The 115343-nt window shown below is 63.2% G+C and carries 110 protein-coding genes, 4 tRNA genes and 2 pseudogenes (1 of these 116 cut by a window edge); 88 read left to right on the top strand and 28 right to left on the bottom strand.

Going from position 1 to position 115343, the window contains the following annotated elements:
- Positions 1-47 precede the first annotated feature (47 nt).
- The 6 genes and pseudogenes from AOP77_RS04090 to AOP77_RS12080 all read left to right on the top strand — a co-directional run bounded on the left by AOP77_RS04090 (position 48) and on the right by AOP77_RS12080 (position 10585).
- On the top strand, positions 48-6473 hold the full coding sequence (locus AOP77_RS04090) for a DUF6531 domain-containing protein (RefSeq protein ID WP_152649762.1): 6426 nt from the start codon (positions 48-50) through the stop codon (positions 6471-6473).
- Positions 6470-7075, top strand: a complete 606-nt coding sequence (locus AOP77_RS04085; RefSeq protein ID WP_152649761.1) for a hypothetical protein — start codon at positions 6470-6472, stop codon at positions 7073-7075. The genes AOP77_RS04090 and AOP77_RS04085 overlap by 4 nt, the downstream gene beginning before the upstream one ends.
- A 448-nt stretch (positions 7076-7523) precedes the next feature.
- A complete protein-coding gene (locus AOP77_RS12325; protein WP_160300042.1) occupies positions 7524-7661 on the top strand; it encodes a hypothetical protein in 138 nt (45 codons plus the stop codon).
- Between the two features lie 101 nt (positions 7662-7762).
- A complete protein-coding gene (locus AOP77_RS04080; protein ID WP_160300041.1) occupies positions 7763-8818 on the top strand; it encodes an RHS repeat-associated core domain-containing protein in 1056 nt (351 codons plus the stop codon).
- A 67-nt stretch (positions 8819-8885) separates the two neighbouring features.
- Positions 8886-9119 carry a hypothetical protein gene (locus tag AOP77_RS04075; protein ID WP_152649760.1) on the top strand — a complete coding sequence of 78 codons (234 nt, stop codon included), beginning with the start codon at positions 8886-8888 and terminating at the stop codon, positions 9117-9119.
- A gap of 288 nt (positions 9120-9407) precedes the next feature.
- Positions 9408-10585, top strand: a pseudogene (locus tag AOP77_RS12080) (IS3 family transposase).
- Between the two features lie 34 nt (positions 10586-10619).
- Here AOP77_RS12080 and AOP77_RS04055 read toward each other — a convergent pair.
- Positions 10620-11207 carry an SMI1/KNR4 family protein gene (locus AOP77_RS04055; RefSeq protein WP_152649759.1) on the bottom strand — a complete coding sequence of 196 codons (588 nt, stop codon included), beginning with the start codon at positions 11205-11207 and terminating at the stop codon, positions 10620-10622.
- Positions 11204-11476 (bottom strand): NucA/NucB deoxyribonuclease domain-containing protein, encoded by a 273-nt coding sequence (locus AOP77_RS12615; protein WP_439644699.1) that lies wholly within the window; start codon positions 11474-11476, stop codon positions 11204-11206. Before AOP77_RS12615 ends, AOP77_RS04055 begins: the two co-directional genes overlap by 4 nt.
- Positions 11477-12060: 584 nt before the next feature.
- On the opposite strand from AOP77_RS12615, the pseudogene AOP77_RS12490 reads away from it, so the two are divergent.
- A pseudogene (locus AOP77_RS12490) lies at positions 12061-12195 on the top strand (IS3 family transposase); the annotation flags it as partial.
- A gap of 134 nt (positions 12196-12329) precedes the next feature.
- On the opposite strand, the gene AOP77_RS04045 reads toward AOP77_RS12490, so the two are convergent.
- Complete coding sequence (locus tag AOP77_RS04045; protein ID WP_062209631.1) at positions 12330-13592, bottom strand: isochorismate synthase; 1263 nt, start codon at positions 13590-13592, stop codon at positions 12330-12332.
- A gap of 22 nt (positions 13593-13614) precedes the next feature.
- Positions 13615-14919 (bottom strand): FAD-binding protein, encoded by a 1305-nt coding sequence (locus AOP77_RS04040; RefSeq protein WP_062209628.1) that lies wholly within the window; start codon positions 14917-14919, stop codon positions 13615-13617.
- A 223-nt stretch (positions 14920-15142) separates the two neighbouring features.
- On the opposite strand from AOP77_RS04040, the gene AOP77_RS04035 reads away from it, so the two are divergent.
- From AOP77_RS04035 to AOP77_RS03945, 19 genes are all read left to right on the top strand, one after another.
- Positions 15143-16420, top strand: coding sequence for a geranylgeranyl reductase family protein (locus AOP77_RS04035; protein ID WP_152649757.1), 1278 nt, complete (start codon positions 15143-15145; stop codon positions 16418-16420).
- A 54-nt stretch (positions 16421-16474) separates the two neighbouring features.
- Positions 16475-16834 carry an NADH-quinone oxidoreductase subunit A gene (locus tag AOP77_RS04030; RefSeq protein ID WP_084622268.1) on the top strand — a complete coding sequence of 120 codons (360 nt, stop codon included), beginning with the start codon at positions 16475-16477 and terminating at the stop codon, positions 16832-16834.
- Between the two features lie 3 nt (positions 16835-16837).
- Positions 16838-17389 carry an NADH-quinone oxidoreductase subunit B gene (locus AOP77_RS04025; RefSeq protein ID WP_061963432.1) on the top strand — a complete coding sequence of 184 codons (552 nt, stop codon included), beginning with the start codon at positions 16838-16840 and terminating at the stop codon, positions 17387-17389.
- Positions 17386-18162 carry an NADH-quinone oxidoreductase subunit C gene (locus AOP77_RS04020; protein WP_169746468.1) on the top strand — a complete coding sequence of 259 codons (777 nt, stop codon included), beginning with the start codon at positions 17386-17388 and terminating at the stop codon, positions 18160-18162. The genes AOP77_RS04025 and AOP77_RS04020 overlap by 4 nt, the downstream gene beginning before the upstream one ends.
- Entirely contained in the window at positions 18159-19508 is a 1350-nt protein-coding gene (locus tag AOP77_RS04015) for an NADH-quinone oxidoreductase subunit D (protein ID WP_062209623.1), read from the top strand. Before AOP77_RS04020 ends, AOP77_RS04015 begins: the two co-directional genes overlap by 4 nt.
- Positions 19505-20161 (top strand): NADH-quinone oxidoreductase subunit NuoE, encoded by a 657-nt coding sequence (gene nuoE / locus AOP77_RS04010; RefSeq protein ID WP_062209619.1) that lies wholly within the window; start codon positions 19505-19507, stop codon positions 20159-20161. Before AOP77_RS04015 ends, nuoE begins: the two co-directional genes overlap by 4 nt.
- The gene (nuoF, locus tag AOP77_RS04005; protein ID WP_062209616.1) at positions 20158-21492 is read left to right on the top strand and encodes an NADH-quinone oxidoreductase subunit NuoF; all 1335 of its coding nucleotides are present in this window, start codon (positions 20158-20160) and stop codon (positions 21490-21492) included. Before nuoE ends, nuoF begins: the two co-directional genes overlap by 4 nt.
- Positions 21489-23975 carry an NADH-quinone oxidoreductase subunit G gene (locus AOP77_RS04000; RefSeq protein WP_062209613.1) on the top strand — a complete coding sequence of 829 codons (2487 nt, stop codon included), beginning with the start codon at positions 21489-21491 and terminating at the stop codon, positions 23973-23975. Before nuoF ends, AOP77_RS04000 begins: the two co-directional genes overlap by 4 nt.
- 8 nt (positions 23976-23983) lie before the next feature.
- Complete coding sequence (gene nuoH, locus AOP77_RS03995; RefSeq protein WP_062211431.1) at positions 23984-25333, top strand: NADH-quinone oxidoreductase subunit NuoH; 1350 nt, start codon at positions 23984-23986, stop codon at positions 25331-25333.
- Entirely contained in the window at positions 25326-26027 is a 702-nt protein-coding gene (gene nuoI / locus AOP77_RS03990; protein ID WP_062209610.1) for an NADH-quinone oxidoreductase subunit NuoI, read from the top strand. Before nuoH ends, nuoI begins: the two co-directional genes overlap by 8 nt.
- Positions 26020-26826 carry an NADH-quinone oxidoreductase subunit J gene (locus AOP77_RS03985; RefSeq protein WP_062209607.1) on the top strand — a complete coding sequence of 269 codons (807 nt, stop codon included), beginning with the start codon at positions 26020-26022 and terminating at the stop codon, positions 26824-26826. The genes nuoI and AOP77_RS03985 overlap by 8 nt, the downstream gene beginning before the upstream one ends.
- Positions 26826-27125: an NADH-quinone oxidoreductase subunit NuoK gene (nuoK, locus tag AOP77_RS03980; RefSeq protein ID WP_062209604.1), complete on the top strand. Its 300-nt coding sequence runs from the start codon at positions 26826-26828 to the stop codon at positions 27123-27125. Before AOP77_RS03985 ends, nuoK begins: the two co-directional genes overlap by 1 nt.
- Positions 27126-27127: 2 nt before the next feature.
- Positions 27128-29008 carry an NADH-quinone oxidoreductase subunit L gene (gene nuoL, locus AOP77_RS03975; protein WP_062209601.1) on the top strand — a complete coding sequence of 627 codons (1881 nt, stop codon included), beginning with the start codon at positions 27128-27130 and terminating at the stop codon, positions 29006-29008.
- Between the two features lie 3 nt (positions 29009-29011).
- Positions 29012-30505 carry an NADH-quinone oxidoreductase subunit M gene (locus AOP77_RS03970; protein WP_062209598.1) on the top strand — a complete coding sequence of 498 codons (1494 nt, stop codon included), beginning with the start codon at positions 29012-29014 and terminating at the stop codon, positions 30503-30505.
- Positions 30502-32082, top strand: coding sequence for an NADH-quinone oxidoreductase subunit NuoN (gene nuoN, locus AOP77_RS03965; RefSeq protein WP_062209595.1), 1581 nt, complete (start codon positions 30502-30504; stop codon positions 32080-32082). The genes AOP77_RS03970 and nuoN overlap by 4 nt, the downstream gene beginning before the upstream one ends.
- Before the next feature lie 2 nt (positions 32083-32084).
- Positions 32085-33128, top strand: coding sequence for a polyprenyl synthetase family protein (locus AOP77_RS03960; RefSeq protein WP_061963449.1), 1044 nt, complete (start codon positions 32085-32087; stop codon positions 33126-33128).
- Between the two features lie 54 nt (positions 33129-33182).
- Complete coding sequence (locus AOP77_RS03955) at positions 33183-34202, top strand: NAD-dependent epimerase/dehydratase family protein (protein ID WP_061963452.1); 1020 nt, start codon at positions 33183-33185, stop codon at positions 34200-34202.
- Between the two features lie 111 nt (positions 34203-34313).
- Positions 34314-34856: a sigma-70 family RNA polymerase sigma factor gene (locus AOP77_RS03950; protein ID WP_061963454.1), complete on the top strand. Its 543-nt coding sequence runs from the start codon at positions 34314-34316 to the stop codon at positions 34854-34856.
- Entirely contained in the window at positions 34853-35920 is a 1068-nt protein-coding gene (locus AOP77_RS03945; RefSeq protein ID WP_061963456.1) for a hypothetical protein, read from the top strand. The genes AOP77_RS03950 and AOP77_RS03945 overlap by 4 nt, the downstream gene beginning before the upstream one ends.
- Before the next feature lie 13 nt (positions 35921-35933).
- On the opposite strand, the gene rarD is transcribed toward AOP77_RS03945, so the two are convergent.
- From rarD to AOP77_RS03895, 10 genes are all read right to left on the bottom strand, one after another.
- Positions 35934-36884 carry an EamA family transporter RarD gene (rarD, locus tag AOP77_RS03940; RefSeq protein WP_062209592.1) on the bottom strand — a complete coding sequence of 317 codons (951 nt, stop codon included), beginning with the start codon at positions 36882-36884 and terminating at the stop codon, positions 35934-35936.
- A gap of 190 nt (positions 36885-37074) precedes the next feature.
- A complete protein-coding gene (locus AOP77_RS03935) occupies positions 37075-39009 on the bottom strand; it encodes a glycosyl hydrolase (protein ID WP_160300040.1) in 1935 nt (644 codons plus the stop codon).
- A 124-nt stretch (positions 39010-39133) separates the two neighbouring features.
- Positions 39134-39877 carry an efflux RND transporter periplasmic adaptor subunit gene (locus tag AOP77_RS03930; protein WP_062209587.1) on the bottom strand — a complete coding sequence of 248 codons (744 nt, stop codon included), beginning with the start codon at positions 39875-39877 and terminating at the stop codon, positions 39134-39136.
- Complete coding sequence (locus tag AOP77_RS03925; protein ID WP_236685745.1) at positions 39874-41643, bottom strand: glycosyltransferase family 2 protein; 1770 nt, start codon at positions 41641-41643, stop codon at positions 39874-39876. The genes AOP77_RS03930 and AOP77_RS03925 overlap by 4 nt, the downstream gene beginning before the upstream one ends.
- 259 nt (positions 41644-41902) lie before the next feature.
- Entirely contained in the window at positions 41903-42766 is an 864-nt protein-coding gene (locus AOP77_RS03920; protein WP_160300039.1) for an ABC transporter permease, read from the bottom strand.
- Positions 42753-43559: an ABC transporter ATP-binding protein gene (locus tag AOP77_RS03915; RefSeq protein ID WP_062209575.1), complete on the bottom strand. Its 807-nt coding sequence runs from the start codon at positions 43557-43559 to the stop codon at positions 42753-42755. The genes AOP77_RS03920 and AOP77_RS03915 overlap by 14 nt, the downstream gene beginning before the upstream one ends.
- Entirely contained in the window at positions 43559-44977 is a 1419-nt protein-coding gene (locus AOP77_RS03910; protein ID WP_062209572.1) for a sulfate adenylyltransferase subunit 1, read from the bottom strand. Before AOP77_RS03910 ends, AOP77_RS03915 begins: the two co-directional genes overlap by 1 nt.
- Positions 44977-45918, bottom strand: coding sequence for a sulfate adenylyltransferase subunit CysD (gene cysD, locus AOP77_RS03905; protein WP_062209569.1), 942 nt, complete (start codon positions 45916-45918; stop codon positions 44977-44979). Before cysD ends, AOP77_RS03910 begins: the two co-directional genes overlap by 1 nt.
- On the bottom strand, positions 45915-46613 hold the full coding sequence (locus tag AOP77_RS03900) for a phosphoadenylyl-sulfate reductase (protein WP_062209567.1): 699 nt from the start codon (positions 46611-46613) through the stop codon (positions 45915-45917). The genes cysD and AOP77_RS03900 overlap by 4 nt, the downstream gene beginning before the upstream one ends.
- The gene (locus AOP77_RS03895) at positions 46610-48301 is read right to left on the bottom strand and encodes a nitrite/sulfite reductase (RefSeq protein WP_236685769.1); all 1692 of its coding nucleotides are present in this window, start codon (positions 48299-48301) and stop codon (positions 46610-46612) included. The genes AOP77_RS03900 and AOP77_RS03895 overlap by 4 nt, the downstream gene beginning before the upstream one ends.
- Positions 48302-48727: 426 nt before the next feature.
- Between AOP77_RS03895 and AOP77_RS03890 the strand changes: the two genes are divergently transcribed.
- A complete protein-coding gene (locus AOP77_RS03890) occupies positions 48728-50098 on the top strand; it encodes an FAD-dependent oxidoreductase (RefSeq protein ID WP_062209561.1) in 1371 nt (456 codons plus the stop codon).
- A gap of 70 nt (positions 50099-50168) precedes the next feature.
- Here AOP77_RS03890 and AOP77_RS03885 read toward each other — a convergent pair whose 3' ends face one another.
- Positions 50169-50888 carry a hypothetical protein gene (locus AOP77_RS03885; protein ID WP_062209557.1) on the bottom strand — a complete coding sequence of 240 codons (720 nt, stop codon included), beginning with the start codon at positions 50886-50888 and terminating at the stop codon, positions 50169-50171.
- 321 nt (positions 50889-51209) lie between these two features.
- Between AOP77_RS03885 and htpX the strand changes: the two genes are divergently transcribed.
- From htpX to AOP77_RS03860, 5 genes are all read left to right on the top strand, one after another.
- Positions 51210-52079 (top strand): zinc metalloprotease HtpX, encoded by an 870-nt coding sequence (gene htpX, locus AOP77_RS03880; RefSeq protein ID WP_084622414.1) that lies wholly within the window; start codon positions 51210-51212, stop codon positions 52077-52079.
- A gap of 56 nt (positions 52080-52135) precedes the next feature.
- Positions 52136-53674: a succinic semialdehyde dehydrogenase gene (locus AOP77_RS03875; RefSeq protein ID WP_084622260.1), complete on the top strand. Its 1539-nt coding sequence runs from the start codon at positions 52136-52138 to the stop codon at positions 53672-53674.
- 10 nt (positions 53675-53684) lie between these two features.
- Positions 53685-54503 (top strand): SDR family oxidoreductase, encoded by an 819-nt coding sequence (locus AOP77_RS03870; protein WP_062209554.1) that lies wholly within the window; start codon positions 53685-53687, stop codon positions 54501-54503.
- Positions 54504-54564: 61 nt separating this feature from the next.
- The gene (locus tag AOP77_RS03865; RefSeq protein ID WP_062209551.1) at positions 54565-56118 is read left to right on the top strand and encodes an FMN-binding glutamate synthase family protein; all 1554 of its coding nucleotides are present in this window, start codon (positions 54565-54567) and stop codon (positions 56116-56118) included.
- Positions 56115-57845 (top strand): thiamine pyrophosphate-dependent enzyme, encoded by a 1731-nt coding sequence (locus AOP77_RS03860; RefSeq protein WP_062209548.1) that lies wholly within the window; start codon positions 56115-56117, stop codon positions 57843-57845. Before AOP77_RS03865 ends, AOP77_RS03860 begins: the two co-directional genes overlap by 4 nt.
- Before the next feature lie 2 nt (positions 57846-57847).
- Here AOP77_RS03860 and AOP77_RS03855 read toward each other — a convergent pair whose 3' ends face one another.
- Both AOP77_RS03855 and AOP77_RS03850 read right to left on the bottom strand, forming a co-directional pair.
- Positions 57848-58117, bottom strand: a complete 270-nt coding sequence (locus AOP77_RS03855) for a hypothetical protein (RefSeq protein ID WP_152649756.1) — start codon at positions 58115-58117, stop codon at positions 57848-57850.
- A gap of 103 nt (positions 58118-58220) precedes the next feature.
- The gene (locus tag AOP77_RS03850) at positions 58221-58712 is read right to left on the bottom strand and encodes a YajQ family cyclic di-GMP-binding protein (protein WP_062209542.1); all 492 of its coding nucleotides are present in this window, start codon (positions 58710-58712) and stop codon (positions 58221-58223) included.
- Positions 58713-58846: 134 nt separating this feature from the next.
- Here AOP77_RS03850 and AOP77_RS03845 point away from each other — a divergent pair.
- Positions 58847-58928: transfer RNA gene (locus tag AOP77_RS03845), tRNA-Tyr, on the top strand.
- A gap of 220 nt (positions 58929-59148) precedes the next feature.
- Positions 59149-60264 carry a GmrSD restriction endonuclease domain-containing protein gene (locus tag AOP77_RS03840; protein WP_084622413.1) on the top strand — a complete coding sequence of 372 codons (1116 nt, stop codon included), beginning with the start codon at positions 59149-59151 and terminating at the stop codon, positions 60262-60264.
- Positions 60265-60384: 120 nt separating this feature from the next.
- Here the strand turns inward: AOP77_RS03840 and AOP77_RS03835 are convergent, their stop codons facing one another.
- Together AOP77_RS03835 and AOP77_RS03830 are read right to left on the bottom strand one after the other, a co-directional pair.
- Positions 60385-61860 carry a sugar porter family MFS transporter gene (locus tag AOP77_RS03835; protein WP_084622258.1) on the bottom strand — a complete coding sequence of 492 codons (1476 nt, stop codon included), beginning with the start codon at positions 61858-61860 and terminating at the stop codon, positions 60385-60387.
- 114 nt (positions 61861-61974) lie between these two features.
- Positions 61975-63231 carry a winged helix-turn-helix domain-containing protein gene (locus AOP77_RS03830; protein WP_062209539.1) on the bottom strand — a complete coding sequence of 419 codons (1257 nt, stop codon included), beginning with the start codon at positions 63229-63231 and terminating at the stop codon, positions 61975-61977.
- Positions 63232-63327: 96 nt separating this feature from the next.
- Here AOP77_RS03830 and AOP77_RS03825 point away from each other — a divergent pair.
- The 7 genes from AOP77_RS03825 to AOP77_RS03795 all read left to right on the top strand — a co-directional run bounded on the left by AOP77_RS03825 (position 63328) and on the right by AOP77_RS03795 (position 67516).
- Positions 63328-63400 (top strand) — tRNA-Thr (locus AOP77_RS03825).
- Between the two features lie 54 nt (positions 63401-63454).
- Positions 63455-63528 (top strand) — tRNA-Met (locus AOP77_RS03820).
- A gap of 61 nt (positions 63529-63589) precedes the next feature.
- Positions 63590-63754 (top strand): 50S ribosomal protein L33, encoded by a 165-nt coding sequence (gene rpmG / locus AOP77_RS03815; RefSeq protein WP_061963497.1) that lies wholly within the window; start codon positions 63590-63592, stop codon positions 63752-63754.
- Between the two features lie 164 nt (positions 63755-63918).
- Positions 63919-64968 carry an endonuclease/exonuclease/phosphatase family protein gene (locus AOP77_RS03810; protein WP_084622256.1) on the top strand — a complete coding sequence of 350 codons (1050 nt, stop codon included), beginning with the start codon at positions 63919-63921 and terminating at the stop codon, positions 64966-64968.
- Between the two features lie 64 nt (positions 64969-65032).
- The gene (locus AOP77_RS03805; RefSeq protein WP_062209536.1) at positions 65033-65479 is read left to right on the top strand and encodes an FAS1-like dehydratase domain-containing protein; all 447 of its coding nucleotides are present in this window, start codon (positions 65033-65035) and stop codon (positions 65477-65479) included.
- A complete protein-coding gene (locus tag AOP77_RS03800) occupies positions 65479-65910 on the top strand; it encodes a MaoC/PaaZ C-terminal domain-containing protein (RefSeq protein WP_062209533.1) in 432 nt (143 codons plus the stop codon). The genes AOP77_RS03805 and AOP77_RS03800 overlap by 1 nt, the downstream gene beginning before the upstream one ends.
- A 130-nt stretch (positions 65911-66040) precedes the next feature.
- Positions 66041-67516 (top strand): NCS2 family permease, encoded by a 1476-nt coding sequence (locus AOP77_RS03795; RefSeq protein ID WP_062209530.1) that lies wholly within the window; start codon positions 66041-66043, stop codon positions 67514-67516.
- A 96-nt stretch (positions 67517-67612) separates the two neighbouring features.
- Here the strand turns inward: AOP77_RS03795 and AOP77_RS03790 are convergent, their stop codons facing one another.
- Positions 67613-68677, bottom strand: a complete 1065-nt coding sequence (locus AOP77_RS03790; RefSeq protein WP_062209527.1) for a LacI family DNA-binding transcriptional regulator — start codon at positions 68675-68677, stop codon at positions 67613-67615.
- 147 nt (positions 68678-68824) lie between these two features.
- Here AOP77_RS03790 and AOP77_RS03785 point away from each other — a divergent pair, with 147 nt between their 5' ends.
- Positions 68825-70201: an MFS transporter gene (locus AOP77_RS03785; RefSeq protein WP_062209524.1), complete on the top strand. Its 1377-nt coding sequence runs from the start codon at positions 68825-68827 to the stop codon at positions 70199-70201.
- Between the two features lie 28 nt (positions 70202-70229).
- Positions 70230-71330: a UDP-N-acetylmuramate dehydrogenase gene (locus AOP77_RS03780; protein WP_062211413.1), complete on the top strand. Its 1101-nt coding sequence runs from the start codon at positions 70230-70232 to the stop codon at positions 71328-71330.
- Positions 71331-71516: 186 nt separating this feature from the next.
- On the opposite strand, the gene AOP77_RS03775 is transcribed toward AOP77_RS03780, so the two are convergent.
- The 8 genes from AOP77_RS03775 to AOP77_RS03740 form a co-directional block, all read right to left on the bottom strand.
- Complete coding sequence (locus AOP77_RS03775) at positions 71517-74018, bottom strand: ABC transporter permease (protein WP_062209521.1); 2502 nt, start codon at positions 74016-74018, stop codon at positions 71517-71519.
- 3 nt (positions 74019-74021) lie between these two features.
- Entirely contained in the window at positions 74022-74765 is a 744-nt protein-coding gene (locus AOP77_RS03770; RefSeq protein WP_062209518.1) for an ABC transporter ATP-binding protein, read from the bottom strand.
- Between the two features lie 123 nt (positions 74766-74888).
- Positions 74889-75575 carry a response regulator transcription factor gene (locus AOP77_RS03765; protein ID WP_062209515.1) on the bottom strand — a complete coding sequence of 229 codons (687 nt, stop codon included), beginning with the start codon at positions 75573-75575 and terminating at the stop codon, positions 74889-74891.
- The gene (locus AOP77_RS03760) at positions 75572-76843 is read right to left on the bottom strand and encodes a sensor histidine kinase (RefSeq protein WP_152649755.1); all 1272 of its coding nucleotides are present in this window, start codon (positions 76841-76843) and stop codon (positions 75572-75574) included. The genes AOP77_RS03765 and AOP77_RS03760 overlap by 4 nt, the downstream gene beginning before the upstream one ends.
- 85 nt (positions 76844-76928) lie before the next feature.
- Positions 76929-77777: an ABC transporter permease gene (locus AOP77_RS03755; protein ID WP_084622254.1), complete on the bottom strand. Its 849-nt coding sequence runs from the start codon at positions 77775-77777 to the stop codon at positions 76929-76931.
- A complete protein-coding gene (locus AOP77_RS03750; protein WP_062209506.1) occupies positions 77774-78700 on the bottom strand; it encodes an ABC transporter ATP-binding protein in 927 nt (308 codons plus the stop codon). The genes AOP77_RS03755 and AOP77_RS03750 overlap by 4 nt, the downstream gene beginning before the upstream one ends.
- Before the next feature lie 10 nt (positions 78701-78710).
- Positions 78711-79121 carry a hypothetical protein gene (locus AOP77_RS03745; RefSeq protein ID WP_062209502.1) on the bottom strand — a complete coding sequence of 137 codons (411 nt, stop codon included), beginning with the start codon at positions 79119-79121 and terminating at the stop codon, positions 78711-78713.
- Between the two features lie 108 nt (positions 79122-79229).
- The gene (locus AOP77_RS03740) at positions 79230-80441 is read right to left on the bottom strand and encodes a pyridoxal phosphate-dependent aminotransferase (protein ID WP_174435917.1); all 1212 of its coding nucleotides are present in this window, start codon (positions 80439-80441) and stop codon (positions 79230-79232) included.
- A 566-nt stretch (positions 80442-81007) separates the two neighbouring features.
- On the opposite strand from AOP77_RS03740, the gene AOP77_RS03735 reads away from it, so the two are divergent.
- The 45 genes from AOP77_RS03735 to AOP77_RS03510 all read left to right on the top strand — a co-directional run.
- Entirely contained in the window at positions 81008-81721 is a 714-nt protein-coding gene (locus AOP77_RS03735) for an endonuclease domain-containing protein (protein ID WP_160300038.1), read from the top strand.
- A gap of 292 nt (positions 81722-82013) precedes the next feature.
- Positions 82014-82086: transfer RNA gene (locus AOP77_RS03730), tRNA-Trp, on the top strand.
- A 66-nt stretch (positions 82087-82152) separates the two neighbouring features.
- Positions 82153-82410, top strand: a complete 258-nt coding sequence (gene secE, locus AOP77_RS03725; protein WP_062209492.1) for a preprotein translocase subunit SecE — start codon at positions 82153-82155, stop codon at positions 82408-82410.
- 30 nt (positions 82411-82440) lie between these two features.
- Positions 82441-83301, top strand: a complete 861-nt coding sequence (gene nusG / locus AOP77_RS03720) for a transcription termination/antitermination protein NusG (protein ID WP_062209490.1) — start codon at positions 82441-82443, stop codon at positions 83299-83301.
- A gap of 62 nt (positions 83302-83363) precedes the next feature.
- Positions 83364-83795, top strand: a complete 432-nt coding sequence (gene rplK, locus AOP77_RS03715; protein WP_062209487.1) for a 50S ribosomal protein L11 — start codon at positions 83364-83366, stop codon at positions 83793-83795.
- A 63-nt stretch (positions 83796-83858) separates the two neighbouring features.
- Positions 83859-84557 carry a 50S ribosomal protein L1 gene (gene rplA / locus AOP77_RS03710; protein WP_062209483.1) on the top strand — a complete coding sequence of 233 codons (699 nt, stop codon included), beginning with the start codon at positions 83859-83861 and terminating at the stop codon, positions 84555-84557.
- Between the two features lie 446 nt (positions 84558-85003).
- Positions 85004-85525 carry a 50S ribosomal protein L10 gene (rplJ, locus tag AOP77_RS03705; protein ID WP_061963534.1) on the top strand — a complete coding sequence of 174 codons (522 nt, stop codon included), beginning with the start codon at positions 85004-85006 and terminating at the stop codon, positions 85523-85525.
- A gap of 54 nt (positions 85526-85579) precedes the next feature.
- Positions 85580-85960 carry a 50S ribosomal protein L7/L12 gene (gene rplL / locus AOP77_RS03700; protein ID WP_062209480.1) on the top strand — a complete coding sequence of 127 codons (381 nt, stop codon included), beginning with the start codon at positions 85580-85582 and terminating at the stop codon, positions 85958-85960.
- A gap of 423 nt (positions 85961-86383) precedes the next feature.
- The gene (gene rpoB, locus AOP77_RS03695; RefSeq protein ID WP_062209477.1) at positions 86384-89863 is read left to right on the top strand and encodes a DNA-directed RNA polymerase subunit beta; all 3480 of its coding nucleotides are present in this window, start codon (positions 86384-86386) and stop codon (positions 89861-89863) included.
- Positions 89864-89878: 15 nt separating this feature from the next.
- Positions 89879-93754, top strand: coding sequence for a DNA-directed RNA polymerase subunit beta' (locus AOP77_RS03690; RefSeq protein WP_062209474.1), 3876 nt, complete (start codon positions 89879-89881; stop codon positions 93752-93754).
- Positions 93755-93961: 207 nt separating this feature from the next.
- Positions 93962-94336 carry a 30S ribosomal protein S12 gene (gene rpsL / locus AOP77_RS03685; RefSeq protein WP_061963541.1) on the top strand — a complete coding sequence of 125 codons (375 nt, stop codon included), beginning with the start codon at positions 93962-93964 and terminating at the stop codon, positions 94334-94336.
- Positions 94336-94806, top strand: a complete 471-nt coding sequence (gene rpsG / locus AOP77_RS03680; RefSeq protein WP_061963543.1) for a 30S ribosomal protein S7 — start codon at positions 94336-94338, stop codon at positions 94804-94806. The genes rpsL and rpsG overlap by 1 nt, the downstream gene beginning before the upstream one ends.
- 26 nt (positions 94807-94832) lie before the next feature.
- Positions 94833-96935, top strand: a complete 2103-nt coding sequence (gene fusA, locus AOP77_RS03675; RefSeq protein WP_062209468.1) for an elongation factor G — start codon at positions 94833-94835, stop codon at positions 96933-96935.
- A 130-nt stretch (positions 96936-97065) separates the two neighbouring features.
- Positions 97066-98256: an elongation factor Tu gene (gene tuf, locus AOP77_RS03670; RefSeq protein ID WP_061963547.1), complete on the top strand. Its 1191-nt coding sequence runs from the start codon at positions 97066-97068 to the stop codon at positions 98254-98256.
- 297 nt (positions 98257-98553) lie between these two features.
- Positions 98554-98862 (top strand): 30S ribosomal protein S10, encoded by a 309-nt coding sequence (gene rpsJ / locus AOP77_RS03665; protein WP_042213186.1) that lies wholly within the window; start codon positions 98554-98556, stop codon positions 98860-98862.
- Positions 98863-98887: 25 nt separating this feature from the next.
- Complete coding sequence (gene rplC / locus AOP77_RS03660) at positions 98888-99547, top strand: 50S ribosomal protein L3 (protein ID WP_062209465.1); 660 nt, start codon at positions 98888-98890, stop codon at positions 99545-99547.
- A 5-nt stretch (positions 99548-99552) separates the two neighbouring features.
- Complete coding sequence (gene rplD / locus AOP77_RS03655) at positions 99553-100257, top strand: 50S ribosomal protein L4 (protein ID WP_062209462.1); 705 nt, start codon at positions 99553-99555, stop codon at positions 100255-100257.
- Positions 100254-100559: a 50S ribosomal protein L23 gene (gene rplW / locus AOP77_RS03650; RefSeq protein ID WP_061963554.1), complete on the top strand. Its 306-nt coding sequence runs from the start codon at positions 100254-100256 to the stop codon at positions 100557-100559. The genes rplD and rplW overlap by 4 nt, the downstream gene beginning before the upstream one ends.
- 19 nt (positions 100560-100578) lie before the next feature.
- The gene (rplB, locus tag AOP77_RS03645; RefSeq protein ID WP_062209459.1) at positions 100579-101418 is read left to right on the top strand and encodes a 50S ribosomal protein L2; all 840 of its coding nucleotides are present in this window, start codon (positions 100579-100581) and stop codon (positions 101416-101418) included.
- Between the two features lie 12 nt (positions 101419-101430).
- Positions 101431-101709, top strand: a complete 279-nt coding sequence (rpsS, locus tag AOP77_RS03640) for a 30S ribosomal protein S19 (protein ID WP_061963558.1) — start codon at positions 101431-101433, stop codon at positions 101707-101709.
- A 32-nt stretch (positions 101710-101741) separates the two neighbouring features.
- On the top strand, positions 101742-102116 hold the full coding sequence (gene rplV, locus AOP77_RS03635) for a 50S ribosomal protein L22 (protein ID WP_061963560.1): 375 nt from the start codon (positions 101742-101744) through the stop codon (positions 102114-102116).
- Positions 102116-102940, top strand: coding sequence for a 30S ribosomal protein S3 (gene rpsC / locus AOP77_RS03630; RefSeq protein ID WP_062209456.1), 825 nt, complete (start codon positions 102116-102118; stop codon positions 102938-102940). The genes rplV and rpsC overlap by 1 nt, the downstream gene beginning before the upstream one ends.
- Positions 102940-103359: a 50S ribosomal protein L16 gene (rplP, locus tag AOP77_RS03625; protein ID WP_061963564.1), complete on the top strand. Its 420-nt coding sequence runs from the start codon at positions 102940-102942 to the stop codon at positions 103357-103359. The genes rpsC and rplP overlap by 1 nt, the downstream gene beginning before the upstream one ends.
- Positions 103359-103610, top strand: a complete 252-nt coding sequence (gene rpmC, locus AOP77_RS03620) for a 50S ribosomal protein L29 (RefSeq protein ID WP_061963566.1) — start codon at positions 103359-103361, stop codon at positions 103608-103610. The genes rplP and rpmC overlap by 1 nt, the downstream gene beginning before the upstream one ends.
- A 2-nt stretch (positions 103611-103612) precedes the next feature.
- Complete coding sequence (gene rpsQ / locus AOP77_RS03615; protein WP_061963568.1) at positions 103613-103900, top strand: 30S ribosomal protein S17; 288 nt, start codon at positions 103613-103615, stop codon at positions 103898-103900.
- Positions 103901-103955: 55 nt separating this feature from the next.
- Positions 103956-104330: a 50S ribosomal protein L14 gene (rplN, locus tag AOP77_RS03610; RefSeq protein ID WP_061963570.1), complete on the top strand. Its 375-nt coding sequence runs from the start codon at positions 103956-103958 to the stop codon at positions 104328-104330.
- Entirely contained in the window at positions 104330-104668 is a 339-nt protein-coding gene (rplX, locus tag AOP77_RS03605; protein WP_061963571.1) for a 50S ribosomal protein L24, read from the top strand. Before rplN ends, rplX begins: the two co-directional genes overlap by 1 nt.
- Positions 104668-105228, top strand: coding sequence for a 50S ribosomal protein L5 (gene rplE, locus AOP77_RS03600; protein ID WP_062209453.1), 561 nt, complete (start codon positions 104668-104670; stop codon positions 105226-105228). Before rplX ends, rplE begins: the two co-directional genes overlap by 1 nt.
- A gap of 2 nt (positions 105229-105230) precedes the next feature.
- Positions 105231-105416 (top strand): type Z 30S ribosomal protein S14, encoded by a 186-nt coding sequence (locus tag AOP77_RS03595; RefSeq protein ID WP_061963574.1) that lies wholly within the window; start codon positions 105231-105233, stop codon positions 105414-105416.
- Between the two features lie 57 nt (positions 105417-105473).
- Positions 105474-105872, top strand: coding sequence for a 30S ribosomal protein S8 (gene rpsH / locus AOP77_RS03590; RefSeq protein ID WP_062209450.1), 399 nt, complete (start codon positions 105474-105476; stop codon positions 105870-105872).
- A 19-nt stretch (positions 105873-105891) separates the two neighbouring features.
- Positions 105892-106428, top strand: a complete 537-nt coding sequence (gene rplF / locus AOP77_RS03585) for a 50S ribosomal protein L6 (protein WP_062209447.1) — start codon at positions 105892-105894, stop codon at positions 106426-106428.
- A gap of 3 nt (positions 106429-106431) precedes the next feature.
- Complete coding sequence (gene rplR, locus AOP77_RS03580) at positions 106432-106803, top strand: 50S ribosomal protein L18 (RefSeq protein ID WP_061963581.1); 372 nt, start codon at positions 106432-106434, stop codon at positions 106801-106803.
- 28 nt (positions 106804-106831) lie between these two features.
- Positions 106832-107404, top strand: a complete 573-nt coding sequence (gene rpsE / locus AOP77_RS03575; protein ID WP_061963583.1) for a 30S ribosomal protein S5 — start codon at positions 106832-106834, stop codon at positions 107402-107404.
- The gene (gene rpmD, locus AOP77_RS03570) at positions 107401-107583 is read left to right on the top strand and encodes a 50S ribosomal protein L30 (protein ID WP_061963585.1); all 183 of its coding nucleotides are present in this window, start codon (positions 107401-107403) and stop codon (positions 107581-107583) included. Before rpsE ends, rpmD begins: the two co-directional genes overlap by 4 nt.
- The gene (gene rplO, locus AOP77_RS12070) at positions 107583-108389 is read left to right on the top strand and encodes a 50S ribosomal protein L15 (protein ID WP_084622250.1); all 807 of its coding nucleotides are present in this window, start codon (positions 107583-107585) and stop codon (positions 108387-108389) included. Before rpmD ends, rplO begins: the two co-directional genes overlap by 1 nt.
- Positions 108390-108471: 82 nt before the next feature.
- Complete coding sequence (gene secY / locus AOP77_RS03560) at positions 108472-109770, top strand: preprotein translocase subunit SecY (protein ID WP_062209434.1); 1299 nt, start codon at positions 108472-108474, stop codon at positions 109768-109770.
- Complete coding sequence (locus tag AOP77_RS03555; protein ID WP_062209431.1) at positions 109770-110336, top strand: adenylate kinase; 567 nt, start codon at positions 109770-109772, stop codon at positions 110334-110336. The genes secY and AOP77_RS03555 overlap by 1 nt, the downstream gene beginning before the upstream one ends.
- A gap of 9 nt (positions 110337-110345) precedes the next feature.
- Complete coding sequence (map, locus tag AOP77_RS03550; protein WP_269078415.1) at positions 110346-111158, top strand: type I methionyl aminopeptidase; 813 nt, start codon at positions 110346-110348, stop codon at positions 111156-111158.
- Between the two features lie 114 nt (positions 111159-111272).
- Positions 111273-111803 carry a hypothetical protein gene (locus tag AOP77_RS12610; protein WP_152649753.1) on the top strand — a complete coding sequence of 177 codons (531 nt, stop codon included), beginning with the start codon at positions 111273-111275 and terminating at the stop codon, positions 111801-111803.
- A 997-nt stretch (positions 111804-112800) separates the two neighbouring features.
- On the top strand, positions 112801-113118 hold the full coding sequence (locus AOP77_RS03535) for a hypothetical protein (RefSeq protein ID WP_062209422.1): 318 nt from the start codon (positions 112801-112803) through the stop codon (positions 113116-113118).
- A 125-nt stretch (positions 113119-113243) separates the two neighbouring features.
- A complete protein-coding gene (gene infA, locus AOP77_RS03530) occupies positions 113244-113465 on the top strand; it encodes a translation initiation factor IF-1 (RefSeq protein ID WP_061963594.1) in 222 nt (73 codons plus the stop codon).
- Between the two features lie 54 nt (positions 113466-113519).
- The gene (gene rpmJ, locus AOP77_RS03525) at positions 113520-113633 is read left to right on the top strand and encodes a 50S ribosomal protein L36 (protein ID WP_062069916.1); all 114 of its coding nucleotides are present in this window, start codon (positions 113520-113522) and stop codon (positions 113631-113633) included.
- 124 nt (positions 113634-113757) lie between these two features.
- The gene (gene rpsM / locus AOP77_RS03520; RefSeq protein ID WP_061963596.1) at positions 113758-114126 is read left to right on the top strand and encodes a 30S ribosomal protein S13; all 369 of its coding nucleotides are present in this window, start codon (positions 113758-113760) and stop codon (positions 114124-114126) included.
- Between the two features lie 3 nt (positions 114127-114129).
- Entirely contained in the window at positions 114130-114519 is a 390-nt protein-coding gene (rpsK, locus tag AOP77_RS03515) for a 30S ribosomal protein S11 (protein WP_061963598.1), read from the top strand.
- A gap of 171 nt (positions 114520-114690) precedes the next feature.
- A protein-coding gene (locus AOP77_RS03510; protein WP_061963600.1) for a DNA-directed RNA polymerase subunit alpha crosses the window boundary here: on the top strand, positions 114691-115343 show its 5' portion. It continues 340 nt past the right edge of the window; 653 of the gene's 993 nt are visible here — the first part of the coding sequence; it begins with the start codon at positions 114691-114693; its stop codon lies beyond the right edge, outside the window.

Genomic DNA, 115343 nt, shown 5'->3' with positions numbered 1-115343 from the left:
CGAAGCGCCTTGTCAAGCCCCCAGTTTGGGGGGCTAGCAGGAATGACATGAGCCTGCTACGGTCTGACTTGCTACGGGGGTTGCGCCACGAAAGGCGCGATGCTCACAAAGCTGACAACGAGGTTATTTTGGTGCGAGTAGGTACGTTCACGCACTTCTTAGGCGTAATCGCCGCGGTCATTGTGCTGGCGCTTGCAGCGGAGCCCTTGGTGGCAATTCCAGTGGCCGCAGCACCGCAAGCCTTGACGTCACCAGGTGCGCCTTCTGCCGCGGCACTCGCGACTGCGGGTGGGGTCACTCTCGCGGACCTCGCACCTACGTTGACGGTTTCTACGTCTATTTCTTCGGCCAGTTCCGCGCAGACTTTCACTGTCAATGCGACGTCGTCTGTAGCGGCGACAGCGTCTACTCCCATTACTGTCATTGATTTCACGTTGGGAACGGTGCTGAAGACGTGTACTTCGGGGACGGTATGCAGCGTGTCTACAAGTTTCATCTCGACCGAACCCAGGCAATACATTGGCCGTCACGGTCAGACCGAGACTGAGCCGGCCACGGTCTTCGCTACGCCGTGGCAATTGACGCTGTCGACATCTCGCGAAATCGTGGCAGCTGGCGAGACCTTTGCTTTGGACCTGTTCATGGATCGCAAACCTTTCGACGTGCGATCCGTTTGGGGGGTACGTATCGTCGATTCGGTGACCGGAGAGGTCTTTAGCGAGTGCCCAGGCGTCACCACAGTGACGGGTGGTTACAATTGTCGTGCTTCAATGCAGTGGTTCTCCGACGACTCGCGGGAATTTCGTGGTGAGTTGTATGACAAATCTTCTGGTGATGTGATTACTGAATCCAATGTCGTCATTGTCACATCGAAGCCCTGGGTTGTTTCGGTTTCGACCGACACGCAGGTGCTTGGTCCAGATCAGAAGGCGACTCTGACGGTACATGCGAACCAACAGATTTATTCTGTGCGCAGTAAGTACGTGATTCACATTATTGATGAGTCCACTGGCGCGCTGGTGCACAGTTGCATCAAATTGACTTTAGCTGCGGGGGACTACACCTGTGCTACTAAAGTTTCCGCCGCGCCGGGGTCTGAGGGACGGTTCCGTGCGGTCGTGGCACCGCCATCGACTCCGAACGAGGGCTCCTTGGCGAGCTCAAATGTGGCTTCAATCTTCGCGGGTGACTGGACGCTGAGGCTTGAAGTGGACAGGCCGGTAGTCAATGTCAACGAGTCGTTTCATTTGACAGCCAAACTCAACGGGATACCCGCCAATGCCTCCCCAGCAAAGCGTCTGTATATCCTCGACGAGACCACCGGGACCGTGGTGAAATGGTGTGACACGGGCAATCTCGATTCGGCCGGTGAGATTTCTTGCGTCTATTGGCGCTACGCAGATCCTGCGGTGAGGGCTCACACATACAAGGCCGTAGTCGCCTCTCCTGTTTCACAGGATGCTGACGTGACGGCGACGTCAAACGCTGTGCCGGTCACCCCGCTTCCTTGGAGCATTGACTGGAATGGCATGTCAATGGAGGTTGATCCCGGCTCGATTGCCCCTAGCGGCCCGTCGTCCAACTGGCCAGCTACCGGTGAAGGTCTTGGTGCCTATGGTCCTGGTGGATGGCCGAGTGTCGTGGTGGCACCACCGTATGGACAGGCGAGTGTTTCGGCTCGAAGTAGCCAGAGCACACGCAAGACAGTGGGCTACTACCAGGTCTATGTCGAGAATGTCACGACCGGTGAGATCCTGTCCACTTGCTCAGGAGATTCCTACGGAGCGTCCATGGATTGGACGGCCTGCTCCGCCTCGTTGGATTTTGATCAACTCTTGAATCGTCAGAATGTACGAGCGTTTGTGGCTCCCACCCATAACCCTGGCGGTCCGCGGTTGGCGCAAACCGCATTGCAAACCTTGGGAAGAGTAAAAATAGAAGCCACGCTTGACATCGCCGCGCCCGGAGACAGTTGCCGCAACAATACAGATCTCTATTTGAGGCTGCTTGGTGACACCGACTGGTCGGTACGCAACTCGAGTTACTTCCCCACACTCCACGGACCTCGAGGTGACGGGACAACATCTTGGTACTACTACTACTGGAGTTTTTACGATCAGATCGGTCATTGCGATGATCGTGACTCGTACCGCGGCGCTTACTACTTCACGGTTGACGGAAATGCGAACGGTATGAGCGACCGCATCGCCACCAGCAATGTTGTGTTCTATCCACGCACTCATGCAAGGGCGGAACTGGCCGCTGGGGGTAATGCCGCAGAGAACTGTGTGCAGACCTGTTCGGGTGACCCCGTCAACACTTCTAGTGGCGAGTTCTTTGAAACAACGGTGGATCTGAGTTTGCCTGGTATTGGTCCGCAGGTGGCGTGGGCGCGAACGTATTCGTCGACACTCAGGACGCAAGACCAGGGTTTGGGAAATGGTTGGATCGCAAACGACCAGATGCGCTTGGCGACGCTCGACGGTACTTCTCTGGCGGACGCGACTTACGTGTCCGTGGCTCAAGAAAACGGCGCCTATGTTGACTTTGCTCGTAGCCCCAATGGCACGTGGATTGCACCACCGCGAGTCTTCGCGACGTTGACGGAAAACTCTGATCACACCTTCACCTTCGTGCGCAAAAGCGAGGAGTTTTTCACCTTCTCCGCGAACGGACAACTTCAGTCCGCCGCCGACCGCAATGGCAATACCGTGGATTTCACTTATGACTCGGCGGGTGATCTGACTCGGATGCTTGCGGATGATGGGCGGTGGATCGATGTCGCGCGGACACCTTCGGGTCGGGTCACGGAGGTATCTGATAGTTCTGGTCGCTCAGTAGCATACGAGTTTAGTCCGGCTAACGATCTCGTGGAGGTGTCGACCCCCGCTGGCAACTCCGCGACTTACGATTACGACAACTCGCATCGGATGGTGGCGTTGACGCCGCCGGCTTCGGGTACCACCACTAACCAGTACGACTCCAGCAGCCGTGTCATCAAGCAGGTGGCGCCCGACGGCGGGGTGACCCACTTTTCCTATTCTGGTGCTACCACGACGGTGACTCAGCCAGATGGAACGGTGGTGCGTGAGGTGTACACCGGTCAACAGTTAACGTCGCGCACTGTTGCCTATGGAACGCCGCTTGCGGCGACCACCCAATTCACTTACACCGCCAGATCTCAGGTTGCCTCGACTATGGACCCAGCTGGCAAGATCAGCACATTCGTCTACGACCAGGTCGGAAATCTGCGGCAGGTGGTAGATGGCAGTGGTGCTATCTCGAGTTATACCTTCGATGATCAGAACAACCTCATCAAGGTGAGTAAAGCGCTTGGCGCGGATGCGTCCTTCACTTACGACGACCGCGGAAATGTGACCTCAGCCACTGATTCCATGGGCAGTACGTTCACGTATCAGATTGATGCGAAGGGTCGCCGCGTGTCCACCATGGACCCTTACGGAAATGTTTCACACGTCACATACGATGAGTTTGCCAACCCTGAGGTTTCGGTCTCTCCTTCGGGGGTGAAGACTGTGACCGAGGCCGACTCACTGGGACGTATCACCCGTAGTTGGGATCCAAGAGCCTGGGAACCAGGGGCGTCAGCGGACGATTTTGCCACCAACTACACCTACAACGACTTAGGACTATTTGAGAGTGTCGTTGACCCTAGCGGCGCATCCGTATCTACCACGTACGATGCGGCGGGCAGGGTGACAAGTACGATCGACGCGCTTGGGCGCGCTGCTACGGTTGAGTATGACAGTTCGGGTCAACCGGTGATGGTGACCGATGCCGCAGGGCGGTCTACCACTTACGGTTACGACAAAATGGGTCGCACTACTGATGTCACCACGCATGATGGTCGGCAGTCCTTGATGACGTATGACGCTCTCGGAAGGCTCACGTCGCTCACAGATGCAGCGCAGGGCGTCACGACCTACACGTACAACAGTGCGGACCAGCCGGTGACTGTGACCGACCCGGACAGACGGACTTTTACGAGTAGCTACGACCAGTACGGCAGGCTTGAAGCAACCATTGACCCCCTCGGAGCGCAGACCACTTACGTGCACGATGCACTGGGACGTGTGACACAGTCCACTGACCCTGGTGGTTTTACGCGCACCTACACGTACGACCATGCGGGCAGGGTCACTAAAGTGCAGTTCCCTGACAACAGCTTTGAAACCACGAGCTACGACAAACTCGGGCGTACGGCCTCCACCACGGACAGTGCCGGAAGAACTGCGACGTATGAATACGATGCCGAGGGCCGGTTAACGGGCTCTGTTGACATCCTTGGACGCGAAACTACGTCTACCTATATCGCCGGCTACCTGGACACCTCCGTGGGAGCTGATGGCGTCGTCACGAACTACGCGTATGACTCACGCGGGTACACCGTAGGCACGAGCGTGGGGAACTCGAACGATGTGTCGTTTGATATTGACGCTGCGGGCCGAATGGTGAGCCGCACAGAACCTGCCGGCACTTCCACATTTGGGTACGACGATCTGGATCGCCTCACGAGTGTGTCTGGCCCCACGGGTAACGTTGCCTACGGGTTTGATGCTGCGGACAACCTGACAACCATGACCTACCCGTCTGGGCGGGTGGTGACCTACGACCATGACGTCCTGGGACGCCGCGTTGAAGTTTCGACGGACGGGGTCGGTGGAATCGACTTTGATTGGTCCGCGGGTGGATTGCTCGAACAGGTGGATTTCCCTAACAGCGTCAGCACACAGATGGGTTTCGATGATGCTGGCAGGCTCGCCTCAGTCGATGTGAATGCGGGTTCGACATCACTGTTGGCTATCGACTATGGGTTGTCTGGCGATGGCCGTCTGGTGAGCCGTTCAACGCAGCGCGCTGATGGTGCGCCCGTGGCGGAATCATTCTCGAGCGATTCACTGGGTAGGGTCTCGCCCACGGTCAATGGTGCTCCCTCAGCGGTCTTCACTGCCTCGCATGAGGTTCAGGGTCTGCCTGATGGCTCGACGATGACGTACTCACCGTCTGGTGTCCCGGAGCTTAGAGACGTCGGGGGTGTGGTCACTGTTCTTGAGCATGATGTCGTGGGACAGCGGCTGTCCGAGTCGGTCCAGGGGATGCAGGTCGCTGGGTATGGGTGGAATGATCTGGGCCAGTTGACGAGTGTGAGTGACACGTCGACGGGGGTGGATGTTGCCTACCAGTACGCAGGTGGACTGCGAACCAGTGCGACGGGTGTTAATGCGGGTGGTGTTGTTGATGACACGTATGTGTGGGACACCACGACCAGTGTGCCCTTACTCCTCAGTGACGGCGAGTTTGAGTACGTCTACGGGACAGGCACTACCCCGGTAGCGCAGGTCAACGTGTCCAGTGGTGCGGTGTTGTTTTTGCATGGTGACCTGATTGGTTCCACACGGTCCGTGACTGATGCTTCTGGGGCGGTGGTGGCTGAGTTCGACTACGAACTCTATGGCGAACAGGTGGTGGTCTCAGGGGACGCGGATGCGACACGGTTCTTGTTCGCGGGGGAGTACCTTGACCCTGCGGGTGACTATTACCTGAGGAACCGGGTCTTTGATCCAAGGACTGCGGTGTTCTTAAGTGTGGACCCGGTGCTCACTGTTACGGGAATGCCCTTTGCTTACACAGCGGGCAACCCACTTCAGGGCACAGACCCATTGGGGTTGTATGGCTGGGGTGACTTTGGTGGCGATCTTGCCAGTGTGGGCAGCGTTGTGTGGGATGAGGTGTCGTCGCCGGAGTTCATTGCCTCCACGGTGGTGTTTGTGGGGTGCACCACTCTCACCGCAGGGGCGGGCACTCTTGCCTGCGCCACCGCAGCAGGTGCTGTGTATGGTGCTGTGGCTTATGGTGCGAACACCCCGCCGGAGTGCATGTCGTGGGGCGGGTTCTTTACCCAAACGATGACGGGTGCTGCGACAGGCTTCATTGGTGGTGCGATCTTTGGCCCCGTCGCGACAAGAGTTGTTATGGCTGCGCGTACCGTATTGAACAACGCTGCACCCGTCGTTCTCAGACAGTCCGTATCAAGCGTTACCGGTTCGGGTGCACAAGCGATCCGCACCTTCACCAACAACCTCACACAACGAACCAGCACAACAGCCAATAGCATGGGCACTCGGCTTGCGCAGGACATCGCCGTAAGCCCTGTCGCGCCGCGGGCATTGGGTCTCGGAAGATCGGTTGGGCGTGCATCTCACAACCAGGCTCTCCAAGCCGAAATCGCCGCACTCCCGCGTGGTGCGACGGGCATCCGGGTCAACCAGCAGCAGGTCAGCGTGTTCGGGCAACGCCTTGGGGTCAACCGGCCCGACCTGCAGTACACACTCAACGGCCGGCGCTATTACGTCGAGTACGAAGGCATCGCAAATCCCCGAGGGGCCCTTCACGAAGCACGTATTTTGGCCAACGATCCAGAGGCCAATTTCATTTTGAGGATAGTGCCGTGATGCTTCCATCAGCAGCAGGGGGCGCGACCACAGAACAGGTCGGCTACTTTGAGGTCGGGCCTGCAGTTTTGGCCGACTGGATTGTCCGCGGCTTCGATTCTGCATGGGATACTCGCCCTGCCGGCATAGTTACGATGGAGGAGGCTGTGGCCGACCTCCTCCCGTCAGGAACCGAGGTCACTCGATACTTGTGCGTGCCAGTCGGCGAGTGGACGGCACTGCTTAGCAACGGGCACCTTGGCACTGACGTAGGCGTGCTGCCGAGTTACGCAGCGCGAGAGCTTGGTTGCCGCGCGATGCGTGTGTTGAGTGTCGACGACACTGCCACGTACCCGGCCCGCGTGCTGGAGGTCTTCGGTTCCGAGGGAGAGCAGCCGCTGGCCCTGGAGCGCTCAATCGTGGCCGCGAACGACGGCGGTCGTTGGGTATTCGAGACTTCTGGAACGGCCTACCCGTTCGAGGATCAATCCGCTTACCAACGACGTTCAAAGGCCCGCCGTTTCACCACGGAGATGGTCTACGACTACCTGCGTGCGCTCGGCGTCCCGACAGATGTGACTATTGATTGGAGTGGCGCGATCGTGGTGGAGCGACGACGGTGATTCGCAGCGCCGAATTGGCCCGGGGCTGAACCCCCGTGATTTGGCTCCAGTCGCTCAGCGAGTTGTCTTGATGCCTGCTCCCTGGTCCCGGTTTGCTCCGTGTTGATCGTTGACGTTCTCGTGTTGGAGGTCGGTGAAGGTGCAGTTGAGAACGGGTCTATCTTGGTGGCGATGAGCGTAGATATGGACGGAGTTCGTGTCGTGTGGGGCTTGTAGGTCGCCCCTTGTGGGGTGTGAAGGTGCGAGACAGCGGATCGCTGTGGCGACGCATCTGAAGATTCGTGGCATTGTCGATGCATGCATCGTTTGTTGCGGCGGACTCAAGGGGTCACTCGACGGGTTCAGGGCAGTCTGGCCTCAAGTGGTCGTGCACACCGGCGTTGTGCCTCTAGTGCGCCACAGCCTGCTGTGATCCCCACGTCAACTTTGGTTGAGGTCCACGCCCTAGTTGCGCGAGAACGACGCTGCGTCGATTCCCGCCGCGGTGCAAGCCGAGTTTGCGCTGTTTCTGGGCTTCCTCGTCGACGTGTGCAAAATCATTTACCCCACCAACGCCTTCGAGCTGTCCGATGCCCTCCCACGCTAAAACCGCGATGTTCCGTAGGCATGAGTGTGGGCGACTCGCACGAGGTGTCCAGTGGTGCGGTGTTGTTTTTGCATGGTGACCTGATTGATTTCACACGGTCCGTGACTGATGCTTCTGGGGCGGTGGTCGCTGAGTTCGACTACGAACTCTATGGCGAACAGGTGGTGGTCTCAGGGGACGCAGATGCGACACGGTTCTTGTTCGCGGGGGAGTACCTAGACCCTGCGGGGGACTATTACCTGAGGAACCGGGTCTTTGATCCAAGGACTGCGGTGTTCTTGAGTGTGGACCCGGTGCTCACTGTTACGGGTATGCCTTTTGCTTACACAGCAGGTAACCCGCTTCAGGGCACGGACCCGTTGGGGCTGTATGGCTGGGGTGACTTTGGTGGCGATCTTGCCAGTGTGGGCAGCGTTGTGTGGGATGAGGTGTCGTCGCCGGAGTTCATTGCCTCCACGGTGGTGTTCGTGGGTTGCACCACTCTCACGGCAGGGGCAGGCACTCTGGCCTGCGCCACCGCAGCAGGTGCTGTGTATGGTGCTGTGGCTTATGGTGCGAATACACCACCGGAGTGTATGTCGTGGGGCGGGTTCTTTACCCAAACGATGACGGGTGCTGCGACAGGGTTCATTGGTGGTGCGGTCTTTGGCCCCGTTGGTGCACGAGTTGTCACCGCAGCACGCACAGCACTGAACAACGCTGCACCCGTGTTCCTCAGACAATCCGTATCAAGCGTTACCGGTTCAGGCGCGCAAGCGATCCGCACCTTCACCAACAACCTCACACAACGCACCAGCACAACAGCCACAAACTCTGTGGGCCGCGCGGCGGACGAAACGATCGATCTTTACAGTGCCGTCGGCATCCGCGAGTACGAGAGCGTGATGTCATCCGGGCGGTTCGCGCCGGCCGCCAACAGCCTCGAAGGACGCCAGTTCGCGCTATCGCTGGATGAGGCGCTGGTGTACGCATACACCGACCTATCGAAGGTCGCGGTCCTTCGGGCGACTGTGACCAGGTCGGCCGTCGAGGGAGCCGCGGACTTCTCGACGCGGATTGATCCGTTCATTTTCAGGAGCGGTGTCTTCACGGTCCAGCCGGGGAGGCAGAGCGACTTGTTTCACGCCGGACTTTGGGGAGTCAGCCATGCGTTCTAGTGATCTGCGAGCGAGCGAGCGGACAGCCCGGCTCCGGTTCCTCACCTCTGAGGAGGGTGGTCGAACCATGCCTCCAGATTCCGGGGTGCGGTCGCAGCTCGAGCTTGGGGAGTTTCAGACATCGTGCATCGTGGAGAGCGATACGGGTTTGGACGTGCTCCCGCTGGGCGAAGAGATAACCGTGCGAATCCGCCCACTTTTCGTCAACCAGGCAGCAGACGCGTTTGCGGAACTTGTGTCGGTCGAACTCTTTGAGGGGAACAAGCGGGTCGCGACGGGGGTGTTCCTCGATGTGGGCTGACCCCGTGAGTTTGGTCCAGTTTTTCAGCGTGTTATCTTGATGCTCACTTCCTCGTCCCGGTAAATCGCACTGGGTTTAGTTCCTAGTGTTTTTCGAGGACGGCGGTTGCCGTCTCGAGTGATTCAAGTCCAGCGTGGTGGCTGGCCTCGACTTCTACTGGGGTGAGGCTACACCGACTAGGAAATGGCCCAGCTCTACCAGGGGGGACGACTACCCGAAAGGGACTGCTGAACGGTTAGGTGACAACTGACTTGCAATGACGAGGGTCGTTGCTGGGAGGATGTTGCTATGCCGAAAGCATTTCCGAAAGAGTTCAAAGCTGATGTTCTGGGGGTCGCGAACAACCGTGGTCCTGGGACTTCGATTGAGCAGATCGAGAAGGACTTTGGGGTTTCGACCTCGTGTCTGCAGCGCTGGCTCAAACAAGAAGCCGTCGATGACGGCATTCAACCGGGCGTGAGCACTGCGGAGGCGGCCGAGAATCGTGAGTTGCGTCGCCGCAACCGGCTTCTCGAGCAAGAGAACGACGTGCTCAGACGGGCGGCAGCGTATTTGTCGCAGGCCAACCTCAAACTGGGTGGCTCGCCAGAATGATTTACCCGCTCGTGAGCGAGCTGGCCGCAGACGGTGTTCCCGTCAAGGCGCACGTGTCGTGTGCTTGAAATTTCTCGCCAATCGTATTACCGGTGGCTGACCCACCCCGTCCCGGACGCTGACCTGGACGAGGCGTATTTGGTCAACGCGATCCGTGACGCCCACCGTGAGACCTAAGAGTTCGGTTACCGGTTCCTGGCCGACGAGGTCCGTGACGCGGGCTTTAACGTGTCAGACCGCACCGTCTGGAAGCACGCTTCACGCAACCAGGTGTGGTCAGCGTTCGGCAAGAAGCGGGGAAAGAACGGCAAGGTCGGCCCACCAGTGTTCGACGACCGTCTCCAACGCCGGTTCATCGCGTCCGGGCTGAACGAGTTGTGGTTGACCGATATCACGGAACATTGAACGCGTGAAGGAAAGCTTTGCATGTGTGCTGTCAAGGACGTGTTTTCGAACCGGATCATCGGCTACTCGATCAGCGACCGCATGTGCTCCTCGCTCGCCGTCGCGGCCATCGACAACGCTGTCGCACGTCGAGATGACGTGTCTGGATGCGTGGTTCATTCTGACCGTGGAAGCCAGTTTCGTTCCCGCAAATTCGGCCACGCCTTGAGCCGCCACGGCATGGTCGGATCGATGGGCAGGGTCGGTGCGGCAGGCGACAATACGGCCATGGAATCTTATCTATCGCACTCGTGCAAAAGAACGTTCTGAACCGGCAGACCTAGGACACCCGCGAGGACCTTCGCATCGCAATTGTCAACTGGATCGAGAGGACCTACCACCGTCGCCGACGACAAGAACGGCTCGGCAGATTGACGCCCATCGACTTCGAGATCATCATGACAACGCAGGTCGCCCTCGCGGCCTAAACCAAACTGTCACCAAATCGTTCAGCAGTCCCATTCAGTTCAGTTCGCGCCAAAAGTTGACGTCGGGATTCAACTCGCTCGCCAATCTGTCGAATACGAGGTCGTCCATCTCCAGGTAGCCGCGGCGGTCTACATAGAAGACCCCGCGATCAAAGCCTTCTGCCAAGGTTGCCAACATCGCGCTTAACGAAGAAAACTCAATAGGATGCTCGGCTTCCTCAATTCGGAAGTGACGTACCGCGCCTGCTCCCGCCAGGCTGCCGTTCACCACATAGAAGTCGCCTCCGCCGTTAGCAAATACGGGAAGCCAACCGTATTCCCAACGGTCATCGGTGACGAATGACTGGTAGTTCACTATGGCGTCTTCCAGCGATAGCAAATGAAAGCCAGGAAAGAGGTGGATGTCATCGAGGCTCGCCGAGCCCCCAGATTCAGTCCCGTTACGCCAGCCATATAGCGATTCCAGTTCAAGCGTCGATGCCAGGCCGATTGACTTGAGCTTCGTTTGCACCGCTCCGGGCGCGAGTCCCTGCTGAAGCGACCGCACCAACACTCCTCGGTTGAGAAGGTGCAATGCAGATTCAATCTTGGCCAGCGACTTGAAAAGATCGTTAGTCATCACGGTCCAAACATAACGTTAAAGGGATCGCCGGATCGTACACCCGATCGCTGGAAGAATTGACTCAGTACCGCTCCCCGGTAGTTCTGCACTCCAACGGGGACTGACCGGACAAATGATCCGCCGCCACCCTGAGCAGAGCATGCAAAAGGATACTCGTCCAACGACTGCCCGGCTGCCGCTCGAGGCTGACCACGTAGTGCGTCACGGCGATTGCAGTTCCTCGTCGCATTTTCGACACGCGTCAGATTGGTTGGAGCTCCGTTCGCCATCGAATTGTCGAAGTTTCCCGCAATCCCCGGCGCGCGACTCCGGCTAAACGTGACTGTTGATCCAGTATTTGCGGCAGCCACTGCGTGACCGCTTCTACCGTTAATGATCCCACGCATCTGCGGAGGAATCCTAGAGGCTGCCGCTGTCGTCGCTACTGCATTTGGCTTGTTTAATGCTTTGACCATTGAAGTTCTCGTCGCAGGAATACGGGGGAACTTCGCCCCCAACCAAGACGTCACTCGCACCGTGCCGCCCCCTGCTGGAACCACGCTGGCGACCATGCCGCCGTAACCGCCCCATTCGTAGAGGATCGAACAGTTATCGACAATGTCGTCATCGCCATCTCCCATGGAGTTACTGATCGAGCTGCGGATAGCACTGGTCCCGCCAAAGGTCACCTTATCGCCAAATGCCGCTGTCCAGGCCGCGGTGCCGTCCAACCAGTCCAACCCCAAAGGATCGGTGACCTGCAGCGGATTTCCTGCCGTGTAGCCGTAGGCGTTGTGTGTAGTGTCAACTAATGGATCCACCGACAAGAATTGTCCCGACACCAGCGTTGGCGGGCCGGGAGAATGATCACATCATGACGAAGAACAGGAAACGACACACCCCGAAGCAAGTGGTTCGTAAACTCGGGCAAGCGGATCGGATGCTTGGCGCGGGAGTTGATCTCGCAGGTGTTTGCCGCGAGCCCGACATGTCCACCTCTACCTTCTTTGGCCAACCACCCCTCCTCGACCCCGACGAGGAAGCAGTCTGCACCATGATGCAAAGTGTCCACCAATGGACCACCCTGCGCACTGCACCCACAGCCCGCTAAACAACAACCACACCAAGTGGCGGCCCAACTAGCTACAAAGCCCCTAGTGCCTTGCGCATGGGCTCCAGCTTGGCCTCCGACTCGGCCCATTCGGAATCCACCTCGGACATCGCCACGATGCCGCAGCCGGCAAACAGGCGCGCACGGCTCCGATCCTCGCGGCTGATCTCCGCAGAGCGCAGCCCGATGCACCACTCGCCGTCCCCGGCCGCGTTCGTCCACCCCACGGGGCCGGCGTAGCGGCCGCGGTCCAGGTCTTCGAGTTCGTCGATCACGCGCGCCGCGGCCAGAGTAGGCGTGCCGCACACGGCGGCCGAGGGGTGCAGCTCGTTGACCAGCTCGAGCGACGTCGCCGAGTGGTTGAGCACGCCGGTGACGTCCGTCGCCAGGTGCATCACGTTGGGCAGGTGCAGCACGGATGGCGCCTCGGGCACGTTGATGGACGCGCAGTGGTCGACCAGCACCTCGCTGACAGAGCGCACCGCGTACTCGTGTTCCTCGCGGTCCTTGGACGACCGCGCGAGGGCAGCCGCGTGCGCCAGGTCAACCAGCTCGTCGCCCGTGGGGCGAATGGTGCCCGCCAGCACGCGGGAGGTGACCAGACCGTGATCCACGCGCGCGAGCAACTCGGGCGTCGCGCCCACAAGCCCGTCAACGTGAAAAGTCCAGCAACTCGGGTAGTCGTCGGCGAGCGGACGCAACACAGCCCTGACGTCAATGGGCGCCGATGCTTGGGCGGCTACCGCTCGCGCCAACACCACTTTGTCTACCTCGCCGTGGACGATGCGGGTGACCGCGGTGCTCACCGCTTGGCTCCACGTCTCTCGATCGCCGTCCTCGATCTTTACCTCGCCTAGTGGTGCGACGGGAGCGGCGTCGCCCAGCGCATCGGCGAGCGTCGGCATCGGCGAACGGGGAGCCTTGGAAATCTCCGTGAGCCACGCCTGGTCACCGCGCTTGCCCACGACGAACCGGGGCACGATGAGCGTCCCGCCCAGTGTTGAAGCATCCGAGAACGCGAAGGAGCCGAACGTGATGAGGCCGGTACCGGGAAGGCGCAGGTCGTCATGGACCTCGGCGTGGCGGGTGACCCGACGCCACCAGGCGTTTGCGTCGGTATAGCGAGAAGATCCGGCGCCGTCGAAGCGCTCCGAAACTCCCCAGGCGATGAGCCCCTCGCCGCGGCGAATCCAAGACATCCCGTCCGGAGGCAATAGATCGAGGAGGTTGCCAGGGTCGGGGATGGTGACTGTCCGGGCACGCAATGGCCCTGATGTTCCCGAATTCACGCTCACGTCTCTACCCTAAGCCGCTGGACTAGGGGGTCGTGTCCGCTGCGGGCGCATCGTCCCGCGGCACCCGTAGCCACAGTCGCTCCAGGTGGTCATTGGAGAACATCCCGGTGGGGTCGAGGCGCTCAAAAACTTCGCGCGCCGCCCCCAGCATGGGAGTGACACGCTCGATGTCCACGCCGTCGAAGAGGTGCAGCTTGCCCCAGTGTGGACGCGCGGCGAACGGCTCGAGTGCGGCCTCGATCAGTGGCAGCACCATGCGCACCTGAGCCGGCGAGTTGCGCCACGTGAAGTGGATCGCGAGCGTCTCGCGCTCGAACGCCCCGCTCAGCCACAACTCATCCGCGGCGACGGTCCGTAGTTCCGTCACCAGCAGGTGCGGGGCGATAGCCGACGCGTGGGTCTGAACCGCAGCCAACGCCTCGGCCGCGCTCGCGAGCGGCACAAAGTATTCGGTCTGGATCTCGTCTCCGTTGGAAGGCGTGTTCTCGAGCCGAAAGTGGGGTAGGCGATCCAGCCACCGTCCCTCGGCGCCGAGCTGCTCAGTGAGCGCCGCGGGGTCACCGCCCACCAAGTTGGTGGGGGTAGTGAGCCGTGTCGCGCCGAGCCACGTCGCGGGTACTAACGGGGTGCTTGCATCCACTCGAGACTTCACCCATACCTGCTCCAACGAGAGCTCCGCCCACGTGGTGAACAGGCTTACGGAGTAACCCGCACCGACGACGGCATCCACGTCGGCCAGCAGGGTCTCCCACGGTAGGCCCGAATAGACGTCCTGGCGCATCGCGTAGCTGGGCTGAATGTCCAGCGTGATGCGAGTGACGATGCCATAGGCGCCCAGGCCGACCACGAGCGCCTCGAAGTCCTTGTCGCCGCGCGCGAGGGACATGACCTCGCCACGAGCATCGACGTACTCGAGGGCCGCGACCGCGGTCGCGAGCGAACCGTTCTTGACGCCGGAGCCGTGCGTGCCGGTCGCGACGGCGCCCGCGACAGAGATGTGGGGGAGCGAGCCCATGTTGTGTAGCGCGAAGCCCTGACTCTCAAGCCACGTCGCGAGGTTTCCGTAGGCGACCCCGGCTCCCACGGTGACAGTCATGGCCGCCTCGTCGATGACAGGGTCCGGGGCAATGCCCGTGACCGTCACGAGCGTGCCCGAGGAGTCCGCGAGGTCAGTGAACGAATGCCTGGTGCCGAGTGCCCGCACTCTGGTGCCGGTCGAGGCTGCGCGGCGTACGGCCTCTTGGGCCTCCACGATTGTCGTTGCTACGAATACCTCCGCCGCCACAAATTGATGGGTTCCAGCCCAGGTGCCACCGACGTCGCTCACTCATGCCTCCTCATAGGCGCGCTAGCCGCGCCAGGCCGGCGCACCGTGAGAGATCTCGAGGTGCGTTGAATCTCACACTACGTCGATGGAGTAGCGGCGGGAACCCTGGAAACTCGCAAGTTCCCTCCTATATATTTACGCGCGAATTCCGTTGCGTTATTTGCGCTGGTAATGCCCGGGGGGATGTGCGCGGGCACCCATTCACGGCGCGTACCCTAGACGCGTGAGAACTGAAGCCGATGTAATCGTTATAGGTGCGGGCCCGGGTGGCTCTGCCGCAGCGTATTACCTGGCACAAGAGGGTTTTGACGTCATCGCCCTCGAGAAGGCGCGCTTCCCCCGCGAGAAGGTTTGCGGCGACGGACTCACGCCACGCGCAGTTCGTGAGCTTCAGATGATCGGTCTCGAAACCCCCCGCGAGGACGGCTGGATTCCCAGCAAGGGCCTGCGCATGGTGGGCGGTGGCCACCGACTCGAGTTCCCGTGGCACGACCTGGAGTCCTTCCCGGACTACGGCCTGAGCCTGCCGCGCGCCGCCTTCGACCACAAGCTCGCCGATCACGCGCGTGCCGGCGGCGCAGACGTCCGCGAGGGCTGGTTCGTGACGGGCTCCACTCGCGACGAGCGCACGGGTCGAGTCACTGGCGTGACCGCCAAGCAGACGGATGAGAATGGTCGCAAAGTGGGCGACGAGGTCACCTACACCGCGCCCCTGGTCATTGCTGCAGACGGTGTGAGTGCGCGCATCGCCTTAGGAATGGGAATCGAACGTAAGAAGAACCGCCCCATCGGCGTGGCCGTGCGCACGTACTACGAGACCCCGCGCCACGCAGAGGAGTGGATGGAGGGTCACCTCGAGATCTGGGACGGCGAGCGTGGCAAGTCCAAGCTCCTGCCCGGCTACGGCTGGATCTTCCCCCTGGGCGACGGCACCGCGAACGTCGGCCTCGGCACGCTCAGCGCCAAGGGCAAGCCATCCAAGCTCGACCACCGCGCGCTCATGGCCGACTGGCTCGAGCACTCCGCGGCGGACTGGGAGTTCGGCAACCAAATTGGCGACATCAAGGGCGCCGCGATCCCGATGGCCTTCAACCGCCAGCCTCACTACGTCCCCGGCATGATGCTGGTGGGCGACTCCGGCGGCATGGTGAATCCGTTCAACGGCGAGGGGATCGCCTATACGATGCAGGCCGCGCGCCGCGCCACCGAGGCCGCCGTCGCCTCGCGTGCCGCGACCACGGACGATGCCGCGGAGGCTGCGTTGGCCTCGTACGCTCAGATGATGAAAGATGACTTGGGTGGGTACTACTCGCTCGGTAGGGTGTTCGCGAATCTCGTGGAACACCCGTCAGTGATGCGCATCTGCACCAGGTACGGCCTCGCAAGTCCGCTAGTGATGGAATTTACTTCTAGACTGCTAGCAGATGTCTATGAGCCGCGCGGGGGCAACTGGGCCGACAAATTGCTGTCAGCCCTGACTAAAGTTGCCCCGGCGGCTTAAACGCGTGTCCGAGAATAGTTTTGATCAAGTTGGACGTATGAAAGGAAGCGCGAAGTGAATCCCTACGTGCCGATCGTCGCGATGATTACCGTCGCAGGTCTCATGGCCCTAGGCGGCGTCATCATCAGTTCGATGGTGGGGCCCAAGCGCTACAACTCGGCGAAGCTTGACCGCTACGAGTCTGGCCTGCAGCCCACCCCGGGCGCGGCGGGCGGCGGTCGCATCCCGATCAAGTACTACCTGGTCGCGATGACCTTCATTATTTTCGACATCGAAGTGGTGTTCCTCTACCCCTGGGCAGTGGCGCACCAAGCACTCGGCTGGTTTGGTCTGATCGCAATCATGACCTTCCTGTTCCTCATCACGATTCCGTTTGTGTATGAGTGGCGCCGCGGCGGATTTGAGTGGGAGTAAAAAATGGGACTTGAAGAAAACGCACCTCCGTTCATGCTCGGTGGGGTCGAGGACTTCCTCGGCTACATGCGAGCCGGGTCGCTGTGGCCCGCGACGTTTGGGCTCGCGTGCTGCGCCATCGAGATGATGGCCACCGGCACGCCTCGCTTCGACATCGCCCGCCTTGGATCGGAAGTTTTCCGTGGCTCTCCCCGTCAGGCCGACATGATGCTGGTCGCCGGCCGCGTCTCCAACAAGATGGCGCCGATTCTCCGCCAGGTGTATGACCAGATGGCCGAGCCCAAGTGGGTCATCGCGATGGGAGTCTGCTCGTCCTCGGGCGGCATGTTCAACAACTACGCGATCGTGCAGGGCGTGGACCACGTCGTCCCCGTCGACATCTACCTGCCAGGCTGCCCGCCGCGCCCGGAGATGTTGCTGAACGCACTTGTCGAGCTGCAGAACCAGATTCGCAACACGCCCCTGGGCGCGAACCGCAAGGAGATGGCTGCCGCCGCCGAGCGCGCCGCCCTTGAGGCGACGCCCACGTCCGACATGAAGGGACTGCTGCGTTGAGCGACAAGGTCTCCAAGAAGGACGCGCCCAAGAAGTCTCCCGTTGAGACGGCACCCAAGAAGACGGACATCGAGGACAGCAATGTTGACATTGCCTCCGCGATTCCCGACCCCGAAGGCCGTGCCCCCATCACTCTGATCAACGTCCGTGAGGGCATGTTCTCCGGCGCAGGGGACACCTCCGGCTTCGGCGGCCTCACCCAGGCTGTGCAGATGCCCGGTAGCTCCGAGCGTCCCTATGGCGAGTGGTTTGACGGCGTCGTAGACATCCTCGAAGAACTGCTCGGAGACGAGGCTGACGCGGCCTTTGAATACATCGTGGTCGATCGAGGCGAGCTCACGATCTACGTTCAGCGCGATCACCTGCTCACCGTCATGACGCATCTGCGCGACGACCAGGACCTGCGCTTCGAGTTCTGCCTAGGAGTCTCCGGGGTGCACTACCCGGACGACAAGGGTCGCGAACTGCACGCGGTCTACCCAATGCACTCGATCACGCACAACCGCCACGTGCGCATCGAGGTTGCCGTCGCCACCGAGGACCCGCACATGCCATCCATCACCAGCGTCTACCCGGCCAACAACTGGCACGAGCGCGAGACCTGGGACTTCTTCGGCATCATCTTTGACGGTCACCCGTCTCTAGCCCGCATCGAAATGCCCGACGACTGGGTGGGTCACCCGCAGCGTAAGGACTACCCGCTAGGCGGCATCCCGGTCGAGTACAAGGGCGCGACGATCCCATCACCCGACACGCGGAGGCAGTACCGATGAGCCCGCAGACTTTCAGCACCCACGCGACGGGCGCCTTCTCGGCCGACGAGGACGCACCCGAGTACACCGCCTACGGCCAGGACTGGTCGGACATCGCGGAGGAGGCCAAGCGCCTCGGCCAGCAGCGCATCGTCGTCAACATGGGCCCCCAGCACCCGTCCACCCACGGCGTGCTGCGCGTCATGCTCGAGATCGAAGGCGAGACGGTCACGGAAGCGCGTGCCGGCATCGGCTTCTTGCACACCGGCATCGAGAAGAACATGGAGTACCGCACCTGGACCCAGGGCGTGACGTTCTGTACCCGCATGGACTACGTGCAGTCGATGTTCCAGGAGGTCGTTTACTGCCTCGGGATTGAGAAGCTGCTGGGCATCACGGACGATATCCCGGAGCGCGCCAACGTGCTGCGTGTGCTCATGATGGAGCTCACCCGCATTGGATCGCACCTGGTCGCCATCGGTACAGGCGGAAACGAGATGGGCGCCACTACGGTGATGACCACCGCGTTCATCGCGCGTGAGCAGACGTTCCGTGTCATCGAGATGATCACCGGCCTGCGCACCAACAACGCGTACATCCGTCCCGGCGGCGTCTCACAGGACACCCCCGATGGCGCCGTGGATTACATTCGCGAACTCATGCCCGACGTCAAGCAGCGCCTGGACGAACTCGCGGACCTGCAGCTCGAGAACCCCATCTTCAAGCTCCGCCTCAAGGGCATCGCGAACCTGAATCTGTCATCCGCGATGGCGCTCGGGGTTACGGGTCCGATGCTGCGGTCGGCCGGTCTTCCGTACGACATGCGCAAGACCAACCCTTACTGCGGCTACGAGACCTACGACTTTCAGGTCCCCACGTCCACGGACGAAGACGCGTACTCGCGCGTGGTGCTCCGCATGGAGGAGTGCTACGAGTCGCTCAAGATCATCGAGCAGTGCTGCGACCGCCTGGACGCCATGGAGGGTCAGCCCGTCATGGTCGCCGACAAGAAGATCGCATGGCCCGCGCAGCTCGCACTGGGCCCCGATGGCCAGGGCAACTCGCTCGACCACATTCAGCACATCATGGGCCAGTCCATGGAGGCACTGATCCACCACTTCAAGCTGGTCACCGAGGGCTTCCCCGTGCCGGCTGGTCAGGTGTATCAGCAGATCGAGAGCCCCAAGGGGGTGCTGGGCGTTCACCTGGTGAGCGACGGCGGAACCAAGCCGTGGCGCGCGCACTTCCGCGACCCCGGCTTCAACCATCTGCAGGCGCTGTCGATTCTCTGCCAGGGTGGACAGGTGGCCGATGTGGTGGTTGCCATCGCGACCATGGACTTCGTGCTGGGAGGCGTGGACCGATGAGTTACGACGAGCAGACCCTTGAGGGCCTGACCAAGGATGCGGCCGAGATCATCGGCCGTTACCCCGTCAAGCGCTCCGCGCTCCTGCCGCTGTTGCACCTGGTGCAGTCGATCGACGGCTTCGTCAGCCCCGACGGCATCGCGTTCTGCGCCGAGCAGGTGGAGCTGTCCTCCGCCGAGGTCAGCGCGGTTGCCACGTTCTACACGCAGTACAAGCGCCGTCCCAACGGCGAGTACGCGGTGGGCGTGTGCACCAACACGCTGTGCGCGATCATGGGCGGCGACGAGATCTACCGCCAGGTGTCCGAGCGCCTCGGAGTCGGTCACGACGAGACCACCGCGGATGGCAAGGTCACGCTGGAGCGCCTCGAGTGCAACGCGGCCTGCGACTACGCGCCCGTCATGATGATCAACTGGGAGTTCTTTGACGACCAGACGCCGGAGAGCGCACTCAAGGTTATTGACGACATCCTCGCTGGTAAGGATGTGGTTCCCACCCGTGGCGCTAACACCGTAGCCACCTTCAAGGACACCTCGCGCGTTCTCGCCGGCTTCCAGGATGGTCGCGCGGACGAGGACCAGGGCATCGGCGCGCCGTCGCTCGCGGGCCTTAAGGTCGCCAAGGACCAGGGCTGGAAGGAGGCGGGCAAGTGACCGATCTGACCCCCGTCCTGAGCGCCACATGGGGCGCCGAGAAGTCCTGGACCCTCGACACGTACACTAACCACGGTGGCTATGCGGGCCTCAAAAAGGCGCTCACCATGGAGCCCACCGACATTATCGCCGCGGTCAAGGACTCGGGTCTGCGCGGCCGTGGTGGTGCCGGCTTCCCGACTGGAATGAAGTGGGGCTTCCTGCCTCCCGACGATGGCCTTCCTCGCTACCTCGTGGTCAACGCGGATGAGTCCGAGCCGGGCACGTGCAAGGACATCCCCACGATGCTCAGCGCACCGCACACGTTGGTCGAGGGCGTGGCTATCACGTCATTCGCCATCGGCTGCAACCACGCCTTCATTTACGTGCGCGGCGAGGTCGTTCACGTGTACCGCCGTCTCATGAAGGCGGTCGAGGAGGCCTACGCGGCCGGACACCTGGGCAAGAACATTCACGGCACGGGCTACGACCTTGACGTCACGGTTCACGCCGGCGCCGGAGCGTACATCTGCGGCGAAGAGACCGCGCTGCTGGACTCCCTCGAGGGCCGTCGCGGCCAGCCGCGACTCAAGCCGCCATTTCCCGCTGTCGCGGGCCTCTACGCGCGACCGACCGTGGTCAACAATGTGGAGTCCATTGCATCGGTCCCCGCGATCATCGACCGCGGCGTGGACTGGTTCACGTCCATGGGCACCGAGCGCTCCAAGGGCATGGGGTTCTTCTCGCTGTCCGGCCACGTGAAGAACCCCGGCCAGTACGAGGCACCGCTCGGGATCACGCTACGCGAGCTCCTCGAGATGGCCGGCGGGATGCGCGAGGGCCACGAACTCAAGTTCTGGACCCCAGGCGGATCCTCAACCCCCATCTTCACCGACGCTCACCTCGACACCCCGCTGGACTACGAGTCCGTGGGTGCCGCGGGCTCGATGCTTGGTACCCGCGCATTGCAGATCTTTGACGAGACGACCTGCGTGGTCCGCGCGGTTACTCGCTGGACCGAGTTCTACAAGCACGAGTCCTGTGGCAAGTGCACGCCGTGCCGCGAGGGCACGTACTGGCTCGCGCTGATCCTCAAGCGCCTCGAGGCGGGCACCGGCACCGAGGCCGACATCCAGCAGCTGCTCGACACCTGCGACTCAATCCTGGGCCGCGCGTTCTGCGCCCTGGGTGACGGAGCGACGTCCTGCATCACGTCGTCAGTCAAGCTGTTCAAGGAAGAGTACGAGGCCCACGTCACCCAGGGTGGCTGCCCGTTCGACCACTCCGCATCCGCGCTATTCGAGTACGCCGATGCGTCCGATGCGCCCGCTATCGAGGAGGCACACGCATGACCGCCACCGCGGACAAGGCCACCGTCGCCCCCGTTGACACCGTCACCCTGACGATCGACGGTACCGAGGTCACCGTGCCCAAGGGCACCATGATCATCCGTGCCGCCGAGCAGGTTGGCATCGAGATCCCGCGCTTCTGCGATCACCCTGCGCTCAAGCCCGTCGGCGCGTGCCGTCAGTGCCTTGTCGATGTTGCCGCTCCTGACCGCGAGGGCAACGTGCGCGCGTTCCCCAAGCCGCAGCCGTCTTGCGCGATGGCCGCCACCGACGGCATGGTGGTGAACACGCAGGACACCTCCGAAGAGGCCGAGCGAGCCCAGAAGGGTGTGATGGAGCTGCTGCTCATCAACCACCCGCTGGATTGCCCCACCTGTGACAAGGGCGGCGAATGCCCCTTGCAGAACCAGGCTCTCAGCGCCGGCAACGCCGAGTCGCGCTTCGTGGACACCAAGCGCGTCTTCGAGAAGCCGCTGCCCCTATCGAGTGAGATCCTGCTCGACCGCGAGCGCTGCATCCTTTGCCAGCGTTGCACTCGTTTCTCGAAAGAGATCGCTGGAGACGCCTTCATCGACCTGCAGAACCGCGGCGCGATGCAGCAGATTGGTACGTTCGACGAGGACGTGCTGGGCTTCGATGGCTACGGGCCCGTGGGCGTCGCCGCCGAGGACGAGTCCGGCAAGGCGTTCAGCTCTTACTTCTCTGGCAACACGGTGCAGATCTGCCCCGTGGGCGCCCTGACTTCTGCGGCGTACCGCTTCCGCTCGCGTCCATTCGATCTGGTCTCGAGCCCCGGCGTCTCCGAGCACGACAGTTCCGGCAGCGCGATCCGCGTGGACCACCGTCACGGCACGGTCATGCGTCGCCTGGCTGACCTGGACCCGGTCGTCAACGAAGACTGGATCACCGACAAGGACCGCTTCGCCTTCAAGTGGCAGAACCTTGACGACCGCCTCACCAAGCCGCTCATGCGCAACGACGAGGGCGACCTCGTCGAGGTGCCTTGGCCCGATGCCATCGCGGCAGTCGCCGCCGGGCTTGCCCACGCGACCCGCGAAGAGGACGCGAAGGGTGCCGCGATTCTCCCCGGCGGCCGTATTACGCTCGAGGACGCCTATGCGTACGGCAAGTTCGCGCGCATCGTGCTCAGCACCAACGACGTAGACACCCGTAGCCGCATTGCGAGCGACGAGGAGCAGTCCTTCCTCGGTGCACACGTTGCAGGCACCGGACTGGGCGTCACCTTTGCCGACCTCGAGAAGGCTCCCAGCGTGCTGCTGGTGGGCTTCGAGGCTGAGGACGAGGGCGGCGTGGTATTCCTGCGCATGTTCAAGTCCGTCGGCAAGCAGCAGGTGTTCACCGTGGCACCGCTGGTCTCTCCCGGATCCGCCAAGCTTGGCGCGACGCTGGTTCCCGCCGTTCCCGGGGCGGAGGGCGCGGCACTCGCCGGGCTCGACAAGGACGCTGTCAAGGCACTAAGCGAGGAAGGCGCCGTCATCATCGTCGGCGAGCGCGCGGCGGGTTCCGCAGGCGCACTTACCGAGGCTCTCAAACTGTCCAGGAAGACCGGTGCCCGCATCGCGTGGATCCCACGCCGTGCGGGTGAGCGCGGTGCCGTGGACGCGGGCGCTCTTCCCGGCCTGCTTCCTGGCGGCCGTGACGCGGGTTCCGCCAAGGCACGCGCCGAGGTCGCCAAGGTCTGGGGAGTCGATGACCTCCCGGGCGCTCGTGGCCGCGACGCCGCAGCGATCCTGGTGGCAGCGGGAGCCAAGCGGCTCGACGCCCTCATCGTGGGTGGCGTGACGCCGTCCGACCTCACGGGTGACGCACTCAAGGCGCTCGAGAACACGCCCTTCGTGGTGAGCCTCGAGGTTCGTCGCTCCGAGGTGTCCGACTACGCCGATGTGGTCCTGCCTGTCGCTCCCCCCACCGAGAAGTCGGGCACGTACGTGAACTGGGAAGGACGGCTGCGCGGATTCGCCACGGCCATCCCCACCGACGCGATCCCCGACCACCGTGTGCTGTCGCTGATCGCCCGCGAGATGGGAGTCGATCTCGGCACTCACTCGCTGGCCGCCATCGCGAATGAAATCGCTGCGCTTGGCACAACCGAGGCATCGGCCCGTCCCAAGGCACCAGCGGTCAAGCGCGCTGCCGAGAAGGCGTCCAAGAAGAAGGACCTCGTCCTCGCCTCGTGGCACCAACTGGTCGACGAGGGATCGCTGCAGGACGGTGAGCCCTACCTCGCCGGCACCGGGCGCACCGCTGTCGCGCGGGTCTCGCAGGCAACGGCCGATGCCCTGGGCGTCACCGACGGCATGGTCACCCTGATGGGTCGCTCGCGTCGCTCGCTCGAACTTCCCGTACACGTCACCGACATGGTCGACGGCGTGGTGTGGGTCCCGTCCAAGTCTCCCGGGTCCTGGGTCGCGCGCGACCTCGGCCTCGAACCAGGTGACTCCATCTCGGTTAAGGGTGGCGTGTGATGACCGGCATGAATCTTCTTCCCAGCGCTGTCGACCCGACGCTGGACCAGGACTCTCTGGCCGCCGACTCGATGTGGATCGTCATCATCAAGGCCGTGCTGATTCTGGTGTTCCTCCTGGTATCCGTGCTCTTCGCGGTCTGGTTTGAGCGTCGTGTGATCGGTCGCTTGCAGGAGCGTCCCGGCCCTAACGTGCATGGGCCCTTCGGTCTGCTGCAGTCGGTCGCCGACGCCATGAAGCTGATGTTCAAGGAAGACATCACGGTGCGTGCCGCGGACAAGGTGCTCTACATCGCGGCCCCCATGATCTCCGTGTTCTCCGCGCTGCTGATCTTCTCTGTGATCCCGTTTGGCCCTGCCACGCGCATTATCGGTACCGACGAGGTCACCCCGCTCCAGCTCACGGACATCTCCGTGGGTGTGCTGTTCATCCTCGCGTGCGCCGCGATCGGTGTCTACGGCATCGTGCTGGGTGGCTGGGCTTCGGGCTCGACCTACCCGCTGATGGGCTCGATCCGCTCGACAGCACAGATCATCTCCTACGAGCTGGCCATGGGCCTATCGCTCGTGACGGTGTTCATGCTCGCGGGCTCGATGTCCACCGCAGACATTGTGGACTCGCAGGCAGACCGCTGGTGGATTTGGCCGCTGCTTCCCGCCTTCATTCTTTACGTGATCTCGATGGTCGGAGAGACCAACCGCCTGCCCTTCGACCTCCCCGAGGCCGAGGGTGAGCTGGTCGCCGGCTTCATGACCGAGTACTCGTCCATCAAGTTCGCGTGGTTCTTCCTGGCCGAGTACATGAACATGATCAACGTCTCCGCCGTCGCCTCCGTACTCTTCATGGGTGGTTGGCGAGCGCCGTGGGCGTCATCGTGGCCAGGGGCAGAGATGCTCAACTCGGGTATCTTCCCGCCCATTTGGCTGATCCTCAAGATCTGGCTGCTCATGTTTGTGTTCGTGTGGATCCGCGGCTCCGTGCTGCGTTTCCGTTACGACCAGTTCATGAAGATTGGTTGGAAGGTCCTCATTCCCGTCGGACTCGGCTGGCTCGTATTCTTCGCGGTTGGTCGCCAGGCCTTCAGCTCGTTGGGCCGCGACCTCAACGTGTTCGATGCGTTGGCCGGGTTCATCGGCATCCTGGTCGTCATTGCGGTGTGGAGCTTTGTGAGCGACGCACGCAAGAACAAGGAGAACGAGGAACTCGCCGGACGCGAGACCGAGCCGGAGACGCTCGACGCGTTCGCCGGCGGCTATCCGGTCCCGCCGCTCCCACACCAGTCACTACCGCCTTCACCGCGTTCAGGCCGTACGGTCGACGCGCACACCGCCACGCAAGAGGAGGACGCCGATGCCTAAATCAGACGACGTCTGGGAAGTGAACCGCGAACGCGACGGGCAGACTAAGCCGTTCGAGTCGAACCTTCCTAAGAAGGGCGCGATTGGTCAGACCTTCGCACCCGTAGCCGGATTCGGCGTCACCCTGCGCAACTTCTTCCGACCCACGGTCACGGAGCAGTACCCGCGCGTCAAGACGCCACCCATGCCGCGCTATCACGGTCGCCACCAACTCAACCGGCACCCCGACGGTCTCGAGAAGTGCATCGGCTGCGAGCTGTGTGCGTGGGCCTGCCCCGCGGATGCGATCTACGTCGAGGGCGACTCGAACACCGCTGACAACCAGGTCAGTCCCGGCGAGCGCTACGGCCGGGTCTACCAGATCAATTACCTACGCTGCATCTTCTGCGGCTTGTGCATCGAGGCGTGCCCCACCCGCGCGCTGACCATGACCAATGAGTACGAGCTGGCCGGTCCGACGCGTGAGGGCCTCATCTATGAGAAGCAGGACCTCCTCGCGCCGATGGGCAAGAACATGCTCGCCGCGCCGCACCCCATGGTGCCCGGCACTACGGACGACAATTACTACCGCCAAGAGGTCACCGAGCCCGTCGAGGAGCAGATCGAGTGGGTGCGCGAGCACCGTTCCGACGACCCGACGCTGCCGGAGAACGTCAAGGCTGCTACCGCTGCATCGGAGGGCGGCCGTGATTAATCCGTTCCTCTTCTGGGCCGTCGCGCTGCTGACGGTTCCGCCAGCGCTGTCACTGCTGTTCGCTAAGAAGGCCGTACACATCGCAATGTCGATCGTGCTCGTGATGGTCGGCCTGGCCACCGCCTATGTAGGTCTCGACGCCCCCTTCCTCGGCGTGGTCCAGATCGTCGTCTACACGGGCGCCGTGATGATGCTGTTTGTGTTCGTCCTGATGCTGGTCGGTGTCGACCAGCGCGAGGACCTCACGGAGACCATCAAGGGCCAGCGTTGGATCGCGCTGTTCGCTGCGGGTGGCCTGGGCATCTTCTTGATCTCGATCGTCGCTCGCGTGACGCTGCCCGTGTCCTCGTCTCCCGTGACCGGTGACCCCGACGTCATTGCCGGTGTGCTGTTCTCCAAGTACGTATTGGTGATGGAGGTGCTGGGCGCACTGCTCATCACCGCCGCCATCGGCGCGCTCGTGATGACGCACATGCCGCAGTTGCGCCCGCGTCACACCCAGAAGGAAATCTCCGCCTCGCGAGTCAAGGTCGGTGCTGACCCGGTCAACCGCCCCATGCCCGGCTACTACGCGCGTCACAACGCGCTGGACATCCCGGCGCTCGACCCTCAGGGCAACCCGATTCCGGACTCAGTCTCGCGCGTGCTTGAGGTGCGTGACCAGACGCAGGACGGTTCCGAGTTCCGCGCTCAGCTCGAGGACGCGGCCGGCCCCTCGCTCGCATCCCCACCTGCTTCCGCGCCTGACTCCGCGGTAGACACGAGCAAGCCTGATAGTTCCGAAGGGAAGGGCGAGTAATGGATCCCATCAGCTTCGTGTACCTCGCGGCCATCCTGTTCGCGATCGGTTCCGCCGCCGTGCTGACCCGCCGCAACGCGATCGTGGCATTCATGGGCGTGGAGCTCATGCTCAACGCCGCGAACCTTGCGCTCGTGTCGTTCTCCCGCATCCACGGCGAAGTCGACGGCCAGGTCATGGCGTTCTTCGTCATGGTGGTCGCCGCAGCCGAAGTCGTGGTTGGCCTTGCGATCATCATCGCCGTCTTCCGTACCCGCCAGAGCATCTCGCTCGACGAGCCCGCAGAACTGAGGGGTTAAGCATGCTGGACTTGTCCTGGCTCTTGATTGCCGTGCCGCTAGCGAGCGCATTCGTGTTGCTCCTGGCCGGCAAGCGAGCCAACTCTTGGGGCCACTGGATGGGCGTCGCCGCATCGGCATCGGCGTTCCTTGTGGGCCTCATCGCCTTCCTCCAGATGATCAGCCGCCCTGCGGACGACCGCGCCATCAACGTGCACCTGTTCGAGTGGATCCCCGGCGGTGAGATGCACCTCGACGCGGGGTTGCTGGTCGACCCGCTGTCGCTGACCTTCGTCCTGCTGATTACTTTTGTCGGCACGCTGATCCACATCTACTCCGTGGCCTACATGGAGGACGACGCGAACCGCCGCATCTTCTTCGCGTACCTGAACCTGTTCGTGGCCGCGATGCTGCTGCTGGTGCTCGCGGACTCGTTCCTGCTGCTGTTCGTCGGCTGGGAGGGCGTCGGTCTGGCGTCGTACCTGCTCATCGGCTTCTGGAACTTCAAGCCCGAATACGCGACCGCCGCCAAGAAGGCCTTCGTGGTCAACCGCATCGGTGACATCGGCCTCATCATCGCGATGGGCCTGATGTTCGCGGCGTTCGGCAACCTCGACTTCGACACCGTCTTCGGTGGCGTCAGTGGTGCCTCCGAGGCCACCCTGACTGCCATCGGCCTCATGCTCTTGCTCGCCGCCACCGGTAAGTCCGCGCAGTTCCCGCTGCAGTCCTGGCTGGGTGACGCGATGGCCGGCCCCACGCCGGTATCCGCGCTGATCCACGCCGCGACCATGGTGACCGCGGGTGTCTACCTGATCGTCCGCTCCGCTGCCATCTTCAACGGCGCGCCCGATGCTCGAGTGGTGGTCGCCGCAGTTGGGGCCTTCACCCTCATCCTCGGTGCCGTGATCGGTATGGCCAAGGACGACATCAAAAAGGCGCTCGCCGCGTCGACCATGTCGCAGATCGGTTACATGATGCTTGCCGCGGGCCTTGGCCCTATCGGCTATGCGTTCGCGATCTTCCACCTGGTCACGCACGGCTTCTTCAAGGCTGGCATGTTCCTCGGTGCCGGCTCCGTGATGCACGGCATGAACGATCGCGTAAATATGCGCCGCTTCGGCGCACTGCGCGCCGCGATGGTCGTCACGTGGGTGACGTTCGGAGCCGGCTGGCTCGCCATCATGGGCATCCCGCCATTCTCCGGATTCTTCTCCAAGGACAAAATCATCGAGGCCGCCTTCGTCGGCGAGGGCTGGCAGCCCTGGGTCTTTGGCCTGGCCGCCCTCATCGGTGCGGGTCTGACCGCGTTCTACATGTCGCGACTGTTCTTCATGACGTTCCACGGCAAGGCCCGTTGGGAGGACGACCAGCACCCGCACGAGTCCAAGCTCATGATGACGGTGCCGATGATCATCCTCGCCGTCGGTTCCGCGTTCCTGGGACTCATCCTCGCCAGCGGCGACCGTTTTGTGGACTGGCTCGAGCCCGTCACCGGTCACGCCGAGCACGGCGAACCGGTGATCGCACCCATGGTGCTGATCATTGCAACGCTCGTTCTGGTCGCCATCGGGATCTTCGTAGCCTGGCGCAAGTACGGTGTCGCGGATGTTCCGATCGAGGCGCCCGCCGCCTCGCTGATCACCATCGCCGCGCGCAACGACATGTTCCAGGACTCAGTCAATCGTGCCGTGTTCCAGCGTCCCGGTCAGCACCTCACGCGCACCCTCGTCTACGCCGATGCTGCAGTGGTCGACGGCGCCGCCAACGGCACCGCCGCGGGCATCGCCAAGACCGGTGAGGTCACGCGCAAGATGCAGACAGGCCAGGTGCGCGGCTACGCCGCGACCATGCTGGTCGGCCTCGTCATACTTGTCATCATTGTGGTCCAGGGAGGTCTCTAAACCATGTTTCCATTCCTGACCGTACTTATCGCCCTGCCCGCCGTTGGCGCGGCGGTGCTCTGGGCCCTGCCCACACAGGCGCGTGGACGTGTGCGCGAGATCGCGATCGGCTTTACCGCCGTCGAACTGATCCTCGCCGCGGTGATGTTCCTGCAGTTCGACCGCGATGCGGCCGGCACGTTCCAGTTCGCTGAGACGCACAGCTGGATCCCGCAGATCGGCACCTCGTGGGCGCTGGGCGTCAACGGCATCGGCCTGTCCATGGTCATCCTCGCCGTCATCCTCACCCCGCTGGCCATCCTGGCTGGCTGGCGCGAGGACCGCGACGTCAAGAAGCGCACCAACTACCTCGCGCTCATCCTGCTCAGCCAGGCGTTCATGGTGGGAATCTTCGTCGCTCGCGACGTCTTCCTGTTCTACGTCATGTTCGAGGCAATGCTGATCCCGCTGTACTTCCTGATCGGCATGTTCGGCGGGCTTCAGCGCCGCTACGCAGCGGTGAAGTTCCTGATCTTCTCGCTGGTCGGCGGGCTCATCATGCTCGTGGGCGTCATCGCCCTGTACTTCCAGGGTCCGGGTGGCCCGCAGGGCTTCCTGACGGACAACCTCACGGGGATCGACTTCTCGACCACCACTGAGCGATTGATCTTCCTCGCGTTCTTCTTGGCGTTTGCCATCAAGGCGCCGATGTTCCCGGTCCACACGTGGCTGCCCGATGTCGCGGAGACCGCTCGCGTCGGCACCACGGCACTGCTGGTCGCGGTCCTGGACAAGATCGGTACGTTCGGCATGCTCACGCTGTGTCTCGTGCTGTTCCCCGACGCCGCCCGCTGGGCTGCGCCAGTGATCATCGTGTTCGCGGTGATCTCGGTGCTGTACGGCGCCCTGCTCGCCATCGGCCAGGAGAACATGCTGCGCCTGGTGTCCTTCACCTCGATCAGCCACTTTGGCATCATGGTGCTCGGCATCTTCGCGTTCCAGCAGACGTCCATCGAGGGCGCCTCGCTGTACATGTTTAACCACGGACTCTCGACCGGTGCGCTGTTCTTTGTGGTCGGCTTCCTGATCGCGCGTCGTGGCTCCGCGAACATCAGCGACTTTGGTGGACTGCAGAAGGTGGTGCCCGTACTCGCGGGCACGTTCCTCATCATCGGCATGAGCGCGCTCGCCTTGCCGGGTCTGTCGCCGTTCATCTCGGAGATCATGGTGCTCGTAGGAGCGTGGGGTGCCGTTCCAGTCGCCGTCGCGTTCGCCACTGTTGGCGTGGTGCTAGCCGCCGTCTACATCCTGTGGATGTACCAGCGCGTGTTCACCGGTCCCACAGCCAAGGGCCTCAAGAAGACTCGCGAGCTCACGCTGCGCGAACGCCTGGTGGCCTGGCCCCTCATCGGCCTGATGCTGATCCTCGGATTCTTCCCGGCGATCGCCATCAACTACCTGCGGGAGCCCGCCCAAGACATTGTGTCCATCGTGAGTGTTGAGGAGGCTGGTTCATGACCTTCGTGACCCCCACCATCGAATGGGCACCGCTCATTCCCATGATGATTGTGCTCGGCGCGGCTGCCCTTGGCGTGCTGCTCGAGGCGATCATTCGTACCCCCGCGACCCGTCGCGTGGTGCAGTTCATCCTGTCCATCGCCGCGCTGCTCGTCGCCGCCGGTGCTGCCGTCCTTCAGTGGGCGACTCTTGACGGTGCCGGCACCATCGTGATGAACGGCATGATCACGGTCGACCGGCAGTCGCTGTTGTGGCAGATCATCATCCTGCTGTTCGGGATCTTTGGCGCAATGCTCTTCGCAAGCCGCACCTCCGCGGGCGAGTCCGCCTTCACGCCCCTCGGCGCCTCGGTGCCCGGGTCGCAGGACGAGACCATCGCGCGCCGCAAGGGCTTCGAACTGACCGAGGTCTTCCCGCTCGCGTTGTTCGCGGTGGGCGGCATGATGCTGTTTACCTCGGTGACCGACTTCATCTTCCTGTTCGTCGCGCTCGAGGTCTTCTCGCTGCCGCTGTACATCATGGTCGCGGTGTCACGTCGCCGCCGGCTGCTGTCACACGAGGCCTCGCTGAAGTACTTCCTGCTGGGCGCGTTCTCCTCTGCGTTCTACCTGTTCGGTGCGGCGCTGCTCTACGGCGCGACCGGTCAGTCGTCCTACGAGGGTGTCGCGCTCGTGGTTCAGCAGACCGCTAGCACTGACCCGCTGCTGCTGACCGGTGCCGTCATGGTGATCGTCGGCCTGCTCTTCAAGCTCGGCGCCGTGCCGTTCCACTCGTGGACTCCGGATGCCTATCAGGGTGCCCCCACCCCGGTGACGGCATTCATGGCCGCTGCGACTAAGGCTGCCGCCGCGGCCGCCTTACTGCGCATCGTCTACACGACGTTCTACACACTCGGCTGGGAGCTGTCGTGGCTGTTCTGGGCCGTCGCGATCGCGTCCATGGTGCTCGGAACCGTCGTGGCCCTGGTCCAGACGGACATCAAGCGCATGCTCGCTTATTCGTCCATCGCGCACGCGGGGTTCATCCTGGTGGCGTTCGGAGGATTCTCATCGCAGGCCCTTAGCGCGCTGCCGGTGTACCTGGTCACCTACGGTGTCGCCACCATCGGCGCCTTCGCGGTGGTCACTCAGGTGCGCGAGCGCACCGAGGACGGCTCGATTGGCGGCGAGGCCACCAGGCTCGGCCAGTGGGCTGGACTTGGCAAGCGTTCACCGCTCCTCGCCGGAGCGATGGCGCTGTTCCTGCTGTCCTTCGCCGGAATTCCGTTGACCGCTGGCTTCATCGGTAAGTTCCAGGCGTTCAGCGCGGCCATTGATGGCGGGGCGTGGGTGCTCGTGTTGATCGCGGTGCTCGCCTCGGCGGCATCGGTGTTCTTCTACGTGCGTCTGATCATTCTGATGTTCTTCACCGACGTGCCCGAGGGCGCTGAGGAAGCCGTCGAGGTCGACCACTCGCCGCTCGCGCGCGCAGTCGTGGTGCTCACCATGATCCTCGTGTTGGTGCTGGGTATTGTGCCGGGCTGGTTCCTGGACGCGGCTAACAACGCGGCTGTCCTGCTGATCGGCGTAGCCGGTTAAGCATGGCCCTTCCGATCGGTAACACTGCGCTCGACGCCGTCATCCAGCCCCGGCTGGAGATCGTCGAGGAACGACTGCGTGACGCCGTCACGCAGTCCGACGCGCTGGCCGATGCCACCAGCCGTCATCTGGTCAACGCCGGCGGCAAGCGACTACGTCCGATGCTCGCGCTGCTGACCGCGCAGCTGGGCGACGGTACGCGACCCGAGGTGGTCGAGTCCGCAGTCGTGTGCGAGCTCACCCACCTGGCGACGCTGTACCACGATGACGTCATGGACTCCGCGCCCACGCGTCGCGGCGCGCCCGCGGCGCACGAGGTGTGGGGCAACTCGGTCGCGATCCTGACCGGTGATCTGCTGTTTGCCCGGGCCTCTCGCGTGGTTGCCGGACTAGGACCGGAAGCCGTGCGCATTCAGGCCGCGACCTTCGAGCGCCTGTGTATCGGTCAACTTCACGAGACGGTAGGACCTGTCGAGGGCGAAGACCCCACCGCCCATTACATTCAGGTGCTTGCGGACAAGACGGGCTCGCTGATCGCTACCTCGGCACGCTTTGGTGCGATGTTCGCGGGCTGTGAGCCCTCCATCGTCCAGCAGGTGACGAACTACGGAGAGCTCGCAGGCATCGCCTTCCAGCTCGCGGATGACGTGATCGACGTGCGTTCCAGTGCGGAGGCCACCGGCAAGACTCCGGGCACGGACCTGCGCGAGCAGGTGCCGACCATGCCCGTACTGTTGCTTCGCGCACGCATCGCCACGGAGGCCGATGCCCCCGCTGAACCCGGTGGCGAACGCGTGCCGCTCGACGCCGCGGTAGTAGCTGCCGACCGCGCTCTGCTCGCGAAGATTGACGGCGACCTCACCGCTGATTCAGCACTCGAAGAGGTAGTCGCGGAACTCGCCGTGCACCCCGTGGTCGACCAGACCGCGGTGCTCGCACGTCGGTGGAGCGCGCAAGCCATCGAGTCGATCGCGAACCTCCCCGAGGGTGACGTCAAGAACGCACTGACCGCTTTCGCCGAGGCACTGGTGGCTCGCGCCGCCTAGCCCCGCGGTTGCGCGGGGGTCCGTGCCGGCGAGAAGTCGGTGTTGAATGGGGACATGGCAAACATCCTCATTCTTGGCGGCACCCAGTGGCTGGGCCGCACCCTCGCAGAACTCGCCCTCGCCCGAGGAGACTCGGTGACGTGCCTCGCGCGAGGGGAGTCTGGCACGGTCCCGGAGGGGGTCGAGTTCATCAGGTCGGACAGGCGTTCGGTGATCGCGTACCGCGACGTGCAGGATCGCGACTGGGACGCGGTCATCGAGGTGAGCTGGCAGCCTGCCTGGGTGGAGGCCGCGGCGAAGGCCATCGGGGAGCGGGCAACGCACTGGACCTACGTCTCATCGATCGCCGTGTATGCGGCTGGGATGGAGCCAGGCGCGGATGAGTCGGCACCGCTACGGCCGCGGCTCCCCAGTGGCTCGCATGCGGACATGAAGGTGTACGGCGAGGCAAAGGTGAGCAGCGAGCGGGTGACCCGCGACATCGTGGGCGACAAGCTCTTTGCCCCTCGTCCGGGCATCCTCGCTGGACCCGGCGACCCGACGGATCGCGTCAGCTACTGGCCCGCGCGTTTCCACACCGCGGGCGCAGAACCGGTGCTGGTCCCCGACACCCCAGACGTGAACGTCCGAGCGCTGGACGTGCGCGACCTCAGCCACTGGATTCTGGACTCAATCGTTGCTGGCACCACCGGACCAATCAATGCGGTCGGGGAGGACATCTCGTTTGAGGACTTCATCGCTCTCGCTCGCAGCGTGGGCGGGCACACAGGCGACGTGGTCGCGGCGACTTCACAGTGGCTCATTCACCAAGGCGTGCAGCCGAACAGCGGCCCGCGATCGCTGCCCTGGTGGCTGCCCGAAGAGGGCCTGGGTGCAGCCAAGCAGTCGTCCACCGGCCGCACGCACCTCTCCGGACAGGGAGCGATCGACGCGGGCATGACCCGTCGCCGGTTGCGCGAGACCTTAGAGGACTGCCTCGAGGATGAGCGGGTCCGCGGCTTCGACCGCGACCGCGAGGCGGGTCTCACTCGTGGCGAGGAGTCCTTCCTGATCGAGCGCTGGACCACCCGCTAAGAATGGCACCACAACCCTTTGGTGGCCGACTCCGTTTGGAAGAGTAAGAACACCACAGCGGGAGCTGCCGGCACACGTGCCGGATGTCACCCGTGCGACACAAGGGGAGACATGGCGAACTGGCAGCCACTGGTCGACGAGCTGATCCGCGACCGCGGACCGCAACTCGTCGCGTACGGCGCGATGCTAGTGGGCCGCGACGGCGACGCCGAGGACCTGGTCCACGACGCCATCGTCAAGACGTTCTCCAAGCGCCGCAGCATCGGCTCGTTGAACGAGGCGCACGCCTACGTGCGCAAGGCGATGCCGAGCATCGTGATCGACCGCACCAGGTCCGCCGCCGCGCGTCGCCGGGCAATGAACCGTTCCTACGAGCGCCCGCAAGAGATCTCGGACCTAGACGCGGGCGTGGACCTGCGTCGGGCGCTCAGGACCCTCGCCCCGCGCGAGCAGGTGTGCGTGGTGCTCAGGTACTTCGACGACCTCACGGTCACGCAGGTCGCCGCGCAGTTGGGACTCGCTGACGGCACTGTCAAGCGCTACCTCGCCAACGCCAGGGTTCACCTGGCGCAAGAACTCGACATTACCGAGGACTGGGACGACTCGCGCGAGCGGGCCGACGTGGTCGCCGTGCACGGAGGGAAGAAGTCATGACGCAGATACAGGACATGTTTAACGAGGGCTTCCGGAGCCACGCCGATGCCGTGGCGAGATCCGGTGGCCTGGGAAGGGATTTCGAGCGAGGGGCCGTGAAGTCCATCCGCCGCCGTCGCACCACGCGGGCGGTGGGTACCGGGGCCGGCTCGGCGCTGGCGATTGGTGCTGTAGGGGCCGCGGTGTGGGCGGTCCCGGGTGGACGGAACGCTCCCGTCGCGCCGGCTGGTGCCGATGCCTGCGAGATCAATCCGTATCTGCCACCGAACCTGGACTCGATTGCTAGTCCGTACGGCCTCTTTAGGGTCTACGTCGACCTGCGCCCCGAGATCCAGGACAAGAAGGTCGTCGTGGTCTATCCCGATGGCAAGTACCTGGACGTCCCCGCAAATGACGATGGTGCGTACATCCTCGACTACGACGGTCGAGAATACGAGGTGGCGAACCAGGCCCCCCGGTTCTCCAATGAATTTGACTACGCGATGGTGATGGATTGGCAGTCAGACGGGACTGCCGGCGGTGATATCTGGGATGGAGTCAATCCATACCTAGTCGGCTACGGCTGGACCACTGTCGTGACGGATCCAGTGCCTGACGGTATCGACGTCGACGCACTGTCATCGACATTCGACATCACCATCAACGGGGGCGGCACAGGCTATTGGGAGGGTGCGGTTCCGGAAGGGGCTGTCACTGATGTGATGGTGACGTCTGAAGGTGGGGTCGAGACCACTCGGCTTCACGAAGGCGACCCGGGTCCGTCGCTCGAGGAAGTGGTCGGAGCCACGCGCGTGGAGATGAGGGTAAGCGGGCTCCCTGGCGGCGAGACGTTCTCGATCGTGTCCACCTTCGACCCGAACGACATCCCGGAGCCGACGTGCCTGCCAGGAGCGGCCGATCCGACGTCGATCCCCGAGCCGACCGCATCGCTGTGGGGTGGAGTGCCGCCTTCGATGGCTCCCGACCAGCCCGGAGACGCGGTGGGCGATGCCGACCCGTCGCAGGTACCGACGCCGGGTTCTGGCTCATCGCCGGACCCAGGCATCAGCTCATCCACCGACTAGTTGGCGCAGGCGGCTAAAGCGGCTCGGCGACCTCGCCCACGGGGGCTGTCTTGGGGATCTTCCTGCGTGACTGCGAGCGGAAGCCGTCCACGGTCAGCACGATCAGTGCGACCCAGATCAGGGCGAAACCGGCCCAGCGGCTGGGCGGCATCGGCTCGTTGAAGTGCCACACGGCCAGGATGAACATCATGGTGGGCGCGATGTACTGCAGCAACCCCGTCACGTAGAGGGGCAGCCGACGTGCGCCAGCCGCGAACAGAATGAGCGCTCCGGCGGTGAAGAGTCCCGTGGAAACCATCAGCAGGTCGTGGCTGAGGCCAAGTCCCTCGGCGCCGCGCTGGCCAAAGGTGAGTCCATCGTTGGCCGCCATGATCCACAGGCCAATGACGGCGACGGGGAACAGCACCATCGTCTCGACTGTCAGGCCGGTGACTGCGTCGACCTCCGCTCCCACGCGCTTCTTGATCAGCCCGTAGATGCCGAACGAGGTCGCGAGCGCCAGTGAGATCCAGGGGAACTCGCCCAGGCCCACGCCGATCACGATCACCGCGAGCAGGCCGATCGCGATGGCGACCATCTGCAGGCGGCGCAGCCTCTCGCCCAGCACGATCACGCCGAGTGCCACGGTGAACAGTGGGTTGATGTAGTAGCCGAGGGATGCCGAGTTCACGTGGTCACTCACGATCGCGTAAACGTAGAGCAACCAGTTGACGGCGACGAACCCGCCGGCAGCGGCGAGGGTGAGAACTACCCTACGGTTGCTCAGCGCAACGCGCAGTTGCCTCCAGGAGCGCATGAAGGCCACAAAAATGAGGCAGACCACGAGTGACCAGACCGCGCGGTTCGCAGTGATCTCGAGCGCGCTCGCGGGCTTGAGCGCCGCCATGAGAAGTGGGAATAGGCCCCACATCAGGTAGGCGCCAGCACCGTACAGCAGGCCGGGCTTGTCGAGGCGTTCGTTCACCTTGTCAGTCTCCCACCCCTGCTAGCCAACCGGACCCCAAAACAAGGTGCCAGTGCCGGGAGGCTGGTGCCTCAATGCGGTCGCGCCCGCCATCCCGAGCCTGCGACTCGAGGCGAATCGCACCTTTGCGGTACATGAGTGCGGTTCTGAAGCCGGTGTCAGCATCCATGTACCGCCAAGGCAGGAAGGGTCAGGTGCTCGCAATCCAGGCCAGCATGTACGCCCGCGAGTTACCGTCATCGATCAACTCCGAGTCCAAGGCAACAGCGGTGTCCCAGGCCGTCGCCGCGTCCTCGGGCCCTGCGAGCGCCAGGTACATCAGTAAGTAGTCACCGAAACCCACGGAGTATCCCCCGGCAGCCGCCTCGTCCAGTGAAGCCAGCGCGATGTCACGTGCCTTGTCGTCCGGCGGTGTGAGATAGGTCGCCATGGGCGCCATGGGGATCAGTTGAATCCCGAGCATCGCGGAGGGCTCAGCGCTGAACCACGTGGAGTACTCGCGTTTGCCACCCCACTCGAGTGCGACCACGGGATGCGAGTATTCGGGAAAGTCGCTGAGGTCGGGACGCACCCAGCCGCGTACCGCGGCATCGGCCTCGGCGGATAGCATCCACGTCGCGGTCGCCTCGAGGGCATCGTCGTCGCGCACCCGTGCCCAGGACGCGAGCCCGTTCCAGGCGAGCACAGCCTCTGAGCTGGACTCCTGGTTGTTGCCGTCCGCGAAGGGTGAGGTACCGGACGCCCAGGAGTGCCCCGCGAAGGGGTCAAATGTGCGCAACTCAGGGAACGAATCGCTTCCAGCCCCGGAGCCCAGGTCTGCGGCGAGCAAGTCCATCACGGGCGCGATGTCCTCCTCCAGCGAGGGCTGGAGGCCTACCGCCACCGCCGCGGCATTGAGGAAATAGCCGTAGTGAAAATGGTGATCGTTGAACTGATCGGCGCCAAACGATGCCTCCTTGCCCACGACTCCCCGCATCGCGTCGTCGTACACAAAGCAGCGCACGTCGCGCTCTGCGCAGCCCTCAGGGTCGGTCCACGTGGTGAGCGCGGGCATGACAATGTCGAGGAACGAGGCGCGGAGATCCGGCTCGTCGAGGGCGTCGGCAACCATGGCGAGCATCGCGACCCGATAGAGCGCCTTGCCGCCAAAGTACGAATCCGCCGGAAGAGTGCCGGTCTCCGCGAGGTCCTCCTTGAGGGCGGTCGTGATGGCCTCGCGTTGCGCCTCCGAGACGTCCGACAGATCGAGCTCCGTTGCGGGAGCAACCGCCGCCACCTCCCAGGTGGACTGGTGGCCCGCGCAGACCTCGACAACGCCATTGATGGTGGCGTACGAGCCCAAGGAGCACTCCATGTCCTCGGATCGCGACGCCGGCACCGCGAGCACGGTGCCCTCGCCTGGGTTGTTGTAGGTGAGCTGCGTGGTGGCCGTTTCATCATTCGACGCGACCTCAAGGTTGACCGACGTCACGGGCTCGCCGAGTTCAGCCGCGAACTTCTGGGCCGAACTTCCGTCCGGAGTCGCGAAGAACTGAGCGGTGCCGCCGGGTTGGAGGTCGATCGTGCCGCCGGTAAACACGCCGCCCGTGACGAGTGCCCCGTACTCGATGCCGTTGATGTCTCCCGTGATGAGGGCCGGCTCCGGGGGCAGACTGGTGCCGCCAGCCGCCGGCGACTGCTCGGCGAAGCCCCCGGGGATGATCAGGCTGGTCGCAGCATCGGCCGTCACTCCCACGACCGGCCACCCGGCCGCGAGTGTCACCCTCGCGATTCTCTTTCCGGCCTGATCAAAGTACGCAAGCTCGACGCTCACGGGGTCGGCGCGGGATACGAGAGGGCGGGCCGTCGCTCCGTGAATCCCCACGCCGAACTCCAGGTTCGCAGGCCCGGCGATGACGTCGGGGGTGACTGCCACACGGGGAAGCCCAAACGCAAAGCCGTCGCCCGTTGGCGAGAAGGACAGTGGAGTAGCAAAAACCGGATTCGCCTGGTCGTTGAATGCCAGGGCCGAATACCACCGGTTGGTTGGCGGAATGACACCATCGGCAAGGGACATCGGCGGGGGGCTTGCCACGGACTCGTGCGGCACAGTTGCCACCAACTGCTCAATGTTCGTGGGTGTCATGACGGCGCTAGACGGGACGGGTTGAGGCTCGGGCTGTCCAAAATCACAACCTGTCAGACCAAGAGTGAACGCGCACAAGACAGCGCTCATCGCCACAAGCCTAGAAAGGACGGGCGGCCTCATGTCAGATGCCGATGCGGTGCAGGAAGTCGCGCGCCGAGTCTCGCATGCCAGCCAATGGCCCATCGTCTCTCAAGTCCACTGTGACTTGGACCGGAGTGCCTGGAGCTGTCAGTCCCGTGGGCTCGCTGCCTGCAATCTCGCCACTGTCGACAGTGACGTATGCCCGAGCGTTTCCCCCCTCGGTGGCCACCTGAACGTCCCCCACGGTTCCCGGCACAATGCTGCGGTCTGGCAACCGCAGCTCGACGCTGGCACCGCCCTCGAGGCGGTCGAGGTCGCGAGGGTTCAGCACTAACTCTGCGGTGACCTCGAGCGAGCCGTCTTGAACGACCTCCGCGACGATTCCTCCGGACGGCACGTAGCCTCCGGGGCCCACGTGCAGCACTGCGACGGTTCCGTCCGCGCTGGCGGTGACGGACCACAACGGACTGGCTTCAAAGTCCTTCGCATCCTCGTCGTCCTCATCGATTGCGGACTTCGCATCGGCCTCGAGATCTCGCTTGCGCTGCAGACTCTCGATGGTGAAGAGCACGTCGCCCTCGACAACGGCGTCACCCTCCTCCACGAACTGTCGGACTACCTTTCCGCCGTAGTCAGTGCCCACGGGCAACTGTTGCGCGCTGATGGTGGCGGTCTGCGACACCGCCGTGGACTCCCGCTCGGTGTAGACGTAAGTCGCCGCCGCGACGACGACAAGGACGGCAAGCGTGCCGAACGCAAGCTTGAAGCGTGTGGCCCAGGTCATGACACAATTCCCTTCACCCGGCGCGGCAACGGCGTGCTCCACCGCGCCGGTTCAACTGCTGGTTCTTGCTTGGCGGCGACAGGGACCGCGGCGCTCGCCGGAGCCGGCGCAGCAACAGAGGTAGAAGCAGGCCGCGCCACGACAGTGCGCATCGGCCGCTCTTGGCGGTGATCGGAAGCGGCGGAACGCGGCACGTCTTTGCCGCGGCTTTCGCGGAGCGCGGCCAGCACAAATGCGCCGAGGATCACGGTGTTGGTGACGTTCCACGCTGTGGCCAATGCCACCGATCCATTGTCGATATCCCGGAAGATGCCCACCACGCTCGTCAGTGCCAGGAAGATGAAGAACAGTACCTGCGGCACGATGAAGTTGAACGGCGACGAACCCTTGGCTGTGCCCGTAGCCTGCCATCCGACGTCCTTGCGCTTGATCGCGTTGGTGAGCGCCTTGACGTAGATGGGGAACGAGACCGCCGCGAGCGTCAGTGTTTCCCACCGGAAGGACCCCAGGGTGTACCAGGCAAAGATGATCTGCAGCAGGTAGAAGCCCGCGTAGTAGAGGAACCACGTGAGCACGGTGGTGTCAACCGTCATCGGCTTCAGGTCAAAGAAGATCTCGAGCGGTGGCAGCATCAGCAGGATCAAGGGACAGATGCCAGTCAGGTAGAACGTGGACGTCACCAGGTACTGGATGCGCTGCTCGAGTGACAGCCTGCGGTGACGGCTCAGGGGGTTGTGGGTGAGCAGAATCTCAAAGCCGCCGGTCGCCCACCTAAGTTGTTGCTTGGAGTACGCCTCGATGGTCTCGGGTGCGTCGCCCACGGCGAGCACGTCCGGGATGAAGACCGAGTTCCATCCGGCCTCGTGAAGCATCAACGATGTCCACACATCCTCGGACTTCGAGTCGGTGTAGATGCCGCCCACGTCGTCGATGGCGGCCCGGCGGAACATGACGTTGGTGCCCACGCAAAAGGCTGCGTTGAACCGATTGCGCCCCGGCTGGATGAAGCGGTAGAACACCGCCTGCATGTAGGCCGCACCGCGCGCGATGGTGGTGTGGAGATTCCCGTAGCTCTGCGGGGTCTGCACAAAGGCGAGCTTGGAGTCGTGAAAGAAAGGCAGCGTCTCCTCGATGAAGCCCGGACGCGGCACAAAGTCCGCGTCGAACACAGCGAAGAAGTCACCCTTGGCGAGCGTGAGCGCGTGGTTGATGTTGCCGGCCTTGGCCCCTCCAGAACTGAGCCGACGCACGTACCTGGCGCCCTCATCGGAGGCAATCGCGCGGACCTCGTCCGACCGGCCGTCGTCGAGAATCCACGTCCGGTGCACGCCGTGAATCTCAATCGCGGCCTGTACAGTTCTGCGAATGACCGACGGCGCTTCTCCGCACGTGGTGATGAAGACGTCCACGCTCGCGGGCCTCCCGTTGAGTTCGACTGGCCACAGCGGCGGGGGCAGCCCGCGGCGCTTCGCATTGACACCGAAGAGCGCGTCGCGGCTATGAAAGTAAGCAAAGTCGCGGGGGTTGTGACCCCCGGAAAGGATGGTCCACATTCCAAAGAACGCCTGAGCTACCAACACGCTCTCGGCGAGGAGCACCATGGAGTACGGCAGGAGATCCCCTCGGTGCGCGGGATCGAGGAGAAAGCCCGCGTAGAGGAGCGTGCCCAACGTCGCCGCACCCACCATCAGGAACAGGATGGGGCTGGGCGTGGTGTGGGACTCCTGCTGATGAAGCGAATGAGCGGGAGTAGGGGAAGTGTGCATCTGAGGAGACATGGGTACTCCGTCTAGGTCTCGGAGGCACCATGTAGTATCAGGCGCTCCGTGTGAATGATCCGAGATGGCGGCGCTGCCTCATGCGGCGGGAACAGTGTTCCCGCGAACGGTACTGCTACGAACGAACCTACGGCACGAGGGTGAACCACGTAGGGTCCACAAGGTAAATAGTGCGTGACGCAAACCTCACCGATGGGACAGGCGAGCGGCATCGTCCCTCACTCGAGTTACTCGGTGTGGTGGCTCCCTAGTGAGGCAGCCCGGCGTCCACGAGTCCCCGCGAGACGCGCAGGCGGTGGTGCACACGAGCGAACACCAGTCGGTCCACGAGCATCGTGAAGGCGAGCACGATCATGATGGTGGCCATCATCTCGGTGAGGTCGCCGGTCTCGCGCGAGCGGGCAATAACCGAGCCGATGCCGGTCCCAGAGATCGCTCCGGAACCGGAAAGGGCGCCGGAGAAGATCTCGCCCGCTACGAGGCAGCGGAACGCAATCGACCAGCCGAGCTCGAGCCCGGTGGTGATTCCAGGCAGCGCCGCGGGCAGCACCACGTGACGCATGAGCGTGCCCCGGTCCGCGCCATACGTTCTCCCAGCACGGATCAGCAGGGGAGGGACCGACTTCACTGCGCTACGCGTCGCGAGCATGATCGCGGGCATTGCGCCGATGCTGACCACGGCTCCCAGCGAGAACACGGACGTGCCGAGCACCACCGCAGCCACCGGAATCCACATGGAAGTGGGCATGCCCTGCAGCGCGGCGAGATACGGAGAGAGCCCGCGGTCAAGTGCTGGATGGGCGCCAATCAGCAGTCCTAGCGCCACTCCACCGACGGCGGCGATCGCGAAGCAGATGCCCATGAACGCCGTGACACGGCCAAAGATGGAGAACAGCTGGCCGTCCTTGGCCATGCGCACCAACTCGGCGCCGGTGTCGGCAGGGCTAGGCAGGGTGTCGACAAAGGCGGAGGTTATCGCCCATAGCGCCAGAATCACGACCCCGGTGACAAGGATGGGTAGTGCCTTGCGTCCTCGCTGGGCGCGCTCGCGCACTACGCCGGCCGATGCCTCGGCCGCCGTAGTGCTGGCAGTGACCTCAGATGCTGACATGGCCATCCTCCGATCCGCCACGGGGGGCGGTGATGCCGAGCTGGTCGGCCGCATCGAGCAAGCCGCGCACCTCGCGAGCCAAGGCCACCACGCGGTCGGACTCGACCACGCGAGGGCGCTGCAAGCCAACCGCCACCTCGCCGATGATGTGGCCGGGTCCGGAGGACAGCACCACCACGCGTGAGCCGAGAGCCACGGCTTCACGCACGTTGTGGGTGACGAAGATGATGGTGGTGCCGGTCTCCTGCCACAGGTCCTGGAGTTCGACGTGCAGGCGGTCGCGCGACGGAGCGTCGAGCGCGGAGAAGGGCTCGTCCATGAGCAGCACCTGGGGCCGCATTGCGAAGGCCCGGGCTAGCGCGGCGCGCTGGCGCATACCGCCGGACAGCTGGTGCGGGTGCAGATCGGCAGCGTCACTGAGGCCCACCTTGGAAAGCCACTCGGTGACGGTGGCCTCGCGCTCAGCGTCCGCAACCCCGGCATTCTTCAGCCCAAAGCCCACGTTGTCGCGCACCGACAGCCACGGAAACAGTGCGTGCTCCTGGAACACCATGACGCGGTCGAGTCCGGGTCCGGTAACCTTCGCACCGTCAACGACGACTGACCCGCGCACTGGGCGCGTGTGTCCAGCGACGAGGTCGAGCAGCGTGGACTTGCCACAGCCGGACGGGCCCACCACGCACACGAACTCGCCTGCATCGATGGACAGCGTGACACCGTCTAACGCGAGGCGTGCAGGACCGCGCCCAGCGAACTGCTGGGCGACGTCGGTGAGAAGAACGGGTGAGCCCATCAGATGCTGACGTACGCGTCCTCACCACTGCCGGGTACCTGCGCGCGAGCCGTACCGGCACCAAGGGTGTTGCCATCCTGGGGGTCGATCAAGCAGAAGGCGCCGGTGCGGCGGTGGCGGCCGTAGTCCTCGATAGCGAGCGGCTGCGCGAGCTGGAACGAGACCACGCCGATGTCGTTGAGCAGCAGCTCGTGACCCTTCGCGATCGAGTTGTCGAGCGTGCCGCCGGGAAGGGAGATGTCGAGGATGCCGTCGATGCTGGTCACCATGGCCTGCACCATCGCCGTGCCGTGCTGCACCAGCACGCGATCGCGCACCCTCAGCGGGCGGTCGGTGAGCCACGCGACGTGCGCATGGAACTGACGCTCCGCCTTGGGAGCGTCAGTTCCGAATGCGAGAAGGTCTCCCCGGGCAATGTCGATCTCATCGCTCAGGCGTAGCGCTACCGACTGGCCGGTGAAGGCCTCGTCGAGCGCGCCCGTCGAGGTGTCGATCCCCGCGATGGTAGAGGTGCGACCCGACGGCAACACGGTGACCGGGTCACCCACACGCACGGTGCCCTCGGCCACCTGGCCGCCGTAGCCGCGATACTCGCGGTACTCGGGGCTGATCGCTCCGTCTTGGGGGCGAAGCACTAACTGGACGGGGAAGCGCCAGCCGGTCTCGGCATCGGCCGCATCCTGGGCTGTGGGGTGCTTGACGCCACGCTTATGGGCGGCGCCATACAGGTCCGCGCCGTCGTCGATGGACGGCACGGTCTCGAGCACATCAAGAACGGTGGGCCCTTCGTACCAGGAGGTACGGGTCGACGCGACGGCGACGTTGTCGCCCTCGAGCGCACTCACCGGAATGCTGATGACGTTGGTCAGGCCCAGCGACTCTGCGTGCGACTGCACGTGACGCTCAATGTGTCGGAACGGACCCTGCGCGTAGTCGAGCAGGTCAATCTTGTTCACCGCCACGATCACGTGAGGAACGCGGAGCAGTGCGGCTACGGCGAGGTGGCGCTTGGTCTGCTCGACCACGCCAAAGCGGGCGTCGATGAGGACCACCAGCGCATCGGCCGTGGAGGCGCCGGTGACGGCGTTACGCGTGTACTGCACGTGTCCGGGGCAGTCGGCCAGGATGAAGGTGCGCTTGGGGGTGGAGAAGTAGCGGTACGCGACGTCGATGGTGATGCCCTGCTCGCGCTCGGCACGCAGGCCATCAGTGAGCAGTGCAAGGTCGGGGGCCTCAAGCCCACGGTCGCGCGAGACGCGCTCCACGGCCTCGTAGGCGTCCGCGAGAATCGACTTGGTGTCGTGGAGCAGGCGTCCCACTAGGGTGGACTTGCCGTCGTCGACGGATCCCGCGGTGGCGAAGCGCAGCAGTGAGGTGACGCGTGAGTCGGCGGCCTCGTACGCGATATCGGTGCTCATTAGAAGTAGCCCTCTTTCTTGCGGTCTTCCATCGCAGCTTCGCTCACGCGGTCGTCGGCGCGGGTGGCGCCACGCTCCGTGATGCGAGTCGAGGCGACCTCGGCGATGACGTCTGAAATTGATGTGGCGGGGGACTCGACGGCGCCCGTGCAGGACGCGTCGCCGACGGTGCGGTAGCGGACGGAGCGGGTCTCGGTCCGCTCGTCATCGCGCATCTTGACGGCGGGGTGCGGCGAGAGCCACATGCCGTCGCGCTTGAAGACTTCGCGGTCGTGCGAGTAGTACAAGGATGGAAGGTCCAGGTTCTCGCGCTCGATGTAGCGCCACACGTCCAACTCGGTCCAGTTGCTGATGGGAAACACGCGCACGTGCTGGCCCGGCAGGTGACGCGGGTTGTACAAATTCCAGAGCTCGGGACGTTGGTTACGCGGGTCCCAGGCGCCAAACTCGTCGCGCAGGGAGACCACACGCTCCTTGGCGCGGGCCTTCTCCTCGTCGCGGCGCGCGCCGCCGAACACCACGTCGTACTTGTGTTGCGTGATGCCGTCGAGTAGTGGCACGGTCTGCAACTGGTTGCGGGTGCCGTCGGGACGCTCACGCAGGCGCTCGTCGTCGATGTAGTCCTGCACCTTCATGACCTGCAGACGCAGGCCGAGGCGCTCGACTGTGCGGTCGCGGAACTCTATGACCTCGTCAAAGTTGTGGCCGGTATCGACGTGCATGAGTTCGAAAGGCACCTTGCCTGGCCAGAACGCCTTAGTGGCCAGGTGCAGCACCACCACGGAATCCTTGCCGCCGCTGAACAGCAACACGGGCTTGCGGGCGGTGCCCACGGCCTCGCGGATGATGTGGATGCCCTCGGCCTCGAGCGCATCGAGCGTGCTCATTCGCGCCGGTACGTGGGTGGATGCTGGATCTGTAGTCACGCTAGCCTCGCTCATTCGTGGATTCCGCACTCTGTCTTCTCTTGCCCCGACCAACGACCGGACCGGGGGTCCTCGCCGGGTGCCACCTTGTTAGTGCACGGCTCGCAGCCGATGCTGGGGTAGCCCTGCGCGACCAAAGGGTTGCGCGGTAGCTGGTTGGCTACCTGGTAAACCTCAACGTCCATGTCCGACCAGGCGGCAATGGGGTTGATCTTGACGAGGCCGTGTCCCTCGTCCCAGGTGACGATTGGCATCTCGGCACGAGTCACCGCGTCGACTCGGCGTGCGCCGGTGACCCACGCGTCGTAGCCCGCGAGTGAGCGCGCAAGGGGGTCCACCTTGCGCATGAAGCAGCACAGGTTGGGGTCGCGCGCGAAGAGGTCCTTGCCGAACTCGGCGTCCTGCTCGGCAACAGTCTTGGCGGGCATGGCGTTGACGATCGTGATGGGGAAGCGCTTGGCCGCCTCGTCACGGGTCTCGATGGTCTCCTTGAAGTGGTAGCCGGTCTCCAGGAACAGCACGTGCGCGCCGGGCAGGCGAGCGCCGAACATGTGCGGCAGGATCGTGTCCTGCATGGAGGCGGCGACAATGAGCTTCTTGCCAAAGGTCTCGACGGCCCAGTCGGCAATTTCCGACGCCGATGCTCCGGCCAGGCGATCGTTGACCGCAGCAGCAGTCTCGGCATTCCACACGGTGGTGTCGGTACTCATTTGATGAGCTCCTCTTCCGCCCGGAAGGCCCAGTCGGCAAACGTCTCTTCGCCAACGCGGTCGGCAAGGAAGTTCTTGGTGACGCGCTCGACGTAGTCGGGCATGCCGTCTTGGGTGACCTTGTGGGCACGGATCTTGCGCCCAAAGTCGTTGTCGTCGCCGCGACCCAACCGCCCGCCGAGGTGAACCTGGTAGCCGGGTACTTGCTCGCCGGACTCCTCGTCTAGCACCAACTGTCCCTTGAACCCGATATCCGCGGTCTGGACGCGGGCGCACGAGTTGGGGCAGCCGTTGACGTGCACAGTAATAGGAGTGTCGAGGGTGGGGAAGATGTCGTCGAGCTTCTTGACGACCTCGCGGGCGGTGGCCTTGGTTTCCACGATGGCGAGCTTGCAGTACTCGATGCCGGTGCAGGCGATGACGTTGCGGTGGAACTCGCGGGGGTTGGAGTCCAGCTCGAGAGCGCGCAGGCCGTTGACCACGTCGTTGACGCGGGGCTCGGGAATGTCGAGCACCAGGATCTTCTGCAGCGGAGTGAGGCGGATGCGGTCCGATCCCACTGCCTCCGTGATGTTGGCGATCTCCTGGAGCTTGGTGCCGGAGATGCGACCGGCGACGGGGGCGACGCCCACAAAGTAGTTGCCGTCGCGCTGCTCGTTGATTCCCACGTGGTCGCCACGCGCGCCGGGCTTGCCAACCTTGGGCGCGGGGCCCTCGGGGAGCTTGTAGCCCAGGTAGTCGTCTTCCAGGATTTGAAGGAACTTCTCGCCGCCCCAAGCCTTGACCAGGAATTTCAAGCGGGCACGGGTCCGCAGCCGGCGGTAGCCGTGGTCCCTGAAGATTCCCACCACTCCAGCCCAGACTTCGTGCACCTGTTCGGGCTTAACAAATACGCCGAGGCGGATGCCAAGGTGGGGGTTGATCGAAAGCCCGCCACCCACCCACAGGTCGTAGCCGACGCCCAGCTCGGGGTGCTCGACGGCGCAGAACGCGATGTCCTGGACCTCGTGCAGGATGTCCGGCACCGGCGTGCCTGTGATCGCAGTCTTGAACTTGCGGGGAAGGTTAGTGAACTGAGGGTCGCCGATGTAGCGGTCGGTGATCTCGTTGATGTTGGGCGTGGGGTCAATCAGCTCGTCCTTGGCGATGCCCGCGACGGGCGAGCCGAGGATCACGCGTGGAACGTCGCCGCACGCCTCGGTGCAGAACAGGCCCACGGCCTCGACGCGACGGAAGATCTCCGGCACGTCCTCAATGCGGATCCAGTGGAGCTGGATGTTCTGACGGTCGGAGACGTCTGCGGTGTCGCGGCCAAACTCCTCGGAGATCTTGCCGATCTCGCGCGCCTGGGCCACGGACAGCTGGCCGCCATCCGAGCGGATGCGAAGCATGAAGTACTCATCGTCGAGCTGGTGGGCGTCGAGGATGGCGGTCTTGCCGCCGTCAATTCCCTGGCGACGCTGCGTGTAGAGCCCCCACCAGCGGAAGCGACCACGCAGGTCGCCCGGAGGGATGGACCAGAAGCCCCATTTGGAGTAGAGGTTCTCGATGCGCTCGCGCACCTCGAGTGGGTCGCCTACGGACTTCATCTCCTCGTTGGGGTTCAGCGGCGTCTTGTCTCCGGCCGCCCACTGACCGTCGCGGCTGGCGCTGTTCTTGCGCGCGGAAGCCTCACGGGTGCGGATCAGGCGCGCCTCATCACGGTGGCGGCGACGCTCCTCGGCTTCCGCAGTTGTGGCGGAATTGGGCGCGGCAGCATCGGCTGCAGTGGCTCCAGTGGGTGTCACGGAGACTCCTCGAAAGATTTCGTGGGAGCTTGGCCGTTTGAGCGCGATGAGTTGCGCTCGTGAGGCCGAGCGCCCAGGGGTACAGGTTGGTGTATCCGTGGGCGGTTAGGCCGAGGGACACATGGCGCAGCAAACACAAGGCATCATGGATGCGCAAGGGTTTGTCGTGTGAGCCATGCCGTGATTCTGGCACACCCGACGCCGATGTGCCAAAACCCATACGCCATCTTGGTTGGACAATCGCCAAACTGAGGTGTCTATACTCTGGGGCTAGCACGGCTGGGAGCGCCCCCGGTCGTGAACGCCCCCCCAAGGATTGTGAGACTCGTGACTCCCGAACGCCCACTGCGCGTCGCCATCATCGGCGCCGGCCCCGCCGGTACTTACGCCGCCGACATTCTTTCCAAGACCGAACTCGACGTGTCGATCGACATCATCGAGCGCCTACCCGCACCGTTCGGTCTGGTGCGTTACGGGGTGGCTCCGGACCACCCGCGCATCAAGCAGATTATCGTCGCATTGGCGAACGTTTTGGGCCGCGGCGACATCCGCTTGCTGGCTAACGTGAACATCGGCACTGACCTGACCTTGCAGGACCTCGAGGACCACTACGACGCGGTCATCTACGCCACCGGTTCGTTCAAGGACGCTGACCTCAACATTCCTGGTATTGACCTGGAAGGGTCGTACGGCGCTGCCGACTTCGTGAGCTGGTTCGACGGCCACCCAGACGTACCTCGCACCTGGCCGCTCGAGGCCAAGGAAGTCGCCGTCTTTGGCGTCGGAAACGTGGCCCTCGACGTGGCCCGCATTCTCGCCAAGCACCCCAAGGATTTGGCACCCACCGAGATCCCCGCGAACGTCATGGAGATCCTCGAATCGTCGCCCGTCACGGACGTGCACGTCTTTGGTCGTCGCGGTCCCGCGCAGGTGAAGTTCAGCCCGCTCGAGCTGCGCGAACTGGGTCACGTTCCCGACGTCGACGTGCTGGTCTACCCCGAGGACTACGACTTTGACGAGGGCTCGATGCAGCTGCTCGAGGAGAATCGTCAGGCCAAGCAGGTCGTTAAGACGCTGACCGACTGGACGCTCAAGGAGCCCACGGGCGCCTCCCGTCGTATTCACCTGCACTTCCTGCAGAGTCCTCACGAGATTCTGGGTGAGGACGGCAAGGTCACCGGAGTGCGCGTCGAGCGCACCGCACTTCAGGGCGATGGAACGGTCAAGGGCACTGGCGAGTTCATCGACTACCCCGTGCAGGCCGCGTACCGCGCGGTGGGCTACTACGGAACCGAGATCGACGGCGTGCCGTTCGATGACGCCAAGGGCGTCATCGCTAACGAGGCAGGCCGGGTGGTCAATAACGGTGACGTGGTCCCTGGTATTTATGCAACCGGCTGGATCAAGCGCGGTCCGGTGGGCCTCATTGGTCACACCAAATCTGATGCGGCGGAGACCATCGCCAATATTGTCGAGGACGCGGACCGCCTATACGCAGAGTCCAAGGCCGGCGCCGAACAGCGCAGCCCCGACAACGTCCTGCGTCTGCTCAAGGAGCGCGGCGTGCCCGTGATCCAGTGGCACGACTGGGAGGTGCTGGACAATCACGAACTCGCGTTGGGCGAGGCGGATGGTCGTCTGCGCGTCAAGGTGGTTCCGCGCGACGAGATGACTGACGTCGCGCTCAAGCGCAACTAACTGACCAGCGGCATACATAGCAACGCCCCCGACTCCAGTTGGCGTCGGGGGCATTGCTATGTGCGAGCAGCTAGCTGGTCCAGAGGATGGGCTCGCCGTCGAAGTCGTCGTACTCGGTGTCGTACTGATCCCAGGTGGCCCCGCCAAACTCTTGGCCCGAAGGCACCAAGAAGATGCTGCACGAGGAGGTCACAGCGCCGGTGTCAGCGTCCGAGCCGAACCCTTCCGTGTCGCACGTCTCGAAGTCACCGATGATGGTGAAGTCGGGAATCTTGCCGCCGTCGGAGTTGACTGCGCCAATCTCCGTATAGGCAGCGCTGAAGGCAATCTCGCCCTCGTCGAGGTTCGCCTTCTGAATGTCAAAGTCGACGTAGTAAGGCGTGTAGCCCTGAATCTGGGCGAGCGTGTCCTCGTCGAGTCCGAGGCCGTCAAAGTCGGAGAGTTCGCCAACACGGGGCTCAGGGATCGTCACGTTGAGTTCAATGGGGGTTTCCGAGCTGTACGTCGTCCAGGGCACCACTGCCGTGTCGCCATACGCGAGTTCAGTGCCAGGCGCCGTGACGGAGCCATCGCCCGCGGGGGCCGGTGCGGGTGCAGCACTTTCGCTTTCGACTGGGGCGGCGGTCTCAGGTTCCGCGGGCACGGATTCTGAGGGGGCTGCCTCGGGTGCTGCGGTGATGGGAGATGCGGAAGGGGTGGGCTCTGACTCGGCGTCGCTGCTGCAGGCGGTGAGTCCGAGGGCGACTGAAATCGCCACGGTAAGGGTGATGGTGGGTGTCGAGGTCTTCATTTACTCTCCAAGATTTTGGCGCGCATCAGCCCAGTGCTGTCGCGGGGATCAGGGCTACGGTACCAACTGAAGATTGTTGAAAGTCCCTAAAAGTATGGGGAGAATTCCCCAATATTCCTAAAATCGATTCGAATTGCGGTGGGTGACCCCGCAGCAAGCGCTCGACACTTCTTGGATGGAGCGCGAGTGCGGGCACTTTGTCGAGGAGTTGCCGTGGGAACGAGACGCCTTGGCGGGTCGTTTTGTACTGGGGCCGTCGAGGATCCCCGCGCACGGTGCGCTGTGCGGCCTTGATGCGGAATCTTGATTACAGGAGCAGTGGTGGGCAGCAAGAAGTATTTCAACGGGGTCAAGACCATGGGCCTCTTTGTGGTGATGTGGGTGGTGCTGCTTGGCATCGGCTCATTTGTCGCGGGTGGAAAGTTCCTGTGGGTGTTTGTGCTGATGTCACTGGGCGGAACCGCATACGGCTACTGGAATTCGGACAAGCTAGCCATCAAGGCGATGCACGCAAGACCGGTGACTGAGGTTGAGCAGCCGGCGATGTACCGCATCGTCAGTGAGCTGTCACGCGAGGCCCGTCAGCCGATGCCGCGCCTGTACGTGTCTCCCACCGCCGCGCCGAACGCGTTCGCCACCGGCCGCAACCCGTCGAACTCTGCTGTGTGCTGCACCGAGGGAATTCTGGCTCTGCTAGACGAGCGCGAACTGCGCGGGGTTCTCGGACACGAGCTCATGCACGTCTACAACCGCGACATCCTGATCGCCTCCGTCGCAGCTGCGTTCGCGGGAATGATCACCGCCTTCGCGCAGATGATGCTGTTCTTTGGTGGCGGTAGTGACCGTAACTCCAATCCGCTCGCGTTGCTGTCCATGCTGATCCTGGCGCCGTTTGCCGCCATGCTGATCCGTACCGCTATCTCGCGCACCCGCGAGTACGACGCGGACGAGGACGGCGCCAAGTTGACCGGCGACCCGATGGCCCTCGCCTCGGCCCTGCGCAAGCTCGAGTCGGGTGCCGCCGCACGACCGCTTCAGCAGACCCCGCAGCTCGAGAACGTGTCGCACATGATGATCGCGAACCCGTTCGCGGGTGCGGGCCTCGCGAAGCTGTTCGCGTCCCACCCGCCCATGGCGGACCGCATTGCGCGTCTCGAGTCGATGGCCGGCGGGCGGCCCGGCATCAGGTAGAGCCGCCCCACGGCGGGCATTCGGCAATTCGTCGCCCGATGGGTGAGTATTGAAGCATGAGCACACTGTCGTTGACCTCTGCCGAGAATCATCTCGCTTCCCTCGTGACGTCGAGTGGAGAGGCGGGCGAGATCGAGGTGCGTAGCCCGTTCGACGACAGCGTCGTGGGCGCACTGCCAGTGTCTTCCGAGGAGGACGTGACGCACGCCTTCGCATCGGCCGCGGCCGTACAGAAGGACTGGGCCGAGAGGCCAGTCAAGGAGCGCACGGCGGTCATCGCGCGGTTTCGTGACCTACTGCTTAAGGAGCGGGATGCCCTAGTCGACTGCGTTCAAGCCGAGACGGGCAAGGCGCGAGCGAGCGCGTTTGAAGAGGTCGCCGATGCGTCCCTGTGGAGTAGCTATAACGCCCGCCACGCGTCCGGACTGCTCCGCGAAAAGCGGCGCCAGGGGACGTTTCCGCTTCTGACGAAGACGCGCGAGCGGCACGTCCCCAAGGGAGTCGTTGGAGTCATCACACCCTGGAACTACCCGCTGACGCTTCCGGCCAGCGACGTCCTCCCGGCGCTTGTGACCGGCAATGCCGTAGTCCTCAAGCCCGACTCGCAGACCCCGCACACGGCGCTCATGGTGCTTGATCTGCTGCTCCGCGCGGGATTGCCTCGCGACGTGCTGCAGATTGTCCTTGGCCCGGGTCCCGAGGTGGGAGGCGCCCTCGTCGCCTACGCGGACTACATCATGTTCACCGGTTCGACTGCGACTGGAAGAGTCGTCGCGGCGCAGTGTGCGGAACGACTGATTGGCTGCTCCGCGGAACTCGGTGGCAAGAACGCGATGCTCGTGCTCGAGGATGCCGACGTGGCGAAGGCGGCAGTGGGAGCAGTGCGCGGCTGCTTCGCGAACTCGGGTCAGCTGTGCGTCAGCATCGAACGGATCTACGTGCACGATGCGGTCTGGGATGAGTTTGTCTCCGCGTTTGGGGAACGTGTCAGACAGATGCGTCTGGAGCCGGGCTTCGAGTGGGAGGCGGACATGGGCTCGCTGATCAGCGCGCGACAACTCGACGCCGTCGCCGCCCACGTCGACGACGCTGTCGCGAAGGGTGCAACCGTCCTGACCGGCGGGAACCGACGCGCGGACCTGGGTCCGTACTTTTACGAGCCCACGGTGTTGCTTGGGGTCACCGACTCGATGGAGTTGGCGCGCAAGGAGACCTTTGGCCCCGTCGTGAGCTTGTACCGGGTATCTTCCGACGATGAGGGTGTGAGACTCGCGAACGACAGCGAGTATGGACTCAGCGCAAGCGTGTGGTCAAAGAGAAACGGGCCCAGGGTGGCACGTAAAGTCGAGGCGGGGACGGTCAACGTCAACGAGTCGTATGCGGCGACGTGGAGTTCACACGGCGCCCCCATGGGGGGTATGAAGTCCTCGGGGCTTGGGCGGCGCCACGGTGCCCAGGGAATCCTGAAGTACACGGAGCCGCAAACCATCGCGGCGCAGCGTCTGCTACCGATCGCCGGTCCTGCGGACCTCAAGAAGGAAACCTGGGCGAAGGCGCTGAGCGCCGGAACGCGCCTCCTCAACCTCTACCGATAGGAACGAGCCCATGTCGCATCCTCTTGAAGGCCAGACCGTACTTATCACCGGAGGAGGCAGCGGCATCGGGCGTCTGCTCGCTCTTGGCGCCGCGCAACGTGGCGCTCGCGTGATCCTGTGGGACCTCTCGGCAGCTTCTGGCGAGGCAGTACGCGACGAGATTCTTGGCGTAGGCGGAGAGGCCGAGGCCTTCAGCGTCGACGTGTCAGATCGCGACGCGGTGAAGGCCACCGCACTGGAGACCGGTCCCGTGGATGTGGTGATCAATAACGCGGGTGTGGTGACCGGCAAGAACCTGCTCGATGCATCCGACGAGGCGATCGAACGCACTCTTCAGGTGAACACGCTCGCGCTGTTCTGGGTGACCAGGGCTTTCCTTGCGAGCATGATCGAGAACAAGCGTGGCACCGTCGTCACCATTTCCAGCGCCGCGGGACTCGTCGGTGTGGCTAAGCAAACGGATTACTCTGCAAGCAAGTTTGCGGGCTTCGGATTCGCGGAATCCCTGCGCGTGGAACTCGCCAAGGCGGACGCCGGAGTTAACTCGCTCGTGGTGTGCCCGTACTTCATCAGCACCGGAATGTTCGAGGGAGTCCAAACCAAGTATCCGCGACTCCTGCCGATCCTGAGGCCCGAGTACGTGGCCCAGAGGACCCTCGACGCCATCGAAAGCGGCCGCCACCAATTGATCATGCCCCGGTTCGTCCGCGCTCTCGCCCCCGCACGGATGTTGCCCGTCGCGTTGTTCGACAAGCTGACGAACCAGCTCGGAGTCAACAACACGATGGACCACTTTGTGGGTCGCCTCTCGGATCGTTTGAACCGCTAGGACGGAGTTAGTGTGGAAGGGCTGGTAGCCGCCACCCAGACGCTCCAGTCAAGGAGGTCAGATGCACAGTCCGTCCGGCTGGAAACTAGGAGCCATCGCCGGCGCAGGAGCGCTCGCCGCTCTCGCCGCCTACGACACCCTTCAGAAGCGTCACTCGGTGCTACGCAACTACCCCGTCGTCGGCCATCTCCGATATGGACTCGAGCGGCTCCGTCCCGAACTTCAGCAGTACTTCATCGAGCGTGACTGGGACGGCAAGCCCTTTGACCGCGCTACCCGCGACATCATCTACGAGCGCGCCAAGGGCGTCCACGGAGAGAAGGCGTACGGCACCGAGTTGGACGTCTACGAGGTGGGCCACGAGTTCCTGGTGCACTCCACCGTGCCCCAGTCGCCGCCGGAGAATCCTCCACGCGTGACGGTGGGCGGACCGGACTGCTCGCAGCCGTACTCGATGTCGTTGCTCAACGTCTCCGCGATGAGTTTTGGGGCGTTGTCCGCCAACGCCATCCGCGCCCTGAATAAAGGTGCGGCCATGGGCGGTTTCGCCCACGACACCGGCGAGGGAGGCATCTCGCCCTACCACCGCGAACACGGTGGCGACCTGGTATGGGAGATCGGTACCGGGTACTTCGGGACCCGAACCAAGGACGGACACTTTGACCCCGACCAGTTCGCGGAGAAGTCCCGTGATGATCAGATCAAAACGGTTTCGCTCAAACTTTCGCAGGGGGCCAAGCCCGGCATCGGTGGGGTGCTGCCGGCCGCCAAGGTCACGCAGGAGATCGCGGAGACGCGCGGGGTGCCGGCGGGCGAGAAGTGCGTGAGCCCGCCGGGACACTCGGTGTTCTCGACCCCCACGGAGTTGATTGAGTTCATCGCGCAGATGCGGAACCTGTCCGGGGGTAAGCCGGCCGGTTTCAAGCTCTGCGTCAGCTCCCGCGTCGAGGTCCTCTCCATGGTCAAGGCGATGCTTGAAGTCGGGACGGCCCCGGACTTCATCATCGTGGACGGTTCCGAGGGCGGCACGGGGGCCGCCCCACTCGAGTACGAGGATCACGTGGGCATGCCGCTCACTGACGGGCTCATGCTCGTCCACAACGCACTGGTAGGTGCGGGTCTGCGAGACCGCGTGCGCGTCGCCGCGAGCGGCAAGGTCGCCGCGGGCAACGACATCGTCAAGCGCTTGATCCAGGGCGCCGACTATACGAACGCCGCGCGTCCCATGATGATGGCGACCGGCTGCATCCAATCCCAGCGTTGCCACCTCGATACCTGCCCCGTGGGCGTCGCCACCCAGGACCCGCGGCGCGCCCACGCCCTCGACGTGGGCGACAAGTCGCAACGCGTCTATCGCTACCAGAAGGCAACCGTCGACGAGGCGGTGCGGATGATGTCCTCCATGGGCGCGGAGCGTCCCGAAGACCTCACCCCCGACCAGTTACGGCTGGTGATCTCGCCCGGCGAGACGGTGTCGTACGGCGATCACTACGACTGGTTGAAGTCAGGGGAGCTGCTCGACCAGCCACCCGCCAACTGGGAAAAGGACTGGACACTTGCCTCGGCGGACAGCTTCGCCCCGCCACGCATCACCACTAGAGGAGACACGAGATGAGCACTACGGTCGCACAGCACATTGTCACCGCCCTCGCGGAGCACGGCGTGGGGCACGTGTGGGGCGTCGTCGGCGACGCCCTCAACCCCCTGACCGATGCGATCCGCACGGACGACCGCATCGAATGGATCGGGGTTCGTCACGAGGAGGCCGCAGCCTTTGCCGTTTCCGCGCAGGCCCAACTGACGGGCCGCATCGGCGTCTGTATGGGCACTGTGGGCCCCGGCTCCCTGCACCTCATCAACGGGCTGTACGACGCGAAGAAGTCCCACGCCCCCGTGCTCGCGATCTGCGGGCAAGTGCCCAGCGCAGAGATCGGAACCGAGTACTTCCAGGAGGTCAACAACGATCGCGTCTTCGAGGACGTCGCGGTGTGGAACCAGACGCTCTCCTCCGCCGACCAGCTCCCACAGATGCTGGAGGCTGCGGTGGGAGCGGCGTACGAGTTCCGCGGCCCGGCAGTGCTGACCATTCCAGGTGACATCGGGGGCCTTGAGTTGCCCGATGGTGTGGCGGCGCCACATTTTGTCACCGCGTACGCCCCGGGCAATGCCACGGAGGATTCGCTCGCGGCAGCGGCCGCTGCGCTCAACGACGCCGACAAAGTGACGATGCTGGTGGGTCAGGGCGCGGCGGGAGCCAGGGAACTGGCCATCGCAGTCGCAGAACGACTGCAGGCACCGATGGTCGTCACTATCAAGGGAAAACCGGGCTTCGACGGTGACAATCCGATGCAGGTAGGACAGGCCGGGTTGTTGGGAAACCCCGGCGCGGTCAAGGCACTTAAGGACGCCGATGCGCTGCTGATGGTGGGCACCGACTTCCCGTATCGCGACTTCTATCCGGACGATGCTGTGGTCGTGCAGATCGATGCGCGTTCCGGGCACATCGGCAGGCGCACCTCCGTCGACGTGCCCGTCGTGGGGGACTCGCGCGAGGTACTGGAGGCACTGTTGCCGCGACTGACCGGCGGCGACGCGTCCAAGCACCTCGACGCCTGTCGAGACACGTATTCCGAGTGGCAGGAGCGCCAAGCCCACATCGCGGACCCCGACTACGAGGAGTCCGGCATCGTGGCGAAGGTGCGATCCACCTTTGACAACCCGGACGATCGCATTCGTCCCGAGGCCGTCGCGGCGGCGGTTGATCGTCACGCTCCGGATGATGCGATCTTCACGTCCGACACGGGCATGTCGACCACCTGGATGGCGCGGTTTGTGGAGATGCGCGGCGACCGCGAACTTCTCGGGTCGTTCAATCTGGGGTCGATGGCAAACGCCCTTCCGCAGGCTCTGGGCGCGCAGGCTCTCGATCGTGACCGCGCTGTGGTCTCCATGAGCGGCGACGGTGGCCTCATGATGCTGCTTGGCGACTTGAGAACCGCCGTGACCTACTCGCTGCCGGTGGTCGTCGTGGTGTTCGACAACTCCTCGCTGGGAATGGTGCAACTCGAGCAGCAGGAGGGTGGGCTCGCGTCCTTTGGTACGGACCTGGACAACCCAGACCTCGCCGCCGTGGCATCGGCGATGGGTCTGGCGTCGCGTCGAGTAGAGGACCCGGACGACCTGGACGGAGCGATGCCCTGGGCCTTCGACCAGGACGGCCCGGTGTTGCTCGACGTGGTGACGAATCCCGACGAGATTGCCGTGCCGCCCAATCCCAAGGTGTCGCAGGCCTGGGGCTATGCGGTGGCCAAGCTCACGGAGACACTCGAAAGTCGAAAGTAGCCTCAGCGCTGGGCGACTCTGGCCCTCCGGTGCTCGTTGACGTAGGCGAGAGCGGTTCCGACAAGTGAGGCGACGGCGCAGGAGAAGACTGCTTGGGAAGGCAGATTCGTCATATTCACGGACCGCGTCACCACGACGTAGCCGATCGCCCAAGCCCACACGGGCGCCAATGCGGCCCAGAGGTGCCAATCCCTGAACTCAAAGTGCTTGTGAAGCCAGTGCGCGTAGAGAAAACCAAGGGCTGTTCCAGCGATAGTGACCAGCAAGAACATTTGGAACCACTCCAGGGGCACAAATAGGGGACTTCCATTTCACGCTAACACGACGAGTTTTGCTCGCGCTGTTCAGCGATCTGGGCGACTTTCCGTCAGGCGGCTAGCGATAGTTGACGAACTGCAGTGCAGCGTCGACGTCCGCACCCTTGAGTAGCGCCATGGTGGCCTGCAGGTCGTCGCGACTCTTGGAGCTCACGCGCAACTCGTCTCCCTGGATGAGCGCCTTGACGCCCTTGGGACCCTCGTCGCGCACCAACTTGGTGAGCTTCTTGGCCACGTCCTGGGCGATGCCCTCCTTGACCTCCGCGACCAGGCGGAACTCCTTGCCCGAGGGGATCGGGTCCCCGTAGTCGAGCGCCTTCATGGAGATGTTGCGCTTAGCGAGTTTGCCAATGAAGACGTCGAGGACGGCCTTGACGCGCTCCTCGGAGTTGGCCTTCATCAGGATGTTCTCCCCGGACATTTCGATGGATGCGCCCACACCCTTGAAGTCATAACGCTGCGCGATCTCTTTGTGGGCCTGGTTGAGGGCGTTGTCGACCTCCTGCTGGTCTACCTTGGATACGACGTCGAACGAAGAATCGCTGGCCATGAGTGCCTCCTTTTAGGGCCCCGCGCCGGTTGCGGCGAGGGCTGGATGTGCGGTGATGGGACCTCAGTTAGCGCCAAGGCCGTTTCCCTTGCTATCCTTCCATGCGCGCCACCTTGGTTTCCAATGCGGCGCATGGCGAGTTGCCCGAGCGGCCAAAGGGAGCTGACTGTAAATCAGCCGTCATAGACTTCGTGGGTTCGAATCCCCCACTCGCCACATCAGGCCCGCTGCGCAAGCAGCGGGCCTTTTTGTTGCCCAAAATGGGCCCCAAGCCGCCCCCCGTCACCTGCGCTTACATCTGGTCGCCTCTAGGCCTCAGAAACGGCGCAGTTGTAAGCGCAGGGCGCACCGACGCGGAATGAGAAATTGACCACACGGGCTGTCCGGCACGAGGGTGCAGGGGTTAACGTTCACCCAGGTTTGAGTGCTGAGGAGCATGATGAAGAAGGCTGAGAAGACGCGCCACCCCATTGCGAGGGCGCTGGGGTCCGTCGCATCGTTGGTGGTGATGGCCACCGTACTCAGCGCGTGCGCCACCACCGTCGGTTCGGAGCCTGGCGTAGGGTCTGGCGGTGTCGCCACGGCGGGCGCCGCCTCAGAAGCGGTCACGCGGTTGGCAGATGCCTCCGCGACCCCGGCGACCTCGCCTACTCCTGCCGAACCAGCCGAGCCCTCTCCGTCTCCTTCGGTCACCCTCGTAGCAGTGGAAGCAGAGGCCGCCGCGCCCGCTCCACCGCCCGATGCTGAGGAGGGCACCGCGCTGACCGCGGCTCTTGCGCTCGAGGTGAAGGGCCGGGCGGCCAAGACCGGCTACGAGCGCGATCAGTTCGGTAGCGGCTGGGTGGATGTGGACCGCAACGGCTGCGACACGCGTAGCGACATGCTGCTGCTCCGGCTCACCGCGATCGATGTAGACGGCAAGTGCAAGGTGATGGCGGGCGACCTCGCGGACCCGTACACCGGCACCTCGGTGCACTTTGTGCGCGGGGGCAAGAGCGAGGTCGACATTGATCACATCGTCGCGCTGTCGGATGCCTGGCAAAAGGGTGCCGCGAACTGGCCCTTCGCGCAGCGCGTGGCTTTCGCCAATGACCCGCTCAACCTCGAGCCCGTCGATGCCGGCGCTAACCGCCAGAAGAGCGACGGCGACGCGGCAACGTGGTTGCCGTTCAACAAGGCTTTCCGCTGCGAGTATGTGGCGCGGCAGGTGGCGGTCAAGACTAAGTACGACGTGTGGGTGACCACTGCCGAGTTGGAGGCCATCACTCGCGTGTTTGACGCATGCCCAGATGAGCCGATGCCGTCGTTTGGCTCGCAGCCCATCCTCGCCGAGAACACGGGAGGGCCCGCGCCCACGTCGACGCCTAAGGAGACCGCGGCGCCGGCGCCCAAGAAGACCGTGGAACCTAAGGCCGAGCCGGAAGCGGATCTCGACGAGCGCTTCCCGTATTGCAAGGACCTGCCGTCCGGCTACGGGCCATACGTCAAGGACGCGGACCCGGAGTACGAGTGGTACTCGGACCGTGATGGCGACGGCGTGGTCTGCGAGTAGCCGAGTTGCTCCCGCGCCTGCAGCGACCTCTCGGACGCCAGCCTCCCGTGGGGCGGTCCACACGAGTACCCTCGCCCCAGGCGTTTGTGATGTCGAATTGACGGTCCGACACTCGACGGACTACTCGTTGACGGTGATGGCGCCCACGAACTTGCCACGCTTGACGATGATGTCGTCGTGCATGTCTTCCAGTTCCATACCCCGCGTCTCCGGGACTCTGAAGTAGACAAACACGAGCGACAGGAGCGCCATCGCCGCGTAGAAGCCGTACGCGAACGTCAGGCCGATGTCCGCGAAGATCGGGAACGTCATGGTGATGGCGAAGTTCGCCAGCCACTGCGCCGCAGCCGCCACTGCCAGCGCCGTGGCGCGAATGCGGTTGGGGAACATCTCGCCCAGTAGCACCCACACCACCGGGCCCCAAGTCGCGCCAAAGAAGACAACGAACGCGTTGGCGCCGATGATGGCGACGGTGTCCCAGTTGCCGGCGAACGTGGCGACGTCATTGCCGTCGACAATCTCGGAGGTCGCGTTGGAGAAGGCAATAGCCATGAGGCCGAGCGACAGGAACATCCCCGTAGAACCGATGAGAAGAAGCAGGCGTCGCCCGATTTTGTCGACCAGCATGATGGCAACGATCGTGACGACGATGTTGGTGATGGAGGTGATTGTTGAGGTGAGGAACGGATTCTCGATGCCGACCGACGACCATAGCGAGGTCGAGTAGTAGAAGATCACGTTGATGCCCACAAACTGCTGGAACACGGATAGCAGAACTCCGGTCCACACCACGGACTTCAAGCCGAAGGTCTTTCCGCGCAGATCCTTCAGTGAACGCTTATCGTCGGTACCGAGCGACTCCTGAATCTGCTCGATGCGCAGGTGCACGTCCGCCTCACCGGTGAACTCGCGCAACACCACGGCGGCCTCGTCATTGCGGTGCTTGCCCACAAGGTAGCGGGGCGACTCGGGAAGGCGAAGCGCAGCCAAGCCGTAGATCACGGCGGGAACGGCCGCGGCCATGAACATCCAGCGCCATGCCTCGAGGCCAAACCACAGGTCGTTCGATGCGTCTCCGGCAGTGTTCGCGAAGAGCTGGTCGCTCAGGAGGGCCGAGAAGATTCCGAGCACAATCGCGAGTTGCTGGAGTGAACCGAGTCGGCCGCGGAACTTCGCGGGGGCGACCTCCGCGATGTATGCGGGCGCAATCACTGATGCCGCGCCGATGGCGAGGCCACCCAGCACGCGCCACAAGATCAGGTCGACGACGCCGAACGCGAAGCCCGAGCCAAAGGCAGAAACAAAGAACAGGACGGAGGAGATCACCATCACGCGAATGCGCCCGTGCTTGTTCGCAAGACTGCCCGCGAACCAGGCGCCAATGGCGCAACCCAGTAGCGCCGATGCCACGGCAAAGCCAGTCAGGGCGTCACTCAGTGCGAACTCGTCCTGGATAGCGTCCACGGCGCCGTTAACAACCGAGGAATCAAAGCCGAACAGGAAGCCACCGAGGGCGGCGCCGATGCTGATGGCGATCACCTTTCGATTCAGCTTGGCATCCGGGATGGGTGTCGAGGGATCGACGGGTGCGGCCATGGGCTGACTCCTTTGTGCGGTGCGAACCGTGGCTCGCGTACCTGGCGTGTATAACTCACAGTAGCGCCCGTTTGGGTCACCCGCGCCCCGAAAGTGAGTCGAACAAATGGCTATCTACGTGGCGCTTTCGCGCACGGCCGCGTCGACTGCCCCGGCGAGGTTGCCTCGCGGTTGCACTCGAAGCGTTTTTAAGCCAAGCCAGCTCGCCATGGTCCAGAGTTCGGTAGTCAACGCGTCGGCGATCTCGGCGTCGCTTCGTCGTCGCGCACCTGACACTGTGCGTTCCTCGCGCCACGACGCCAGCACCCGCAGTGTGTGCGCGGCGCGGTCCGCCTTGAGGTCGAACCTGCCCACCACCTGATCTCCCATCAGGAAGGGCAGCGTGTAATACCCGTAGACCCGCTTGGGCTCAGGTGTATAGATCTCAATGCGATAGGTCATACCGAACATGCGCTCCAGGCGCGGACGGTACCAGCAGACGGGGTCGAAGGGACTCAGTAGCGCGGCGCCCGTCGCCCGCCCGGGATCGGACGCACCCGCGGCCAGGAGGGCTGGTTCGCCCCAGCCCTCGACGTCAGTCCAGGTCGCGATGCCCCTGGCCACGGCATCGGCCGCGAGCTGTTGCGCCAACCCGGGCTTGAGCCGAAAGTGGTCGGCCACGTCGCGAGGCGTGCCGATGCCAACCGCAGCCGTGGCGTGGTCGAACAGGGCCTGACGCGCGGCACTGGGCGCGAGACCCCACGTGCCGACGTCCGCCGGTGCGACGCCCCATCCGCGCATCGTTCCGTCATAGGTGCGCCGGAAGTGGCCGCGACGTGACGCCGCGACCTTGCCCGTGATGAACAGGTGCTCAAGTGCAGACTTCACCGCGCTGTGGTCCCACCAAGGTCCGGACGTCTCTTGGCGCGGCGCGATGTGTTCCAGGCCAGCGGCGTCGAACGGGCCGTCGGCCTCGACGCGCTCGCGCACCTGCGCAATGAGTCCCGGGTGGGCGGACTCGATGCGCGCCTCGTTGCGCGAGCCCCATGCGCCAGTGTCGGTCATCTTGACGTGCATCGCCGGCAGCAGCGTGAGGGGCGAGACCGACGCCTCGTGGCCCCAGTGCTCGAACGCGTGGGGTGAGTGACCGTCGGCGTCGCCCCACAGGAATGAGTCGAGCTTGCCGCGGTCGTAGGAGCCATAGCGGGAGAACAGGGGCATGTAGTGCGCACGAGCCAGCACATTGACGCTGTCGAGTTGCAGCACGCCTTGGCGGCGCAAGTACTCGGCGAACTGCGCATCCCCCACCCGGCGCCCGCCGCGTTTGCGCGCCAAACCCTGCGCATTGAGGAAGATGCGCCGGGCCGCGGCTGCACTCAACGTGTCGGTCACTTTGCTACCCTAATCCCGGCGTCAGACACTGCGCGCGAGCGGGACTTAGAGGCGATTTCACTATGCCGGCCATTCGCGTGTATTCTTGTCCGGCTTGCCCCGATAGCTCAGTCGGTAGAGCGTTTCCATGGTAAGGAAAAGGTCCAGGGTTCGATTCCCTGTCGGGGCTCAGATAGATGGTTGCCGTCGCTTGAATACTCAGGCGGCGGCGAACCACTTTCATGGCGGGGTAGCTCAGCTGGTTAGAGCGCACGACTCATAATCGTGAGGTCGGGGGTTCGAGTCCCCCCCTCGCTACGCACAATGGATCCGCCGAATGTCGGTGGGTGCTGAAACACACAAGGCTAGGAGACAAAACATGGCTAAGAATGACGTCCGCCCAAAGATCACCCTCGCGTGCACCGAGTGCAAGAACCGCAACTACATCACGCGCAAGAACCGTCGCAACACCCCTGACCGTGTGGAGCTCTCCAAGTTCTGCCCCAAGTGTGGCAAGCACACCGCTCACCGCGAGACTCGCTAGTCTGTCGGATTCTCAAAACGCCCGTTCCCTCACACGAGGGGGCGGGCGTTTTGCGTTGCCAGGACTTGCCGGGGGGCCGATGCCGGGGCCGGGCCAAGCGCAGGCGGCGGCTTCGCGCCGCGGATCCCGGGCGCCAAAGGTGACACCGTGCGACACTTATCCGCGTGCCAGATGCCGAGCCGCGTGAGAGTAACCCGTCCGATGATGTTCCGCCCGCCGCGGAATCGGGCGTCGATGGGGTAGCGCCGGAGCTGGAACGCACTGGCAAGCGTTGGTCTTTCTGGCGCCGGACGTGGTGTGTATTCGCGGTGCTCGCGCTGATCATGGTGTTGGTGCCCGTCGCCGCCAGGCTGTTTGGCATTGAGGCCGGGCCGCTGGCGATTTTGGTGTCGCTGATGCCGTGGGTGACGGTCGCCTGCGTCGTGCCGGTGGTGCTCGCCCTGGTGGCACGGGCGTGGTGGCTGGTGGCAGCATCGGCCGCCGTTTTGGTTCTCTGTATGAGTTGGGCCGTCCCGATGTTTACCGCGCAACCGGCGCTGGGCGGCGAGGCGTTGCGAGTGGCGAGTATCAACCTCACCTTCGGGGAGGCCGATGCCGATGCCGTCGTGGGGCTGGTGCGCGACAAAGAGGTGGACGTGCTGGCCGCTCAGGAGGTGACGCCGGAGGCCGTCGCGGCGCTGCGAGCAGCGGGACTGGATGAGCTCTTGCCATTCTCAGAGATCGCCGCCGAGCCTGGCATCACTGGTACTGCCCTGTGGTCGCGCACCCCGCTTGATGCCGCCGGTCAGGTTGACGGCTTTGTGTCGCGGGCGGTGCGTGGAACCGTCGACGTTGGTGGGAGCACTCTTGAGGTACTGGCGGTACACCCCGCGGCACCCGGCCCACGTGTGCATGAGCGGTGGAGCTCCGACTTGGGTCATCTGACCGACATTCTTAAGTCGCAGACCGGACCGACCCTGGCGCTCGGCGACTTCAACACCACCCGCGACCACAAGGCTTTTCGCGAGATCCAGTCCCTGGGCTACGCCGATGCCGCGGACCAGGCCGGCGCGGGCTTCCTGCCGACCTTCCCCGACGGCCGCGGGATAGGGCCGTTTGTGGCGATTGATCACGCGCTAGTCGGGCATGTGGACCTCGTCGCGACCTCGGTGACGACCGCATCGGTGCCGGGCGCGGACCACCGCGCGCTGCTGGTCACCTACGGGGCGACCTGACAACGTCCTGCTGCTGGGCCGCGCCGTATTCGAACCGCCCACGCGAGTTCGCTAGGCTGGCGCCATGCCAGTGAACCCAGAAGCCGTAGGCCGCCAGTACGGCCCGTCAGAGGTGTACGAGGTGACGCGCGTGAAGATCCGCGAGTTCGCCGATGCCGTGGACGCCCGCTCCTTTGCCCACCGTGACGTGGCCGCCGCTCGTGCAGAGGGATACGACGACCTGGTGGCCCCCAGCACGTTTGCCGTGATCATCGCGCAGCGCGCGGAGTTCCACGTCGTGGTCGACCCCGAGGTAGGAGTGGACTTCACCAAGGTCGTTCACGCGGACGAGCGCTTCACGCATCACCGCCCCATCGTGGCTGGCGACGAGATCACCACCACCATTCACATCGACAAGATCACGCAGCGTGCCGGCATCTCTATGGTGACCACGCGCGCCGAGCTGGCGGATGCCGAGGGCGACCCGGTCACGACCGTGCTGTCAACGTTGGCCGTACGAGAGGACGCCTGATGAGCGACGAGAACATCCCTTCCTTCGACGCGCTCGAGGTCGGTGCAGTGGTCGCCGAGCGGGAGGTCGCCTTCACCCGCGACACCCTGGTGCGCTATGCGGGTGCCTCGGGCGACTTCAATCCCATTCACTACAACGATGTGATGGCCGAGTCGGTGGGGCTTCCCGGCGTGATCGCGCACGGCATGCTGACCATGGGGGCTGCGGCCTCGGTCGTCGAGGAATGGGCCGGCCCGGGCAACGTGGCGGACTTTCAGACGCGCTTCACGCGCCCCATCCCGGTGCCTAACCCCGGCGCCGCGACGGTGGTCGTGACGGCCAAGGTGGGTGCGCTCGACGAGGAACTGCGTACCGCGCGCATCGACGTTGTAGTGGACTTCGACGGCGTCAAGGTGCTCGGTAAGGCGCAGGCGATCGTGCCCTGCGCTTAAATAGCGGGGTGCTTCGCGCCGGTTTAAGGCGCTTTGTCCGCAGGACTTGTCGGTTATCTACAATTGACGCGCGCGCGGCCTAGTCCGCGAGCGTCGCCGCGAGCACCCCGTTACTGCCATGATTCTGACCATGGCAACTGACACCACGGACAAGCCCACGACACAGCAGTCGGGGATCAAGGGCAAGCTCGACTCCTACTTTGAGATCACCGCGCGTGGCTCCTCATTCGGTAGCGAGATTCGCGGCGGGCTCACCACCTTCTTCACGATGTCGTACATCGTGGTGCTGAACCCCCTGATCATCGGAACCGTCGCTGGAGGTGACGGTGAGTTCCTTGGAGGCGGCACTGCCCCCAACCTTGCGATGGTTGCCGCGGCCACCGCGCTTGTCGCTGGCTTACTCAGCATCGCCATGGGCATCTGGGCACGCTTCCCCATCGCCCTCGCGACGGGGCTTGGCCTCAACGCCTTCGTGGCCTACGGAATCGCCTCGCGCACTGGTATGAACTGGCCGCAGGCCATGGGATTCGTGGTGATTGAGGGTGTACTCATCACAATTCTGGTGCTCACTAAGTTCCGTACCGCCGTCTTCCGTGCCGTTCCCGGATTCCTCAAGAAGGCAATTGCCGTGGGAATCGGCTTGTTCCTGGCGTTCATCGGTCTATGGGACGCCCGCATCATCCAGCCTGGCGCCGGCGTGCCGACGTCATTCGGCGTCAACGGATATATCGCCACGTGGCCCATGGTCGTGTTCGTGATCGGCCTGTTTGTCGCCATCGTGTTGCTCGCCAAGAAAGTCCGTGGTGCCCTCCTCATCTCGATCGCCACGGCGACGGTGGTGGCGGTGGCTTTCGAGCTGATCTTTAAGCTTGGCTCCTCGGTGGACAACCCCAGCGGCTGGGCTCTCGTGGAGCCGTCGCTTCCGAGCAAGATCGTCGAACTGCCCGATCTGTCGCTGATTGGTGACGTCGACCTCTTCGGCGGCTTCACCTCGCTGCCGGTCCTGACCGCGCTGCTGTTGATCTTCTCGCTGCTGATGGCGGACTTCTTCGACACCATGGGAACCATGACGGCCATCGGTGCAGAGGCCGGCTTGAATGACAAGGATGGCAACCCGCCTCGCTCGCAGGAGATCCTGATGGTCGACTCGCTCGGCGCTGTTGCGGGCGGACTCGGCTCGGTCTCGTCCAACACTTCCTACATCGAGTCCGCGTCCGGTGTGGGCGACGGTGCCCGCACGGGACTTGCCTCCGTCGTCACGGGTCTCGGTTTCCTGCTGGCGATGTTCCTCACGCCGCTGTACGCGATCGTGCCCTTCGAGGCTGCGACCCCGGTTCTTGTCGTGGTGGGCTTCTTGATGGTGACGCAGGTCGCGGACATCGACTGGAAGGACTACCGGATCGCGATTCCCGCCTTCTTGACGTTCATCCTGATGCCGTTCGGCTATTCCATCTCCATTGGCATCGGCGTGGGCTTCATCTCCTACGTGGTGCTGCAGATGGCAACCGGCGGCACCAAGAAGGTGCACCCGCTGATGTGGGCCTCCGCCGCGGCGTTTGCCATCTACTTTGTGCTGGGTCCGATCAACAGTCTGCTTGGTAGCTAGCCAGCCTGCTGGTGCGTCCCACAAGTGGATGAGTGCTGAAAATCAACTGCATTCAGCACTCATCCACTTCCGGGTCGTGCTGGGAGAAAGCCAGACCTACCGCTCGGGGTTGACGCGGCCGATCGTGTTGCCCGCACGGAACTCGAGCGGCGTGAAGGCTGGCTCAGGGGTCTCGCCCGCGAGCAAAGCCTTCACTTCCGCGGCGAGCGCGTGTCCCTTTTTCTCGCCGTCCTGAACCACCGTGGTGAGTTCGGTAGGCGCTAGCCACGGCAACTCGAGTCCGTCAAAGCCCGTGATCGACAAGTCCTGAGGCACACGTATGTCGAGTTCTCGTGCAGCGAGCAACACGCCAGCCGCGAGCTGATCCGACTGCACCACGAGCGCGGTGGGTCGCGACTCGTGAGAGAGAGCCAGGTGCCCGGCGGCAATGCCCTCCTCGACGAGTGACTCGCGCGCGCTGACAATGACGCACGGCTCAATACCCGCGTCTTTGAACGCGAGAAGGCGTCGGTGGGTGGGGGCCCAAGCGGAATCCTCGAAGTCCTCAAGCGCGCGTAGCGAAGTGTCCAAGCGCGGGGCGATGGGCAGGGTGACCGTGCCGATGCGTTCGTGGCCTAGGTCCTGCAGACGCTTGATCAGGTCCACGGTCGCGGGTCCGTCGTCGATAGTCACCACACCGCCGCCGGCGGGCGGGTTGCCGTCCATGACCACGATGGGGATGCCGCGCTTGCGAAGAATTTCTAGCGCCGGCTCATCGTGGTCGCGCACCCGCAGCAGCACGGCGGCGTCCATGGGGGCAGTCTCGAGCAAAGAGTTCTCTTCGGGAACTCCAGAAGGCGACGTCAGCAGCAGCACGCCGAGCCCCATGTCTCCCAGATCGGAGATCAGACCATCCATAATCTGCAGAATCAGCGGCGCGCGGAAGGCTAGCGTCAGGGAGTCGTGGATGACCACGCCCACCACATGCGAGCGGCCGGAACGCAGCGCCCTACCCGCAGCGGAAGGGCCACCGTACTCGAGTGCGGCGGCAGCCTTCTCCACGCGCGCCTTCATCTCAGGTGAGATGGGGCCGGCACCGGAGTAACTGAGCGAGACCGTGGAGAGCGATACCCCGGCCTTTGCCGCGACATCGGCCATAGTGGGGCGGCCATTCTTAGCCATGAGTTCCTCCTGAAAGCGTTGCTTCGTTTAGACTAGCGGTGAACATGGCACGCGTACCCCGTATTTTCGGATCGCGCCGCGGTACCGCCGACGTTGGCCCAGGGCCCACGTACGTGCGAGCGGGTTCGCCTCCAGGAGTTACACACTATGGTCCTCAAGATTAGTTTCGCGCCAACGACTGAGCCCTCACGCTCACGAGTGAAGTTCGCGCGCGTCGGCGTGCTGTCACTCTTTGCGCTCATGGGCGCGATGTCTGCAACTCTGCTCTCCCGCATGCCTTCGATGCGCGACGGCCTGGGAGTGAGTTCCTCTGAACTCGCGACGCTCATCATCTTTGGCGCAGCAGGTGCGCTCTGCGCGCTCGCGGTCACCGGCTGGTCGGTAGCGCGCTTTGGCACCCGCAAGGTGCTGTGGTGGTCGAGCTTCTCATTCTTGTTCGCCATCGCCTCGGTGGGAATCGCCACCGCGAATTCCTTGCCGTGGCTCTTCGCCGCAGGATACTTTTTTGTTTCAGTCTCCTTCGCGTTCACGAATGTTGCAATGAATGCCGAGGCAGCTGAAGTGGAGCGACGCATGGAGCGCGCCATCATGCCGCAGTTTCACGCGGCCTTCTCCGTGGGCGTGGCACTTGGGCTCGGTGTGGGAGCGCTCGTCTCCCACATGGGTGTCGGAGTCTTGTGGCACTTCATTACGGCTGGAATCCTCCTCACCGCGATTCGGCTCGGAGTTATTCCCATGGCGGTTTTGGACGGCGTCGCCAAGCCAGCGGAACCCGGCACCAGCATCGGCGGACCTTTCGCGACCGCAAAGAATGAGTTCAAGGAACGGCGAGTTGTCTTGATTGGGTTCATCATCTTCGCCGCCTCCATGACGGAGATGATTGCGGCGCAGTGGATGGCGTTGTCGGTCGTGGATGACTTTGGTCGCAATGAGGCAATCGGTGACGTCATCTATTGGGTGTTCGTCGTGTCGATGGTCACCGTGCGCTGGTTTGGTGCCCCCATCATCGGCAAGCTCGGTCGCGTCAAGAGCCTGCGCATCGCCGCGGTATCCGTCGTGATCGGGATCCTGCTGTTCGCTTTTGCGCCGGTTTTCTGGCTCATTCCAATCTCCGCGGTGTTCTGGGGAATGGGTGCCGCCCTTGGGGCGCCGATTGGATTCTCTGCCGCGGCCGACGAGCCCAAGCACGCAGCCGCTCGATTGGCAGCAGTCGCGTCCTTCTCGACGATCGCGGGGCTAGTGGTCCCGCCGCTCGTGGGTCAGCTCGCCGAGTTCATCCCGCTACGGGAGGCCATGCTCGTAGTGATCATTGCGTCGGTGACGTCGTTTGTGCTTGCCCGCTCCGTTCGTCGTGGAGGCAGCCTCTTCCGCAGTCGCCGTGCCATGGAACGCCAGCTTGGTGCCGCCGTGGTGCGTAGTGACGAGGCGCAGGCGGGCGGAAACGCGGCAGTCTCGCTCGAGGCCACATTTGAGGATGCGCCGGTCGCTCAACGCGCTGCCACTTCCGCAACCGGGCGCAAGTAGTACCTCTCGCGACGGATACGCTGGCGTCATGACAGACGTGGCTCAAACCCAACTCGCGGACCTCACAACGCTGCGGGTGGGCGGCCCGGCGCTGGCACTGATCGACGCTAACTCCGAGGCCGAGTTCGTCGAGTCGGTACGTACGGCGGACGCCACGCAGACCCCGCTGCTCGTGCTCGGCGGCGGCTCCAACATCTTGGTCTCCGATGACGGCTTCTCAGGCACAGTAGTGCGTGACGATCGTCACGACCTGACTGTGCAAGACGACGGCGCATGTGGGGGAGTCTCCGTCACCGTCAGCGCGGGCATGCCGTGGGACGACGTGGTGGCGCGAGCGGTCGAGGAGGGCTGGGTGGGCCTTGAGGCGCTGTCAGGGATCCCCGGCTCTACGGGCGCGACACCGGTGCAGAACGTGGGCGCATACGGCGCGGAGGTCGCGGACTGGACCGCCCTGGTGCGCACGTGGGACCGCCACGAGAACCGGGTGCGCTCACTCGCGCGCGTGGACTGCCAGTTCAGCTACCGTGACTCGCTCCTCAAGCGTTCGATGCGCGGGCTTGGCCCGGACGGCCACCTGTGGCGTCCCACCCCGCGCTACGTGGTCCTCGACGTGACGCTGCATATGCGCACCGGCACGCTGTCCTCTCCGATCCGCTACGCACAGCTGGCGCAGGAGCTCGGCGTCGAAGTGGGGGAGCGCGCGCCCATGGTGGAGGTACGCGCGGCGGTCCTTGAATTGCGCGGCTCCAAGGGAATGGTGCTTGACCGCGATGACTTCGACACCTGGAGTGCGGGATCGTTCTTCACGAACCCCATTCTGAGCGCCGATGCCGCGGCGGCGTTGCCAGCCGACGCGCCCCGGTTTCCGGCGGGTGATGCGCACCCCGATGGTGCGGTCAAGACGAGCGCGGCCTGGTTGATCGAGCACGCCGGATTCGGCAAGGGCTTCGCCACTACGCCCGATGCCCGGGCAAGCCTGTCCACCAAGCACACCCTGGCGCTCACGAACCGGGGTAATGCGGGGGCGGCGGACATCGTGGCGCTCGCTCGGGCTGTGCGCCAGGGAGTTCGCGATACGTTCGGCGTCAACCTGGTCCCCGAGCCCGTCACGCTCGGCGTAGATCTCTAGCGTTCGCCGAAGCTTCAGCACCTCAACTCCAACGGCGTCTACGTCCGCACCCTAAAACGCGCTCGCGCTAGCGCGCTCGCGCGTCAGCGCACCCCTACAGTGCAGATCTAGGGTGCGGACGTTGCCGGAGACGCAAGTGGCCCCCGTCCCGGTTGGGACGAGGGCCACTGCTGAGAAGGACGCGAACTACTCGGTCGCAATCGCCTTGAGGATGTCCAGCTTGGACGCACGCCACGCTGGCCATACCGCCGCGAGCACGCCCGCGATGGCTGCGAGGACGGTGTAGACCCCCAGCCAGATCCATGGCACGGTCACGCCATCGAATCCAAAGTCCGCGAGAGCGAGTACCAGCGCGGATCCGAGCCCGAGGCCCAACAGCATGCCGAGTATGGCGCCAAATATCGCCATGACCATCGACTCCAGCGTGACCATCCGCCACACGGATCGTCTGCGGAGGCCGACTGCACGGAGCAATCCAATCTCGCGGGTGCGCTCGGTGACCGACAGCAGCAGCGTGTTCGCTACTCCCAGAATCGCGATGACTAACGCGGAGCCAAGCAACGCGGAGATGACGCCAAGCAGCAGGTCGATGAACTGGTTGGCGAACTGCGCCAACTGACCAGGTGACTGCAGCAGCACCGTGGGGTAGTCGGTAGCGAGTTCGTCGGAGAGCGTGGTTTGTAGCGCTTCCACGTCCGTCCCGGGGTCCGTCGAGATGAGCAGCTGGGATACGACGACGTCTCGGAGAACCTCCTCGCCGGTGGTCCAGTCGACGTTGAACTCGCCGCCCTGTTCGTCGTTGAAGTACCCAGTGACCTCGACGTCGACAGTCCCGCCGCCGCCGGTGAGCGTCACGGTGTCGCCCACCTCAACGCCCTGGTCCTGAATGGACTGGCTGACGTACGTGCCGTCGCCAACCTCGGTGATGTCGGGATCAGTCTCGAATGACATGAGGTCCTTCGAGGCATCCACGTCAATCACTGCGATGGTGCTGTCGGCGCCGTCGTACTGGACCGGCCCCACTCCGATGCGCGCCACGTCGGCGACGCCGTCGGTGTTCGTGATCAGTTCGATGGCCCCATCGGGGATGCCCGTTCCGGCGGTGTCGATGGCGAAGTAGTCCGCCGAGGTAGCGTCGAACTGAGCGGTGACGACGGTCTTGAGTGACTCAGTAAAGGTCGCCACCAGAGCCAGCAGCATCACGCCGATCATCAACGCTGCGGCGGTATTAGCGCTACGGCGAGGCTCGCGCCGGATGTTGTTGGCGGCGAGCTTGCCGTCCACCTTGAACAGGCGGGTGAGCACCCCACGCAGGCCGTACGCGATCGGCACTAGCAACTGAGCCGCAAGCAGGGTTATGCCCAGTACCAGCAGCACTGCCCCAACACCCACGTAGATGTATGGCCTGTCGAAGTCGCCGTAGAGCCCAAGGAAGATCAGGCCGATGGCCACGACGGACATGGCGGCACCCACGATGTTTCGGGTGCGCAGCGGCTTCTTGGATTCGGTGGCCGACTCGCGTAGTGCCTCCATGGGAGAGATACGCGAGGCGTGAATGGCGGGGGCAATCGCCGAGGCCATGGTGACGATCAGACCCAGGCCGTAGGCCCAGGCGATGGCATCGGGCGGGAGAGTCAGCACGCCGAAGATATCGCCCACAAACACCGTTGCGATCGCAGTGATCGCGAGTGCGAGCAGGTAGCCCATCACCAGGCCGATTGTCGACGCAATGACGCCGACTACCAGTGCCTCAAGCAGGATCATGCGCCGCACTTGCTGGCCGGTCACGCCCACTGCGCGCAGAAGCCCGAACTCGCGGGTGCGCTGCGTCACGATGATGCGGAACGTGTTGACGATGATGTACGCGCCGACAAAGAGCGAGATCAATGCGAACGCGATTGCGAAGATGTCGACGTACTGAAGCACGCTGTTCAGAGCATCGACCGACTCGGCGGCCTTCTCCTCGCCGGTGATGGCGCGGGTGCCCTCGGGCAGTTCCTCCCCGATCGCGGCTGTGACGTCGTCGACGTCGGCGCCCTCGTCCGCGATGACGTCGATGGTGGAGTATCCCTCCACGCCGTTGAACTCCTGTGCGTCGTCAGTCGACATCCACGCGAACTTGGCGCCGAGTGAGGTGCCGCTGGTGAGTTCCACCGACCCTACGAGGGTGTACTCGCTTAACCCGTCAGCGCCAGCAATACCAACGGTGTCGCCGAGCGCGTAGCCGCCATCAAATGTCTCGGAGTCGAGGACGACGTCGCCGGGCTGCGTAGGCGCGGTGCCGACCGCGATAGCGCCGGTGTCGATGTCCGCGTTGCCGTTCCAATTCTGGACAAAGGTGGGCGGACCGGGCTGGCTCGCCCCGGCATCGGGCGCCACAAGAGAGCCCTGTGTGAGGATCACGCCGTACGCATCCGCCACGCCCTCCGTGGCTGAGACGGCCGTGAGGTCAGCGTCGCTGAGCGGCTGCTCGTCCGCCGCGAACAGTACGTCGGAGTTGGGGTCAGGCTCGACCACGATGTCGATGCTGGAATACGACTCCGAGAAGAGGTTCGAGAATCCCGATGACAGCGAGTTGGTGAAGATCTGCGTGGCTGCCACGAGTGACACGCCCAGCGCGACGGCCACGGCCGTCAGGATCAGCCGCTTGGGGCTGTGTTTGATTGACTTTATTGCGAGGCGGAACATGTACTAGTGCCCCATCTGCTTCATGCGGTCGAGCACCTTCTCCGCGGTCGGATCCCGCATCTCGTCCACGATCTTTCCGTCCTCGAGGAACAGGATCCTGTCGGCGTACGATGCTGCGGTCGGGTCGTGCGTGACCATCACGATGGTCTGGCCGAACTCCTTCACCGCGCGACGCATGAAACCCAGCAGCTCGGCACCGGAGCGCGAGTCGAGGTTTCCGGACGGCTCGTCCGCGAAGATAATCTCGGGGCGCGACACGAGCGCTCGGGCCACGGCCACGCGCTGCTGCTGGCCGCCTGAGAGCTCGGCGGGAAGGTGGGTGAGGCGGTCAGCCAGGCCGAGGATGCCGATGATCTCGTCGAACCACTGCTTGTCTTCCTTGTCGCCCGCGATGTCGATGGGCAGCGTGATGTTCTCGCGCGCTGTGAGCGACGGAATCAGGTTGAAGGACTGGAACACGAAGCCGATGTTGTTGCGGCGGACCTCGGTGACCTGGGCCTCGCTCAGCTGGGTGATGACGATGTCCGAGATGGAGGACTCGCCCGCTGTGAGGCGGTCCAGGCCGGCAAGGGTGTGGAGCAGCGTTGATTTGCCGGACCCGGACGGGCCCATGATGGCGGTGAACTCGCTGCGTGCGATGTCGACGCTCACGCCGTCGAGGGCGCGAACGGCCATCTCGCCGGTTCCGTAGTCCTTGTAGCCGTCGCGCATGGTGGCTGCGAGGCTGGTCGTGGGGGTGGCAGTCATGGGGTTACCTTTCGCGGGGGTGGAAGCGCGGAACAACGACGGCCGATGCCGTGGGGCGTCGATCGTTCGTCCCTTAGTCTCGCGAACATCAGTCAGATTCGCCATCGTCCAATAGGACGGTTTTTATGGTCGGGGTACCACGATGCCGGAGTTGTACGCCTCCACGACCGCCTGGACGCGGTCTCTCACGCCCAGCTTGGTCAGAATGTGGCTCACGTGCGTCTTGACGGTGGTGTTGGACACGAAGAGTTCGGACGCGATCTCCTGGTTTGAGAGACCGCGGGCCATCAGCAGCAGCACCTCAACCTCGCGGTCGGACAGGTCGCCGATCGCCTCGGGGGACGGCACGTGGTCATCGGGGTCCGTTCCGATGGGACTCTGAGCAGCGGCTCCGCTCGCGAACTTCTCAATCACACGCCGGGTGACCTCAGGCGCGAGCAGCGCTTCGCCCCCCGCGACCACGCGCACTGCGTTGACGAGCGTGTCCCCGTCCGCGCTCTTGAGGAGGAATCCGGACGCGCCGGCGCGGAGCGCTTCGTAGACGTATTCGTCGTCATCAAAGGTTGTGAGGATGACAACGGAGACTCCGGGGCACTGCGCTACCAGCTCGCGGGTTGCGGTGAGTCCATCCACGCCGGCCATACGGATGTCCATGAGCACCACGTCGGGCTGGGACTCCTGGGCCATCGCAAGCGATTCAGAGCCGTCGGCGGCCTCGCCGCACACGTCGATGTCCGGCTCTGATTCAAGGATCATCTTTAGGCCCACCCGCACCATCGCTTGATCGTCGACCAGTCCTACTCGAATCATTGCGTGCCCCCTTCGGGCGTCATCGGCGGGGCAGTGCGCGGGCGAGTCGTGTGGACCTGGTCATCACCGGACGGCAACACTGCATAAACACGGTAGCCGCCGCCGGAGCGTGGACCCACGTCGAGCCTCCCGCCAAGCGCGCCGATACGCTCCCGCATTCCGTCGATGCCGTGGCCACCAGAGTGCATCGCCTCGGAGATCACCCCGCGGCCGTCGTCCTCCACGGTGATCGTCACAGCGTCGCTTTCGCGCACGACGGTGACGGTTGCGTTGGCACCTGGGCCTGCGTGCTTCATGGCGTTGGTCAAAGACTCCTGTACCACTCGGAAAGCGCTCAGTTCGACACCCGCTGGCACATGCGCGGAGCCAGAGACCTCGAGCGAGACGGGCAGGCCGGCGTCCTCGACTTGCTGAACTAGGTCCGGCAGTGCCGCCAGTGAGGGCATGGGTAGGAGGTCGAACGCAGTGTGGTGCTCCGCTGCTGAATCATCGCTCTCTCTTGGAGTCGCCCCGCCCGCAGCCTCGGCTTCCGAGGCTCGCAGCACGCCGATCATGCGTTGCATCTCCATCAATCCAGTGCGTCCCGAGTCGCTGATGGTGTGCAGTGCTTCGGCCACCCGCGGGTCGCCGTCCTTCGCGAGCCTGGCCGCGCCTTCGGCCTGCAGCGTCATTACAGTGACCTCGTGGGCGACCACGTCGTGGAGTTCTCGGGCGATACGTGCCCGCTCAGCCCGCACAGCGTCGGCCGCCGCATTCTTGCGCGCCTGGTCCTGACGGGCGTGCGCGATCTCGAGTTCGGTAAGACGCAGGTGGCGGCGATTGTCGGACAGGCCAATCCCGAGCGCGATTACGAGGGCGATGATGGTCGAGACCACGGCCGCGATCTGCACCTCATCGCTGGTGAGTACGCCCACCGCGGTCCAGGCGCTGACGACCAGAATGGCGCCCAACCCATGGGCAAACGCGGAGCGGCGCGGAAGGTAGAGGCCCACGCCGTAGAGGGCGACCACCAGCCCCAGGATGCTCGCGGCGTTGGGGTAGCCGATCGCGACAAAAATCATCCATGCCAGGATCGCTACCCACAAGATAATGCGCGGTGCCCGGTGGCGCCATGCCAGCGGCAGTGTCATGAGCGCGACCAGGACGATCGCCTTGACGGTCACGGCCGGCCGGGCGTCGCTGCCGATCGCATAGAGGCCAATGAGCGCGATCACGAAAAGACCGACCGCTATCAGCGCGTCGCCTGCGCGGGGCATCCTTACTCTCACGCCCCCAAGACTAGGTCAGGGAGGCGTCGCTAGGACATCGGCCGTAAGAACGATGCCGTCTCGAGCTGAGTGAGGAGGCAGCGGCCTACCGGTCGCCCGGTCGCTGCCAGCGGAACGTCTTGATCGTCACGGCCAGCCCGAGCACGAACCAGATGGCGAGCACGATCGCGGTAGCAGGGTGTTGCCAGCTGCCCGCAGCCTCTTGCGCCGCGAAGCTCTCCGGCAGGAATACGGAACGCATGCCTTGGGCGAGCCACTTTAAGGGGAACACTTCGGCGATGTGTTGCAGCCATGAAGGCAATTGCGTGAACACAAAGAACACGCCCGAGATGAACTGCAGTGATAGCACGATGGGTGTCAGCACTGCGGGTGCGGAGCGCCCGCGGCGGGCGAGCGAGCTAAACGCGATACCCAACACGGTCGATGCCGCGGTTCCCAGCAGAAACACCCACGCGAACGTCAGCCACGCGGCAGGCTCCGTGGGGATGGGGATGTCATACAACAGCGCGCTCACCAGGAGCAGCAACGCGATCTGAATGATGGAGACCATCAGCACGTGAACGATCTTGCCCATGAAGAACGCGGAGGCAGGCAACGGGCTGCCATGAATGCGCTTGAGAACATCGTCATCGCGGTCAATCGCGAGCGAGATTCCCAGAGACTGGAAGCCCGTATTCATGATGCCGGAGGCGATCATTCCCGCGAGGAAGTACTGCTTGAAGTCGACGCCGCCGCCGATGTCGTTTCCGCCCATGATGGAGGCGAAGAGGATCAGCAGCAGGATGGGAAACATGAATATAAAGAGCATCTGCTCGCGCGAGCGGCTGAACTCCTTGGTCTCCAGGACGGCACGTTCCCACACGAGCGCCGCCATGGACGGGCGCCTCCGAGCGGACGATGCCGCGGCTGGCGTGGCAGTTGACGCCTGGTTCATGACGACGCCTCCTCGGTTGCGGTGGTGCGGCCTGGCAATTCGGCTTCGCCTTCAGCTACCAAATCCTCGGAATCCCGGCCAATAAGGTCTAGGTACACGTCCTCGAGGGATGGGCGACGTATCTCGAGGTCCTCGACCTCGCCGGCATGAGCGGCCAACAGCCCCCGAAGTGTCGCCGTTGGCGTCTTGGTGACCTCGGTGTGCGAGGCGACCGTGCCATCGGCGCCCGTTTCTGACCAGGCGACCACGGCATCGGCGGCGCGGGCACGGAGGCCAGCCGGGGTATCAAGCGCGACTAACTTGCCGCGTGAGATGACGGCCAGGCGGTCGGCGAGATGTTCAGCCTCGTCTAGGTAGTGCGTGGTCAGGACGATGGTGGTACCGCCGTCCTTGAGGGACTCGATCAGTTGCCAGAACTGGCGGCGCGCCTCGGGGTCGAAGCCGGTGGTTGGCTCATCCAGGAACATGAGCTCGGGGCGTCCGACGACGGCAAGCGCGACGTCTAGGCGGCGGCGTTGCCCTCCCGACAGCGCCGTCGATCGGACGTTGGCCTTCTCCTCGAGCCCAACCTCAGCGATGGTCTCGTCAACGCCGCGGGGATTGGGGAACAAGTGGCTCTGGTGAGTCACCATCTCATGCACCGTGAGGGGCGCATTGGTCGACGTCGACTGCAGCATGATGCCTAAGCGCTCGCGCCACTCGCGGGTGGGGTGCGCGGGATCGAGTCCCAAGACCCTTGCCTCGCCGGACGTGCGCTTGCGGAAGCCCTCGAGGATCTCGACCGTCGTGGACTTGCCGGCACCGTTGGGTCCCAGGATGGCGAAGATTTCGCCCGTCTCGATGGTGAGGTCCAGGCCATCGACGGCATTGAGGTCGCCGTAGGTCTTGCGCAGGTCGCGGACGGTGATCGCGGGATCGGTCATAGACACGAGGCTAGTGCCCTCCGACGGTGGTTGGGACATCGTCAGCTCGCCACGCCAAGTAGAAGCCTGCGGCGGAGAGGGCCAGCGTGATGGGTGTGAAGATTAGTGTTTCCGCGAGCGTCGTTGCGGCGAGGTTGCCCAACGTGTTGAGCGAGAACAAACCGCCCATCACCCACATGAATCCGCGGACAATGCGTGGTGACGGGCGGGACACCCACTGCGCGCGCGCCGCAGTCATCCAGCCAAACGCTGACACCGTGATGAGAGCCCCAATCTCGCCGATGCGAGCGGTGGCCTCGTCGGGGTAGCGTCCGCCGCCGAGGTACTCGAAGGGGATGCCGCCGGCGAGGGCCACAAGGTGAACCGCGCCCACTGCGCCGAGCGTGCAAGTCGCAACTTTAGCGATGTTCTGAGGATTCATTTCTCTCCCGTGGATTGGTGACTCCACGAGTATGGCCGCGCCGCCGCTCGCGCCGCATCGGCCACAAGGACAAGAAGTGTGTCCGTCTAGCGAATGACTCCCACGGCTTTAACCCTCGGCGAGCAAGCTTTGGATACGGCCGACGCCCTCGGTCAGGTCGTCGTCACCAAGGGCGTAACTCAGGCGCGCATACCCGCTGGGGCCAAAGGCCTCCCCGGGAACCACGGCCACCTCGGCCTCCTCGAGGATGACGGCTGCAAGGTCGATCGAGGACTCGATCTTGCGCCCGCGGATGGTGCGACCGATCAGGCCCTCGACGGACGGGTAGGCGTAGAAGGCGCCCTTAGGCGTCGGGACGACGAGCCCGTCGATCTCGCGCAACATCGACACCATGGTCTGGCGGCGACGGTCGAATGCCTTACGCATCTCGTACACCTCGTCGAGGCCGCCGTTGAGCGCTGCGATGGCCGCCCGTTGCGAGACGTTTGCGACATTGCTGGTGAGGTGGCTCTGGAAGTTGGTGGCCGCCTTGATGACGTCCATGGGGCCGACCATCCAGCCCACGCGCCAGCCGGTCATCGCGTATGTCTTGGCGACTCCGTTGAGGACGATGCAGGTGTCGGCGAGGTCCGGGACTACGGACAGCATCGGTGTGAACGCGGCGTCCTCGTAGAGGAGGTGCTCGTAGATCTCGTCGGTGATGACCCAGATGCCGTGCTCCAGAGCCCACTCGCCAATCTCCTTGGTCTGCTCAGCCGTGTACACGGCGCCAGTGGGATTAGACGGCGAGCAGAACAGCAGCGCCTTGGTCGCGTCGGTGCGTGCTTCCTCGAGCTGGTCGACGGTGACGAGGTAGTCCTGGTCGGCGCCGGCGAACACCTCGACGGTGGCCGCGCCCGTGAGAGCGATGGCCTCGGGATAGGTGGTCCAATATGGCGCGGGCAGGATGACCTCGTCGCCCGGGTCGAGGATCGCGGCGAAGGCCTGGAAGACGGCCTGCTTGCCACCGTTGGTCACGAGCGTCGACGCGGGGTCAATTTCGTAGCCGGAGTCGCGCTTGGTCTTGTCAGCGATGGCCTGACGTAGGTCGGGTAGTCCCGAGGCCGGCGTGTAGCGGTGGTTCTTAGGGTCCTTCGCGGCCTCGATCGCTGCGTCCACAATGAACTGCGGCGTAGGGAAGTCGGGCTCGCCGGCTCCGAAGCCGATCACGGGCCGGCCAGCGGCCTTGAGGGCTTTGGCCTTCGCGTCAACGGCGAGGGTGGCTGAGGGTGCGATGGCACCGAGGCGGGCAGAGACGCGGCGGGAGGCTGAGGAAGTCACGTTTTTCATTCTTCCACACCGGCCGATGCCCCTCACCCGGTCCCGCCTCTGCTCACCGGTCCCGCCACTGCTCACCGGTCCCGCCACTGCTCACCGGCCCCGGGCCTGTGCGTTCAGACGGACAAGTGGCCCACTTCAGCGTCTGAATGCGCATTCGGCGCGTCCAGACGGCCAACTCGTCGAGTTGTCCGTCTGAATGCACGACTTTCGCCAAGGAGAAGCCAACCCAAGTATGTAACTGTTCGGAGCATCGGGCGTCTTGCACGTCGCCGCTATCCACAGCTTTGCGTGTTCGGGAGCGGAGGGCGCGGTACTACGGGACGGTAGGGGGATGAATGTTGTGCAACGAGTCGTCAGTCTTGGGGGAGCGGCGCGCACGACGCAGCTGATGGAGCGAGGTCACACAAGACGCGAACTGACTGAAGCCGTGCGGGATCGCGGCCTCACCCGTGTCTCTCGTGGCGTCTATGCAGCGCCAGGCGTTGACCGCGCCCGCCTTCTTGCAACAATTTTTGCTGCTCGGATCACGTGCACGAGCGCCTTGGTGGCACGGGGGGGTGTCACTCGTGAGCCGCCCCCAACGGATTCACCTGGAAGTACCGCGAGGATTCACGCTGCACGAACGCTCAACAGTGGGTGTCCACCTGCACTACGGTCGGGACAGCACCCCCGCGGGTACGGCGCCCGCGGCTCAAGCACTTGCGGTGGCAAGTTCATGTCTCAGTGAACGGGAGCACCTCGTGGCGCTCGACTCAGCCTTGCATTACGGCCTCATGTCTATGGAGGAGATTGTGGGATGGCGCAGCATTGCGCCGTCCCGGACCCTTAAAACCAGCGCCGATGCCGTGGCCGGCAGAGACAGCACGTCCAGCGGATCTGGCGTGACCGAACTTGCGAGTGCTGTGCGGTTTCCCAGCGCACGCCGCACGTGGCTGATAGCGAATGCCGATGCGCGGGCTGAGTCTCCGCTCGAGACCCTCACCCGTCTCGACATATCGACAGCGGGCTTCGCGGTGCAGCCTCAGTGTTTCATCGAGGGAGTGGGCAGGGTCGACCTCTTGGTCGAGGGCGTCCTGGTGATTGAGACCGACGGCGCTAGACACCACGACAACCCGCGCGCCTTTCAACTCGATCGTGACCGGAATCGCAAACTGGAGCGCAAGGGCTTCAAGGTGCTGCGTTTTACCTACCAGGACGTCATGGGCCCGGGAGCTCTCGACATTGCCGCGGAGGTGCGAGAAGTCCTGACCGCTGTATCGCCTATCCGTACAAGTCGCTGAGTTGTCCGTCCGAATGCACGCCAGAAGCGCTCAGACGGTCAAGTCAGCCACTCCACCGACTGAACGCACTCATTCCGGCCGCGATAGGGTAGAGAGTTGCCTAGCACCGCCGGGGCCGTCATTCGAACCTCCGGGAGCGCGACCCAACCGGCGGCGCGAACCCGAGTTCGCTTTACGGCCGGAAAGGTCGTAGCATTGCTAGTCGGCGATTGACATTCGTCATGATGACTTGTGCCCAAAACGCGAGTTGCGAAGAATGTCGGTCGCCTCATGGGAAAACAACCTTTCCCGAAGGGCAGTGGCGCAATTGGTAGCGCATCGGTCTCCAAAACCGACGGTTGTGGGTTCGAGTCCCGCCTGCCCTGCAGAGCGCGGTGTTTCACCGCGTGAGTGTAAGTAAGCATGTCTCCCCCAAAGCAAAGGACTATTCGGTGAGTGAATCTGCCGTGACCGACGCCGGTGAGGACGACCCGCGCCACGAAAAGCGAGAGGGCCGCTCAATCTTTGGCCGCATCGCGCTGTTTGTGCGTCAGGTGATCTCCGAACTGCGCCGTGTCGTCACGCCCACGCGTGAAGAGCTGATCCGCTACATCTGGGTGGTCGTTGGCTTCGTCGCGGTCATGATGATTCTGGTCTTCGTGCTCGATGTGGCATTCGGCTGGCTCTCGCAGAAGGTTTTCGGCGGCTAAGCGCCGTCGAGTAAAGGAAGTGGTGCACCGATGAGTGACGACAAGATAGACGACGCGCTGAACAAGGCAGAAGCCTTGGTCGATGACGTCGACGCAGCCCTCACCGAGGCGACTGCCGCCGCGGAAGAGCCCGCACAGGTTCCTGTTGACGAGGCTGGCTTCGCCGACGCTCCGGCCGATGCCGTGATTGAGGGCGACGACGACACCGTTCCCGGCGACGACGCGGTTGACCCCGCCGAGGTTGCAGCAGTCATCGAAGAGGCAGACGAGGCTGACCAAGATTTGGCAGAGCCCGTCTCTGACCCGGCCGCAGAGTTCAAGATGGAACTGCGCATGCGCGAGGGTGACTGGTACGTAGTGCACAGCTACTCCGGTCACGAGAAGCGCGTGAAGCAGGCAATCGAGCACCGCATTGCGAGCCTCAACATGGAGGACTACATCTTCCAGGTCGAGGTCCCGATGGAAGAGGTTGCTGAGATTAAGAACGGCCAGCGCAAGCTCGTCACCCGCGTGCGGATGCCCGGCTACGTCCTGGTCCGTATGTACCTGGGAGACGAGTCCTGGGGCACCGTTCGAAACACGCCTGGCGTCACCGGCTTTGTCGGCCACGCCCACCAGCCGGTCCCGCTCACCATTGACGAGGTCTACTCGATGCTGGTGACCCCAGAGACCGCCGCAGCCGTCGAGGACGAGCAGTCATCGAAGGCCACCCCCGTGGAGGTCGACTTCGTTGTCGACGAGGCAATCACCGTCATTGACGGACCGTTCGCCACGCTCCCCGGCACTATTTCCGAGATCAACGTTGAGAGCCAGAAGCTTCACGTCCTCGTATCCATCTTCGGCCGGGAAACTCCGGTCGAACTGTCGTTCAACCAGGTCCAGAAGATCTAGGTTCCTGGCAGGACAACACCACGGCGGTCACCATCCGCCACGAGCAATAGAAGGACCCAAACATGGCACCCCCCAAGAAGAAGGTCGCTGGTCTGATTAAGCTTCAGATCCAGGCTGGCGCCGCAAACCCAGCACCGCCCGTGGGCCCCGCCCTCGGTCAGCACGGTGTGAACATCATGGAGTTCTGCAAGGCCTACAACGCCGCGACTGAGTCGCAGCGTGGCAATGTGGTTCCCGTCGAGATCACGGTCTACGAAGACCGCTCGTTCACTTTCATCACCAAGACCCCTCCTGCAGCCGAGCTCATCAAGAAGGCAGCTGGCGTTGCAAAGGGTTCTGGCGTTCCGCACACGGACAAGGTTGGCTCGATCACCGAGGCACAGGTCCGCGAGATCGCTACGACGAAGATGGAAGACCTCAACGCGAACGACCTCGACGCTGCGTCGAAGATCATCGCCGGCACCGCCCGCTCCATGGGTATCACCGTTAAGTAGTTCCACCCCAAGTGGGAGGGCCGCGCTGGCCCGCCACCACGACTGCAAAGGAAACATCAGCAGATGACTAAGCGCTCAAAGGCTTACAACGACGCAGCCCAGCTCGTCGACCGTAACCAGCTCTACACGCCGATCGAGGCACTCCGTCTCGCTCAGAAGACGTCCTCCAAGAACACCGACTCGACTATCGACGCGGTTTTCAAGTTGGGCGTTGACCCTCGTCACGCGGACCAGTCGGTCCGCTCCACCGTCATCCTTCCGCACGGCACCGGTAAGACCGCTCGGGTCCTGGTCTTTGCCAACGGTGACAAGGCTGACGCCGCCCGCGCGGCCGGCGCTGACATTGTCGGTGGCGACGAGCTCATCGAGGAGGTGCAGAACGGTCGTCAGGACTTCGACTCCGTTGTTGCCACCCCCGACCTGATGGGCAAGGTTGGTCGTTTGGGTAAGGTCCTGGGTCCCCGTGGCCTCATGCCTAACCCCAAGACCGGCACCGTGACGATGGACGTGGCCAAGGCCGTGTCCGATATCAAGGGCGGAAAGATCGAGTTCCGCGTCGACAAGCACGCCAACCTCCACACCGTGGTCGGCAAGGCGTCGTTCGGCGACGAGAAGCTGCTCGAGAACTACAAGACGATCGTGGACGAAATCGTTCGCGTGAAGCCTTCCGCTTCCAAGGGCAAGTACATCGTCAAGGCCGCGATCTCCGCGACCACCGGCCCCGGCATCCTCGTGGATCCGCTGGCCAAGGCAGCAGAGTAGAGCTGCACTAAGAAACGCACTCGTGCGACGCCCGGCGATCCCAGGCTGAGCGCAGAGAGCACGTGGCTCGCGCGCCTTTTACCCCCCAGCGCGCGCGTCACCCGGGCCGGTTCCCCTCAGGGGAGCCGGCCCTTCTTTGTCTCCCTAGCATCGGCCGATGCTTTCAAGGACAAGCGGCCGATGCATCGGCTGGTTGGAGACCACGGCCGGGAATTTGCGCTGGGGGCCCAGGACACGTAAGATCGCCTACGCCCAAAGACCGCCGGTCGTCGGGGCGGGAGCCGCAAGGTGACCAACCGACACGAAGTTCCGCAGCAGTGGAAGCCAGCGCAGAGCGAGTACAGGTTTGTCGGACTAGTCTGATGCGCCCATGTGCCCCGCCCTGTGCGGGGCTTTTTTGTTGGTCGGAGCGGGATACCTGCGGTCGCATCAACGGAAGGACAACCATGGCGACGCCAGACAAGGTGGCGGCAGTAAAGGACCTCGCGGATCAGTTCCGTGACTCCGACGCTGTCGTAATCACCGAGTACCGCGGTCTCTCGGTACCCCAGCTCGCTGAGCTGCGTACCAAGCTCCGCGGCGCAGCAACCTTCAAGGTTGCGAAGAACACTCTCGCGGCGCTCGCGGCTAAGGATGCCGGCGTAGAAGGTCTTGACGACCTTTTCGTTGGTCCCACGGCCATTGCATTCGTCACCGGTGACCCGGTGGAGGCTGCAAAGAGTCTGAAGGAGTTCAGCAAGGACAACAAGGCGCTCGTCCTCAAGGGCGGCGTTCTTGATGGTGCCGTGCTGTCTGCTGACGAGATCAACAAGCTCGCAGACCTCGAGTCCCGTGAAGTACTGCTTGCAAAGACGGCAGGCGTCCTCAAGGCGTCGCTGTTCGGAGCTGCATATCTTTTCCAGGCCCCGCTTGCTCAGGCAGCGCGAGGCGTCGAAGCCCTGCGTGCGAAGCAGGAAGACGCAGCCTAACGGCTGCACCCCCCAAACAACCCCTGCTTACGCAGATTTAGGAAGGAAGCCACCATGGCTAAGCTCACCACCGATCAGCTGATCGATGCTTTCAAGGAACTGACCCTCATCGAGCTCTCGGAGTTCGTCAAGGCGTTCGAGGAGACCTTCGAGGTTTCCGCTGCTGCCCCCGTTGCCGCTGCTGCCGCTCCTGCTGCCGCTGCCGCTGAAGAGGTTGAGGAGAAGTCGGAGTTCGACGTCATCCTTGCCGAGGTCGGCGACAAGAAGATCCAGGTCATCAAGGAGGTGCGCGCACTCACGAGCCTCGGTCTCGGTGAGGCGAAGGCACTCGTTGACGGTGCACCCAAGGCTGTCCTTGAGGGCGCAAAGAAGGAAGACGCTGAGAAGGCCAAGGAGGTCCTCGAGGCCGCTGGCGCCAAGGTCGAGCTCAAGTAGTTTCGACTTCTCGCTCACGCGAAGGCCGGGTCGATGCGCAAGCATCGGCCCGGCTTTTGCCGTTCCCCACGGGTTTTGTTTGCCCCCTGCGCTTACATCTGGACTTAGATTCGGCTCGAGAACTGCCCAGATGTAAGCGCAGGAGCCGTCGGCGGGGGTGTGGGAGCAGGGCTTACGCCCCACAAGTGGGTTGCGATTTGGCCCCTGTCATCCACCGACACGCGCGTCACTGTTGACGACTCTGGATTTTGGGTGGACAATCTCGCGATTCGGCACTACTCTGGGTAGTTGCGCTGTCTATTGCCCTGCCCTCAAATGCCTACCTGGTGTGCGTCCGCTCGAAAGTGGTTTCGCCCCAGGATCCGGTGGAACTGTGGCTTTTGACACGTGACCTGCTCGAATTAAAAAGGGAAGGACCCACCCTTGGCTGCCTTGCGCACCCCCACGGCTTCGGCCATCGCTAACCGCTCCGCATCACGACGAGTCTCATTCGCTCAGATCGCTGAGCCGCTTGAGGTTCCGAACCTCATCGGTCTACAGACTGAGAGTTTCGACTGGCTTCTTGGAAACGCCGCTTGGACTGCGCGCGTTGACGCAGCCAAGGAGGAAGGCCGCAACGACGTTCCGTTGACTGCCGGCCTCCAGGAGATCTTCGAGGAGATCTCCCCGATCGAGGACTTCGGACAGACCATGTCCCTGTCGTTCTCCGACCCCTACTTCGAAGAGCCTCGTCACACGCCTGACGAGTGCAAAGAGAAGGACTTCACCTTCTCCGCGCAGCTGTTCGTGACCGCTGAGTTCATGAACAACACCACGGGCGAGATCAAGTCGCAGACGGTGTTCATGGGCGACTTCCCGCTGATGTCGCCGCGCGGTACCTTCATCGTCAACGGCACCGAGCGCGTCGTCGTGTCGCAGCTGGTCCGTTCGCCTGGTGTGTACTTCGAGCGCACGCCGGACAAGACCTCCGACAAGGACATCTTCACTGCGAAGATGATCCCGTCGCGTGGAGCCTGGCTCGAGTTTGAGATCGACAAGCGCGACGCCGTGGGCGTGCGCGTTGACCGCAAGCGTAAGCAGTCCGTGACGCTGTTCCTCAAGGCCCTCGGCCTTTCCGACGAGGACATCGAGCGCGAGTTCAAGGAGTACCCCGCTGTACTCGAGACCCTCGCCAAGGACACCGTCCACACGCACGAGGAAGCCCTCGTCGACCTGTACCGCAAGCTGCGCCCGGGCGAGCCGCCCACGGTTGAGGCCGGTCAGAACCTGCTCGACAACTTCTACTTCAACTCCAAGCGCTACGACCTCGCGAAGGTTGGCCGCTACAAGCTGAACAAGAAGCTCGGCGTCGACAAGGCTCTGAACGATTCGGTCCTGAACGTTGACGACATCGTCGCCACCGTGAAGTACATCGCTGCCGCCCACGCCGGTCACTCGACCATGCCGGGCACCAACGGCGACGTGCGCGTCGAGACCGACGACATCGACCACTTCGGCAACCGCCGCATCCGCGCGGTTGGTGAGCTCATCCAGAACCAGATCCGTACAGGCCTGTCCCGTATGGAGCGCGTGGTGCGCGAGCGCATGACGACTCAGGACGTCGAGGCCATCACGCCGCAGACCCTGATCAACACGCGTCCCGTTGTTGCTGCGATCCGCGAGTTCTTTGGCACCAGCCAGCTCTCGCAGTTCATGGACCAGAACAACCCTCTCGCCGGTCTGACGCACAAGCGTCGCCTGTCCGCGCTGGGCCCGGGTGGTCTGTCTCGCGACCGCGCCGGCATGGAAGTTCGAGACGTTCACCCGTCGCACTACGGCCGCATGTGCCCCATCGAGACCCCTGAAGGCCCGAACATCGGCCTGATCGGCTCGCTCGCATCGTTCGGTCGCATCAACCCGCTCGGATTCGTCGAGACCCCGTACCGCAAGGTGCTCAAGGGCAAGGTCACGGACAAGGTCGACTACCTGACGGCCGATGATGAGGACCAGTTCGTTATCGCGCAGGCTAACGCCGGGCTCGCCGACGACGGTCGCTTCACCGACGAGCGCGTCCTCGTGCGCGCCAAGGGCGGCGAGGTTGAGTTGGTGGCCCCCGAGGCCGTTGACTACATCGACGTCTCCCCGCGCCAGATGGTGTCGGTCGGTACCGCACTGATTCCGTTCCTCGAGCACGACGACGCTAACCGCGCACTCATGGGTGCCAACATGCAGCGTCAGGCTGTGCCGCTGGTCCGTTCCGAGGCCCCGCTCGTGGGTACCGGCATGGAGCGTCGCGCAGCAATCGACGCTGGTGACGTCATCATCGCCACCAAGCCCGGCGTGGTCACTGAGGTCTCCTCGGATCTGATCACGGTGGCGAACGACGATGCGACGACCGGTTCCTACCGCGTCGCCAAGTTCCAGCGCTCCAACCAGGGCACCTCGTACAACCAGCGCGTGCTGGTCGACGAGGGCGACAAGATCGTCGAGGGCTCAGTCCTCGCCGATGGTCCGGCCACGGACGAGGGTGACCTCGCCTTGGGTAAGAACCTCCTTGTTGCATTCATGTGCTGGGAAGGCCACAACTACGAAGACGCGATCATCCTTTCGCAGCGTCTTGTGCAGGACGACACCCTCTCCTCGATTCACATCGAGGAGCACGAGGTTGACGCCCGCGACACCAAGCTGGGTCCGGAGGAGATCACTCGCGACATCCCGAACGCGTCCGAAGAGGTCCTCGCTGACCTCGACGAGCGCGGCATCATCCGCATCGGTGCCGAGGTTCGTGCCGGCGACGTGCTGGTCGGCAAGGTCACGCCCAAGGGTGAGACCGAGCTCACGCCGGAAGAGCGCCTCCTGCGCGCGATCTTCGGCGAGAAGGCCCGCGAAGTCCGCGACACCTCACTCAAGGTGCCCCACGGCGAGACCGGAACCGTCATCGGCGTCCGGGTCTTTACCGAGGAAGACGGCGACGACCTGCCTGCAGGCGTGAACCAGCTGGTTCGCGTTTACATCGCGCAGCGACGCAAGATCCAGGAGGGCGACAAGCTCGCCGGCCGTCACGGTAACAAGGGCGTCATCTCGACGATCCTGCCCGTGGAGGACATGCCGTTCCTCGCGGACGGTACCCCGGTCGACGTGATCCTGAACCCGCTGGGTGTTCCTGGTCGTATGAACGTCGGTCAGGTCCTCGAGACCGCTACCGGCTGGCTCGCCAAGAACGGCTGGGACGCGACGGACGCCAAGGGCGACTGGACCGCACAGCTGCCTAAGGGTGCGACCACTTCGGAGCCTGGACGCCCCGTGGCGACCCCGGTGTTCGACGGCTTGAAGGAAGAGACCATCAGCGGCCTGCGCACCGTCGTGAACCCCAACCGTGACGGTGACCGCCTGGTCAACGAAAACGGTAAGGCGCGACTGTTCGATGGCCGTTCGGGAGAGCCCTTCCCGGAGCCCGTCGCCGTCGGTTACAAGTACATCTTGAAGCTCCACCACTTGGTGGACGACAAGATCCACGCCCGTTCCACGGGTCCGTACTCGATGATCACGCAGCAGCCTCTGGGTGGTAAGGCCCAGTTCGGTGGCCAGCGCTTTGGTGAGATGGAAGTGTGGGCACTTGAGGCCTACGGTGCCGCTTACGCGCTGCAGGAGCTGCTCACCATCAAGTCGGATGACGTGCTCGGCCGCGTGAAGGTCTACGAGGCCATCGTGAAGGGACAGAACATCCCCGAGCCTGGCTTGCCGGAGTCGTTCCGCGTGCTCATGAAGGAGATGCAGTCGCTCTGCCTGAACGTTGAGGTTCTCAACGCTGAAGGCCAGCTCGTCGAGATGCGCGAGTCGGAAGACGACGTGTATCAAGCAGCCGAGTCACTCGGTATCTCCCTGTCCAGCCGTCCCGACGCTTCTAGCGTCGACGAGATTTAAGGAAGAGGACTGACTGTGCTCGACGTAAACGAATTCAGCGACCTCCGCATCGGCCTCGCTTCTGCAGAGGACATTCGCACGTGGTCTCACGGCGAAGTCAAGAAGCCTGAGACGATCAACTACCGCACCCTGAAGCCGGAAAAGGACGGACTCTTCTGCGAGAAGATCTTCGGCCCGACCCGCGACTGGGAGTGCGGCTGTGGCAAGTACAAGCGTGTCCGCTACCGCGGCATCATCTGTGAGCGTTGTGGCGTAGAGGTCACCCGCTCTAAGGTGCGTCGTGAGCGCATGGGACACATCGAGCTTGCCGCTCCCGTGACCCACATCTGGTACTTCAAGGGCGTTCCCTCGCGCTTGGGTTACCTGCTTGACCTCGCACCCAAGGACCTCGAAAAGGTCATCTACTTCGCTGCCTACATGGTCACCGAAGTCGACGTCGACGGTCGCCACGAAGACCTTCCTCAGCTCCGCAACGAGATTGAGGTTGAGAAGAAGGCGATCGCCAACCAGCGCGACAACGACATCAACACCCGCGCCGAGAAGCTCGAGAAGGACATTGCCGAGCTCGAGGCCGAGGGTGCCAAGTCTGACGTCAAGCGCAAGGTTAAGGACGGCGCAGAGCGCGAGATGGCGAACTTGCGCAAGCGCGCGGACGCTGAGATCGATCGCCTCGACGCAGTGTTCGACCGCTTCACGAGCCTGAAGGTCCAGGACCTCGAGGGTGACGAGCTGTTGTACCGCGAGCTTTCGCGTCGCTACGGCTCGTACTTCAAGGGTTCGATGGGCGCTCAGGCCATCCAGAAGCGCCTCCAGACGTTTGACCTCGAGGCCGAGGCGGAGTCGCTGCGCGACATCATCGCCAACGGCAAGGGTCAGCGCAAGACGCGTGCACTCAAGCGCCTCAAGGTAGTCATGGCGTTCCTGACGACCACGAACTCGCCCGAGGGCATGGTTCTGGACGCTGTCCCGGTTATCCCGCCGGACCTGCGCCCCATGGTGCAGCTCGACGGTGGCCGTTTCGCGACGTCCGACCTCAACGACCTGTACCGCCGTGTGATCAACCGCAACAACCGTCTGAAGCGTCTGCTTGACCTCGGTGCTCCCGAGATCATCGTGAACAACGAGAAGCGCATGCTCCAGGAGGCAGTCGACGCACTGTTCGACAACGGTCGTCGCGGTCGTCCGGTCACCGGTCCTGGTAACCGTCCGCTCAAGTCCATCTCGGACATGCTTAAGGGTAAGCAGGGTCGTTTCCGTCAGAACCTGCTCGGTAAGCGCGTGGACTACTCGGGCCGTTCGGTCATCGTTGTTGGTCCGCAGCTCAAGCTGCACCAGTGTGGCCTTCCTAAGCAGATGGCCCTCGAGCTATTCAAGCCGTTCGTGATGAAGCGCTTGGTTGAGCTCAACCACGCACAGAACATCAAGTCGGCCAAGCGCATGGTGGAGCGTTCGCGCTCCGAGGTGTGGGATGTCCTCGAAGAGGTCATCACCGAGCACCCCGTGTTGCTGAACCGCGCACCCACGCTGCACCGCTTGGGTATCCAGGCATTCGAGCCTCAGCTGGTGGAGGGCAAGGCCATCCACCTGCACCCGCTCGTCTGTGGCGCGTTCAACGCCGACTTCGACGGTGACCAGATGGCAGTTCACCTGCCGCTGTCCGCCGAGGCGCAGGCCGAGGCACGCGTGCTGATGCTCTCGAGCAACAACATCCTGAAGCCGTCAGACGGTCGCCCCGTGACCATGCCCTCACAGGACATGATCATTGGTCTCTACCACCTGTCGCTGCACAAGCCGGGCGTTACTGGCGAGGGGCTGACGTTCTCGTCGACCTCCGAGGCCATGATGGCGTTCGACTCCGGCACGATCGCGCTTAACGCAGAGATCTCGCTGCGAGTCGATGGAACCACCGTGCCGCCGGCCGACGTGACGTTGGACGAGGACCGCATTGCCGGCTCCGCGTTCACGCTCAAGACCACGCTGGGACGCGCGCTCTTCAACGAGCTCCTTCCCGTGTCGTACCCCTACGTCAACCGCAACGTTGACAAGAAGGTATTGGGCGACATCGTCAACAACCTGGCCGAGCGTTACCCCAAGGTTGAGGTTGCCGCATCGCTGGACGCTCTCAAGGCTGCCGGCTTCTACTGGGCCACTCGCTCGGGTGTCACGATCGCCATCTCGGACGTCGTGACGCCTAAGGGCAAGCAGGCCATCCTGGACCGCTACGAGACCCTCGCAGCCAAGGTGCAGGACCAGTACGACACCGGTCTGATCACTGACGACGAGCGTCGTCAGGAGCTCATCGAGATCTGGACGCAGGCCACCAACGAGGTGGATAAGGAAATGCGTGCAGCCTTCCCCGAGTACAACACCGTTCACACCATGGTGGGTTCGGGTGCTCGTGGTAACTGGATGCAGGTCCGTCAGATCGCAGGTATGCGTGGACTGGTGGCAAACCCCAAGGGTGAGATCATCCCGCGTCCGATCAAGTCGAACTACCGCGAGGGCCTGTCGGTTCTCGAGTACTTCATCGCAACTCACGGTGCCCGTAAGGGTCTCGCTGACACCGCCCTGCGTACCGCCGACTCGGGTTACTTGACCCGCCGTCTGGTGGACGTATCGCAGGACGTCATCGTGCGTGAGGACAACTGTGGCACCGAGCGCGGTCTGGTCATGCCGATCATCGAGGAGGACGCAGCGGGCAACCGTCAGCTCCACGAGCGCGTGGAGACCTCGGTCTTCGCACGCAACCTCGCGACGGACGTCCAGGACGCCTCCGGCACCACGATCGGCAAGGCCGGCGACGACATCGGGGATGCCCTGATTGACGCGCTAATCGAGTCGGGCGTGGAAGAGGTCAAGGTCCGCTCCGTACTCACGTGTGAGTCCGCTGTTGGCACCTGTGCCAAGTGCTACGGTCGCTCGCTCGCTACGCGTGAGTTGGTCGACATCGGTGAGGCCGTCGGTATTGTTGCCGCACAGTCCATCGGTGAGCCCGGCACGCAGCTAACGATGCGTACGTTCCACACCGGTGGTGTGGCATCGGCCGACGACATCACGCAGGGTCTTCCCCGTGTCCAGGAGCTCTTCGAGGCCCGTACCCCCAAGGGTGTGGCTCCGATCTCCGAGGTTGCAGGAAAGCTCAAGGTTGACGACTCTGAGGCCACGCGCCGCCTGGTCGTCACGCCGGACAATGGCGACGAGGTCATCGAGTACCCCGTCACCAAGCGTTCGCGCCTGCTGGTGCAGGACGGCGAGCACGTCGAGGTGGGGCAGCAGCTTGTCGCCGGTGCCGTAGACCCCAAGAGCGTGCTGCGCATCCTGGGACCGCGTGCCACCCAGAAGCACCTGGTGGACGAGGTCCAGCAGGTGTACCGCTCGCAGGGTGTGGAGATCCACGACAAGCACATCGAGGTCATCGTGCGGCAGATGCTGCGTCGCGTGACCGTGCTTGAAGCTGGAGATACCTCCCTGCTTCCCGGTGAACTCGCGGAGCGTTCGCGCTTCGAGAACTCCAACCGTGAAACCGTGACGAAGGGTGGAAAGCCGGCATCGGCCCGCCCCGAACTCATGGGAATCACCAAGGCGTCTCTCGCGACCGACTCGTGGCTGTCGGCGGCCTCCTTCCAGGAGACCACCCGCGTCCTCACGGAGGCGGCGATGTCCGGAAAGTCGGACCCGCTGCTCGGCCTCAAGGAAAACGTCATCCTCGGAAAGCTCATCCCCGCCGGTACCGGTCTGCACCAGTACCGCTCGGCGACGGTCGAGCCCACCGAAGAGGCGAAGTCCAACCTGTTCCCAACCTTCGGTTACGAAGAGTGGGACGGACAGTTCTTCAGCGAGGGTACGGGCGAGGCCGTTCCTCTCGAAGAGTTCGAAATTCCTCGCGACTAGCACTACGTCAGGGCCAGCGTTGGTAACTTCGCTTTGACGCGGACGCGGGTGACGGGTATCTTAGATACTCGTGCCCGCGTCGGCGGGCCCCTTGCGCGCGCCTTCACCGGAGCGCCACGATCATGAACGACACGCCCGAGCGCGGGGGTCGGACATGACACATGAGATTTTCACCAGTTTTCACACGAACTAAAAGACGGAGAAGCAGTGCCTACGATTCAGCAGCTGGTCAGGAAGGGTCGCCACCCCAAGGTGACCAAGACCAAGACCCCGGCTCTCAAGTCGAGCCCCCAGCGTCGCGGAGTGTGCACCCGCGTGTACACGACCACGCCCAAGAAGCCGAACTCGGCTCTGCGTAAGGTCGCACGTGTGCGCCTCTCGACCGGTATCGAGGTCACCGCATACATCCCCGGCGAGGGTCACAACCTCCAGGAGCACTCGATCGTGCTCGTGCGCGGCGGTCGTGTGAAGGACCTCCCCGGTGTTCGCTACAAGATTGTTCGCGGCTCGCTTGACACCCAGGGTGTCAAGGACCGCAAGCAGGCTCGCAGCCGTTACGGCGCGAAGAAGGAGAAGAAGTAATGCCTCGCAAGGGACCGGCGCCTAAGCGTCCGATCATCAACGACCCCGTATACGGCGCACCTGTCGTCACCCAGCTGATCAACAAGATTCTGCTGGACGGCAAGAAGTCCGTATCCGAGGCCATCGTCTATGGCGCTCTCGAAGGCGTGAAGGAAAAGTCCGGCCAGGACCCCGTCACTGTCCTCAAGCGTGCGCTCGAGAACATCCGCCCCGCACTCGAGGTCAAGTCTCGCCGCGTTGGTGGAGCGACCTACCAAGTGCCCGTGGACGTTCGTCCCGTGCGTCAGACCACCCTCGCGCTGCGCTGGTTGGTCGACTTCTCGCGTCAGCGTCGTGAAAAGACCATGACCGAGCGCCTCATGAACGAGATCCTCGACGCGTCCAACGGCCTCGGTGCCGCGGTGAAGCGTCGCGAGGACATGCACAAGATGGCGGAGTCCAACAAGGCCTTCGCTCACTACCGCTGGTAGTCAGAAAAGTTTAGGGAGAACCACTCGTGGCACAGGACGTGCTTACGGACCTTACGAAGGTCCGCAACATTGGCATCATGGCGCACATCGACGCCGGCAAGACCACTACTACCGAGCGCATCCTGTACTACACGGGCGTGAACTACAAGATCGGTGAAACCCACGACGGTGCGTCGACGACTGACTGGATGGAGCAGGAGCAGGAGCGTGGCATCACCATCACGTCCGCTGCTGTGACGTGCTTCTGGGAGAAGAACCAGATCAACATCATCGACACCCCCGGACACGTTGACTTCACGGTCGAGGTGGAGCGTTCGCTCCGCGTCCTCGACGGTGCTGTCGCTGTGTTTGATGGCAAGGAGGGCGTCGAGCCCCAGTCCGAGACCGTGTGGCGTCAGGCCGACAAGTACAACGTTCCTCGCATCTGCTTCGTCAACAAGATGGACAAGCTGGGCGCGGACTTCTACTACACGGTTCAGACCATCATCGATCGCCTGAAGGCTATCCCGCTGCCCATTCAGCTTCCCATCGGTGCTGAGAACGACTTCATCGGCATCGTCGACCTCGTCGAGATGAACGCCAAGGTGTGGCGTGGCGAGACCGACCTCGGTGAGGCATACGAGACTGAAGAGATCCCCGAGGACCTCAAGGAGAAGGCTGCGGAGTACCGCAACATGCTTCTCGAGGCTGTCGCTGAGACCGACGATGCGCTCATGGAGCGTTTCTTCGCCGGCGACGAGATCACGGTTCCCGAGATCAAGGCTGCGATCCGCAAGTTGACGGTTGCCGGCGAGGCGTACCCGATCCTCTGTGGCTCCGCGTTCAAGAACAAGGGCGTCCAGCCGATGCTCGACGCAGTCATCGACTACCTCCCGAACCCGCTTGACGTGGGTGCGATTGAGGGTCGCGACGTGCGTGACGAAGAGAAGATCATCGAGCGTCACTCCGATGCAACCGAGCCCTTCTCCGCGTTGGCCTTCAAGGTTGTTTCGCACCCGTTCTTCGGCAAGCTCACGTACGTGCGCGTTTACTCGGGTCACCTCGAGTCGGGCGCACCTATCCTGAACGCCACCAAGGACAAGAAGGAGCGCATCGGAAAGCTCTTCCAGATGCACTCCAACAAGGAAATGCCTGTCGAGACCATCTCTGCCGGTCACATCTACGCAGTCATCGGCCTGAAGAACACGACGACGGGTGACACTCTGTGCGACCCGGCGAACCCGCTGGTTCTTGAGTCCATGACCTTCCCCGAGCCGGTTATCGACGTCGCCATTGAGCCCAAGACCAAGGCCGACCAGGAAAAGCTGTCGATCGCTATCCAGAAGTTGGCCGAGGAAGACCCCACGTTCCGCGTGAAGCTGGACGAGGACACGGGCCAGACCGTCATTGGCGGAATGGGCGAGCTGCACCTAGACATCCTGGTTGACCGCATGCGTCGCGAGTTCAACGTTGACGCCAACGTCGGAAAGCCCCAGGTCGCGTATCGCGAGACCATTAAGGGCATTGCGGAGAAGGTCGACTACACCCACAAGAAGCAGACGGGTGGATCCGGACAGTTTGCAAAGGTTCAGGTCCGTTTCGAGCCTCTCGAGTCCGAAGAGGGCGAGCTTTACGAGTTCGTCAACGGCGTCACGGGTGGTCGCGTTCCTCGCGAGTACATCCCGTCGGTCGATGCTGGTATTCAGTCCGCTATGGAGCTCGGCGTCCTCGCCGGCTACCCCATGGTGGGAGTGAAGGCCACGCTGCTCGATGGCGCTTACCACGACGTCGACTCGTCGGAAATGGCCTTCAAGATTGCCGGTTCGATGGTGTTCAAGGAAGGCGTCAAGCGCGCCAAGCCTGTGATCCTCGAGCCCGTGATGGCCGTCGAGGTCCGCACGCCCGAGGAGTACATGGGCGAGGTAATCGGCGACATCAACTCACGCCGTGGTCAGATCCGACAGATGTTGGAAGCTACGGGTGTGAAGGTGATTGATGCCCTCGTGCCACTGTCAGAGATGTTTGGTTATGTCGGGGACCTGCGTTCAAAGACGCAGGGTCGCGCGGTGTACTCGATGACTTTCGACAGCTACGCTGAGGTCCCCAAGGCAGTCGCCGAGGAGATCATTGCAAAGACCCGGGGCGAGTAGTCCCACCGGTTGAAATAGAAATAAACAAACGACCAGTAGGGAAGCTGCACGCCCCGCAATAGCCAACGGCTAGCGCTAGACGTTAAGATTCACTACCCGAGTCTCTAAAACTAATCAGGAGGAAGCCCAAATGGGTAAGGCCAAGTTCGAGCGGACCAAGCCGCACGTCAACATCGGAACCATCGGTCACGTCGACCACGGTAAGACGACGCTGACCGCCGCCATCTCGAAGGTCCTGCACGATAAGTACCCGGACCTCAACCCCTTCACGCCTTTCGAGGACATCGACAAGGCTCCTGAAGAGCGCGAGCGCGGTATTACGATCAACATCGCGCACATCGAGTACGAGACCGAGAAGCGTCACTACGCACACGTAGACGCCCCCGGCCACGCTGACTACATCAAGAACATGATCACCGGTGCTGCGCAGATGGATGGCGCAATCCTCGTGGTTGCCGCGACGGATGGTCCTATGGCCCAGACGCGTGAGCACGTTCTTCTCGCGAAGCAGGTTGGTGTTCCTTACCTGCTCGTCGCACTGAACAAGTCCGACATGGTTGACGACGAGGAAATCCTCGAGCTCGTCGAGTTCGAGGTTCGCGAGCTGCTCAGCTCGCAGGGCTTCGATGGCGACAACGCACCCGTCATCCAGGTCTCAGCACTCAAGGCACTTGAGGGCGACGAGGCTTGGGCTGCCAAGGTTGGCGAGCTTATGGACGCGGTGGACGAGAACGTCCCCGAGCCCGAGCGCGACATGGACAAGCCGTTCCTCATGCCTATCGAGGACGTCTTCACGATCACCGGTCGTGGAACCGTCGTCACCGGCAAGATCGAGCGCGGCAAGCTCAAGATCAACTCCGAAGTCGACATCATCGGCATCAAGGACACCCAGAAGACCACGGTCACGGGTATCGAGATGTTCCACAAGCAGATGGACGAGGCGTGGGCCGGCGAGAACTGTGGCCTCCTGCTCCGCGGTACCAAGCGCGAAGACGTCGAGCGTGGACAGGTTGTTGTTGCCCCCGGCAGCACCACCCCCCACACCGACTTCGAGGGCAAGGCGTACATCCTCGACAAGAGCGAGGGCGGCCGTCACAACCCGTTCTACACGAACTACCGTCCCCAGTTCTACATCCGTACGACTGACGTCACGGGCGTCATCACGCTGCCCGAGGGCACCGAGATGGTTATGCCTGGCGACACCACTGAGATGACCGTTGCGCTGATTCAGCCCATCGCCATCGAAGAGGGACAGGGCTTTGCAATCCGTGAAGGTGGCCGTACCGTCGGCTCCGGCACGGTGACCAAGATCATCAAGTAGTTCGCATAACCCAAGCGTTCCCCAGATGCGGGGTCCGGTACCATCCGGGCCCCGCATCTGCACGCTAGCCGCTAGGTTCCACCCTCGGTGTGAGGGGAGTCACGGAACCACGGTTGGTATGCCAGGCAAAAATCTGGCATAATATTCAGGTTGCCCATTGCGGGCAGCCATCACACTCACCAACGACTCGCCGAGCAATCGGTAAAGCTCGCGTGCGAAGCAAATGCGCGACACGCCCGAGCGCGGGGGTCGGTGGTGATGACCACAGATTGACGAGAGAAAAGGCAGAACCACGCCATGGCGGGACAAAAGATCCGCATTCGGCTGAAGAGCTACGACCACGAGGTCATTGACTCCTCAGCTCGCAAGATCGTTGAAACGGTCACGCGCGCCGGTGCTTCAGTGGTGGGACCCGTCCCGCTGCCCACCGAAAAGAACGTGTTCTGTGTAATTCGTTCGCCCCACAAGTACAAGGACAGCCGCGAGCACTTCGAGATGCGCACTCACAAGCGCCTCATCGACATCGTGGACCCGACGCCCAAGGCAGTCGACTCGCTCATGCGTCTCGATCTCCCGGCCGACGTCAACATCGAGATCAAGCTCTAACGAGCTGTTAAGGACTTCACTCAACATGACTACTTCCAATGCCCAGCGCAATGTAACTGCGCTGCTAGGTACGAAGCTGGGCATGACGCAGGTGTGGGACGCCGAGGGACGAGTTGTTCCCGTAACGGTCGTCCAGGTAGACACCAACGTTGTGACTCAGGTGCGGAACGCAGAGACTGACGGCTACAGCGCCGTTCAGCTCGCCTTCGGCGCAGTTGACCCTCGCCGCGTGACCGCGCCGCTGAAGGGCCACTTCGACAAGGCAGGCGTTACGCCTCGCCGCCACGTTGCCGAGGTTCGCACCGCGAACGCCGCCGACTACACGCTCGGACAGGAAATTGCTGCCGATGTGTTCGAGGTCGGCCAGCTCGTCGACGCAACAGGCACCTCCAAGGGAAAGGGAACCGCCGGCGTTATGAAGCGTCACGGATTCCACGGCGTAGGCGCCTCCCACGGTGCTCACAAGAACCACCGCAAGGCCGGATCGATCGGTGGCGCTTCGACGCCGTCGCGTGTGTTCCAGGGCATGAAGATGGCCGGACGCATGGGTAACGACCGCAAGACCGTGCAGAACCTGCAGGTCCAGGCAGTCGACCTCGAGCGTGGCCTGGTGCTGCTCAAGGGTGCCGTTCCCGGTAACAAGGGTGGCGTCGTACTCATCCGCTCCGCAGTGAAGGGCGCGTAACTCAAATGACCAACACTCAGACTGTCGACGTCGTCGACGCGAAGGGCAAGAAGGCCGGCACCGCCGAGCTTCCCGCCGAGGTCTTCGACGTCGTCACGAACGTCCCGCTGATCCACCAGGTTGTCGTCGCTCAGCGCGCCGCAGCTCGCCAGGGTACGCACGCAACTAAGACGCGTGCACAGGTATCCGGTGGTGGCCGCAAGCCTTACAAGCAGAAGGGAACCGGTCGCGCTCGTCAGGGCTCGATCCGTGCACCTCAGTTTGCTGGCGGTGGCATCGTCCACGGACCGCAGCCGCGCGACTACTCGCAGCGCACGCCCAAGAAGATGAAGGCCGCTGCACTTCGCGGTGCCCTGTCCGACCGGGCTCGCGCCGACCGCGTGCACGTCCTCAAGAGCGTCGTCTCCGGCGACGCACCCTCGACCAAGAACGCTATCGCCGCAATCGCTGCGGTGACGGCCGGACGCCGCGCACTCATCGTGCTCGAGCGGACTGACGAGCTCGCCTGGAAGTCGTTGCGCAATGCGCCCGACACCCACGTGGTTTCAGTCGGCCAGCTCAACACGTACGACGTGCTGATCAACGATGACATCGTGTTCACGGCAGCTGCGCTCGACGCGTTCCTCGCAGGCCCCGCCAAGGGAGCATCGGCTAAGGCCGTTGCGACCGAGTCCGAGGCAGCCGCTACCCAGGCGGAGGAGACCAAGTGAGCCACCTGAACAAGAACCCCCGCGACATCCTCATCCGACCCATCGTGTCGGAGAAGAGCTACTCGCTCATGGATCAGGGTAAGTACACCTTTGAGGTGGACCCCCGCGCCAACAAGACCGAGATCAAGATTGCCGTAGAGCAGATCTTCGGTGTGAAGGTGTCGTCGGTCAACACCATTAACCGCAAGGGCAAGACGCGCCGCACGCGCTTCGGCCTTGGCAAGCGTAAAGATGTCAAGCGCGCAATCGTCACCGTTGGTGGCGGCGAGGCTCTCGACATCTTCTCCGGCCAGGTCGGCTAGGTAAGGACAGGAATCACTCATGGCTATTCGTAAGTACAAGCCGACAACTCCGGGCCGTCGTGGCTCGTCTGTTGCCGACTTCGTTGAGGTGACTCGTTCCGAGCCCGAGAAGTCGCTGGTCCGCCCCCTTCACAAGAAGGGTGGCCGTAACAACACCGGTCGCATCACCACCCGTCACCAGGGTGGTGGCCACAAGCGTGCCTACCGCGTGATCGACTTCCGTCGTCACGACAAGGACGGCGTCCCCGCGAAGGTTGCTCACATCGAGTACGACCCCAACCGGACCGCCCGCATCGCGTTGCTGCACTACGCAGACGGCGAGAAGCGTTACATCATTGCCCCCGAGAAGCTCCGTCAGGGTGACCCAATTGAGGCTGGCGCTGGCGCCGACATCAAGCCGGGCAACAACCTGCCGCTGCGTAACATCCCCGTCGGTACCGTGATCCACGCGATCGAGCTCAAGCCCGGTGGGGGAGCCAAGATTGCTCGCTCCGCGGGTGCCTCGGTTCGTCTCGTTGCCAAGGATGGCGTGTACGCCCAGTTGCGTATGCCCTCCGGTGAGATCCGCAACGTGGATGCACGCTGCCGCGCCTCGATCGGCGAAGTCGGCAACGCCGAGCAGTCGAACATCAACTGGGGCAAGGCCGGCCGCATGCGCTGGAAGGGCAAGCGCCCGACCGTTCGTGGTGTCGTCATGAACCCGGTTGACCACCCGCACGGTGGTGGTGAGGGTAAGACTTCTGGTGGACGTCACCCGGTGAGCCCTTGGGGCAAGGCCGAGGGTCGCACCCGCAAGAAGTCCAAGGAGAGCGACAAGCTCATCGTCCGCCGCCGTACCTCTGGCAAGAACAAGCGTTAAGGAGCCTGACTTATGCCACGCAGTCTGAAGAAGGGCCCCTTCGTCGACGACCACCTGCAGAAAAAGGTGGACGCCCAGAACGAGGCCGGAACGAAGACCGTCATCAAGACCTGGTCACGCCGTAGCGTGATCACGCCCGATTTCCTGGGACACACCTTTGCAGTGCACGACGGTCGCAAGCACATTCCTGTGTTCGTGACGGAGTCGATGGTGGGACACAAGCTCGGTGAGTTTGCACCTACCCGCACGTTCAGGGGCCACATCAAGGACGACCGCAAGGGCCGCCGCTAAGGCGCCCGAGCGAAGGTAAGAGGAGTTTAGAGATGGAAGCCAATGCGCAAACGCGATATGTTCGCGTCACCGCTCAGAAGGCTCGCCGCGTCGTGAACCTGGTTCGTGGAAAGAACGCTGTCGAGGCTGTTGCCTCGCTGAAGTTCCAGCCACAGGCCGTGTCCGAGGACGTCCGCAAGCTGATCTCGTCGGCAATCGCCAACGCACGCGTTGCAGCCGACAAGGCCGGCGAGCGTTTCGACGAGAACGAGTTGTATATCAAGGCAATCACCGTGGACGAGGGTCCGACCATGAAGCGCATCATGCCGCGCGCACAGGGTCGTGCCAACCGCATCCTGAAGCGGACGAGCCACCTCAAGGTAACCGTGGCTACCCGTCAGGGCGCCGTTAAGGAAGGGGCCAACTAATGGGTCAGAAGGTTAACCCGCACGGCTACCGCCTGGGTATTACGACCGACCACCGTTCGCGCTGGTTCGCAGACTCGACCAAGAAGGGCGAGCGCTACCGCGACTACGTGGGCGAGGATGTCAAAATCCGCGAGCTCATGAGCAAGGGCTTGGAGCGCGCAGGCGTGTCCAAGGTCGAGATCGAGCGCACCCGTGAGCGTGTGCGTGTGGACCTCCACACCGCCCGCCCCGGAATTGTCATCGGTCGCCGCGGCGCCGAGGCTGACAAGCTTCGTTCCAACCTGGAGAAGCTCACCGGCAAGCAGGTGCAGCTCAACATTCTCGAGGTCAAGAACGCCGAGATGGACGCTCAGCTCGTCGCTCAGGGCATCGCAGAGCAGCTCGCATCGCGAGTCTCGTTCCGCCGTGCCATGCGCAAGGGCATGCAGTCATCGATGCGCGCCGGCGCTAAGGGCATCCGTGTCCAGTGCTCGGGTCGTCTTGGTGGTGCTGAAATGTCCCGCTCGGAGTTCTACCGTGAAGGCCGTGTGCCCCTGCACACCCTCCGCGCGAACATCGACTACGGCTTCTTTGAGTCCAAGACCACGTTCGGCATCATCGGCGTCAAGGTCTGGATCTACAAGGGCGACATGACCGAAAAGGAGTGGGCTGCCGAGCAGGCCAAGGCTCCTCGTCCCCAGCGCGGTCGTGGCGACCGTCCCACCGGTTCACGTCCCCCGCGTCGTGATGGTGGCGCCCCGCGCTCAGCCGCCGATGCCCCCAAGGCTGACGCGCCCGCCGCAGCAGAGGCTCCCAAGGCCGACGCTGGGAAGGAAGGCAAGTAATGCTTATCCCTCGTCGTGTTAAGCACCGCAAGCAGCACCACCCCGGTCGTTCGGGGCACGCCACTGGCGGCACCGAGGTGTCGTTTGGTGACTATGGCATCCAGGCAATCGAGCCTGCGTACCTGACGAACCGTCAGATCGAGGCCGCTCGTATCGCAATGACCCGTCACATCAAGCGTGGTGGAAAGGTGTGGATCAACGTCTACCCCGACCGTCCGCTGACCAAGAAGCCTGCCGAAGTCCGCATGGGTTCCGGTAAGGGTTCGACCGAGTGGTGGATCGCCAACATCAAGCCGGGTCGCGTGCTCTTTGAGCTCGCCGGCGTTGATGAAAAGCTGGCTCGCGAGGCACTTAGCCGCGCGCAGCACAAGCTGCCCATGAAGACCCGCTTTGTGACCCGTGAGGGTGGTGACATCTAATGGCTATCGGTACCAAGGACCTCGCACCTAGCGAGCTGGACGCGATGGAGAACGAGCGCTTGCTCGAGGAGCTCAAGAAGTCGAAGGAAGAGCTGTTCAACCTGCGCTTCCAGTCGGCCACCGGCCAGCTCGAGAACCACGGTCGCCTCAAGGCGGTTAAGCGTGACATCGCCCGTATCTACACGATTCTGCGCGAGCGTGAGCTCGGGATTCGGACCGCTCCCGCGGCCAAGTCCGAAGAAGGAAAGTAACTATGTCGACTGAAAAGCACACGACAGCGACGGAAGACCACCGCGCGTTCCGCAAGACGCGCCGTGGCTACGTCACGTCAGACAAGATGGACAAGACGATTACCGTCGAGGTTGAGGAGCGCGTCAAGCACCCTCTCTACGGCAAGGTTCTTCGTCAGAGCAGCAAGCTCAAGGCGCACGATGAGGCCAACACGGCCGGCATCGGCGACCTCGTTGTGGTGATGGAGACCCGCCCGCTTTCCGCTTCAAAGCGGTGGCGCCTGGTCGAAATCGTCGAAAAGGCCAAGTAACTACGTTCGACCAGGCTCGTGCTGACGCGCGAGAACCAGACGACAGGAGACAGACATGATTCAGCAGGAGTCGCGACTTCGCGTCGCCGACAACACCGGTGCCAAGGAAATCCTTTGCATCCGTGTGCTCGGTGGCTCTAAGCGCCGCTACGCAGGCATCGGTGACACCATCGTTGCTACCGTCAAGGACGCAATTCCCGGCGGAAACGTCAAGAAGGGCGATGTGGTTAAGGCCGTCATCGTGCGCACCACCAAGGAGCGCCGCCGTCCCGACGGTTCCTACATCAAGTTCGACGAGAACGCTGCCGTGATCCTCAAGGGATCCGAGAGCACTGACCCTCGTGGAACCCGCATCTTCGGCCCGGTGGGCCGCGAGCTGCGCGACAAGAAGTTCATGAAGATCATTTCATTGGCACCGGAGGTCATCTAATGGCGAAGATCAAGAAGGGCGACCTCGTTGTCGTCATCGCCGGCCGTGACCGCGGTCAGCAGGGGCGCGTGCTCTCGGTGAACACCGAGACCGACCGCGTGATCGTGGAAGGTGTGCAGCGTGTGACGAAGCACGTCAAGCCCGGCACGAGCCGTGACAACCAGGAGGGTGGCATCGTCTCAGTCGAGGCGCCGCTACACATCTCGAACGTCATGTTGGTTGACCCCGAGACCAAGAAGGGAACCCGCGTGGGTTACCGTTCCGAAGAAGTCGAGCGTGATGGCCGCAAGCGCACCCAGCGTGTGCGCGTCGCCAAGCGTTCCGGTAAGGACGTCTAATGGCTACCGAAACTACGATGCCGCGTCTCAAGGTCAAGTACCGCGAGAACATTGTGTCGAGCCTTCAGGAGGAGTTCGCTCACTCCAACATCAACCAGGTTGCAGGCCTTACCAAGGTCGTCGTCAACATGGGTGTTGGTGAGGCTGCGAAGGACTCTAAGCTCATCACTGGTGCGATCACGGACTTGACGGCCATCACTGGCCAGAAGCCGCAGGTCACCAAGGCGAGGAAGTCCATCGCCCAGTTCAAGTTGCGCGAGGGCCAGGAGATCGGCGCTCACGTCACACTGCGTGGCGACCGTATGTGGGAGTTCCTCGACCGCCTGCTGTCCACCGCGCTTCCCCGTATCCGCGACTTCCGGGGCCTCAGCCCCAAGCAGTTCGACGGCAACGGCAACTACACGTTCGGCCTCACGGAGCAGTCAATGTTCCACGAGATCGACCAGGACAAGATCGACCGCGTGCGAGGCATGGACATCACCATCGTCACGACCGCGTCGACCGATGCCGAGGGCCGCTCGCTGCTGAAGCAGCTGGGCTTCCCCTTCAAGGAGAAGTAAAAATGGCCAAGACTGCGCTGAAGAACAAGGCGGCCGGCAAGCAGAAGTTTGCGGTGCGCGCCTACACCCGATGCCAGAAGTGCGGACGTCCGCACTCCGTCTACCGTAAGTTCGGCCTCTGCCGCATTTGCTTCCGCGAGATGGCTCACGCAGGTGAGCTTCCCGGAATCACCAAGAGCAGCTGGTAACTACTACGCCGCAGGTCCGCTGGCGCGGAAACCACGACGAGGAAGAGTGAAACACTCATGACAATGACTGACCCAATCGCAGACATGCTCACGCGTCTGCGCAACGCAAACTCGGCTTACCACGCAACCGTGTCGATGCCCCACTCCAAGCTCAAGGCAAACATCGCCGCGATGCTTGAGGACGAGGGATACATCACCGGTTCACAGGTAACCGATGCTGAGGTGGGCAAGACGCTCACGCTCACGCTGAAGTACGGCCCCAACCGCGAGCGTTCGCTTGCCGGCTTGCGCCGCGTGTCGAAGCCCGGTCTGCGCGTTTACGCGAAGTCGACGAACCTTCCTAAGGTTCTCGGCGGACTTGGTGTCGCGATCCTGTCCACGTCCTCCGGTCTGCTCACAGACCGTCAGGCAGAAAAGAAGGGCGTCGGCGGCGAAGTCGTCGCGTTCGTCTGGTAACTGGAAAGGTAATCAACTAATGTCACGCATTGGCAAAATCGCCGTTCCGGTTCCCGCCGGAGTGGATGTAAACATCGAAGGCTCTGCCGTCACGGTCAAGGGACCCAAGGGAACCCTGAACCTAAACGTCAAGAAGCCCATCACGGTCGAGAAGGGTGACGACGGTATCGCTGTTAACCGCCCCAACGACGAGCGCATCTCAAAGTCGCTTCACGGCCTGACTCGTACGCTGATCGCCAACATGGTGACCGGCGTAACCGAGGGCTACGAGAAGAAGCTCGAGATTGTCGGTACCGGTTACCGCGTTGCTCTCAAGGGCAAGGACCTCGAGTTTGCGCTCGGTTTCTCGCACCCAGTTAACGTTCCGGCACCTGACGGCATCACCTTTGCAGTCGAAGGCCCCACCAAGTTCTCGGTGGCTGGCATTGACAAGCAGCAGGTGGGCGAGGTCGCCGCCAACATTCGCAAGATTCGCAAGCCTGAGCCGTACAAGGGCAAGGGAGTCCGCTATGCCGGCGAGCAGGTTCGCCGCAAGGCCGGAAAGACGGGTAAGTAAGCCATGGGTATTGCAATTAAGGGCAAGGGCAAAGCGGTTCAGCGTAAGCGCCGCCACTTCCGCCTGCGCAAGAAGATTTCCGGCACGACTGCTCGTCCCCGCCTCGTGGTGACGCGCTCCTCGCGCCACATGGTCGCCCAGATTGTCGACGACACCGTCGGCAAGACCCTGGTGTCGGCATCGTCCCTCGAGGCCGATGTCCGTTCACTGGATGGCGACAAGACCGCTAAGGCAACCAAGGTCGGACAGCTTGTCGCTGACCGTGCCAAGGCTGCCGGCATCGACACTGTGGTGTTCGACCGTGGCGGAAACCAGTACCACGGCCGCGTTGCCGCGGTTGCAGACGGCGCCCGAGAGGGTGGCCTGGCTCTGTAGCCGGGACCACAACATTTAAGGAAATTTGATGGCTGAACAAAACAGCGGCCGCCGCGACAACAACCGTCGTGGCAATGAGCCGGATAACAAGTTCATTGAGCGCGTCGTCACCATTAACCGCGTCTCCAAGGTCGTGAAGGGTGGACGTCGCTTTAGCTTCACCGCCCTCGTGGTCGTTGGCGACGGCGAAGGTAACGTCGGCGTGGGTTACGGCAAGGCCAAGGAAGTGCCTGCTGCGATCTCCAAGGGTGTCGAAGAGGCGAAGCGCGCGTTCTTCCGCGTACCTCGCATTCAGGGCACCATTCCTCACCAGGTACAGGGAGAGGCCGCCGCTGGTGTGGTGTTCCTCCGTCCGGCATCGCCGGGTACCGGTGTAATCGCGGGTGGACCTGTGCGTGCAGTACTCGAGTGCGCCGGAATCCACGACGTTCTGTCCAAGTCGCTCGGTTCCTCGAACGCGATCAACATCGTCCATGCAACTGTGGACGCGTTGAAGCGCCTCGAGCGTCCCGAGGCTGTCGCCGCACGTCGTGGCAAGGCAGTTGAGGATGTTGCACCGGCAGCAATGCTGCGTGCACAGGCAGCGGGGGCTAAGTCATGACTCGTCTTCAGGTCACTCAGAAGCGTTCGGGAATCGGCACTAAGCCGCAGCACCGTGAGACGCTTCGTTCGCTGGGCCTCAAGCGCATCGGCGACACTGTCGTAAAGGAAGACCGGCCGGAAATTCGCGGCATGGTCGTAGCGGTGCGCCACTTGGTCACCGTGGAGGAGGTTGACTAATGGCTGACGAAAAGAAGCCGGCCGACAAGGCTGAAGCGACAAAGAAGCCTGCGGCTAAGACTGCTGCTGCCAAGAAGCCTGCGGCTTCTAAGGCCGCTGCGGACAAGCCCGCTGCAAAGAAGGCACCTGCGAAGGCAGCTGCTACCAAGAAGCCGGCCGCCAAGAAGGCGACCGCTTCTAAGGCAGACAAGCCTGCTGCTGAGAAGAAGCCGGCCGCCAAGAAGGCGACCGCTTCTAAGGCAGACAAGCCTGCCGCTGAGAAGAAGGCGCCTGCTAAGGCATCGGCTTCGAAGACGGCGGAGAAGCCTGCTGCTAAGAAGGCTGCCGACGCTAAGGCCGAGGCCGCGGCGGAAAAGGTCTCCACGCTCAAGATGCACCACCTGCGTCCCGCAGATGGCTCGCACAAGCGCAAGATCCGCGTTGGTCGCGGTGAGGGCGGTAAGCGCGGTAAGACTGCGGGTCGTGGTACCAAGGGTACGGGCGCGCGTTACCAGGTGCCCGAGCGCTTCGAGGGTGGTCAGACGCCCATCCACATGCGTATCCCGAAGCTGCGTGGATTCCGTAGCCCGTTCAAGATCTATTACCAGGTCGTGAACGTGGACCAGATCGCCGAGTTGTTCCCCAAGGGTGGCAAGATCACCAAGGCGGACCTCGTCGATGCAGGCGCAGTGCGTAAAAACCAGCCCGTTAAGGTGCTGGGCGAAGGCGATATCTCCGTTAAGGTGAACATTGTCGACGTAGAAAAGGTTTCGCAGTCCGCGAAGACCAAGATCGAAGCCGCTGGCGGTTCGGTCAACGAGGGCTAGAGTCGAGGCTGGGCCCGCTCCACGTGAGCGGGCCCGCTTCGACTTTCTTCGTATTTCCTAGCCCAACATTTGTGGAGGATTCATGCTGAGTGGTTTCTTGAGCGCGTTCCGCACTCCTGACCTGCGGAAGAAGATTCTCTTCACGCTGGGCATTCTTGCTATCTACCGGCTGGGTGTGTCCATCCCCACCCCCGGAGTCGACTACGGCAATGTGCAGACGTGCATTGACTCGACGACTACTAACAGCGCATTCGCGATTCTGAACCTCTTCTCAGGCGGGGCGCTACTTCAACTTTCAATCTTCGCGCTGGGCATCATGCCCTACATCACGGCGTCGATCATTGTGCAGCTGCTACGGGTGCTGATTCCCCACTTCGAGTCTTTGCACAAGGAGGGCGCTGAGGGTCAGGCCAAGCTGACGCAGTACACGCGCTACATCACTGTTGGTTTCGCCGCGCTGCAGTCCGCCTCCTACGTCACACTCGCAAGAAACGACGTATTCTTCCCCGGCTGCGCACTGCCGATCATCCCCAACGAGTCGTGGCAGATCATCACCATGATGGTGTTGACCATGACCGCTGGTACGGTGCTGGTGATGTGGCTCGGTGAGCGCATCACTGAGCGCGGCATCGGTAACGGAATGTCGCTACTGATCTTCACCTCTATCGCAGCCTCGTTCCCCGGTGCGGTGAGCAGCATCTGGAACTCCACCAATGGAGTACAGAACACGATCATCGTGGCGATCATGGTGGGCATCGTGATCGCGGCGGTCGTTTACGTGGAGCAATCACAGCGTCGTATCCCCGTTCAGTATGCCAAGCGCATGGTGGGCCGCAAGATGCTCGGTGGATCCTCGACGTACATCCCGTTGAAGATCAACATGGCCGGAGTGATCCCCGTGATCTTCGCGTCATCCTTGCTGACGCTTCCCACAGTGATTGTGCAGTTCTCGGGTGACACCCCCTCGGACTGGGTGATCTGGTTGCGCGACCATGTCGCGGACCCGGGACAGCCGTTGAACATCGCGCTTTACGCACTGTTGATCATTTTCTTTGCGTACTTCTACACTGCCATCACGTTCAACCCGGACGAGGTCGCGGACAACATGAAGAAGTACGGTGGCTTCGTGCCGGGCATTCGGCCCGGAAAGCCGACGGCAGAGTTCCTCAGCTACGTTCTCTCGCGCATCACCGCGGCCGGCTCGCTGTATCTAGCGATAGTTGCGCTGATCCCCACGATCATGTTCGTGGCGCTTGGGCTCAATACCAACATCCCGTTCGGCGGGGCGTCGGTTCTGATTCTGGTGGGTGTCGGACTCGACACGGTCAAGCGCATCCAGTCGCAGCTCGAGCAGCGTCACTACGAAGGGTTCCTTAAGTAATGCGGGCAGTTCTCTTAGGTCCTCCAGGCGCTGGAAAGGGCACGCAGGCAGCACGTCTTGCGGATCGCCTTGGCATTCCGGCAATCTCTACGGGCGACATCTTCCGTGCCAACGTCAAGGGCAAGACCGCGCTTGGCCGCAAGGCGCAGGAGTACATGTCCGCAGGGGCGCTCGTGCCCGACGAGGTGACCAACGCAATGGTTCGCGATCGCCTCGCGCAGGATGACGTTCACGCAGGCTTTCTCCTTGATGGCTACCCGCGCAACCCTGACCAGGCGGTGGAGCTGGACACCATGCTCAGTGACCTCGATGTCAAGCTCGATGCGGCGATTGAGATCACCGCTGACTTTGATGAGGTCACCAAGCGGCTGATCAAGCGCGCCGAGATTGAGGGCCGAGAGGACGACACCGAGCCAGTAATTCGTAAGCGTCTTGAGGTCTACTCGACCTCGACCGCGCCGCTGACCGCGTACTACGAGGGTCACGGCCTTCTGGTGCAGGTGGACGGGATGGGTGACGTCGATGATGTCACCTCCCGACTGGTCACGGCCGTCGACGGCAAGTAGATTCGTCGCGTGAGCGGCAACATCGAGTACAAGACGACCGCGCAGATGCGCGTGATGGCGCAGGCAGGCCTGGTCGTGGAGAAGGCGCTGGCTGCCGCGAAGGCTGCGGCGGTCGTGGGCGCCAGCACATTTGACGTAGACACTGCAGCTGCGAAGGCAATTGCGGAGGGTGGCGCCACCTCCAATTTCCTTGGCTATCACGGCTTTCCGGCGTCTTGCTGTGTGTCGATCAATGACGAAGTCGTGCATGGCATCCCCGGCACCCGTGTGATTGAGGATGGTGACGTGATCTCGATCGATTGCGGTGCCATCATCGATGGTTGGCATGGGGATAGCGCAGTGACGTTCATCGTCGGTACACCCAAGTCCGACCGAGACATCGAACTGGTCGAGGAGACGCGCCGCTCGCTCTTCGCCGGCATCGCGGCGCTTGCCACGGCGTCACGCCTAGGAGAAGTGTCCGCGGCAGTTGAGGATGTGGCTGACGCCGCGGGCCTGTATCCGCTGGAAGGGTACGTCGGACACGGTATCGGTACTGCGATGCACCAGCCGCCGGATGTACTCAATTACCGCACGCGCTCTCGCGGGGTGAAGGTCCGTCCCGGCATGTGCCTCGCGATTGAGCCGATGCTGGTGATCGGGACTGGAGATTCGAACATCCTTGCCGATGACTGGACGGTGATCTCCGCGGATGGCTCGCGAGCTGCACACTGGGAGCACTCCATCGCCATTCATGAGGCAGGAATTTGGGTTCTGACGGCATCCGATGGCGGTGCTGGCGGTCTCGCCGAGTTTGGCGTAGTACCTACGCCAATCCCGTAGCCTTGCGACACCCAGTTGTTACACGGCGGCGACGTGCCTGCAATCGGCGGCGCCTAGATTGTGAAGTGCAAGGGGGCTTCGAATCCCGGAGCGCCACGATGCGCGGGGGTAGTCATGGCACGAGGTTTTTCGTATGCACCGGGGGCAAGCCCCGAGGTACTTGAAGCGACGTCGGGGCAACTGACGCGGGAGCGACTCCTCGAACTCGGGGCCTCGTCGAACAAGCTGGTTCGTGAGGCTGTGGCAGGGCGGGCGGACTGCCCACTAGGAATGCTAGTCACCCTCGCCCATGATCACGCGGCTCCGGTCAGGGTCGCTGTCGCGGCAAACCCGATCGCTTCGAGGACAGTCATGGCGTATTTGAGCGCAGACCGCAGCCCCGACGTCCTCATCAGTCTGCTCACAAACCCGAATCTGAGCCCGGACCTGCTGGAGGATCTGAGTCTCCATAGAAGGTCCTCGGTGAGAAGTGCGGCGGCGTCTCGATTGAACTCGCCTGACCACGCATCGGCCGTGGTGGAAGACGTCCACACACCTGAACTTCGTGACCGCGCATTCATTCCGGTAGCGTCCGCGGAAGGTGAGCGAGGTGCCGAGCTGAGTCACTCCACGGGTGAGCCAGCAGGACCACTCCGGACCTTTTGATCACTGAGCGTCCGAACGTGGGCGCACTCCCTGCGACGTAGTGGAAGGTGCCAGGAAGGACGCTGGCGGTACCTTCCTCCATGACGAGCGCGCAGGGGGAGACCGCTGCCATGCCCACCCCAGCTGAGCCGGTGCCTCACGTGACGGCCTGGCCTCGATTCACGACGGCGCAGACTATGCCCCCGACCAAGCTCGGATATGAGTATTGTCTTCACTTTGCTGCCATGTGGCGTTTACCAGGGGTTCACTTCACTCTCGTAGTGTTTACGGGACAACCAGGGACGGTGAGCGCGGTGGCAGACACGGGATCGTGGTCGCGCGCGCTCATGTCGAGTTCGGGCCTGGCGCTCGGTCGCGAGTACACGGTTCAGAGGGAAACGAGCTCCGAGTGGCACGAGGCAATAGGCGCCAATCTCACCACAGCCCGAATGATGCAACTCGCGACCTCCAAGAGCAATGCAATTCGCGAGGCAATCGGGGCTCGCACGGACTGCCCGCTTGGAGTACTTGCAGCGCTGGCGCACGACCATAAAGCGGGGGTGCGGGCGTCGGTGGCAGCCAACAGCACTACCGCGCGTGCCATATTGGAGCACCTCATGGGGGACAGAGACGTCACCGTCGTTAAGGCGATTGCGCGAAATGACGCCACGCCGCACGACCTTCTGCAACGCCTTGCACAGCACCGCAAAGAAGACGTACGGGCAGTGGCCGCTGGAGCCATGAGGGGGGGCCCTCCGAGCGTTCGTCCGTCTCCGGCCCGGCCGCGGATGGATGGAACGCTGGCTCCGCGACCCATCCCCCCAGTACGAGTCGATCAAGATATACAGGCTCCGGCACCAACCGTCTTCTTCCCCGTCGGGCGCACTGAGCCGATGAAGCCGTAGTTGGGCTCCTGGACAACAAGCGCGCGCGTCTACTATGTCGGCTTTTTCACACAAATTCGGTTTTGTGGCACCCAAAGTCGTAGTATGCAATTGTCGACCGAAGAGGGTGAGCAATGATGACAATTGGATCCACATCTACACGTGGCGCGTCCGAGGACGTCCTCCGTGCCCTTGACCCCTCGGTCGTTGGGCCAGAGCTCATGGCACTAGCCACCAGCCGCGAGCCGCAGGTGCGAGCCGCGGTCGCGTCGCGTAGCGACTGCCCTGCGGGAGCCCTCATCTCCTTGGGCCATGATCACCAGGTTGTAGTGCTCGAAGCGGTCATCGCGAACTCCAAGACGCCGTCGTCGGTGATTCGGAACTTGGGAGATCACCGTAACCAACGGGTTGCGGACCTGGCAGTTCAGCGCCTTCGCAACAGTTTCCGTTAATCCGAAAACAGATTGCCCCGGGGTATGGGGCTCTGCGGTTGAGTCGAGCTCCCGCATGCCGTATAGTTGTTCGTCGGGCGTTTTTGCGCGCCCGGATGCACTGTCCACCAACGTTAGCGGAGTTTATGGCCAAGAAAGACGGCGTCATTGAGGTCGAAGGTTCCGTGGTCGAGGCATTGCCGAACGCGTCATTCCGAGTGGAATTGACCAACGGCCACCTCGTCCTCGCCCACATCTCAGGCAAGATGCGACAGCACTACATTCGGATCCTCCCAGAGGACCGCGTGGTGGTGGAGTTGAGCCCGTACGATCTGTCCCGCGGCCGTATCGTTTACCGCTACAAGTAATCGTCGTCGCTGGCGTGAAGTTACGTCAACGCCCCGACGTCGAAGGAAAGAACCATGAAGGTTAAGCCCAGCGTCAAGCCCATCTGCGACAAGTGCAAGGTAATTCGTCGTAATGGCCGAGTAATGGTCATTTGCGAGAACCTGCGTCACAAGCAGCGTCAGGGCTAGACAAAAAATAAGACCGCGTTTGGTCACCGTCCTAGGACGGAACTCTCGGCTCAGAGGCCGAGACCCGCACAAGAACAGCGGGGCGACCAGGCGTCAGACCTCTGACTACTAATGGAGTAGAAGAATGGCACGTATTGTTGGTGTCGACCTTCCGCGCGATAAGCGCATGGAGATCGCCCTTACTTATATTTATGGCATCGGCCGCACCCGCGCCCTGCAGATCCTCGCCGCCACTGGCGTGAGCGGAGACCTGCGCGTGAAGGATGCTGGCGACGCCGAGCTGGTTGCGCTGCGCGACTACATCGAAGCTAACTTCATGGTGGAGGGTGACCTCCGCCGTGAGACGGCAGCCGACATCCGCCGCAAGGTGGAGATTGGCAACTACCAGGGACTCCGCCACCGTCGCGGTATGCCCGTGCGCGGTCAGCGCACTAAGACCAATGCGCGTACCCGCAAGGGCCGCAAGAAGACCGTCGCCGGAAAGAAGAAGTAAGCCATGGCCGCTCCCACGCGCAAGCCGCGCAAGAAGATCAAGAAGACAGTTGCCCACGGTCAGGCTCACATCAAGTCGACCTTCAACAACACGATCATCTCCATCACGGACCCCTCGGGCGCCGTCGTGTCGTGGTCGTCGTCAGGCCAGGTTGGCTTCAAGGGTTCACGCAAGTCAACCCCTTACGCCGCTCAGATGGCTGCCGAGGCCGCTGCTCGCCGCGCACAGGATGCCGGTATGAGCAAGGTCGACGTCTTCGTTAAGGGCCCGGGTTCGGGCCGCGACACTGCAATCCGCTCGCTGACGGCTGCCGGCCTCGAGGTGACTTCCATCAAGGACGTCACCCCGCAGGCACACAACGGTTGCCGCCCGCCCAAGCGTCGCCGCAACTAGTCGTGGCGTAGGGGGTAACCCCCTACGCACTCGTAGGGCCGGGAAGCCGATGCTGCTACAGCATCGGCCCCCTTCCTCACCTTCCAACTTCAGAACTTTGACCCTGACCGAGACAGATCCTCGGCAGGAACCTCGAGCATCAAATAGCGGGTGCTCGGAAAGGAAAGAACCGTGCTGATCGCACAGCGTCCTACGCTGACCGAAAAGGTCATTTCGGACAACCGTTCGCAGTTCTCCCTCAAGCCGCTTGAGCCGGGCTTCGGCTATACCCTCGGAAACTCACTCCGTCGCACGCTGCTGTCGTCCATTCCGGGCGCAGCAGTAACGTCGGTTCGTTTTGACGGTGTTCTTCACGAATTCACCACCATCGAAGGTGTGAAGGAAGACGTCACTGAGATCCTTCTCAATCTCAAGAACCTGGTCGTCTCCTCGGAGAACGACGAGCCTGTCGTGATGTATTTGCGTAAGTCCGGCGCTGGCGCCGTGACCGCCGCTGACATCGCTCCTCCGGCTGGTGTTGAGATTCACAACCCCGAGCTACACATCGCCACGCTGAACGCAAAGGCAAAGTTCGAGGTCGAGCTCACAGTCGAGCGTGGACGTGGCTACGTGCCCGCCGCTCTCAACAAGAGCTACGACGCCGAGATCGGGCAGATCCCGGTCGACTCGATCTACTCGCCCGTTCTCAAGGTGACGTACAACGTGGTTGCGACTCGTGTTGCACAGCGCACCGACTTTGACGAGCTCATCATCGATGTGGAGACCAAAAACTCCATCTCGGCACGTGACGCGCTCGCCTCGGCCGGCTCGACGTTGGTTGAACT

It is taken from the genome of Demequina oxidasica (genome assembly GCF_000975115.1).
GTDB lineage: Bacteria > Actinomycetota > Actinomycetes > Actinomycetales > Demequinaceae > Demequina > Demequina oxidasica.
This window is presented reverse-complemented; position numbering and strand designations above follow the sequence as displayed.

Excerpts from the sequence above, each read along its gene's own strand:
- AOP77_RS03870 (WP_062209554.1), top strand. The coding sequence starts at position 53,685 with ATGTCGCATCCTCTTGAAGGCCAGACCGTACTTATCACCGGAGGAGGC.
- rpsQ (WP_061963568.1), top strand. The coding sequence starts at position 103,613 with ATGTCGACTGAAAAGCACACGACAGCGACGGAAGACCACCGCGCGTTC.
- nuoI (WP_062209610.1), top strand. The coding sequence starts at position 25,326 with ATGCCTAAATCAGACGACGTCTGGGAAGTGAACCGCGAACGCGACGGG.
- rpmJ (WP_062069916.1), top strand. The coding sequence starts at position 113,520 with ATGAAGGTTAAGCCCAGCGTCAAGCCCATCTGCGACAAGTGCAAGGTA.
- rplA (WP_062209483.1), top strand. The coding sequence starts at position 83,859 with ATGACTAAGCGCTCAAAGGCTTACAACGACGCAGCCCAGCTCGTCGAC.
- rpsS (WP_061963558.1), top strand. The coding sequence starts at position 101,431 with ATGCCACGCAGTCTGAAGAAGGGCCCCTTCGTCGACGACCACCTGCAG.
- AOP77_RS03970 (WP_062209598.1), top strand. The coding sequence starts at position 29,012 with ATGTTTCCATTCCTGACCGTACTTATCGCCCTGCCCGCCGTTGGCGCG.
- cysD (WP_062209569.1), bottom strand. The coding sequence starts at position 45,918 with ATGAGCGAGGCTAGCGTGACTACAGATCCAGCATCCACCCACGTACCG.
- AOP77_RS03865 (WP_062209551.1), top strand. The coding sequence starts at position 54,565 with ATGCACAGTCCGTCCGGCTGGAAACTAGGAGCCATCGCCGGCGCAGGA.
- AOP77_RS03535 (WP_062209422.1), top strand. The coding sequence starts at position 112,801 with ATGATGACAATTGGATCCACATCTACACGTGGCGCGTCCGAGGACGTC.
- infA (WP_061963594.1), top strand. The coding sequence starts at position 113,244 with ATGGCCAAGAAAGACGGCGTCATTGAGGTCGAAGGTTCCGTGGTCGAG.
- nusG (WP_062209490.1), top strand. The coding sequence starts at position 82,441 with ATGAGTGACGACAAGATAGACGACGCGCTGAACAAGGCAGAAGCCTTG.
- AOP77_RS03930 (WP_062209587.1), bottom strand. The coding sequence starts at position 39,877 with ATGACCTGGGCCACACGCTTCAAGCTTGCGTTCGGCACGCTTGCCGTC.
- rplE (WP_062209453.1), top strand. The coding sequence starts at position 104,668 with ATGGCTACCGAAACTACGATGCCGCGTCTCAAGGTCAAGTACCGCGAG.
- rpsC (WP_062209456.1), top strand. The coding sequence starts at position 102,116 with ATGGGTCAGAAGGTTAACCCGCACGGCTACCGCCTGGGTATTACGACC.
- rpsJ (WP_042213186.1), top strand. The coding sequence starts at position 98,554 with ATGGCGGGACAAAAGATCCGCATTCGGCTGAAGAGCTACGACCACGAG.
- AOP77_RS03595 (WP_061963574.1), top strand. The coding sequence starts at position 105,231 with ATGGCCAAGACTGCGCTGAAGAACAAGGCGGCCGGCAAGCAGAAGTTT.
- AOP77_RS03920 (WP_160300039.1), bottom strand. The coding sequence starts at position 42,766 with ATGTCAGCATCTGAGGTCACTGCCAGCACTACGGCGGCCGAGGCATCG.
- rplL (WP_062209480.1), top strand. The coding sequence starts at position 85,580 with ATGGCTAAGCTCACCACCGATCAGCTGATCGATGCTTTCAAGGAACTG.
- nuoL (WP_062209601.1), top strand. The coding sequence starts at position 27,128 with ATGCTGGACTTGTCCTGGCTCTTGATTGCCGTGCCGCTAGCGAGCGCA.
- AOP77_RS03765 (WP_062209515.1), bottom strand. The coding sequence starts at position 75,575 with ATGATTCGAGTAGGACTGGTCGACGATCAAGCGATGGTGCGGGTGGGC.
- secY (WP_062209434.1), top strand. The coding sequence starts at position 108,472 with ATGCTGAGTGGTTTCTTGAGCGCGTTCCGCACTCCTGACCTGCGGAAG.
- AOP77_RS03950 (WP_061963454.1), top strand. The coding sequence starts at position 34,314 with ATGGCGAACTGGCAGCCACTGGTCGACGAGCTGATCCGCGACCGCGGA.
- rplN (WP_061963570.1), top strand. The coding sequence starts at position 103,956 with ATGATTCAGCAGGAGTCGCGACTTCGCGTCGCCGACAACACCGGTGCC.
- rplO (WP_084622250.1), top strand. The coding sequence starts at position 107,583 with ATGGCTGACGAAAAGAAGCCGGCCGACAAGGCTGAAGCGACAAAGAAG.
- rplR (WP_061963581.1), top strand. The coding sequence starts at position 106,432 with ATGGGTATTGCAATTAAGGGCAAGGGCAAAGCGGTTCAGCGTAAGCGC.
- AOP77_RS03860 (WP_062209548.1), top strand. The coding sequence starts at position 56,115 with ATGAGCACTACGGTCGCACAGCACATTGTCACCGCCCTCGCGGAGCAC.
- nuoK (WP_062209604.1), top strand. The coding sequence starts at position 26,826 with ATGGATCCCATCAGCTTCGTGTACCTCGCGGCCATCCTGTTCGCGATC.
- AOP77_RS03945 (WP_061963456.1), top strand. The coding sequence starts at position 34,853 with ATGACGCAGATACAGGACATGTTTAACGAGGGCTTCCGGAGCCACGCC.
- rpsH (WP_062209450.1), top strand. The coding sequence starts at position 105,474 with ATGACAATGACTGACCCAATCGCAGACATGCTCACGCGTCTGCGCAAC.
- rpmC (WP_061963566.1), top strand. The coding sequence starts at position 103,359 with ATGGCTATCGGTACCAAGGACCTCGCACCTAGCGAGCTGGACGCGATG.
- AOP77_RS03855 (WP_152649756.1), bottom strand. The coding sequence starts at position 58,117 with ATGTTCTTGCTGGTCACTATCGCTGGAACAGCCCTTGGTTTTCTCTAC.
- AOP77_RS03555 (WP_062209431.1), top strand. The coding sequence starts at position 109,770 with ATGCGGGCAGTTCTCTTAGGTCCTCCAGGCGCTGGAAAGGGCACGCAG.
- AOP77_RS03800 (WP_062209533.1), top strand. The coding sequence starts at position 65,479 with ATGAGCGACGAGAACATCCCTTCCTTCGACGCGCTCGAGGTCGGTGCA.
- AOP77_RS03805 (WP_062209536.1), top strand. The coding sequence starts at position 65,033 with ATGCCAGTGAACCCAGAAGCCGTAGGCCGCCAGTACGGCCCGTCAGAG.
- AOP77_RS03910 (WP_062209572.1), bottom strand. The coding sequence starts at position 44,977 with ATGAGCACCGATATCGCGTACGAGGCCGCCGACTCACGCGTCACCTCA.
- AOP77_RS12610 (WP_152649753.1), top strand. The coding sequence starts at position 111,273 with ATGGCACGAGGTTTTTCGTATGCACCGGGGGCAAGCCCCGAGGTACTT.
- nuoN (WP_062209595.1), top strand. The coding sequence starts at position 30,502 with ATGACCTTCGTGACCCCCACCATCGAATGGGCACCGCTCATTCCCATG.
- AOP77_RS03795 (WP_062209530.1), top strand. The coding sequence starts at position 66,041 with ATGGCAACTGACACCACGGACAAGCCCACGACACAGCAGTCGGGGATC.
- rpmG (WP_061963497.1), top strand. The coding sequence starts at position 63,590 with ATGGCTAAGAATGACGTCCGCCCAAAGATCACCCTCGCGTGCACCGAG.
- AOP77_RS04025 (WP_061963432.1), top strand. The coding sequence starts at position 16,838 with ATGGGACTTGAAGAAAACGCACCTCCGTTCATGCTCGGTGGGGTCGAG.
- rplK (WP_062209487.1), top strand. The coding sequence starts at position 83,364 with ATGGCACCCCCCAAGAAGAAGGTCGCTGGTCTGATTAAGCTTCAGATC.
- tuf (WP_061963547.1), top strand. The coding sequence starts at position 97,066 with ATGGGTAAGGCCAAGTTCGAGCGGACCAAGCCGCACGTCAACATCGGA.
- rpsK (WP_061963598.1), top strand. The coding sequence starts at position 114,130 with ATGGCCGCTCCCACGCGCAAGCCGCGCAAGAAGATCAAGAAGACAGTT.
- AOP77_RS03850 (WP_062209542.1), bottom strand. The coding sequence starts at position 58,712 with ATGGCCAGCGATTCTTCGTTCGACGTCGTATCCAAGGTAGACCAGCAG.
- rplD (WP_062209462.1), top strand. The coding sequence starts at position 99,553 with ATGACCAACACTCAGACTGTCGACGTCGTCGACGCGAAGGGCAAGAAG.
- nuoH (WP_062211431.1), top strand. The coding sequence starts at position 23,984 with ATGAATCTTCTTCCCAGCGCTGTCGACCCGACGCTGGACCAGGACTCT.
- AOP77_RS03925 (WP_236685745.1), bottom strand. The coding sequence starts at position 41,643 with ATGCACACTTCCCCTACTCCCGCTCATTCGCTTCATCAGCAGGAGTCC.
- rplX (WP_061963571.1), top strand. The coding sequence starts at position 104,330 with ATGGCGAAGATCAAGAAGGGCGACCTCGTTGTCGTCATCGCCGGCCGT.
- AOP77_RS03785 (WP_062209524.1), top strand. The coding sequence starts at position 68,825 with ATGGTCCTCAAGATTAGTTTCGCGCCAACGACTGAGCCCTCACGCTCA.
- AOP77_RS03935 (WP_160300040.1), bottom strand. The coding sequence starts at position 39,009 with ATGACACCCACGAACATTGAGCAGTTGGTGGCAACTGTGCCGCACGAG.
- AOP77_RS12615 (WP_439644699.1), bottom strand. The coding sequence starts at position 11,476 with ATGGCGAACGGAGCTCCAACCAATCTGACGCGTGTCGAAAATGCGACG.
- AOP77_RS04075 (WP_152649760.1), top strand. The coding sequence starts at position 8,886 with ATGCCTCCAGATTCCGGGGTGCGGTCGCAGCTCGAGCTTGGGGAGTTT.
- rpsG (WP_061963543.1), top strand. The coding sequence starts at position 94,336 with ATGCCTCGCAAGGGACCGGCGCCTAAGCGTCCGATCATCAACGACCCC.
- AOP77_RS04090 (WP_152649762.1), top strand. The coding sequence starts at position 48 with ATGAGCCTGCTACGGTCTGACTTGCTACGGGGGTTGCGCCACGAAAGG.
- AOP77_RS03840 (WP_084622413.1), top strand. The coding sequence starts at position 59,149 with ATGATGAAGAAGGCTGAGAAGACGCGCCACCCCATTGCGAGGGCGCTG.
- rplB (WP_062209459.1), top strand. The coding sequence starts at position 100,579 with ATGGCTATTCGTAAGTACAAGCCGACAACTCCGGGCCGTCGTGGCTCG.
- AOP77_RS03770 (WP_062209518.1), bottom strand. The coding sequence starts at position 74,765 with ATGACTGCCACCCCCACGACCAGCCTCGCAGCCACCATGCGCGACGGC.
- rplJ (WP_061963534.1), top strand. The coding sequence starts at position 85,004 with ATGGCGACGCCAGACAAGGTGGCGGCAGTAAAGGACCTCGCGGATCAG.
- rplV (WP_061963560.1), top strand. The coding sequence starts at position 101,742 with ATGGAAGCCAATGCGCAAACGCGATATGTTCGCGTCACCGCTCAGAAG.
- AOP77_RS03790 (WP_062209527.1), bottom strand. The coding sequence starts at position 68,677 with ATGGCTAAGAATGGCCGCCCCACTATGGCCGATGTCGCGGCAAAGGCC.
- AOP77_RS03885 (WP_062209557.1), bottom strand. The coding sequence starts at position 50,888 with ATGAAGACCTCGACACCCACCATCACCCTTACCGTGGCGATTTCAGTC.
- rplF (WP_062209447.1), top strand. The coding sequence starts at position 105,892 with ATGTCACGCATTGGCAAAATCGCCGTTCCGGTTCCCGCCGGAGTGGAT.
- rpsE (WP_061963583.1), top strand. The coding sequence starts at position 106,832 with ATGGCTGAACAAAACAGCGGCCGCCGCGACAACAACCGTCGTGGCAAT.
- rplC (WP_062209465.1), top strand. The coding sequence starts at position 98,888 with ATGACTACTTCCAATGCCCAGCGCAATGTAACTGCGCTGCTAGGTACG.
- rplP (WP_061963564.1), top strand. The coding sequence starts at position 102,940 with ATGCTTATCCCTCGTCGTGTTAAGCACCGCAAGCAGCACCACCCCGGT.
- rpsM (WP_061963596.1), top strand. The coding sequence starts at position 113,758 with ATGGCACGTATTGTTGGTGTCGACCTTCCGCGCGATAAGCGCATGGAG.
- rpmD (WP_061963585.1), top strand. The coding sequence starts at position 107,401 with ATGACTCGTCTTCAGGTCACTCAGAAGCGTTCGGGAATCGGCACTAAG.
- AOP77_RS03955 (WP_061963452.1), top strand. The coding sequence starts at position 33,183 with ATGGCAAACATCCTCATTCTTGGCGGCACCCAGTGGCTGGGCCGCACC.
- AOP77_RS03780 (WP_062211413.1), top strand. The coding sequence starts at position 70,230 with ATGACAGACGTGGCTCAAACCCAACTCGCGGACCTCACAACGCTGCGG.
- AOP77_RS03915 (WP_062209575.1), bottom strand. The coding sequence starts at position 43,559 with ATGGGCTCACCCGTTCTTCTCACCGACGTCGCCCAGCAGTTCGCTGGG.
- AOP77_RS03875 (WP_084622260.1), top strand. The coding sequence starts at position 52,136 with ATGAGCACACTGTCGTTGACCTCTGCCGAGAATCATCTCGCTTCCCTC.
- AOP77_RS03745 (WP_062209502.1), bottom strand. The coding sequence starts at position 79,121 with ATGAATCCTCAGAACATCGCTAAAGTTGCGACTTGCACGCTCGGCGCA.
- AOP77_RS03775 (WP_062209521.1), bottom strand. The coding sequence starts at position 74,018 with ATGTTCCGCCTCGCAATAAAGTCAATCAAACACAGCCCCAAGCGGCTG.
- AOP77_RS03900 (WP_062209567.1), bottom strand. The coding sequence starts at position 46,613 with ATGAGTACCGACACCACCGTGTGGAATGCCGAGACTGCTGCTGCGGTC.
- AOP77_RS04000 (WP_062209613.1), top strand. The coding sequence starts at position 21,489 with ATGACCGCCACCGCGGACAAGGCCACCGTCGCCCCCGTTGACACCGTC.
- AOP77_RS03750 (WP_062209506.1), bottom strand. The coding sequence starts at position 78,700 with ATGACCGATCCCGCGATCACCGTCCGCGACCTGCGCAAGACCTACGGC.
- AOP77_RS03755 (WP_084622254.1), bottom strand. The coding sequence starts at position 77,777 with ATGAACCAGGCGTCAACTGCCACGCCAGCCGCGGCATCGTCCGCTCGG.
- nuoE (WP_062209619.1), top strand. The coding sequence starts at position 19,505 with ATGAGTTACGACGAGCAGACCCTTGAGGGCCTGACCAAGGATGCGGCC.
- AOP77_RS03960 (WP_061963449.1), top strand. The coding sequence starts at position 32,085 with ATGGCCCTTCCGATCGGTAACACTGCGCTCGACGCCGTCATCCAGCCC.
- AOP77_RS04015 (WP_062209623.1), top strand. The coding sequence starts at position 18,159 with ATGAGCCCGCAGACTTTCAGCACCCACGCGACGGGCGCCTTCTCGGCC.
- AOP77_RS03835 (WP_084622258.1), bottom strand. The coding sequence starts at position 61,860 with ATGGCCGCACCCGTCGATCCCTCGACACCCATCCCGGATGCCAAGCTG.